This window comes from Azorhizobium doebereinerae UFLA1-100 (assembly GCF_000473085.1).
Classification (GTDB): domain Bacteria; phylum Pseudomonadota; class Alphaproteobacteria; order Rhizobiales; family Xanthobacteraceae; genus Azorhizobium; species Azorhizobium doebereinerae.
Window position 1 is genome coordinate 1 of record NZ_KI421496.1, and the last position, 115,343, is coordinate 115,343.

General features: G+C 68.8%; 88 protein-coding genes (1 of these 88 running past the window's edge). 48 read left to right on the forward strand and 40 right to left on the reverse strand.

Going from position 1 to position 115,343, the window contains the following annotated elements; translation table 11 throughout:
* A partial coding sequence (locus YU1_RS0125800) for an IS5/IS1182 family transposase (RefSeq protein ID WP_029004616.1) occupies positions 1–238 on the forward strand: 238 nt, incomplete at its 5' end.
* A 13-nt stretch (positions 239–251) separates the two neighbouring features.
* On the opposite strand, the gene YU1_RS0125805 is transcribed toward YU1_RS0125800, so the two are convergent.
* On the reverse strand, positions 252–617 hold the full coding sequence (locus YU1_RS0125805; protein ID WP_029006477.1) for a VOC family protein: 366 nt from the start codon (positions 615–617) through the stop codon (positions 252–254).
* A gap of 70 nt (positions 618–687) precedes the next feature.
* On the reverse strand, positions 688–1,374 hold the full coding sequence (locus tag YU1_RS0125810) for a helix-turn-helix transcriptional regulator (protein ID WP_029006478.1): 687 nt from the start codon (positions 1,372–1,374) through the stop codon (positions 688–690).
* A gap of 157 nt (positions 1,375–1,531) precedes the next feature.
* Between YU1_RS0125810 and YU1_RS0125815 the strand changes: the two genes are divergently transcribed.
* From YU1_RS0125815 to pnp, 11 genes are all read left to right on the forward strand, one after another.
* Positions 1,532–2,440 (forward strand): LysR family transcriptional regulator, encoded by a 909-nt coding sequence (locus YU1_RS0125815; protein WP_029006479.1) that lies wholly within the window; start codon positions 1,532–1,534, stop codon positions 2,438–2,440.
* A 236-nt stretch (positions 2,441–2,676) separates the two neighbouring features.
* On the forward strand, positions 2,677–3,882 hold the full coding sequence (locus YU1_RS0125820) for an NAD-dependent formate dehydrogenase (protein WP_029006480.1): 1,206 nt from the start codon (positions 2,677–2,679) through the stop codon (positions 3,880–3,882).
* 317 nt (positions 3,883–4,199) lie between these two features.
* Positions 4,200–5,060 carry a ribosome maturation factor RimP gene (gene rimP / locus YU1_RS31445; RefSeq protein WP_051357385.1) on the forward strand — a complete coding sequence of 287 codons (861 nt, stop codon included), beginning with the start codon at positions 4,200–4,202 and terminating at the stop codon, positions 5,058–5,060.
* Complete coding sequence (gene nusA / locus YU1_RS0125830) at positions 5,060–6,661, forward strand: transcription termination factor NusA (RefSeq protein WP_029006481.1); 1,602 nt, start codon at positions 5,060–5,062, stop codon at positions 6,659–6,661. The genes rimP and nusA overlap by 1 nt, the downstream gene beginning before the upstream one ends.
* A gap of 21 nt (positions 6,662–6,682) precedes the next feature.
* Positions 6,683–7,399: an RNA-binding protein gene (locus tag YU1_RS31450; RefSeq protein WP_035716785.1), complete on the forward strand. Its 717-nt coding sequence runs from the start codon at positions 6,683–6,685 to the stop codon at positions 7,397–7,399.
* Entirely contained in the window at positions 7,396–10,560 is a 3,165-nt protein-coding gene (gene infB, locus YU1_RS0125840) for a translation initiation factor IF-2 (protein ID WP_029006482.1), read from the forward strand. Before YU1_RS31450 ends, infB begins: the two co-directional genes overlap by 4 nt.
* A 213-nt stretch (positions 10,561–10,773) precedes the next feature.
* Positions 10,774–11,214, forward strand: a complete 441-nt coding sequence (gene rbfA, locus YU1_RS0125845) for a 30S ribosome-binding factor RbfA (protein WP_029006483.1) — start codon at positions 10,774–10,776, stop codon at positions 11,212–11,214.
* A 32-nt stretch (positions 11,215–11,246) separates the two neighbouring features.
* Positions 11,247–12,329: a tRNA pseudouridine(55) synthase TruB gene (gene truB, locus YU1_RS31455; RefSeq protein ID WP_245263457.1), complete on the forward strand. Its 1,083-nt coding sequence runs from the start codon at positions 11,247–11,249 to the stop codon at positions 12,327–12,329.
* 98 nt (positions 12,330–12,427) lie between these two features.
* Positions 12,428–14,026, forward strand: coding sequence for an ABC transporter substrate-binding protein (locus tag YU1_RS0125855; RefSeq protein ID WP_029006484.1), 1,599 nt, complete (start codon positions 12,428–12,430; stop codon positions 14,024–14,026).
* 317 nt (positions 14,027–14,343) lie between these two features.
* Entirely contained in the window at positions 14,344–14,613 is a 270-nt protein-coding gene (gene rpsO, locus YU1_RS0125860) for a 30S ribosomal protein S15 (RefSeq protein WP_029006485.1), read from the forward strand.
* 390 nt (positions 14,614–15,003) lie between these two features.
* A complete protein-coding gene (gene pnp, locus YU1_RS0125865) occupies positions 15,004–17,157 on the forward strand; it encodes a polyribonucleotide nucleotidyltransferase (protein WP_029006486.1) in 2,154 nt (717 codons plus the stop codon).
* A gap of 97 nt (positions 17,158–17,254) precedes the next feature.
* Here pnp and YU1_RS0125870 read toward each other — a convergent pair whose 3' ends face one another.
* From YU1_RS0125870 to YU1_RS0125885, 4 genes are all read right to left on the reverse strand, one after another.
* A complete protein-coding gene (locus tag YU1_RS0125870) occupies positions 17,255–19,207 on the reverse strand; it encodes a methyl-accepting chemotaxis protein (protein ID WP_051357387.1) in 1,953 nt (650 codons plus the stop codon).
* Between the two features lie 336 nt (positions 19,208–19,543).
* Positions 19,544–21,568 carry a methyl-accepting chemotaxis protein gene (locus tag YU1_RS0125875; protein WP_245263458.1) on the reverse strand — a complete coding sequence of 675 codons (2,025 nt, stop codon included), beginning with the start codon at positions 21,566–21,568 and terminating at the stop codon, positions 19,544–19,546.
* 250 nt (positions 21,569–21,818) lie between these two features.
* The gene (locus YU1_RS0125880; RefSeq protein WP_051357389.1) at positions 21,819–23,798 is read right to left on the reverse strand and encodes a methyl-accepting chemotaxis protein; all 1,980 of its coding nucleotides are present in this window, start codon (positions 23,796–23,798) and stop codon (positions 21,819–21,821) included.
* Positions 23,799–24,153: 355 nt separating this feature from the next.
* The gene (locus tag YU1_RS0125885; RefSeq protein ID WP_029006490.1) at positions 24,154–25,482 is read right to left on the reverse strand and encodes an MFS transporter; all 1,329 of its coding nucleotides are present in this window, start codon (positions 25,480–25,482) and stop codon (positions 24,154–24,156) included.
* 285 nt (positions 25,483–25,767) lie between these two features.
* Here YU1_RS0125885 and YU1_RS0125890 point away from each other — a divergent pair, with 285 nt between their 5' ends.
* The 13 genes from YU1_RS0125890 to YU1_RS0125955 all read left to right on the forward strand — a co-directional run bounded on the left by YU1_RS0125890 (position 25,768) and on the right by YU1_RS0125955 (position 44,115).
* A complete protein-coding gene (locus YU1_RS0125890; protein ID WP_029006491.1) occupies positions 25,768–25,962 on the forward strand; it encodes a twin transmembrane helix small protein in 195 nt (64 codons plus the stop codon).
* A gap of 19 nt (positions 25,963–25,981) precedes the next feature.
* On the forward strand, positions 25,982–26,566 hold the full coding sequence (locus YU1_RS0125895; RefSeq protein WP_029006492.1) for a cob(I)yrinic acid a,c-diamide adenosyltransferase: 585 nt from the start codon (positions 25,982–25,984) through the stop codon (positions 26,564–26,566).
* 165 nt (positions 26,567–26,731) lie between these two features.
* Positions 26,732–28,156: a mannose-1-phosphate guanylyltransferase/mannose-6-phosphate isomerase gene (locus tag YU1_RS0125900; RefSeq protein WP_156922497.1), complete on the forward strand. Its 1,425-nt coding sequence runs from the start codon at positions 26,732–26,734 to the stop codon at positions 28,154–28,156.
* Between the two features lie 150 nt (positions 28,157–28,306).
* Complete coding sequence (locus tag YU1_RS0125905; RefSeq protein ID WP_029006494.1) at positions 28,307–29,713, forward strand: cytochrome P450; 1,407 nt, start codon at positions 28,307–28,309, stop codon at positions 29,711–29,713.
* Between the two features lie 133 nt (positions 29,714–29,846).
* Positions 29,847–30,476, forward strand: a complete 630-nt coding sequence (locus YU1_RS34180; RefSeq protein ID WP_198019080.1) for a tetratricopeptide repeat protein — start codon at positions 29,847–29,849, stop codon at positions 30,474–30,476.
* A gap of 79 nt (positions 30,477–30,555) precedes the next feature.
* Positions 30,556–33,441 (forward strand): glycosyltransferase, encoded by a 2,886-nt coding sequence (locus YU1_RS32300; protein WP_198019082.1) that lies wholly within the window; start codon positions 30,556–30,558, stop codon positions 33,439–33,441.
* A gap of 239 nt (positions 33,442–33,680) precedes the next feature.
* On the forward strand, positions 33,681–34,655 hold the full coding sequence (gene gmd / locus YU1_RS0125925; protein WP_029006497.1) for a GDP-mannose 4,6-dehydratase: 975 nt from the start codon (positions 33,681–33,683) through the stop codon (positions 34,653–34,655).
* A 13-nt stretch (positions 34,656–34,668) separates the two neighbouring features.
* Entirely contained in the window at positions 34,669–35,646 is a 978-nt protein-coding gene (locus tag YU1_RS0125930; protein WP_029006498.1) for a GDP-mannose 4,6-dehydratase, read from the forward strand.
* 319 nt (positions 35,647–35,965) lie between these two features.
* Positions 35,966–37,201: a class I SAM-dependent methyltransferase gene (locus YU1_RS0125935; RefSeq protein WP_029006499.1), complete on the forward strand. Its 1,236-nt coding sequence runs from the start codon at positions 35,966–35,968 to the stop codon at positions 37,199–37,201.
* 214 nt (positions 37,202–37,415) lie between these two features.
* Positions 37,416–39,995 (forward strand): glycosyltransferase family 4 protein, encoded by a 2,580-nt coding sequence (locus YU1_RS0125940; RefSeq protein ID WP_029006500.1) that lies wholly within the window; start codon positions 37,416–37,418, stop codon positions 39,993–39,995.
* Between the two features lie 147 nt (positions 39,996–40,142).
* Positions 40,143–43,076, forward strand: a complete 2,934-nt coding sequence (locus YU1_RS0125945; RefSeq protein WP_156922499.1) for a glycosyltransferase family 2 protein — start codon at positions 40,143–40,145, stop codon at positions 43,074–43,076.
* A gap of 100 nt (positions 43,077–43,176) precedes the next feature.
* Complete coding sequence (locus YU1_RS33860) at positions 43,177–43,569, forward strand: hypothetical protein (protein ID WP_156922501.1); 393 nt, start codon at positions 43,177–43,179, stop codon at positions 43,567–43,569.
* Positions 43,570–43,662: 93 nt separating this feature from the next.
* A complete protein-coding gene (locus tag YU1_RS0125955; RefSeq protein WP_198019085.1) occupies positions 43,663–44,115 on the forward strand; it encodes a DUF6165 family protein in 453 nt (150 codons plus the stop codon).
* Between the two features lie 57 nt (positions 44,116–44,172).
* Here the strand turns inward: YU1_RS0125955 and YU1_RS31465 are convergent, their stop codons facing one another.
* The gene (locus YU1_RS31465; protein ID WP_051357393.1) at positions 44,173–44,877 is read right to left on the reverse strand and encodes a CDP-alcohol phosphatidyltransferase family protein; all 705 of its coding nucleotides are present in this window, start codon (positions 44,875–44,877) and stop codon (positions 44,173–44,175) included.
* Positions 44,878–45,009: 132 nt separating this feature from the next.
* Positions 45,010–46,428, reverse strand: coding sequence for a glycosyltransferase family 4 protein (locus tag YU1_RS31470; protein ID WP_051357395.1), 1,419 nt, complete (start codon positions 46,426–46,428; stop codon positions 45,010–45,012).
* A 361-nt stretch (positions 46,429–46,789) separates the two neighbouring features.
* On the opposite strand from YU1_RS31470, the gene YU1_RS0125970 reads away from it, so the two are divergent.
* Together YU1_RS0125970 and YU1_RS0125975 are read left to right on the forward strand one after the other, a co-directional pair.
* Positions 46,790–48,118: a glycosyltransferase family 4 protein gene (locus tag YU1_RS0125970; protein WP_245263459.1), complete on the forward strand. Its 1,329-nt coding sequence runs from the start codon at positions 46,790–46,792 to the stop codon at positions 48,116–48,118.
* A 234-nt stretch (positions 48,119–48,352) separates the two neighbouring features.
* Positions 48,353–49,309, forward strand: a complete 957-nt coding sequence (locus YU1_RS0125975; RefSeq protein WP_198019087.1) for a class I SAM-dependent methyltransferase — start codon at positions 48,353–48,355, stop codon at positions 49,307–49,309.
* On the opposite strand, the gene YU1_RS0125980 is transcribed toward YU1_RS0125975, so the two are convergent.
* The 8 genes from YU1_RS0125980 to YU1_RS0126015 all read right to left on the reverse strand — a co-directional run bounded on the left by YU1_RS0125980 (position 49,290) and on the right by YU1_RS0126015 (position 64,153).
* Entirely contained in the window at positions 49,290–50,348 is a 1,059-nt protein-coding gene (locus YU1_RS0125980) for a hypothetical protein (RefSeq protein ID WP_029006506.1), read from the reverse strand. The two genes, YU1_RS0125975 and YU1_RS0125980, sit on opposite strands and share 20 nt — an antisense overlap.
* A gap of 66 nt (positions 50,349–50,414) precedes the next feature.
* Positions 50,415–51,134 (reverse strand): ABC transporter ATP-binding protein, encoded by a 720-nt coding sequence (locus YU1_RS0125985; protein WP_084540150.1) that lies wholly within the window; start codon positions 51,132–51,134, stop codon positions 50,415–50,417.
* Entirely contained in the window at positions 51,131–52,390 is a 1,260-nt protein-coding gene (locus YU1_RS31475) for a KpsE/RkpR family capsule polysaccharide export protein (RefSeq protein ID WP_051357397.1), read from the reverse strand. Before YU1_RS31475 ends, YU1_RS0125985 begins: the two co-directional genes overlap by 4 nt.
* Entirely contained in the window at positions 52,387–53,226 is an 840-nt protein-coding gene (locus tag YU1_RS0125995) for an ABC transporter permease (RefSeq protein ID WP_084540151.1), read from the reverse strand. The genes YU1_RS31475 and YU1_RS0125995 overlap by 4 nt, the downstream gene beginning before the upstream one ends.
* Positions 53,223–54,395, reverse strand: a complete 1,173-nt coding sequence (locus YU1_RS31480) for a KpsE/RkpR family capsule polysaccharide export protein (protein ID WP_156922503.1) — start codon at positions 54,393–54,395, stop codon at positions 53,223–53,225. The genes YU1_RS0125995 and YU1_RS31480 overlap by 4 nt, the downstream gene beginning before the upstream one ends.
* A 181-nt stretch (positions 54,396–54,576) precedes the next feature.
* Entirely contained in the window at positions 54,577–55,347 is a 771-nt protein-coding gene (locus tag YU1_RS0126005) for an SDR family NAD(P)-dependent oxidoreductase (protein WP_029006509.1), read from the reverse strand.
* 29 nt (positions 55,348–55,376) lie between these two features.
* The gene (locus YU1_RS0126010) at positions 55,377–56,741 is read right to left on the reverse strand and encodes an aminotransferase class I/II-fold pyridoxal phosphate-dependent enzyme (protein ID WP_051357401.1); all 1,365 of its coding nucleotides are present in this window, start codon (positions 56,739–56,741) and stop codon (positions 55,377–55,379) included.
* Entirely contained in the window at positions 56,738–64,153 is a 7,416-nt protein-coding gene (locus YU1_RS0126015; protein ID WP_084540152.1) for a type I polyketide synthase, read from the reverse strand. The genes YU1_RS0126010 and YU1_RS0126015 overlap by 4 nt, the downstream gene beginning before the upstream one ends.
* 529 nt (positions 64,154–64,682) lie before the next feature.
* On the opposite strand from YU1_RS0126015, the gene YU1_RS0126020 reads away from it, so the two are divergent.
* Entirely contained in the window at positions 64,683–65,855 is a 1,173-nt protein-coding gene (locus YU1_RS0126020) for a polysaccharide biosynthesis/export family protein (RefSeq protein WP_029006512.1), read from the forward strand.
* 60 nt (positions 65,856–65,915) lie between these two features.
* On the opposite strand, the gene croR is transcribed toward YU1_RS0126020, so the two are convergent.
* Together croR and YU1_RS0126030 are read right to left on the reverse strand one after the other, a co-directional pair.
* On the reverse strand, positions 65,916–66,386 hold the full coding sequence (croR, locus tag YU1_RS0126025) for a 3-hydroxybutyryl-CoA dehydratase (RefSeq protein WP_029006513.1): 471 nt from the start codon (positions 66,384–66,386) through the stop codon (positions 65,916–65,918).
* A gap of 101 nt (positions 66,387–66,487) precedes the next feature.
* Positions 66,488–66,949 (reverse strand): Lrp/AsnC ligand binding domain-containing protein, encoded by a 462-nt coding sequence (locus YU1_RS0126030; RefSeq protein WP_029006514.1) that lies wholly within the window; start codon positions 66,947–66,949, stop codon positions 66,488–66,490.
* 111 nt (positions 66,950–67,060) lie between these two features.
* Here YU1_RS0126030 and putA point away from each other — a divergent pair, with 111 nt between their 5' ends.
* Positions 67,061–70,186 (forward strand): bifunctional proline dehydrogenase/L-glutamate gamma-semialdehyde dehydrogenase PutA, encoded by a 3,126-nt coding sequence (gene putA / locus YU1_RS0126035; RefSeq protein WP_425339180.1) that lies wholly within the window; start codon positions 67,061–67,063, stop codon positions 70,184–70,186.
* Between the two features lie 263 nt (positions 70,187–70,449).
* Here putA and YU1_RS0126040 read toward each other — a convergent pair whose 3' ends face one another.
* From YU1_RS0126040 to YU1_RS0126080, 9 genes are all read right to left on the reverse strand, one after another.
* Positions 70,450–71,025: a UbiX family flavin prenyltransferase gene (locus YU1_RS0126040; RefSeq protein ID WP_029006516.1), complete on the reverse strand. Its 576-nt coding sequence runs from the start codon at positions 71,023–71,025 to the stop codon at positions 70,450–70,452.
* Positions 71,026–71,063: 38 nt separating this feature from the next.
* Complete coding sequence (locus YU1_RS31485; RefSeq protein ID WP_051357405.1) at positions 71,064–71,615, reverse strand: TIGR02444 family protein; 552 nt, start codon at positions 71,613–71,615, stop codon at positions 71,064–71,066.
* On the reverse strand, positions 71,612–72,394 hold the full coding sequence (locus tag YU1_RS0126050; RefSeq protein WP_029006517.1) for an ABC transporter ATP-binding protein: 783 nt from the start codon (positions 72,392–72,394) through the stop codon (positions 71,612–71,614). Before YU1_RS0126050 ends, YU1_RS31485 begins: the two co-directional genes overlap by 4 nt.
* Positions 72,385–73,188 (reverse strand): ABC transporter permease, encoded by an 804-nt coding sequence (locus tag YU1_RS0126055; RefSeq protein ID WP_029006518.1) that lies wholly within the window; start codon positions 73,186–73,188, stop codon positions 72,385–72,387. The genes YU1_RS0126050 and YU1_RS0126055 overlap by 10 nt, the downstream gene beginning before the upstream one ends.
* Before the next feature lie 11 nt (positions 73,189–73,199).
* Entirely contained in the window at positions 73,200–74,153 is a 954-nt protein-coding gene (locus YU1_RS0126060) for an ABC transporter substrate-binding protein (RefSeq protein WP_029006519.1), read from the reverse strand.
* A 137-nt stretch (positions 74,154–74,290) separates the two neighbouring features.
* Positions 74,291–75,892 carry a UbiD family decarboxylase gene (locus tag YU1_RS0126065; protein ID WP_029006520.1) on the reverse strand — a complete coding sequence of 534 codons (1,602 nt, stop codon included), beginning with the start codon at positions 75,890–75,892 and terminating at the stop codon, positions 74,291–74,293.
* Positions 75,893–75,967: 75 nt separating this feature from the next.
* Complete coding sequence (locus tag YU1_RS0126070; protein ID WP_029006521.1) at positions 75,968–76,396, reverse strand: PaaI family thioesterase; 429 nt, start codon at positions 76,394–76,396, stop codon at positions 75,968–75,970.
* 39 nt (positions 76,397–76,435) lie between these two features.
* Positions 76,436–77,443 (reverse strand): zinc-binding dehydrogenase, encoded by a 1,008-nt coding sequence (locus YU1_RS0126075; RefSeq protein ID WP_029006522.1) that lies wholly within the window; start codon positions 77,441–77,443, stop codon positions 76,436–76,438.
* Between the two features lie 200 nt (positions 77,444–77,643).
* Positions 77,644–78,138: a MarR family winged helix-turn-helix transcriptional regulator gene (locus YU1_RS0126080; RefSeq protein WP_084540159.1), complete on the reverse strand. Its 495-nt coding sequence runs from the start codon at positions 78,136–78,138 to the stop codon at positions 77,644–77,646.
* 400 nt (positions 78,139–78,538) lie between these two features.
* Between YU1_RS0126080 and YU1_RS0126085 the strand changes: the two genes are divergently transcribed.
* From YU1_RS0126085 to YU1_RS0126100, 4 genes are all read left to right on the forward strand, one after another.
* Positions 78,539–79,585, forward strand: coding sequence for a PLP-dependent cysteine synthase family protein (locus YU1_RS0126085; RefSeq protein WP_245263460.1), 1,047 nt, complete (start codon positions 78,539–78,541; stop codon positions 79,583–79,585).
* Positions 79,586–79,710: 125 nt separating this feature from the next.
* On the forward strand, positions 79,711–80,727 hold the full coding sequence (locus YU1_RS0126090; protein WP_029006525.1) for an ABC transporter substrate-binding protein: 1,017 nt from the start codon (positions 79,711–79,713) through the stop codon (positions 80,725–80,727).
* A 468-nt stretch (positions 80,728–81,195) separates the two neighbouring features.
* Positions 81,196–81,975, forward strand: coding sequence for an ABC transporter ATP-binding protein (locus tag YU1_RS0126095; RefSeq protein ID WP_029006526.1), 780 nt, complete (start codon positions 81,196–81,198; stop codon positions 81,973–81,975).
* A complete protein-coding gene (locus YU1_RS0126100; RefSeq protein ID WP_029006527.1) occupies positions 81,972–82,742 on the forward strand; it encodes an ABC transporter permease in 771 nt (256 codons plus the stop codon). The genes YU1_RS0126095 and YU1_RS0126100 overlap by 4 nt, the downstream gene beginning before the upstream one ends.
* 204 nt (positions 82,743–82,946) lie before the next feature.
* Here the strand turns inward: YU1_RS0126100 and YU1_RS0126105 are convergent, their stop codons facing one another.
* From YU1_RS0126105 to YU1_RS32305, 3 genes are read right to left on the reverse strand one after another with little or no spacing between them, the layout of a single operon-like run.
* A complete protein-coding gene (locus YU1_RS0126105) occupies positions 82,947–84,461 on the reverse strand; it encodes a glycosyltransferase family 4 protein (protein WP_084540154.1) in 1,515 nt (504 codons plus the stop codon).
* 29 nt (positions 84,462–84,490) lie between these two features.
* A complete protein-coding gene (locus tag YU1_RS0126110) occupies positions 84,491–86,797 on the reverse strand; it encodes a glycosyltransferase (RefSeq protein WP_156922505.1) in 2,307 nt (768 codons plus the stop codon).
* 38 nt (positions 86,798–86,835) lie between these two features.
* Complete coding sequence (locus YU1_RS32305) at positions 86,836–89,769, reverse strand: tetratricopeptide repeat protein (RefSeq protein ID WP_029006530.1); 2,934 nt, start codon at positions 89,767–89,769, stop codon at positions 86,836–86,838.
* 679 nt (positions 89,770–90,448) lie between these two features.
* On the opposite strand from YU1_RS32305, the gene YU1_RS31495 reads away from it, so the two are divergent.
* The 9 genes from YU1_RS31495 (at position 90,449) to YU1_RS0126160 (ending at position 99,542) form a co-directional block, all read left to right on the forward strand.
* Positions 90,449–91,351 carry a LysR family transcriptional regulator gene (locus tag YU1_RS31495; protein ID WP_035716789.1) on the forward strand — a complete coding sequence of 301 codons (903 nt, stop codon included), beginning with the start codon at positions 90,449–90,451 and terminating at the stop codon, positions 91,349–91,351.
* Positions 91,352–91,478: 127 nt separating this feature from the next.
* A complete protein-coding gene (locus tag YU1_RS31500) occupies positions 91,479–92,303 on the forward strand; it encodes a DUF1932 domain-containing protein (RefSeq protein ID WP_051357407.1) in 825 nt (274 codons plus the stop codon).
* Positions 92,304–92,343: 40 nt separating this feature from the next.
* Complete coding sequence (locus YU1_RS0126130; RefSeq protein ID WP_084540156.1) at positions 92,344–93,339, forward strand: amidohydrolase family protein; 996 nt, start codon at positions 92,344–92,346, stop codon at positions 93,337–93,339.
* Positions 93,340–93,375: 36 nt separating this feature from the next.
* On the forward strand, positions 93,376–94,284 hold the full coding sequence (locus YU1_RS0126135) for an amidohydrolase family protein (RefSeq protein WP_245263461.1): 909 nt from the start codon (positions 93,376–93,378) through the stop codon (positions 94,282–94,284).
* A gap of 56 nt (positions 94,285–94,340) precedes the next feature.
* Positions 94,341–95,681, forward strand: a complete 1,341-nt coding sequence (gene dctA / locus YU1_RS0126140) for a C4-dicarboxylate transporter DctA (RefSeq protein WP_029006533.1) — start codon at positions 94,341–94,343, stop codon at positions 95,679–95,681.
* Positions 95,681–96,799 (forward strand): 4-oxalomesaconate tautomerase, encoded by a 1,119-nt coding sequence (locus YU1_RS0126145; RefSeq protein WP_029006534.1) that lies wholly within the window; start codon positions 95,681–95,683, stop codon positions 96,797–96,799. The genes dctA and YU1_RS0126145 overlap by 1 nt, the downstream gene beginning before the upstream one ends.
* Before the next feature lie 39 nt (positions 96,800–96,838).
* Positions 96,839–97,561, forward strand: a complete 723-nt coding sequence (locus tag YU1_RS0126150; protein ID WP_029006535.1) for a PIG-L deacetylase family protein — start codon at positions 96,839–96,841, stop codon at positions 97,559–97,561.
* Positions 97,558–98,256 carry a 4-carboxy-4-hydroxy-2-oxoadipate aldolase/oxaloacetate decarboxylase gene (locus YU1_RS0126155; RefSeq protein WP_029006536.1) on the forward strand — a complete coding sequence of 233 codons (699 nt, stop codon included), beginning with the start codon at positions 97,558–97,560 and terminating at the stop codon, positions 98,254–98,256. The genes YU1_RS0126150 and YU1_RS0126155 overlap by 4 nt, the downstream gene beginning before the upstream one ends.
* A gap of 290 nt (positions 98,257–98,546) precedes the next feature.
* Positions 98,547–99,542, forward strand: coding sequence for a Bug family tripartite tricarboxylate transporter substrate binding protein (locus YU1_RS0126160; RefSeq protein ID WP_051357409.1), 996 nt, complete (start codon positions 98,547–98,549; stop codon positions 99,540–99,542).
* Positions 99,543–99,552: 10 nt separating this feature from the next.
* Here the strand turns inward: YU1_RS0126160 and YU1_RS0126165 are convergent, their stop codons facing one another.
* The 9 genes from YU1_RS0126165 to YU1_RS0126205 form a co-directional block, all read right to left on the reverse strand.
* Entirely contained in the window at positions 99,553–100,425 is an 873-nt protein-coding gene (locus YU1_RS0126165; protein WP_051357411.1) for a Pnap_2097 family protein, read from the reverse strand.
* Between the two features lie 3 nt (positions 100,426–100,428).
* Positions 100,429–101,709 (reverse strand): MSMEG_0569 family flavin-dependent oxidoreductase, encoded by a 1,281-nt coding sequence (locus YU1_RS0126170; RefSeq protein WP_029006539.1) that lies wholly within the window; start codon positions 101,707–101,709, stop codon positions 100,429–100,431.
* Between the two features lie 38 nt (positions 101,710–101,747).
* Positions 101,748–102,035, reverse strand: a complete 288-nt coding sequence (locus tag YU1_RS0126175; RefSeq protein WP_029006540.1) for an MSMEG_0570 family nitrogen starvation response protein — start codon at positions 102,033–102,035, stop codon at positions 101,748–101,750.
* A complete protein-coding gene (locus YU1_RS0126180; RefSeq protein ID WP_029006541.1) occupies positions 102,028–103,179 on the reverse strand; it encodes an MSMEG_0565 family glycosyltransferase in 1,152 nt (383 codons plus the stop codon). The genes YU1_RS0126175 and YU1_RS0126180 overlap by 8 nt, the downstream gene beginning before the upstream one ends.
* Positions 103,176–104,150, reverse strand: a complete 975-nt coding sequence (locus tag YU1_RS0126185) for a sll0787 family AIR synthase-like protein (protein ID WP_035716790.1) — start codon at positions 104,148–104,150, stop codon at positions 103,176–103,178. The genes YU1_RS0126180 and YU1_RS0126185 overlap by 4 nt, the downstream gene beginning before the upstream one ends.
* Positions 104,150–104,692, reverse strand: a complete 543-nt coding sequence (locus YU1_RS0126190; protein ID WP_029006543.1) for an MSMEG_0567/Sll0786 family nitrogen starvation N-acetyltransferase — start codon at positions 104,690–104,692, stop codon at positions 104,150–104,152. Before YU1_RS0126190 ends, YU1_RS0126185 begins: the two co-directional genes overlap by 1 nt.
* A complete protein-coding gene (locus tag YU1_RS0126195; RefSeq protein ID WP_035716791.1) occupies positions 104,689–105,822 on the reverse strand; it encodes an MSMEG_0568 family radical SAM protein in 1,134 nt (377 codons plus the stop codon). Before YU1_RS0126195 ends, YU1_RS0126190 begins: the two co-directional genes overlap by 4 nt.
* On the reverse strand, positions 105,728–106,789 hold the full coding sequence (locus YU1_RS0126200; protein WP_029006545.1) for a Nit6803 family nitrilase: 1,062 nt from the start codon (positions 106,787–106,789) through the stop codon (positions 105,728–105,730). Before YU1_RS0126200 ends, YU1_RS0126195 begins: the two co-directional genes overlap by 95 nt.
* Before the next feature lie 75 nt (positions 106,790–106,864).
* Entirely contained in the window at positions 106,865–107,347 is a 483-nt protein-coding gene (locus YU1_RS0126205) for an MSMEG_0572/Sll0783 family nitrogen starvation response protein (protein WP_029006546.1), read from the reverse strand.
* A gap of 356 nt (positions 107,348–107,703) precedes the next feature.
* Between YU1_RS0126205 and YU1_RS0126210 the strand changes: the two genes are divergently transcribed.
* Positions 107,704–109,086 (forward strand): aminotransferase-like domain-containing protein, encoded by a 1,383-nt coding sequence (locus YU1_RS0126210; protein ID WP_029006547.1) that lies wholly within the window; start codon positions 107,704–107,706, stop codon positions 109,084–109,086.
* Positions 109,087–109,092: 6 nt separating this feature from the next.
* Here YU1_RS0126210 and YU1_RS0126215 read toward each other — a convergent pair whose 3' ends face one another.
* The gene (locus tag YU1_RS0126215; protein ID WP_029006548.1) at positions 109,093–109,593 is read right to left on the reverse strand and encodes a peptide deformylase; all 501 of its coding nucleotides are present in this window, start codon (positions 109,591–109,593) and stop codon (positions 109,093–109,095) included.
* A 110-nt stretch (positions 109,594–109,703) separates the two neighbouring features.
* On the opposite strand from YU1_RS0126215, the gene YU1_RS0126220 reads away from it, so the two are divergent.
* From YU1_RS0126220 to fghA, 5 genes are all read left to right on the forward strand, one after another.
* Positions 109,704–110,867, forward strand: coding sequence for an FAD-dependent monooxygenase (locus YU1_RS0126220; protein WP_029006549.1), 1,164 nt, complete (start codon positions 109,704–109,706; stop codon positions 110,865–110,867).
* A 93-nt stretch (positions 110,868–110,960) separates the two neighbouring features.
* Positions 110,961–112,229, forward strand: coding sequence for an MFS transporter (locus YU1_RS0126225; RefSeq protein ID WP_029006550.1), 1,269 nt, complete (start codon positions 110,961–110,963; stop codon positions 112,227–112,229).
* Positions 112,230–112,332: 103 nt separating this feature from the next.
* Positions 112,333–113,856, forward strand: coding sequence for an ATP-binding protein (locus YU1_RS0126230; RefSeq protein WP_029006551.1), 1,524 nt, complete (start codon positions 112,333–112,335; stop codon positions 113,854–113,856).
* 64 nt (positions 113,857–113,920) lie between these two features.
* A complete protein-coding gene (locus YU1_RS0126235; RefSeq protein ID WP_029006552.1) occupies positions 113,921–115,033 on the forward strand; it encodes an S-(hydroxymethyl)glutathione dehydrogenase/class III alcohol dehydrogenase in 1,113 nt (370 codons plus the stop codon).
* Positions 115,033–115,343, forward strand: the 5' portion of a protein-coding gene (fghA, locus tag YU1_RS0126240) for an S-formylglutathione hydrolase (protein WP_029006553.1). 526 nt of this gene lie beyond the right edge of the window; the window shows 311 of its 837 coding nt (coding positions 1–311); it begins with the start codon at positions 115,033–115,035; the stop codon falls past the right edge of the window. The genes YU1_RS0126235 and fghA overlap by 1 nt, the downstream gene beginning before the upstream one ends.

Genomic DNA, 115,343 nt, shown 5'->3' on the forward strand with positions numbered 1-115,343 from the left:
CAGCGACGCCCTGCGCGCCACAATCGCGGCAAGGAACGCGCAGGCGGTCATCCCGTCCAATCCATCCCGCGCCAGGAAGCATAGCCTCGACAGGCACCTCTACGCTCAGCGCCACCTGATCGAATGCTGCTTCTCCAAGCTCAAGCAGTTCAGGCGTGTCGCGACCCGCTTCGAGAAGACCGCGCGAAACTACCTCGCCATCGTCACAATCGCTGCCATCGTCCTGTGGATCAGGTAACTGTCCACACCACCTAGCGGGGCGCCGGATGGAAGACCCGCAGCCGATGGCCGTCGGGATCGCAGGCGACGAAAGTGCGGCCGAAGTCCATGTCGGCGGGTTCCTGCAGGATGGGGAGGCCCTTGCCCGTCCAGTCCGCATACATGGCGTCCAGCGTCGCGCGGTCGACCGGCATCGCCAGTTCCGCCCCTCCGACGGAGGGGGCCGCCGGCTCCACTCCGTCACGGGCCCACAGGCCGAGCTTCAGGCCGCCGGGCAGCACGAACAGCACGAAGGTGGGCGAGACTTCCACCGGTGCGCAGCCGAGCAGGGGCGTGTAGAAATGCCGACTGGTTTCGGGCGACTGCACATAGAGCAGGATGTAGCCGGGATTGAACATGACGTCGGGCCTCCGTTGGGAACGATGGCCGGACCTTAGAGCGCACCACTGTCAGTTTTTGTCAGCATGGTCACGGCCGGGGCGGGATGCCCTCCGCCGTCCGCCAGTGCCGCAGGAGCGTCTGGCGGCGGCGGGGATAGCGCTGCCCGGTCTGGTCGAAGGCGCTGATGCGATCGACGCGGAAATGGCGGAAGCCCTGTCGCAGCTCGCACCAGGCGAGCACCACGCGGGCGTGATCGAAGAAGGCCAGCGCGAAGGGCCAGATCACCCGGTCCGTCGCCACGCCGTCGCCCGCCTCGTAGGCGATGCGGACCTTCTGCTCGGCCCGGATCGCCGCCCGGATGGCGGGGAGGTCCGGGCCCGCCTGCGCCGCCGCCGGGCCGACCAGGAGGGAGGATGCCTCAAGCTCCTCCAGCAGGTCCCCCGGCAGCACCGCGGCGATCTTGGCGATGGCGTTCCGGGCCGCGCTGGCCAGATGGTCGTCGGACCGCTGCGTCACCCAGCGGGTGCCCAGGACCAGGGCCTCGATCTCCTCCACCGAGAACATCAAGGGCGGCAGCAGGAAGCCGGGCCGCAGGACATAGCCGACCCCGGGCTCGCCCTCGATATGGGCGCCCTGGGCCTGGAGCGTGGCGATGTCGCGATAGAGCGTGCGCAGGCTGATCGACAGGTCAGCCGCGAGCGTCCGGCCGCTGACGGGACGCCGGTGGCGGCGCAGCAACTGGAGCAGGGCCAGCAGACGTTCGGTTCTCGACACGGGCGATCACCCTTTTCCTGTGGCCGGAGCATGCCAGACACCGTCGCGGGATGCGCTGCGGGGCTGGGCTTCATTGACGCGGGCGGGCGCCTTTTGCTTGCTGCTGTAGCAGGCCAAATATAGTTTGCCCCGGTCCTCATTGCGTCGCGGAGCCAGCATGTTTGTCCGCCAGTTGCATTATCTGGTGGCGGTGGCGCGGGAGGGGCATTTCGGCCGGGCGGCCGAGGCCTGCCATGTCTCCCAGCCCACCCTGTCGGCGGGCCTGCGCAAGCTGGAGGAGGAGCTCGGCCAGCCCCTGGTGCTGCGCGGCCACCGCTTCATGGGCCTGACTGAGCAGGGCACGCGCGTGCTGTCCTGGGCGCAGCGGATCATCAACGACTATGACGGCATGCGGCAGGAGCTCGAAGGCTCCGAGGCCGGGCTCTCCGGCGTGCTGCGCCTCGGCGCCGTGCCGCCGACGCTGCCGGCGCTGACCGGCCTGCTCAACGCCTTCTGCGACCGTCACCCGGCGGTGCGGGTGCAGGTGCAGTCGCTGAGCGCGCTCGCCATCCAGCGCGGCCTGGACGACCAGGTGCTGGACGCCGGGGTGAGCTATCTCACCGGTACCCGCCCCGCCAGGTTGCGCTGGCTGCCGTTCTTCGAGGAGCGCTACGTCTTCGTGCGGGCCACGACGGGCGGCGCGCTGCCCGAGACCATGAGCTGGGCCGAGGCGGCGGCGCATCCCCTGTGCCTGCTGACGCCGGAGATGCAGAACCGCCAGATCATCGACGCCGCACTGGCGCGCGCCGGCGTCGTCTCGCTGCCGCGCATCGAGGCCAACACCTTCTTCGGCGTGTGGTCGCAGGTCTGTTCCGGCGCCTGGGCCAGCATCGTCCCGCACACCCATCTGCACATCTTCGGCCGGATCCCCGGCATCGCCGCCGTGCCGCTGAGCGATCCGGAATGGGTCCAGCCGGTGGGCCTGGTGATCGCCGAGCGCGATCCCCTGGCGCCGGTGGCGGCGGCCTTCCTGCGCCTCGCCGAGCGCTGGCCCTGGGATGAAGCGGCGGGCGGCGGGGCATCATAGGCCCGGGCGATCGATCGGTGCGCGCAAACGATTGGACGGCCGCGTTCCGGCTGGCTTGAATGTCCATGCTGGTGCCGAGCGCGCCGCATCTCTGACCCTGAAACGCACTGGCACGGACGCCTCAGGCGCTCCGTGCCGTTTTCAGGGCATCTCCAAGCCAGACCACATAACAAACCGATCCACGGCGGTGCCGCGCCCGCGCGCCGGTGCGCGGCCATGCCGTGACAGGAGGAAACATGGCCAAGGTTGTCTGCGTTCTCTATGACGATCCCATCGACGGCTACCCCAAGACCTATGCCCGCGACGATCTGCCGAAGATCGACCAGTATCCGGGCGGGCAGACGCTGCCCACGCCCAGGGCCGTCGATTTCCAGCCCGGCACCATGCTGGGCAGCGTGTCGGGCGAACTGGGCCTGCGCACTTATCTCGAATCGCTGGGCCACGAACTGGTCGTCACCTCGTCCAAGGACGGGCCCGACAGTGTGCTGGAGCGTGAGCTGCACGACGCCGAGGTGGTGATCTCCCAGCCCTTCTGGCCGGCCTATCTCACCGCCGAGCGCATCGCCAAGGCGCCCAAGCTGAAGCTGGCGCTCACCGCCGGCATCGGCTCCGACCACGTGGATCTCCAGGCCGCCATCGACAACAAGATCACCGTCGCCGAGGTGACCTATTGCAACTCGATCAGCGTCGCCGAGCATGTGGTGATGATGATCCTCGGCCTCGTCCGCAACTACCTCCCGTCCCACGACTGGGTGCGCAAGGGCGGCTGGAACATCGCCGACTGCGTCGCCCGCTCCTATGACGTGGAAGGCATGCACGTGGGCACGGTGGCCGCCGGCCGCATCGGCCTTGCGGTGCTGCGCCGCCTGAAGCCGTTCGACATGCACCTGCACTATACCGACCGCCACCGGCTTCCCGAGGCGGTGGAGCAGGAGCTGAACCTCACCTGGCACGCCACCCGAGAGGAGCTGTACCAGGTGTGCGACGTGGTCACGCTGAATTGCCCGCTGCATCCCGAGACCGAGCACATGGTCAACGCGGACACGCTGAAGCTGTTCAAGCGCGGCGCCTATCTGGTCAACACCGCGCGCGGCAAGCTGTGCGACCGCGACGCCATCGTCCGGGCGCTGGAGAGCGGCCAGCTCGCCGGCTATGCGGGCGACGTGTGGTTCCCGCAGCCGGCGCCGCAGGACCACCCCTGGCGGACCATGCCGCACCACGGCATGACCCCGCACATTTCCGGCACCTCGCTCTCCGCCCAGACCCGCTATGCGGCCGGCACGCGGGAAATCCTGGAGTGTTGGTTCGAGGGCCGGCCGATCCGCGATGAATATCTCATCGTCGACGGCGGCAAGCTGGCGGGTGTCGGCGCCCATTCCTACAGCGCCGGCAACGCCACCTCGGGTTCCGAGGAAGCGGCGAAGTTCAAGAAGGCCGGCTGATCCGGCAATCCGGCCGCGGGTGACCCCGCGGCCGGTTCCCCGCAGCCGCCATTGCGGTGCGTCACGGACCGTCCCGCGCAATGGCTTGCACCTTTTGGTTTTGCGTCTATATTAGCGCCGTCCCCAGTGGGGATACCTCAGAGCCATCGGTGTCGAAGGTGATGAGAGTGGGTCCCCGCCGGGGCCCGCTCGTTTTCTGCTTACGCGGATCATCCGGTCGCTTCCCTGGCTCCCCGGCGCCCGCGCGCCGCCATAGAACATTTGCGATGCCCGTCCTCGCGGGCGGCATCCGAGCCAAGCATCCGTCCCGGAGGGACATGACCGAGATCATCGACGCGCTGGATCCGAACGAGCCGCGCCTCATCATCGAGACCGGGGTGGCCGCCCGCGTGGCCGCCATCGTCGCTCCCGTGCTGGCCGACCTGAACCTGCGCCTGGTGCGGGTCAAGATCACCGCGCGGGACGGCGGCACGTGCCAGATCATGGCCGAGCGCGCCGACGGCTCCATGACCATCGATGATTGCGAGGCCGCCTCGCGGGCCATCTCTCCCGTGCTCGACGTGGAAGATCCCATCGCCGGTGCCTATCGCCTGGAGATCTCCTCTCCCGGCATCGACCGCCCGCTGGTGCGCCTGTCCGATTTCGATCGCTGGGCCGGCCATGAGCTGAAGGTGGAGATGGCCGTGCCCGTGGACGGGCGCAAGCGCTTCCGCGGCATCCTCATCGGCACCAAGGCAGGCTCCGCCGTGCTGAAGCGCACCGATGCCCCCAAGGGCGAGGAGCCCGAGGTCGAGCTGCCGGTGGCCGACGTGGGCGAAGCCAAGCTGGTGCTGACCGACGCCCTGATCACCGAGGCCCTGCGCCGCGCCAAGGCGGCCGAGCGCGGCCTCGGCGAGGACGACGCGGCCGAAGACGACTTCGAGGATGATGACGACGGCAAGGCGGCCAAGGATGCCGCCAATGCCGAGCGGGCCAATGCCAAGAAGGCCGCCGAAAAGGTCGAGAAGCGCGCCGGCAAGGTCGCGCGCAAGGCGGCCAAGGCCGAGAAGGCGGAAGCCTCGCAGGCGAAGCCTGCCAAGGCCCGCCTGTCGGCCACCGAGGTGGCCGATCTCGCCACCACCAATCCGGCCTCCCGCGCCCTGCGGGGAGGAAAGTCCAAAGCGAAGGAGACGCACTGATGGTCGCCGTCAGCGCAAACCGCCTGGAACTGCTGCAGATCGCCGACGCGGTCGCGCGGGAAAAGACCATCGACCGCAGCATCGTCATCGCGGCGATGGAGGACGCCATCGCCAAGGCCGCGCGCTCGCGCTACGGCCAGGAGACGGACATCCACGCCGAGATCAACCCCCGCACCGGTGAGCTGCGCCTGGCGCGCCACCTGCTGGTGGTGGACGAGGTGGAGAATTCCGCCGTCGAGATCACGCTGGACGGCGCCCGCCGCCACAATCCGGCGGCGCAGGTGGGCGACACCATCGCCGACACCCTGCCTCCCTTCGACTTCGGCCGCATCGCCGCGCAGTCGGCCAAGCAGGTCATCGTGCAGAAGGTGCGCGAGGCCGAGCGCGACCGGCAGTATGACGAGTACAAGGACCGCATCGGCGAGATCTCCAACGGCCTCGTCAAGCGCGTGGAATACGGCAACGTGGTCGTGGACCTGGGCCGCGGCGAAGCCATCCTGCGCCGCGACGAGCTGCTGCCGCGCGAAGTGGTGAAGACCGGCGACCGCATCCGCGCCTATATCTACGACGTGCGCCGCGAGCCGCGTGGCCCGCAGATCTTCCTGTCCCGCACTCACCCGCAGTTCATGGCGAAGCTGTTCGCCCAGGAAGTGCCGGAAATCTACGACGGCATCGTCGAGATCAAGGCGGTGGCCCGCGATCCGGGTTCCCGCGCCAAGATCGCCGTGGTTTCCCGCGACCAGTCGGTGGACCCGGTCGGCGCCTGCGTCGGCATGCGCGGCTCGCGCGTGCAGGCGGTGGTGAACGAGCTGCAGGGCGAGAAGATCGACATCATCCCCTGGAACCCCGAGATCGCCACCTTCATCGTCAATGCGCTGGCCCCGGCCGAAGTGGTCAAGGTGGTGCTCGACGAGGATCGCGAGCGCATCGAGGTGGTGGTGCCCGACGCCCAGCTGTCGCTGGCCATCGGCCGCCGCGGCCAGAACGTGCGCCTCGCCTCCCAGCTGACCGGCTGGGACATCGACATCATGACCGAGCAGGAAGAGAGCGAGCGCCGGCAGAAGGAATTCGCCGAGCGCACCCAGATGTTCGCCGAGGCGCTCGACCTCGACGAGATGATGGGCCAGCTGCTCACCTCCGAGGGCTTCACCTCGGTGGAAGAAATCGCCTACGTGCCGATCTCCGAACTGGCCTCCATCGAAGGCTTCGACGAGGAGACGGCCGGCGAGCTCCAGGCCCGCGCGCTCAAGCACCTCGCCGACGTGGAAGAGGCGCTGGACAACGAGCGCCGCGAGCTCGGCGTCGAGGACGACCTGAAGACCGTGCCCGGCGTGACCTCCAAGATGCTGGTGGCGTTCGGCAAGAGCGACATCAAGAGCACCGAGGACCTCGCCGGCTGCGCCACCGATGATCTGGTGGGCTGGAGCGAGCGCAAGGACGGTGAGACCGTCCGGTTCCCCGGCGCGCTGGACGGCTTCGAGCTGACCCGCGAGGACGCCGAGCAGTTGATCCTCCAGGCCCGCATCGCGGCCGGCTGGATCACCGAAGATGACGCCCAGTCGGACGGCGAAGACGCCGATCCCGACACCGAATCCGCTTGAGAGCGAAGGAGATGACCCGGCGTGCTTGCGAGCGAGGACCAGGACGAGACGGATGCAGGGCCGCGCGGGCTGAATGCCGCGCGGGCGCCCGACGCCCGTCTGTGCCTTGCCTCGCGGCAGGTCACGCCCATCTCGGACATGCTGCGCTACGTGGTGGGGCCGGACGGCGCGATCGTTCCGGACCTCGCCCGTAAGCTGCCCGGCCGCGGCGCTTGGGTCACCGCGACCCGCGCCGCGCTGGATCAGGCCATCAAGCGCAAGGCGTTCGGCCGTGCCTTCAAGGGCAAGGGCACGAGCGCACCCGATTTGCCGGATCTCGTGGAAACGCTGCTCGTGGCCGACACCCGCGCAGCGCTCTCCCTCGCCAACAAGGCGGGACGGGTCGTCACCGGCACGACCAAAGTGGAGACGGCCCTGACCGAGGGCTCCGTCAGAACTCTTCTTCACGCCTCGGACGCACGTCCGGACGGAATTCGGAAACTGAACGGGTTCGCCCGTCAGCTGGAGGCTGCCGGGATGCGTCCGGTGGCCATCGTGGACTGCCTATCTGGTGTCGAATTGGACTTGGCGCTTGGGCGGTCAAATGTGGTACATGCAGCGCTGCTCGCGCATCCGACGACCGCGGGATTTCTCGCGCGCTGCCGTAGGCTCGAGCGCTGGCGAATGGGCTCAGCCGCCAGCGCTCCGGAAGGGCATTGCCCGCCGCCCGACCGGATGCAAGGAACGGATACGGAATGAACGACACCAAGACCCCCGGCGACAAGACGCTCCACCCCGCCCCCGGCAAGACGCTGACTCTCAAGCGCCCGGTGGAGCAGGGCACGGTTCGCCAAAGCTTCAGCCATGGCCGCTCGAAGGCGGTCGTGGTGGAGAAGGTGAAGCGGCGCGTCATCGCTCCGGGCGAGGCCGGCGCCACCGGCGCGGCTCCCAGTGCTCCGGCAGCGGCCGCCCCGCGCCCGGCGGCGCCGCCGGCTGCCGCCCCCGCGCCGCGTCCCGCCGCCCCCGCCACGCCTCCGGCTCCGCCGGCTGCTCCGGTCGAGGCCAAGGAGCCGGCACCCGCCGCGCCCGTGGCTCCCGCCGTCGAGGCGCCCGCCCCGGCCCCTGCCCCCGCTCCGGTCGAAGCCAAGGCGCCCGCGCCCGCGGCTCCCGAAGCGCCGGCCCCGGCTGCTCCGGAACCTGCGGCCCCGGCCGTCGCCGTCGCCGCCGCGCCGGCGGCTCCGGTTGCGCCGAGCGCGCCCGCCGCTCCCCCGCCCGCCGCCGCGCGGGCTCCGGAGCCGCGTCCCGCCGCGCCCGCGCCGCGTCCGGCCTCCACCGTTCCCGGCGCCTCGTCGTCGGGCTCGTCCAGCTCGCGCTCGTCCGGCGCGGCCCAGCGTCCCGGCGCGCCGCAGCGCTCCGGCGCTTCCGGTGCGCCCAGCCGTCCCGGTGCGCCCGGTACCGGCGGCCAGCGTCCCGGCAGTGCCGGCGGCGAGCGTGACCGCGACCGCCGTCCCGGCGCCGGTGGCCCGGCCCGTCCCGGTGCCAACCGTCCCGGCGGCTCGGGCGTGGTGCTGCGCACCCTGACGGACGAGGAGCGCAATGCCCGCGCCAGCGCGCTGGCCGATGCCCGCGTGCGTGAAGTCGAAGAGCGTCGCATGGCCGAAGAGCGCCGTGTGGCCGAGGAGGAGGCGCGTCGCCGCGCCGAGCGCGATCGGGCCGAACGGGCCGAGCGCGAGGCCGCCGAGGCGCGCAAGCGCGAGGAAGAAAGCCGCCGCGCCCACGAGGACGAGAGCAAGCGCCGGGCCGAGCAGGAGGCGCGCAAGCGCTTCGGCGAGGATTCCAGCCGTCCCTCGGGCAGCGCGTCGCCGTCCTCCACCACCGCTCGCCCGCTCACCCCGCGTCCCGCCGGAACTCCCGGCGCGCCGGCCACCGGCGCGACCGAGGATGACGACCGCCGTCCCGCTCGCCGCGGCGTGACGCCGCCCCGCCCCGTGGCGCCGGTCAAGCTGCCCAAGGGCCCGGGTGCCGAGAAGCACCGCGGCCGCCTGACGCTGGTCACCGCGCAGTCGGGCGAGGAGGAGCGCCAGCGCTCGGTCGCCTCGTTCCGCCGCCGCACCCAGCGTATGACCGGGCACCGCGCCCAGGAGAGCAAGGAAAAGATCACCCGCGAGGTGATCCTGCCCGAGACCATCACGATCCAGGAACTGGCGAACCGCATGTCGGAACGCGCCGTGGACGTGATCCGGATGCTGATGAAGCAAGGCCAGATGCTGAAGATCACCGACGTGATCGACGCCGACACCGCCGAGCTCATCGCCGCCGATCTCGGACACACCGTGCGCCGCGTGTCGGAATCGGACGTGGAAGAAGGCCTGTTCGACAAGGCGGACGAGCCCGATCAGCTGCTGCCGCGTCCGGCCGTCGTGACCATCATGGGCCATGTCGACCACGGCAAGACCTCGCTGCTCGATGCCCTGCGCAAGACCACCGTGGTCTCGGGCGAGGCCGGCGGCATCACCCAGCACATCGGTGCCTACCAGGTGACGGCGCCCTCCGGCAGCAAGATCACCTTCATCGACACCCCCGGCCACGCGGCGTTCACCGCCATGCGTGCCCGTGGCGCCAAGGTGACGGACATCGTGGTGCTGGTGGTGGCGGCGGACGACGGCGTGATGCCGCAGACCGCCGAGGCCATCAACCATGCCCGCGCGGCGGGCGTGCCGATCATCGTGGCGATCAACAAGATCGACAAGCCCGACGCCAAGCCCGAGCGCGTGCGCTCCGAGCTGCTCCAGTACGAAGTCCAGGTGGAAAGCCTGGGCGGCGAGACGCTGGAAGTGGAGGTCTCCGCCACCAAGCAGATCAACCTCGACAAGCTGCTCGAGCTGATCGCGCTCCAGTCGGAACTGCTCGACCTCAGGGCCAATCCGGACCGTCCGGCCGAAGGCACCGTGGTGGAAGCCAAGCTCGATCGCGGTCGCGGTCCGGTGGCGACCGTCCTGGTCCAGCGCGGCACCCTGAAGGTGGGTGACGTGGTGGTGGCCGGCGGCGAGTTCGGCCGCGTTCGCGCCCTGATCACCGATATCGGCACCAACACCGGCGAGGCGGGTCCCTCGCAGCCGGTGGAAGTGCTCGGCTTCGGCGGCACGCCGGAGGCGGGCGACCGTCTCGCGGTGGTCGAGAGCGAAGCCCGTGCCCGCGAGATCACCGAGTATCGCCAGCGCCAGAAGCGCGAGAAGGCGGCGGCCCGTTCCGCTGTCCAGCGCGGCTCTCTGGAGCAGATGATGAGCCAGGTGCGGTCCACGGGCCGCAAGGAATTCCCGCTCATCATCAAGGGCGACGTGTCGGGTTCGGTGGAAGCGATCATCGGCGCGCTGGAGAAGGTCGGCAACGACGAGGTCCAGGCCCGGATCATCCATTCCGGTGCCGGCGGCATCAACGAGAGCGACGTCACGCTGGCGGAAACTTCCGGTGCCGTGATCATCGCCTTCAACGTCCGGCCCAACAAGGAAGCCCGCGACGCGGCCGACCAGGCGGGCGTGGAAATCCGCCAGTACAACATCATCTACGACCTGGTGGATGACGTGAAGAAGGCCATGAGCGGCCTGCTCGCGCCCATCACCCGGGAAACCATGCTGGGCAATGCGCTCATCCTGGAGATCTTCGCGGTGTCGAAGGTCGGCAAGGTGGCGGGTTGCCGGGTCACCGACGGAACCGTGGAGCGGGGCCAGCATGTGCGCCTGATCCGCGACAACGTGGTGATCCACGAAGGCAAGCTGGCCACCCTCAACCGCTTCAAGGATGCGGTGAAGGACGTGGTCGCGGGCCAGGAATGCGGCATGTCGTTCGAGAACTACCAGGACATGCGCGCCGGCGACGTCATCGAGTGCTATCGCGTCGAGATCGTCCAGCGGTCGCTGTGACCGAACAGGCCGGAGGTTGCGGCGGCCGGGTTCATCCCGGCCGCCGCCGTTCCGGCCGCTGACCTTGCCCGGCCCGCGGCCCGGCCCTCCATGTGAGGCCGGGCGTGGCGCCGGCGGGTCTGTTTTCACCCGGAGCGCGGCGGTCCAAGTCCGCCCCGCTTCGCGTTGCCGTTGGCCCGTGCCGGCAGTGCCGGGCCGCAGAAGGTTGGACCCATGAAGACTCAAGACCGTTCGGGCTCCGGCCCGAGCCAGCGCATGCTGCGCGTGGGCGAACTGGTGCGCCATGCCCTCGCCGACGTGCTCCAGCGCGGCGACCATATGGACCCGGCGCTGTCCGGCGTGCTGATCACCGTGCCCGAGGTGCGCATGTCGCCGGACCTCAAGATCGCCACCTGCTACGTGATGCCGCTCGGCGGCAAGGACATCACCCCGGTGCTCAAGGCGCTGGCGGCGAACCAGAAGCAGCTGCGCACCGAGGTCGGCCGGCGGGTGGAGCTGAAGTCCGTGCCGTCGCTGCGCTTCCTGAAAGACACCTCGTTCGACGAGGGCGCGCGCATCGACGCGCTGCTGCGCCGCCCGGATGTGGCCCGCGACCTTGCCGAACCTTCCGACACCGATGCCGAGACCGGCGCCTCCCACAAGGACGAAGACTGATGAATGCGCCTTTTCCCCGCCCGGAGGATGTGATGGCGGACCTGACCGCCCGCGCGCCCCGTGGCCGTGATCCGCGCCCGCAGCGCGATCAGGCGCCCCGCGCCCCCAAGCGCGACATCGACGGCTGGGTGCTGCTGGACAAGCCGAGCGGCATGACCTCCACCCAGGCGGTGGCCGTGGTCAAGCGCCTGTTCGCCGCCAAGAAGGCCGGCCACGCCGGCACGCTGGACCCGCTCGCCTCCGGCTGCCTGCCCATCGCGCTGGGCGAGGCCACCAAGACCGTCCCCTACATCATGGACGGGCGGAAGACCTATCGCTTCGCGGTCACCTTCGGCATCGAGACCGATACGGACGACAGCGAGGGCAAGGCGGTGGCGCAGAGCGAGCATCGCCCCTCGGACGAGGAGATCCGCGCCGCGCTGGAGGGTTTCCACGGCCAGATCATGCAGGTCCCGCCGGCCTATTCGGCGCTGAAGATCGCCGGCGAGCGCGCCTATGACCTCGCCCGCGAGGGCGCGGAGGTGGTGCTGGAGCCGCGCCCCGTCACCATCCACCGCATCGAGCTGGTGGAGCGGCCGGACGCCGACCATGCGGTGCTGGAAGCGGAGTGCGGCAAGGGCACCTATGTGCGCGCCATTGCCCGCGACCTCGGCCGGCTGCTCGGCACGCGCGGCCATGTCTCCATGCTGCGCCGGGCCTGCGTCGGGCCGTTCCTGGAAGAGGATCTGGTGCCGCTGGACGAGCTCAAGGCGCGCGCCGAGTCCGGCGACGCGGACCTGTTCGAGGCGCTCGACCCCGTGGGGGCGGCGCTGGAGGAGATCCCGCAGCTCTCGGTGACGCCCTCCGACGCGCACCGGCTGCGCTGCGGCCAGAGCGTCATCCTGCGCGGGCGCGACGCACCCATCCTCGACGGCCATGTGGCCATCCTGTGCCAGGAGTCGCTGATCGCCATCGGCGATGCCCAAGGGGGCGAGGTGCTGCCGCACCGGGTGTTCAACTGGGCCAAGTCGCACCGGCCGCGCCCCGAGAACCGTGGCGCGGCGCCTCGTGGGCCGCAGGTCCGCGAAGCCGCCCCCCGGCCGGTGGCGGATGTCGCGCCGGACGACGAGGACTGAGACACGGCTGACGCTGGCGTGAGGCATGCCATATCCGGCATGCCTCTTGCTTCCCTAACGGCGGGGGAGTCCCGTTCGTTGAGGAAGGAAGCCGTCGCATGACGCGCCGTCTGTTTCGTGTTGCCGCAGTTCTTTTGGGCGTCGCGCTCGCCGGCGCCACCGCCAAAGCCGAGAGCGTGGTGCGCTACGGCATTTCCATGGCTGACATTCCTTTGACCACGGGGCAGCCAGATCGCGGCGCCGGTGCCTATCAATTCACCGGCTACACGCTCTACGACCCGCTGGTGGCCTGGGAGATGAATGTGGCGGATAAGCCCGGCAAGCTGGTGCCGGGCCTCGCCACCGAGTGGAAGGCGGACCCCGCCGACCCGAAGAAATGGACCTTCAGCCTGCGCAAGGGCGTGAAGTTCCATGACGGCTCCGACTTCACCGCCGATGCGGTGGTGTGGAACCTGGACAAGGTGCTCAACGACAAGTCGCCCCAGTTCGACCAGCGCCAGGCGGCGCAGGTGAAGACCCGCCTGCCCTCGGTGGCGAGCTGGAAGAAGGTGGACGACTACACCGTCGAGATCACCACCAAGGATGTGGACAGCTTCTTCCCCTACCAGCTTCTCTGGTTCCTGGTCTCCAGCCCGGCCCAGTATGAGAAGGTGGGCAAGGACTGGGACAAGTTCGCCGCCAATCCCTCCGGCACCGGGCCGTTCAAGCAGGACAAGCTGGTGCCCCGCGAGCGCCTGGAGCTGGTGCGCAACGAGGCCTATTGGGACAAGGCGCGCAGCGCCAAGGCCGACCGCCTCATCCTGATCCCCATGCCGGAAGCCCTCACCCGCACCAATGCGCTGCTGGCCGGCCAGGTGGACATCATCGAGACCCCCGCACCGGATGCGGTGCCCCAGCTCAAGGCGGCGGGGATGAAGATCGTCACCAACGTCACCCCGCACGTGTGGAACTACGACCTGTCCAAGCTGCCCGGCTCGCCCTGGACCGATGTGCGTCTGCGCAAGGCGCTCAATCTCGCCATCGACCGCGACGGCATCGTGGCGCTGATGAATGGCCTCGCCAGCCCCGCCAAGGGGCAGGTGGACCCGCAGAGCCCGTGGTTCGGCAAGCCGAGCTTCGACATCAAGTATGATCCTGAGGCGGCTAAGAAGCTGGTGAAGGAGGCCGGCTATTCGGTGGAGAAGCCGCTGAAGACCACCTTCATCATCGCCCAGGGCGGCACCGGCCAGATGCTGTCGCTGCCGATGAACGAATATATCCAGCAGAACCTGAAGGAGGTCGGCATCGACGTGGAGTTCAAGGTGGTGGAGCTGGAGACGCTCTACACCCATTGGCGCAAGGGGGCGAAGGATCCGATCAACGCCGGGATTACCGCCAACAACATCGCCTATGTGACCTCGGATCCGCTCTATGCGCTGATCCGCTTCTTCGACTCGAGGCAGGTGGCGCCGGTGGGCGTGAACTGGGGCTCCTACAACAACCCCCAGGTGGACGCCCTGATCGACGAGGCGAAGCGGACCTTCGATCCGAAGAAGCAGGACGAGCTGATGGCCCAGGTCCACGCTTTGGTGGTGGACGATGCGGCGCTGGTCTGGGTGGTGCATGACACCAACCCGCACGCGCTGAACCCGAAGGTGAAGAGCTTCGTGCAGGCGCAGCACTGGTTCCAGGACCTGACCACCATCGGCCTCCAGTGACGTTCAGGGGCGGCGCCGCGCGCGCCGCCCGCTCGCCTTTGGCGCGCAAGGGTCGGCCGCTGCACGCCAGGGCAGGCCAAGGGGCGCGTTCTGGCGGCGGGGATGGCGCTGAATCAATGGCTTAGGCCCATATCCAACTAGCACTGGTGGTGGGCGCGGATTTCTGTATAGTGCGCGCCGTGGGCGCAAGCCCGCACCGTTTCCGTTCGACTTCGACCGCGCTGGACGACATCCCGGCCCGGCCGCCGAACGGTCTGGCGACCTTTCCGCCTCATGGCTCCGGTCGCCGCTTTCAACACCAGAAAAAGGACGTCCCGATGTCGATCACGGCCGAGCGCAAGCAGGCGCTCATCACGGAATATGGTGCCAAGTCCGGCGACACCGGCTCGCCGGAAGTGCAGGTTGCGATCCTCTCCGAGCGCATCTCCAACCTGACCGAGCACTTCAAGTCCCACAACAAGGACAACCACTCCCGGCGCGGGCTGCTCAAGCTCGTGTCGCAGCGCCGCAGCCTCCTCGACTATCTGAAGAAGAAGGACGAGGGCCGCTACAAGTCGCTGATCGGCCGTCTCGGCCTGCGTCGCTGACGCCGGCTGCCCGGCGCGCGCCGTGGGCGAAGGCCCCGGCGCATGCGGGCGACGGAGTGGATATGGAAGCGCGCCGCCGGGGCCGTTCGGCCGCCGCGGCGCGATCTGCGTGGATGGCCGGGCTGTTCGGCCCGCCCTCCGCGACCTGACCACAACGCGCGGTTTCGAGCCGTCGCGCGCGGAACCCGCCGGATGGCGCTTCCGCTGAAACCTTCCGACGCGGTGGGCACAGGGCTCGCCGCGCACCCGCGAAGTCCAAGGAAAGTCATGGCAGGATCGCCGGACGCAACCGTCGCAGCCGCCCCCGTTCCGGGGAGCGTCGGCGCGCGGTGCGTCCGGCCGTCTTGCTCATGGCTCTCTTAGCTTCGCCTGAGCAGAAAGAGATTTCCCATGTTCGACATCCATCGCGAAGAGCTGGATTGGGGCGGCCGCACGCTGGTCCTCGAGACCGGCAAGATGGCCCGCCAGGCCGATGGCGCCGTGCTCGTCACCTATGGCGACACCAAGGTGCTGGCCACCGCCGTGTCCGCCCGTGAGCCCAAGGCCGGCATCGACTTCTTCCCGCTGACGGTCAACTACCAGGAAAAGACCTACGCGGCCGGCCGCATTCCCGGCGGCTATTTCAAGCGTGAAGGCCGTCCGAGCGAGAAGGAGACGCTGGTCTCCCGCCTGATCGATCGCCCGATCCGCCCGCTGTTCGCCGACGGCTACCGCAATGAGACCCAGGTGGTCCTCACCGTCCTGGCGCACGACCTCGAGAACGATCCCGACATCGTCGGCCTCGTCGGCGCCTCCGCCGCCCTGACGCTCTCCGGCGTGCCCTTCATGGGCCCCATCGGCGGCGCCCGCGTCGGCTTCATCGACGGCGAATACGTGCTGAACCCCACCACCGACGAGGTGAAGGAAAGCGCGCTGGACCTGGTCGTCGCCGGCACCTCCGACGCCGTCCTGATGGTCGAATCCGAAGCCAAGGAGCTCTCGGAAGAGATCATGCTCGGCGCCGTGATGTTCGGCCACCGCCACTTCCAGCCGGTGATCCAGGCGATCATCCGCCTCGCCGAGAAGGCCGCCAAGGAGCCGCGCGCGTTCCAGGCGGTGGATCACACCGAGCTCGAAGCCAAGATCCGCGAGATCGCGGAAGCCGACCTGCGCGCCGCCTACAAGATCGTGCAGAAGCAGGCCCGCTACGAGGCGGTCGGCGCTGCCAAGTCCAAGGTGAAGAAGTATTTCGAAGAGCTGGCCCTGGACGGCACCAAGGTGCCCGCGCCGCAGGCCATCGGCGAGGTGCTGAAGGGCCTGGAAGCCAAGATCGTGCGCTGGGCCATCCTCGATGACGGCATCCGCATCGACGGCCGCGACGTGCGCACCGTGCGCCAGATCGTGTCCGAGGTCGGCATCCTGCCCCGCGCCCACGGCTCGGCGCTGTTCACCCGCGGCGAGACGCAGGCCCTGGTGGTCGCGACGCTGGGCACCGGCGAGGACGAGCAGTTCATCGACAGCCTGGAAGGCACCTACAAGGAGCACTTCCTGCTGCACTACAACTTCCCCCCCTTCTCGGTGGGTGAAGCCGGCCGCATGGGTTCGCCCGGCCGCCGCGAGATCGGCCACGGCAAGCTCGCCTGGCGCGCCATCCGCCCGATGCTGCCGGCCAAGCACGAGTTCCCCTACACCCTGCGCGTGGTCTCCGAGATCCTCGAGTCCAACGGCTCGTCCTCCATGGCCACCGTCTGCGGCACCTCGCTGTCGCTGATGGATGCCGGCGTGCCGCTGAAGAGCCCCGTCGCGGGCATCGCCATGGGCCTGATCCTGGAAGAGGGCAAGTTCGCCGTCCTCTCGGACATCCTGGGCGACGAGGATCACCTCGGCGACATGGACTTCAAGGTGGCCGGTACCTCTTCGGGCATCACTGCGCTGCAGATGGACATCAAGATCTCCGGCATCACCGAGGAGATCATGCAGGTCGCCCTCGCCCAGGCGAAGGACGGCCGCGCCCACATCCTCGGCGAGATGTCGAAGGCGCTGACCACGGCGCGCGCCGAGCTGGGCGAGCACGCCCCGCGCATCGAGGTGATGAAGATCGCGGTGGACAAGATCCGCGAAGTCATCGGCTCCGGCGGCAAGGTGATCCGCGAGATCGTGGAAAAGACCGGCGCTAAGATCAACATCGAGGACGACGGCACCATCAAGATCGCTTCCGCCAATGGCGAGGCGATCAAGGCGGCCATCAACTGGATCAAGTCCATCGCCTCGGAGCCCGAGGTCGGTGTGGTCTATGACGGCACGGTGGTGAAGGTGGTGGACTTCGGCGCCTTCGTGAACTTCTTCGGTTCCAAGGACGGCCTCGTCCACATCTCGCAGCTCGCCAACGAGCGCGTCGCGCAGGTGAAGGACGTGGTCAAGGAAGGCGACAAGGTCAAGGTCAAGCTGGTCGGCTTCGACGAGCGCGGCAAGACCCGCCTGTCCATGAAGGGCATCGACCAGGTGACCGGCGAGGACACCACCGCCAAGCCGAAGACCGACGACGAGGCCGGCGCCGCCGAGTGAGGGTACCCGGCCCTTCGGGTCCGTATCGAGATGTGAAAGGGCGGCCTCCGGGCCGCCCTTTTTGTTTGCGCCCCGCTCCTGGGCGAAGCTGGAGGCGTCAAGCGGCGCGCACGCTCAGGAGGAAGGTCTGCACCTCCACGCGCAGGGCCTCCGCCTGCTGCGACAGCTCGGTGGCCGAGGTGAGCACCTGGACCGCGGCGCTCGACGAGGCCTGGGCGGCGCGCTCCACGCCGGCGATGGTCATCGTCACCTCGCTGGTGCCGGCGGCGGCCTGCTGGATGTTGCGGGCCACTTCCGCGGTGGTGGCGTTCTGCTCCTCCATGGCGGCGGCGATGGCGGTGGTGCCCTCGCTGATCTCGCCGATGGTTCCGGCGATGCCGGTGATGGCGCCGAGCACGTCCCCGGTCGAATCCTGGATGCCGGAGATGCGCGCGGAGATGTCGGCGGTCGCCTTGGCGGTCTGCCCCGCCAGGCTTTTCACTTCCTGCGCCACCACGGCGAAGCCGCGCCCGGCCTCGCCGGCGCGGGCGGATTCGATGGTGGCGTTCAGCGCCAGCAGGTTGGTCTGGTCGGCGATGGTGTCGATCAGCCCGACGATGGTGCCGATCTGGTTGGCGGAGCCGCGCAGCTCGGTCATGCGGCCGTTGGTCTGGTCCACCTCTGAGACGGCGCGATCGGCCACTTCCGACGAGCGCGACAGGCGGGCGCCGATCTCGCGCGCCGAGGCGGAGAGCTCCTCCATGGCGGCGGCCACGGTCTGCACGTTGGCGGTGGCCTGGTTGGCGGCGGCGGCCACGGCGATGGCCTGGATGGTGGTCTCCTCGGCGGTGGAGGTGAGCGTCGAGGCGGCGGTCTGCAATTCGGTGGCGGCGGAGGCCACCATGTCCACGACGGCGCCCACCGCCAGCTCGAAATGGTCGGCCAGCGCCCGCATCTCGCCCTTGCGGTGCTCGGCCGCCGCATGGTCCTCGGCCTCGCGCGCGTGGCGCAGGCGCTCGGCCTCGGCGAGGCCGTCGCGGAACACGGTGAGGGCCCGGGCCTGGTCGCCCAGCTCGTCATTGCGGGTGGCATAGGGGATGGGCGCGGAGAGGTCGCCGCCGGACACCTCGTCCATGGCGGCGCTCACCTTGGTGATCGGCCGGGCGATGCCGAACACCGCATAGAGGCCCGAGGCCACCGCCGCCAGGATGGCGAGGATGGTGAGGACGAGGATGCGGAAGAAGCCGTCCGTGAGCGCTTCCGCCGAGGCCGTGTCGAGCGCCCTGGACTGCGCCCCCGCCTTGGTCTCGGCGGCCTGGATCTGCGCGGTCACGAACTCGATGGCCGGCTGGTTGCGCTGGTCCAGGATGTCCCGCTTGCCCTGGGCCTGGGCGATGCCGTCGCGCACGGCGGCGCTATAGTCATTCAAGGCGGCGTTGATGGCCTTGACCTCGTCATCGACCGCCGGTGTCCCGCGGCCGATGTCCGCGATGATGGCGAGGGCCTGCCGCGCGGCCTTTTCCTCCTCGTTGACGGCCTCGATCTCGGCGGCGTCGGCCGTGGCGGTGTAGCGCCATGCGGCCCGGTCGATCTTCTGCAAGCTGCGATCGAACTGCGCCAGCGTGGCCGCCGCTGCCTCGCCCTTGGCCTCGCCGAGATCGCTCAGCGCGGCCTTCAGCGTGTCCTGGGCGCTCTCCAGACGCGCGGCGATGTCGGTGCGGGCGCCGTAGGTGGCGAGTTCCGCCCGTTCCGCCACCGCGAGGTCGGCGATGCCGGTGGCGATTTCCCCGAGGCGGGATTTGATGCGCTGGTAGAAGTCCCGGTCCTCGGGCGTCATGGCAAGCGCGGTTGCCTGGTCGAGCTGCCCGTTGGCGGCGGCGATGGCGAGGGACATCTTGCCGAGGATGACATCCACTTCCCAGCCGGCCGACGCCAGGCGGATGTCGTTGGTATGGAGCTGGATCTGTCCCAGCAGCGCGCCGGCGCGCTGGGTGTGGCCGAGAATGCTCCTTTGCGTGTCCGCGGCGTGGTCCGCCTCGGCGATCTGGGCCGAGGCCGAATGGCGGCTCACGAGAATCCCGAAAGCCAGAGCGACGACTATGCTTGAGGCCAAACCGAGTTTTGCACCAATCCCCACCTTGAACTTGGCCATTATCCACCCCGTTATAATATTTATATTTTTAGGCCGGGACAGACCCAGATCAGGGAGCACCCCGGATCTGTATTGTGCAATCCATCGTCATATTTCCGCAATATCCGCGCGCGGACGCGGGCGCCGCATCCGGCGAGACTGTCGCCCAGGTGTCGATTGAACGGAAAAGGGCGGCCTCTCGGCCGCCCCTTGAATCCGGTTCCCTGGATCCGATTTCCTGGATCCGGCTCCCTGGATCCGGCCCGTGCCGCCGGCTCAGGCGGCGCGCACGGTGTCGAGGAAGCGCTGCACCTCGGCGCGGAGCGCAACCGCCTGCTTCGACAGGTCGGTGGCAGAGGTGAGCACCTGCATGGCGGCGGTGGAGGAGGCCTGGGCGGCCCGTTCCACGCCGGCAATGTTGGAGGTCACCTCATTGGTGCCGTCCGCCGCCTGCTGGATGTTGCGCGAGACTTCCGCGGTGGTGGCGTTCTGCTCCTCCATGGCGGCGGCGATGGCGGTGGTGCCCTCGCTGATCTCGCCGATGGTGCGGGCGATGCCGGTGATGGCGCCGAGCACGTCCCCGGTCGACCCCTGGATGCCGGTGATGCGCTCGGAAATGTCGGCGGTGGCCTTGGCGGTCTGGCTGGCGAGCTCCTTCACCTCCGAGGCGACGACGGCGAAGCCGCGTCCGGCCTCGCCGGCGCGGGCGGATTCGATGGTGGCGTTCAGCGCCAGCAGGTTGGTCTGGCCGGCGATGGTGTCGATCAGCCCGACGATGGTGCCGATCTGGTCGGCGGAGCCGCGCAGCTCGGTCATGCGGCCGTTGGTCTGGTCCACCTCGGAGACGGCGCGCCCCGCCACTTCCGACGAGCGCGACAGGCGGGCGCCGATCTCGCGCGCCGAGGCGGACAGTTCCTCGATGGCGGCGGCCACCGTCTGCACATTGGAGGTGGCCAGCCCCGCGGCGGCGGCGACCGCCGTGGCCTGGGTGGTGGTTTCCTCCGCCGTGGCGGTGAGGGTCTCGGCGGCCGACTGCAGCTCGGAGGCGGCGGACGCCACGGTCTCCACCACGGCGCCCACCGCCGCCTCGAAGCTGTCGGCCAGGGCCACCATCTCCGCCTTGCGGGCCTCGGCCGCCGCGCGCTCCTCGACCGTGCGCAGTTCCCGCTGGCGCTCGGCCTCGGCGAGCCCGTCGCGGAAGACGATCAGCGCGCGGGCCTGGTCGCCGACCTCGTCCCGCCGCGCCTCATAGGGGATGTGCGCGGAGAGATCGCCATCGGACACCTGCTCCATCGCCTCGCTGACATGACGGATGGGACGCGCGACCCCGAATACGGAATAGATCGCGGCGCCGATGGCGGCGAGGATGGCAATGAGAGAGAAGATCAGGATCTGACCCATGCCGTTGTCGAGGGCCGTGTTGGCGAACTCGTCGGCTTCCTTCGACTGCTGGATGCCTTCGTCGGTCACTTCGCGGAGGATCTTCGCCGCCTCGGCCATGGCCGGCTGGGCGCGGTCCTTCAGGATCTTCTCGCGCGCCTGAACCTGGGCGAGGCCGTCGCGAACCGACTGGATGTAGTCGTCGAAGGCCTTGCGGGCGGCGTCGATGTCGGGGGCGATCATGGCGATGCCGCCCATCTTCTCCCGGACCGCGTCCACCGCCTTGCGCCCGGTGTCCTCGTTGACGGTGATCAGGTTCAGCTGCTTGGTGTCGTCCTCGATGATGTAGCTCCACGACGCCATGTTGACCTGGTCGAGGATGGCTTCGAGCGGAGCGACCTCGCGCGCGCCGTCCTCGTCACCCAACTCGGACAGGCGGTTGGCGAGGTTGGAGAAGGCGACGCGTGCCGCCATGCGGATGCCGGGCCGCGCATCCATGGCGTCCATCTGCGCGGTCTCGGTCTTGTAGACGTCGGCGATGGCAACGCCGATCTGCTCGAACAGGCCCTGGAGCTTGCGGAAGACCTGACGGTCGTCCTCGTGGGTCTCGATGGCCAAGGTATCGTCCAGCCGCTTCTTGGCGGCGGTGACGTCCTTGTTGACCTGCTTCATCATGTTTTCATTGTCGAGATTGGCGAACGACAGCCGCATCTCGGCGGCGCTCACCCGGATGCGGCTGAGCAGGAGGCCGACGTCCTGGAGCTGGTCGAAGATCCTGGCCTGGAGCCGCGCGTCCTCGGTGGCTCTGGCGATCTGCGACATGGCGATCTGCCGGCTCACGATCACCCCGGCGGACAGCAATATGAGGATGGCCGAAGCAATGCCGAGCTTCAGCCCAATTCCGAGTTTCAGCTTCATCATGACGTCGCAATCCGAGATGGCCAATTTCGGGTCACAACAAGGGGACGTGTGGCTTGCTCGGACCTTGCACGCATTTCGTGCATGCGAGTCTTCGTGAAGATTAAAACGTCAGCAGCAAAGCAGCGGAGATATCCTCTTTCCAGAAGGGTCCATCATGTGGACCTGTATGCATAAGAACAGCAAGCAATATACTTAAGCGGAACCGGAGGCGGCGAGCCGGAATCTATCACCGCCTCCAAGGGCTTGAGGATCAGGCGGCGCGCACGCTCAGGAGGAAGGTCTGCACCTCGGCGCGCAGGGCCTCCGCCTGCTGCGACAGCTCGGTGGCCGAAGTGAGCACCTGCATGGCGGCGGTGGAGGAGGCTTGTGCCGCCCGCTCGACGCCCACGATGTTCTCGGTCACCTCGCTGGTGCCGGCGGCGGCCTGCTGGATGTTGCGGGCCACTTCCGCGGTGGTGGCGTTCTGCTCTTCCACGGCGGCGGCGATGGCGGTGGTGCCCTCGCTGATCTCGCCGATGGTGCGGGCGATGCCGGTGATGGCGCCGAGCACGTCCCCGGTCGAATCCTGGATGCCCGAGATGCGCTCGGAAATGTCGGCGGTCGCCTTGGCGGTCTGGCCGGCGAGGCCCTTCACTTCCTGCGCCACCACGGCGAAGCCGCGCCCGGCCTCACCGGCGCGGGCGGATTCGATGGTGGCGTTCAGCGCCAGCAGGTTGGTCTGCCCGGCGATATTGTCGATGAGGCTGATGATGGTGCCGATCTGGTCGGCGGAGCCGCGCAGCTCGGTCATCTGGCCGTTGGTCTGGTCCACCTCGGAGACGGCGCGATCGGCCACTTCCGTCGAATGGGACAGGCGGGCGCCGATCTCGCGCGCCGAGGCGGACAGTTCCTCGATGGCGGCGGCCACGGTCTGCACGTTGGCGGTGGCCTGATTGGCGGCGGCTGCCACGGCGGTGGCCTGGGCGGTGGTCTCCTCGGCGGTGGAGGTGAGCGTCGAAGCGGCGTTCTGCAATTCGGTGGCGGCGGAGGCCACCATGTTCACCACAGCGCCGACGGCGGACTCGAAGCGGTCCGCAAGGCTGTGCATCTCGATCTTGCGCGTCTCGGCGGCTTCCCGCTCCTCGATGGTGCGCTCCTCGCGCAGGCGCTCGGCCTCGGCGAGACCGTCGCGGAACACGGTGAGGGCGCGAGCCTGGTCGCCCAGTTCGTCATTGCGGGTGGCGTAGGGGATGTGGGCGGAGAGATCGCCGCCCGACACCTCGTCCATGGCGGCGCTGATCTGGCGGATGGGCCGGGCGATGCCGAAGACGGAATAGAGCGTCGAGACGATCGCGGCGACGATGGAGATGACGGAAAACAGCAGGATCTGCATCATGCCGTTCTGCTGGGCGGCGAGCGAGGCTGCGTCGGCGGCCTTGGACTGGTTCGAGGCCGTGGTGCTGGCCTGCTGCAGCAGATCGTTGACCTGAAGGGAGATCGGCCCCATGCGGTCCTCAAGGATCTTCCGCTTGAGCTGGACCTGGGCCACCCCCTCCTGCACGTACTTCAGATATTCTTCGAAGAAGTCGCGCACCGACTTGATGGTGGTGGCGATGAGCGGGTCGGTGCCGGCGGTCTGAGCGACCGAATCCAGCGTGGCGCGGCCGGCCTTGGCATTCATCTCGATGATCGGCAGCTGCTTGGAATCCTCGGTGGCGATGAAGCGCCAGGCCGACAGGTTGATCTGCTGGAGCTTGCGGTCGAGCAGGGCGAGGTCGGAGACCGCATTCTCGCCCTGGCGGGAATTGAGGTCGAGCAGAGCGGCCTTCGCGTCGTCGAGGGCGCCGTCCCAGCGCACGGTGATGCCGGTGCGCCGGTCGAAGGATTCGAGTTCGGCCTTCTGCGCCAAGGCCATTTCGCTGACCGCCTGGCCGATCTGGGTCAGGTTGGTCTTGATGCTGGCGTAGGCGTTCTTGGCGGAGGCGACGGTGGTGAGACGGCCGGCCTCGTCGATCAGGGACGTGCCTTTGGCAAGGTCGGCATTCACCTTGGCCAGGAGGCTGTCCACCTCGGCGACGGAGAAGGAGAGCCGGATGTCCTTGGCGTTCGCCTGGGCCCGGTTCAGCGCCGTGCCGGCCCCGTCGATCTTCTTCAGGATCTCGTCTTCGGCAGCGGAGGCCGCATTGGCGGTCTCGATCCGGCCGGACGCAATTTGCCTGCTAAGTATGACGCTGCCGGAAAGAAGTACCAATATACCGGACACAATCCCGAGCTTGTAGCCAATCCCAAAACGAAAAGCAGCCATGGAATGCCCCACCCAGGTTGAGGTTCAAAAAATCCCGCAAAGCAAAGATATTCAGCCTTGCCCCAACCTTGCATTCACCCTGTTCTGCCATCCCGTCAATCAAAATTGCCCACCTGTGATTGCATCACGGAAGAATGCTTGTTTGGGGGGGTGTATTTCTCAGATTGTAATTTCGCTGCGATGCAACGAGGAGTGCATGTTGCGTTGCATTCGCGGGGCTCGCCCCGCGGTGCCGCGCGCACAAAAAACCCGCCCGGACCGTGCGGTCGGGCGGGTTGTACCGGGGTGCGGCAGGCGATCGTCAGGCTCGCGCCTGCGCTCCAGCGGCGGCCGGGCTGCGGCCGGTCGCGGCGAGGAAGAGGCCGATCGCCACTCCCATCACCGAGATGGCGACCAGATAATGGGCATGGGCCAGCGGATCGATCTGCAACGCCAGGGTGACGAACAGCGGCGTCAGCCCGCCGAAGATGGCGTAGGACACATTGTAGGAGAAGGACACGCCGGTGAAGGCGACCGCCGACGGGAAAGCCCGCACCATGATGTAGGGCACGGTGCCGATGACCCCCACCGAGAGGCCGGCGAGGCCGTACAGCGGGATCAGCAGGTCGGGACGGGGGCCGATCACGGTGTAGAGCGCATAGCTCGCCGCGCCGAGGAACACGCTGCCCACCGCCAGCACGCGGCCGCCGCCGAAGCGGTCGCACAGCGCGCCGGCCAGCACGCAGCCGACCGAGAGGAAGAAGGTGGCCACGCTGTTGGCTTCCAGCGTCATGGGCGCGGGGATGGCGTGGCGGGTCTGGAACAGGGCCGGGGTCATGAGGATGACCACCACGATGGCGGCGGTGAGCAGCCAGGTGACCAGCATGGAGATGATGACCGCCGGGGTGTGGCGGTGCAGCACCACCTTGAGCGGCAGCTCGGCGGCGAGCTCACGGCGCGCCTTCATCTCTTTGAACACCGGGGTCTCCTGGAGCCAGCGGCGCAGATAGACCGAGGTGAAGCCGAACACCCCGCCCAGCAGGAAGGGAATGCGCCAAGCATAGGCCACGATGTCCTGTTGGGTGAACACCGTGTTGATGGCGGTCGCCACCAGCGAGCCCAGCAGGATGCCGCTGGTCAGCCCGCAGGTGAGGATGCCGCAGGCGAGGCCCACATGGCGGCTCGGCACATGCTCGGACACGAACACCCAGGCACCGGGAACCTCGCCGCCGATGGCCGCGCCCTGGAGCACGCGCATGGCCAGCAGCAGCACCGGCGCGGCATAGCCGATGGAGGCGTAGCTGGGCAGGAAGGAGATGCCGAGCGTGGACAGCGCCATCAGGAAGATGGACAGCGTGAACATGCGCTTGCGGCCGGCCTTGTCGCCGAAATGGGCCATGATGATGCCGCCGAGCGGGCGGGCGAGATAGCCGGCGGCGAAGATGCCGAAGGCCTGGAGCTGCACCAGCCACAGCGGAATTTCCGGCGGGAAGAACAGCTTGCCCAGCACCGTGACGAAATAGACGAAGATGATGAAGTCGTAGAATTCCAACGCCCCGCCGAGCGCCGAGAGCACGAGCGTGCGGATGTCGTTGCCGGAGAGCGGTCGCTTGGAGGCGGCGGGATGGGTGGGGGCGGCGGGAGCGGTCATAGGTGCGGAACTCTGCGGGACGCCTGAGGCGTGTTGGGGATTGCCGCAGTCCGTGCCTTGTTGCGGCGCAATATTCAAGCGCGAAATGACAATCTGACGACATCTCGTGCATACCGGCCCTGCACTGGGCGCAAGCTTTGGAAAGCCTTGCCCAGCCTTCCCCAGCGTCGCGGAACATCTTCCGGCCGGCGGTCGGGACTTCGGAATGGGGTGCAAGTGGCGCCGGGGGCGCTATGTTAGGGTCAAGACGCGCGTTCAGGCGCGCCGCCCGTGCGAGGAGCGCCCATGCTGCACTGGACCATCTATCTGCTGATCCCGCTCGCTTTGGCCAGTGTCGCCGGAGTGCTGATCCTCGGCCTGTTCAACCTGGCCTCCGGCGGCTCCCCGCAGCGCTCGCAGAAGCTCATGCAGCTGCGCGTGCTGTTCCAGTTCCTGGCGGTCATCCTGGTGATGATCACCATCTACGCCATGCGGCACTGAAGGGGCGGACGCGGCAGCCATGGTCAAGCTGAACAAGATCTACACGCGCACGGGCGACGACGGCTCGACCGGGCTCGGCACCGGCGAGCGCGTGGCGAAATACGATCTGCGCGTCGCCGCTTACGGCACCGTGGACGAGGGCAACGCCGCCGTGGGCATCGCCCGGCTGCACCTTGCCGCCTATCCGCAAGTCGATGCGGTGCTGGCGCGGGTGCAGAACGACCTGTTCGACCTCGGCGCCGATCTCTGCGTGCCGGAGCGCCCCGATGCGCCGCCGCCGGATTTCGAGCCGCTCCGCATCGTGCCCGCCCAGGTGCGCCGGCTGGAGGAGGACATCGACCGGCTGAATGCCGAGCTGTCCCCCCTCACCTCCTTCATCCTGCCCGGCGGAACCCCGGCCGCCGCTTATCTGCACCTCGCCCGCACCATCGTGCGCCGGGCCGAGCGGGAGATGGCGGAGCTGGCCCGCGCCCCCGGGGAGCATGTGGGGGCGGAGGCCCTGCGCTACATCAACCGCCTGTCCGACCTGCTGTTCGTCGCCGGGCGCTACGTTAACGGGCACGGCGCCAACGATGTGCTGTGGGTGCCCGGGGCCCATCGCTGACCCGCGTCTTTATATCGAGCCATATAAAAATACCGCCAACCGTTCAGCTTGCCTTAGCGTTTTGGCTCACACTATCTTTTGCAATGCACGCGGCGCATGACGTCGAAGCGCCTGCGCTTGAGGGCTCGGGTTGAGCCGCGTCACCACACTCCAGGATGGGAACGCATGGGCATGCGCCAGAAAATCGTGCCGGTTGTCTTGGCTGGCGGCACGGGAACGCGGCTGTGGCCCCTGTCGCGCCAGAGCCTCCCCAAGCAGTTCATCTCGCTGGTGTCCCACAACACGCTCTATCAGGACACGCTGCTGCGGGTGGCCGAAGGGCCGCTGTTCCATCCGCCCGTCGTCATCACCGGCACGGATTTCCGTTTCTTCGCCAGACGCCAGGCGGCCGAGGTCGGCGTCCAGGCGGCGGTGCTGCTCGAGCCCGCGCGCCGCGACAGCGGCCCGGCGCTGCTCGCCGCCGCTGCCTATGTGCGCGAGCACCATGGCCCCGAGACCCTGATCCTGGCGCTCGCCGCCGACCATGTGGTGGGTGATCCCGCGGCGTTCCGCGCCTGCGTGGAAACCGCGGCGGCCGCCGCCGAGGCGGGCCATATCGTCACCTTCGGCATTCGTCCGCAGGGGCCGAGCACGGCCTATGGCTACATCAAGCCCGGCGCGGCGCTGGATGCGGCCGGCGCGGCGCGGGTGGAGCGCTTCGTCGAGAAGCCCGACGCCGCCACCGCCGCGCGCTATGTGGCCGACGGTTATCTCTGGAACTCCGGTAATTTCCTCTTCCCCGCCGGCCTGCTGCTGGACGAAGGCGCCCGGCTGGAGCCCGAGACCACGGCCAGCGCCGTGGCGGCGGTGGCCGGCGCGCAGGAGGACCTCGGCTTCCTGTCCCTGGAGGCGACCGCCTTCGCCGCCGCCCGCTCGGTCTCCATCGACTTTGCCATCCTTGAGCACACGGCCGCCGCTGCCGTGGTGGCCGGCGATTTCGGCTGGTCGGACATCGGCGCCTGGGACGCGGTGCATGCGGTGAATGACGCGGACGACCGGGGCAACGTGACCCAGGGCGCCGTCGCGCTGATCGACAGCCGCGATTCCTACGTCTACTCCGACGGCAAGCTGGTGGCCGGCATCGGGCTCGACGGCATTTCGGTGATTGCCACCGACGATGCCATCCTGGTGATGCCCTCCGACCGCAGCCAGGATGTGAAGGGCCTTGTCGGCGCGCTCACCGCCTCGCAGCGCAACGAGGTGGCCGAGCACCTGAAGATGCACCGGCCCTGGGGCACCTACCAGACCATCTGCCGGGGCGAACGCTTCCATGTGAAGAAGATCGTCGTGGAGCCGGGCGGCACGCTCTCGCTGCAGAAGCATTTCCACCGCGCCGAGCACTGGGTGGTGGTGAAGGGCACGGCCGAGGTGACGCTGGGCGAGAAGGTGTTCACCGTCCACGAGAACGAATCCACCTACCTGCCGTGCGGCGGCGTGCATCGCCTCGCCAATCCCGGCCGCATCCCGCTGGAGCTGATCGAGGTGCAGACCGGCTCCTATCTGGGCGAGGACGACATCGTCCGCCTGGAAGACGTCTACAGCCGGCGGTGAGGCTTGGGTCGGTGCCGCCGGCGGGTTGCGCCGGCGGGCCAGTGTTCTAAACCAGGGTGACGGGACGCCCCCGAGCCACCCGGTTCGCCGGGCTGTCGTCCCGAACGTCTCAGAGCCGGAGCCCGCCCGCCGGGCGCCGGGATCGGAACCATGCTGCAGTTGTTCTACAAGCCGGCGCCCATTCTGGAGGAGAGCGGACCCGGCTGGTTCGCGCCCGCGCGACCCAGGCCCTATGCCAAGCGCCCGCCGCCCCTGGAACTGGCGCTCGCCGCCAAGCGCAGCCTGATCTCGCCGTGGCAGGCGAACGACTACACCTCCACCTATGGCTCCATCCGCCTGTTCGGCCGGCAGGTGTTCCTGGCCAATTCCCCGGAGACGGTGAAATACGTCATGGCCACGCGCCATGACAATTACGAGCGCAAGAGTCCGCAGATGCGCCGCGCGCTGGAATACCTGCTGGGCGACGGCCTGTTCATCTCCGACGGCGAGACCTGGAAGCGGCGCCGCCCGCTGGTGAGCGACATCGTCCACAAGAACCGGGTGCCTACCTTCGGCCTGACCATGGAGGCGGTGACGCTGGCCATGGTCGAGCGCTGGCGGGCCCGGCCCGCGGGCGAGCCGTTCAACGCGCTCACCGAGATGGCGGAGCTGACCGCCGAGATCATCTCCCGCGCCGTGTTCGGCAACCATCTCGGTGCCGGGGCGGCGCATCAGGTGGTGGAGGCGTTCACCCGCTACCAGGGCCTGATCGACAATTTCAACTTCGGCTATTTCCTCGGTGCCGACGAGGGGCTGCCGGTGTTCCGCGGGCCGCGCCTGCGCCGGGCGGTGGCCCAGCTCGACCGGGTGATCGACAAGGTGGTGTCCGACCATCTGGCGGGGCATGGCGAGCACAATTCCATGGTCGACCTGCTGGTGAAGCGCCAGCAGAAGAGCCCGGAGCTGGGCCTCGACCTGTCGGCGCTGCGCAACGAGGCGGCGACCATCTTCATGGCTGGGCATGAGACCACGGCCGCCGTGCTCACCTGGGCCTGGTATCTCGTCGCCAACGCGCCTTGGGTGGAGGAGGCCGTGCTGGCCGAGATCGACCGGGTGTGCGGGGGGCGCACGCCAACGGTGGCCGACGTGCCGAAACTGGACTGGTGCCGCTCGGTGATCGAGGAGACGCTGCGGCTCTACCCGCCGGTGCCGATCCTCGCCCGCCAGGCCAAGGAGGCCGACCGGATCGGCGGCATCGACATCGACCCGGCGGCGCTCGTGGTTGTAGCGCCGTGGCTCTTGCATCGTGCGGTAGAGTTGTGGGAGCATCCCGAGCGGTTTCGGCCAGAACGATTCTTGAGCGAGCGTCCGGCACCCTACACATACATTCCTTTCGCCATCGGGCCGCGCATCTGCGCCGGCCTGGCGTTTGGGCTGACTGAATCGATCCTATGCTTCGCCATCCTGATCCAGCAGTTCCGCGTGCGCGTGGTGCCCGGCACCAAGGTCGAGCCCGCCAGCCGGCTGACGCTGCGCCCGGCGGGGGGGCTGCCGGTGACGGCGCAGCCGCGGGGGTAGCGGGGGGCCGCACCTCCCGCGGGCTTGAGCGTATATGTTGCGCGGGTTTTCGCCGGCCCTGACGGGCCAGGGTTCGGAGAACATCATGTCAGGGGGTTCGGGTCGGGCGGGAGGGTGGAGAGAAGTGTGGCCGGTGCGCCTGTTCATGCGGCCGGCGGACCTGAACGCCCAGGCGGATGCCGCCCGCGATACCCGCAATTGGCATGCTGCGGCGCAGCTTTACCGGCAAGCGGCGGAACGCTCGTCCGAGCCGTTCGGGCTCTGGGTCCAATGCGGCAATTGCGCCAAGGAGGCGGGGGATCTGGACGGCGCGGAGGCGGCCTATTCCGTCGCGCGCCACATCAATCCGGACGACGCCGACCTTCATCTCCAGTTCGGACACCTGCGAAAGCGGCAGGGGCGGGCGAGGGAGGCGCTGACGCACTACCGCATGTCCATGACTCTCGACGGCAATGCCTCGGCAACGGACGAGTTCCGCGCGCTGGCGGCCCAGCTGGACGAGCGTGCGACGGCCGGTGCGCTGTTCTGGGGCAAGGGGGCTGCGCCCTTTGACATCGCCTACATGGCCACGATCGGGGCGGATCCCGATGGCATGCCGGAGGGGGCGGGGCGGACGAAGCCCTTGCCGGATGCATCATCGGGTGCAAACCGGCGCGGTGCCGGGACGCTGCGCGCCGACGCGATCCTGGCCGACCTCTGGCGGGCGGCGCGCCCCCACGGCGCCCAGGCGGGGACATCCATCCACATCAGCGTGTCCCGGTGAATGCGTCGGGATCGGCGCGTCTCATGTCCCGGCCCGGCCCGTGTCGGGCAAGGTGCGGCTATTTCTAAGGTTTGGTCAGATGCGCCTCGTCGTTGATCTCCAGAGCGCCCAGTCCGGCAGCCGGCTCGGCGGCATCGGCCGCTATTCACTCGATCTTCTGCGGGGGATGTTGAAGACAGCGGGCGGGCACGAGATTCAGATCGTGCTCAACGGCCAGTTCGAGCGAGAGGCGAACGAGGTGCGCGACCTGCTGCGCAACGAGGTGCCGGCCAGCAATTTCCATGTATTCCAAGTTCCACGCGAAATCTCCTATTTCGACGGTAATATTGAATTATTGCGCTCGGCAACCGTCCTACGTGAACAGTTCATCGAAAGCCTCAATCCCGACGCGGTACATCTGACAAGCCTGTTTGAGGGGCTTCACGAAAACGTTTCTACATCGATTAATTCGACTTCAAGTCGTATTCCGGTTGCGGTAACGCTTTACGATCTAATTCCGCTTAAGCAACGTTCTCTATATCTTCGGAATTTTGTGGTGAGGCGGCATTATTTCTCGAAATTCCGCCAATTGCGCGACGCATCGGCGTTACTGGCCATATCGCAATATTCCGCCGATGAGGCTCTGGAAGAGCTGGGTGCCTTCAACGGCATCGTCCAGGACATCAAGTCGGGCATCGATCCGAAGTTCAGGCCGGTCCCGGATGCGTTGGACCTGCTGCAGGCTTCGGAGGCCTTCCGTGCGATCACCGGCGCGTTCATCCTCTATACGGCGAGCTTCGACGTCCGCAAGAACCAGGCCGGTCTCATCCGCGCCTATGCGAAGCTGCCGGCCGAGATCCAGGCCGGATACCAGCTCGTTCTGGTCGGCGGGGCGGACAACGCCGTCTATGAGCGGCTGGCCGAATACGCGCGTGCGCTCGGGATCGCGCCGGACCGCGTGGTCTTCACCGGGCGGGTCAGCGACGAGGACCTGATCGTCCTTTACAACACCTGCGCCCTGTTCGTTTTCCCCTCGCTGTGGGAGGGGCTCGGCATGCCGGTGCTCGAGGCGCTGGCCTGCGGGGCGCCCGTCATCTCGTCCAATACGACGAGCCTGCCGGAGGTTTTGGGGACCGAGATCGGCTTGTTCGACCCGAATAATGACGGCGACATCGCCGCCCGGATGGAGCAGGGGCTCGTTGATCCCGCGTTTCGCGCGTCGTTGCGGGCGCATGTGGACCGCCACCTGACGGAATTCACCTGGGAACGCTCCGGCGAGCGGGCGTGGCGGGCGATCGAGACGGCGTGCAAGTCAGCGCGACAGGCCCTGCCCGCCGCTGCTCCGGTTGCCGCGGCGACCGGCGAGACCGTCGGCCAGGCCTTGGCGCGCCATTGCCAGCTGGATGAACTCTCCGACGGCGAGCTGCGTATGATCGCGTCCTGTGCCACCACGAACGAAGCCACCGTTCAAGCGTTGACGCAGCCTCCCTCCGGGCCGGTGGGGTGGGTCACCACCTGGGGCACGCGGTGCGGCATCGCCTCCTATTCGCGCAAGTTCATCGCCCATTCCGCGTACCGGCCGATCATCTTCGCCCCCCATGCCGACGCGCCGGAGACCATTCCCGGCTATGACGTGCGGCGCTGCTGGACGCAGGGCAAGATCCCGTCTCTTGCCGAACTGGCACGGGAGGTCATCGCCAGCGGCGTTGAGAGCCTCGTCATCCAGGTCAACTATGGCTTATTCGATTTCGGCGCCTTCAACGATCTCGTCGATACGCTCTATGCAGCGAACATCAAGGTGTTCCTGACGCTCCACTCGACGGTGGACCAGTCGGACGACGAGCGGCAGCAGCTCAGCTACATCCGGCGCGCCCTGGCGGCCGCGTCGGGCCTGTTCGTGCATTCGCGCCATGACGTGGAGCAATTGGCCAAGCTCGGCCTGTCGGCAAACGTCACGCTCATCTCCGACGGCGTCGACCCGGCGCTCGTGAAGACGCCGGCCGTCCAGCCGATGCGCCGGCGGATCGCCACCTACGGTTTCGCCCTGCCGGGGAAGGGCCTGGAGCAGATGGTGGAGGCGGTGGCGATCCTGCGCGCCCAGGGGGAGCCCGTCACGCTGGCGATGCACAATGCCGATTATGGCGACACCGGCGGTGTTTCGAGGGCCCTCCTCCAGGACATCGGGGAGCTGATCGCGGCGCGCGGGCTGGCTGATTGCGTCAGCCTGCATCCGGACTACGTGCCGGACGCGGACAGCATCACGCGGCTGCAGCAGGCCGACCTCATCGTCTTTCCCTATCAACGCACGGGCGAGTCCTCCAGCGCCGCCGTGCGCATGGGCCTTGCCGCCCAACGGCCGGTGGCGGTGACGCCGCTGCCGATCTTCTCGGATGTGCGCGAGGGGACCTATGCGCTCCCAGGGCGCGATGCGGAGGCGATCGCCACCGGGGTGGCCGAGATCTTCGGCTTGATTGAAGGCCGTGCGCCCCTGGCGGGGGAAAAAGCCCGAGCCGCGGCGCGCTGGCTGGCGGTTAACGACCTGCGGCAGGTGACGGCGGTGATGGATCGAGCCATCGCTCGGGCGGCGCTTGGCGAGCACTGGCAGACGGTCTATGCGGCTGCGTTGCCGGAATTGCCCATGCAGGAAGGCTTCCTGAAGAACGGGCGCATCGTCTCCGGGCAGCGCGACGGAACGCTGTGCCACGGCCCCTACCTGGACCTCATGCCCGGGCTTTATCGGTTTTCGATGCGAGCCAACGTCAGCCAGGCAACGCCGAAGTCTCTTATGCGCCTGCGCTTCAGCAGCAATGCAGGGCAGGAGACGCAGCAGGAGTATGCCATCAGCTATATGAGAGAAGAGAGTGTCTTCGTGAAGACCATCTTCGTCCCCGTGCCGACAAGGAGTGTCGAAGTCGTCATCCTGTCGGAAGGGGGCGCGCGCGTGGAGGTCATCGGCTATGAACTCGAACGCCGCCGGCCGCATTAGGCGAGAGCGGCGGACTATGCTGTGAAAGCGGGACCGCCTACCGAGGATGCCGCCGCTGCACGCGGTGCGGGAAGCGTGCTATGAGCGAACGCCGCCGGGTGACTTCCGGAGCGGGCGGGCCGTGAGATGCGCCATTCTCAATCCCCCCAACTCAGAGTACAGAGCGCGGCAATCAGGTTGTTACGCCTAGCGGTCGGTTGATTCGGGGCCGGGGGTCGGTCAGCTATTCGGGGATCTGTATGACGAAACGCGCGTTGGTCACTGGTGTCACGGGGCAGGACGGTGCCTACCTTTCCCAGCTTCTCCTGGAGAAGGGCTACGAAGTGTACGGCGTCGTCCGGCGTTCGTCGCATTTCGGCGTGGCGGATCACCGGCTGCGCTGGCTCGGCGTCGACAAGGACGTGCGCATCCTCGACGGCAACCTCTCGGATCTGTCGAGCCTCATCCGCAATGTGGAGCAGGCCAAGCCGGACGAGGTCTACAACCTCGCCGCTCAGTCCTTCGTGGCCTCCTCCTGGCAGCAGCCGATCCTGACCGGCAACATCACCGGCGTGGGCGTCACCAACGTGCTGGAGGCCGTGCGTATCGCCGCTCCGGGCGCGCGCTTCTATCAGGCCTCCTCCTCGGAGATGTACGGCAAGATCCAGGAAGCGGCGCAGAGCGAAACCACCCCCTTCTATCCCCGCTCGCCTTACGCGGTGGCCAAGCTCTATGGCCACTGGATCACCGTGAATTATCGCGAGAGCTTCGGCCTGCATGCCTCGTCCGGCATCCTGTTCAATCACGAGAGCCCGCTGCGCGGCATCGAGTTCGTGACCCGCAAGGTCACCGACGGCGTGGCCCGCATCAAGCGTGGGCTGCAAAGCGAGCTGCGGCTCGGCAATATCGACGCCAAGCGCGACTGGGGCCATGCCAAGGACTATGTCCGCGCCATGTGGCTGATGCTGCAGCAGGACGTGGCGGACGATTATGTGGTCGCCACCGGCCTCACCACCACGGTGCGCGACATGTGCAAGATCGCCTTCGAGCACGTGGGTCTGAGCATCGACGATCACCTGGTGATCGATCCGGCCTTCTTCCGCCCGGCGGAAGTGGACGTGCTGCTGGGCAATCCGGCCAAGGCCAAGGCCAAGCTGGGCTGGGAGCCGCTGATCTCGCTCGATCAGATGATCCGCGAGATGGTGGACGCCGACCTCGCGCGTATCGCCGGCTAGGCGGGGACTGACGATGTCTGATGCGCCTGTTCTGCTGCTGGTGGGGGGCACCGGGTTCGTCGGCGCACACATGGCGCCGGCGCTGCGCCGTGCGTTTGCGGACCATCGCCACGTTATGCTGACCCGGGAGGCGGAAACGGTCGCCGAAGGGTGGAGCGCCGAGAACGGTAATCTGCTCGATCCCGCGAGCATCGAATCGGTCGTCGCCCGGCTGAAACCGCGCATCGTGGTGCATCTGGCGGCTCAGGCGTCGATCGACGTGGCGGTGAATGCCGCGGAAGCCACATGGCGGGTCAATTTCGGCGGGACCTTCGCCCTGGCTTCGGCGCTGGCCCGCCACGCCCCCGGCGGCACGGTGCTCTTCACCTCTTCGGCCGAGGTCTACGGGCGCAGCTTCGTCCTCGGTAAAGCGACCGAGGACACCCCCACCCAGCCGGCTAATGCCTATGCTGCCTCCAAGCTGGCGGCCGAGCATGCCCTGGCGCAAGTGCTGCCGCCGGAGACCCGGCTGATCGTAACGCGCTCGTTCAACCATACCGGACCGGGGCAGGACGAGCGTTTCGCCTTGCCGTCCTTCGCCGCGCAGATCGTGCGCATCGAGGCGGGTCTGCTGCCGCCGGTGGTGCGGGTGGGTGACCTGTCGGCGGAACGCGATTTCCTCCACGTGTCCGACGTGGTGGACGCCTATATCCGGCTGCTGACCATGAAGCCGTCCCAGTCTCGCATCCTGGTCAACGTCTCCTCTGGGCAGGGGTATCGGATCGGCGACCTGCTGCACGCGCTGTGTGATCTTGCCCGTGTGCCCGTGCGGGTGGAAACCGATCCTGCGCGCATGCGGCCCTCCGACATTCCGTCCGCGGTGGGCGATCCGGCCCGCCTCAAGCAACTCACCGGCTGGCAGCCGAAGCATAGCGTTGAAGACACGCTCGTCGAGCTGATCGAATGGTGGCGTGCCCGCATCGGTGCCCAAGCAGCGCATTTGAAGCCATGATGTAGCCTCGCCTCAGGCAGGTTTACGTTGCGAGCAGACCCCTTCCCTCATCTATCAGGGCTTCAGTGGGGATGTCGTAGAATAAAGGCCGTCGCGCCATGATCTTGCCATTACGCACCTCTTCGATGGGTGGACGTTCGGTGGGGCGCGTGGTGTTTAAGGTTGTATTTAATATTGATGCAACTGTAGAAGTGTTCCAAAACTAGTTAGCCGGGATGAAAGCTTGTGAAGCCTCATTCTGAACCGTAGTTGTTTACCGTTTCGGCGGTATGTATAAGTCCCCCTTCCATTCCTACTCGAACAGCGGAAATCGAATCGGATGAGCGAGCCTTACAAGCAGATCACCGGCTGCCGCATCAACGGATCGAAGAACCTCATAACCGTCCTGCAACTCGGTCATCAGGAACTCACCGGCGTGTTTCCCGCGCCCGGCCAGGCTGTCACGTCCGGTCCGCTCGATCTGGTCTGGTGCCCGGACAGCGGCTTGCTGCAACTCGCGCACACCTACGATGCGTCCGAGATGTACGGCGATAATTATGGCTACCGCTCCGGCCTGAACGGCTCGATGGTGCGCCACCTCACCAGCAAGATCGGTTTCCTCGAGAAGCTGGTGGACCTCTCCCCGGGCGAGGTGGTTCTCGATATCGGCTCGAACGACGCGACCTCGCTGAAGGCTTACAAGACGCAGGGCCTGAAGCGCATCGGCATCGACCCGACCGGCCTGAAGTTCAAGCAATACTATCCCGACGACATCCAGCTGGTGCCCGACTTCTTCTCTGCGGACAATTTTCGCAAGGTGAGCACGCAGGCGGCCCGCATCGTCACCTCCATCGCCATGTTCTACGACCTGGACGACCCGATCGCCTTCGCGCGGGACATCGCTTCGGTCCTCGCGCCGAACGGCATCTGGCATTTCGAGCAGAGCTACATGCCGGCGATGCTCCGCACGACGTCTTACGATACGATCTGCCACGAGCATCTCGAATATTACAGCCTCGGCGTGGTGAAGGTCATCGTCGAAGCGGCCGGGATGAAGCTCATCGACGTGCAGATGAACGGCATCAACGGCGGCAGCTTCGCGGTGACGGCCGCGCTGAAGACCTCCACGCTGCCGGCCAACGATGCGGTCATCAACTGGCTGCTCGAGCAGGAAGACCGGATGGGCCTCAACACGGTTCGCCCGTTCCGCGAGTTCGAGGACCGGGTGTTCCGCCACAAGGCCGACCTGATCCGCCTGCTGAAGGCGCTGGCCGCCGACGGCAAGAAGGTGTTCGGCTATGGCGCCTCCACCAAGGGCAACGTCACGCTCCAGTTCTGCGGCGTGACCACCGCAGAAATGCCGGTGATCGCCGAGGTCAATCCCGACAAGTTCGGCAAGGTGACGCCCGGCACGCGGATTCCCATCGTCTCGGAGGCCGAGGCGCGGGCGATGCAGCCGGACTATTTCCTGGTGCTGCCGTGGCACTTCAAGGAAGGCATTCTCCAGCGCGAGCAGGAATTCATCGCCAAGGGCGGCAAGTTCATCTTCCCGTTCCCCGAGATCGAGATCGTGTGAGCGGGGACGGTTGCTGGCAGTTGCAAGGGCGTTCGGCGGAGGTCGCCGCGGTTGATATGAGTTTTTCGACTGCGGTACCGCCGAATCCCAGCTGGCTGTGATCTTGACGATACCTCGCTGAGGCTGTGCTCACGCCGCTTCAGCGAGGTAAGGCCTGTGGCGGAGGCCGCTTTACCTTTTTGGATCTTATATTTTGGACCGAAGCGGAGGCCCAATGGCCATGACGTCCTGGATCAGGCGCGGAACCGGGATTGTGGATGGGTTATTGCGGCGTGCAAACATGCCGAGCGAGGCCGAGACGCAGTTGCAACTGGCGCTTGATGAAGCGGTAAGTTCAGCCAGGGAGCGGGAGCAACGGCTCCTTGCGCAGATTGAGCGTCGGGCGCAGCTGGCTGTCGCTGAAGCCAAGGCCTTCATGGAGGAGCGGGCAAGCGCTGGACGGCATGATGTTGAGCAGCAGATCCAGGCGGCGGTCGCCGCCGCCCTCGCGGAGGTAGAAGCTCAGCTCAAGGCGGTGCGGGAGCAGGTGCCGGGCGTGAGCGATCGCGCGCCTCGCGTCGGTTCCCCATCTCCGGTTCCCGCCCCGGCACCTTATGTCGCCGCGGGTGGCCGTGTGTTGGCAGCGGCCAATTGGTCTCCGCCGCTGTCCTGGACCATCGACGCAAGCGGGACGGAGGTCGTGGCGCGGGAACTGGCTCGCGCCTTGATCGAGCTGGGACACGCGGTATCCGTCGGTCGCGATGTGCTTGCATCTGCCCCCGCGCCGTTGAGCCGCTTCCCCTTTGCCACCGTGTCCGGCGACGGTGCGGACCGCCGCGTCCTGCTGGGTTTCGACTGGGCGGACGCCGGCCTGCCGCTGGAGATCGGCGACTGGCTTGAGGAGAACATCTCCGCGGTGGCCTGTGTCTCGACCCATGCCGAGAGGTTGCTGATCGATCAGGGGTGCCTTCTGCCCGTCGCGACCATTGGTTTCGGCATCGACGCCTGGGAGCGCGTGGAGCAGGACGCAACCTATCGCGTGCTGGGCAAGGGCTTCCGGTTTCTGCATGTCTCCGCGTGCGGGGTGGAGCAGGGGCTCGACGCGCTGCTCGATGCCTTCGGTCGGGTCTTTTCCGATGACGATGACGTCTCGCTGCTCATCTACGCGACGGGCGCCATGCCGGAGGCGCTCGTCTCAGACATCGCGGAGCGGCGCCGTTTCAATCCCGCCTACCCCGATGTCGTCGTCATCGCCGATACGCTTACGCCGGGGCAATTGAAGGCGCTGTACAGCCAGTGCCACGTGTTCGCAGCTCCGGCGCGCGCCAGTGGCTTCGGGCCTGAGATCGCCCAGGCCTTTCTTTCCGGCTTGCCGGTTGTCGCCACCGCATGGGGCGGGCACCTCGACTATTGCTCGCCAGAGAACAGCTGGCTGGTGGACTATGCCTTCACGTCCGGGCAATCGCCTGTGGGCGTTCTCGCAGCAGTCTGGGCGGAGCCGTTGGCGAAGGGTCTCGATCAGGCACTCTGGCTCGCCTACCGCGCCGATCCTGCCGAGCGCTTCACCAGGGCCTGGATCGGCCGCAAGACGTTGGTCGAGCACTATACGTGGAAGGGTGCCGCCCAGCGTCTGGCGCGGCTCGCGGCGGCACCGGATGCCGGGTCGCGGGAGCCGTTCCGCCTGCCAACGATCGGTTTCGTCACGAGCTGGAATTCGAAATGCGGCATCGCCAGCTATGTGGGTCATTTGTTGGAGCCGGTTTCACCGACGGACGTGGTGATCTTCGCCGACAAGAACAGTGTGCCGCTCGGTCCTGACGGTCGCAATTGCGTCCGCACCTGGATCCAGGGGCCCCTGTCGCAAAACGGTCTCGAAACGATCCTGCCGCATCTGTCCCCTTGCGGCGTCGAAGCCCTCGTCATCCAGGCCAATTTCGGCTTCTACAGCCCGGCGGATTTCGCCCAGCTGATCGACCGTGTGCTGGCTCTGGGCATCGTGGTCCTGGTGGAGTTGCACTCGACCATCGGCCCGCCGCCGGATGTTGCTGCGGTCAAGCTTGCGGATTATGCTCCGGCGCTGCGCAGGTGCCATCGCGTCCTGGCGCATTCGCCGGGCGACATGAATCGCCTCAAGGCGGTGGGAGTGGTGGACAATGTCCTGCTGTTCCCGCTGGGCATCGTCGTCGCGCCCGCCGATGTGTCCAAACGGCCCCCGGTCCCGGATACGCCGCTGTTGGCGTCATTCGGATTCGCTTTACCTGGGAAGGGGCTGGTCGAACTCGTTCACGCGGTGGGCATTCTCAAGCAGGATGGACACGCGGTTCGGTTGCGCATGCTCAATTCCGAACATCCGAACATGCTGTCCGCCCCGGAAATCGCGACTATCCGTGCGACGATCGAACAGCTAGGTTTGCAGGACGACATCGAACTGCGCACCGAATACCTGCCGGACGAGGACTGCCTCGCGCTGCTGGGAGAGGCCGACCTGGTGGTCAATCCATACCAGCGGACGTCCGAATCCTCGAGCGCGGCCGTTCGTTTCGGGCTCGCTTCGCGTGCACCGGTTCTGGTGACGCCGCTGACTATCTTCGACGAATTGGGCTCGGCTGTCTTTCGGACCGCTGGGACATCCCCGAGGCAGATGGCCGATGGCATCGCCTCGGCTTTGCAGGATCTCGTTCACGACACGCCGGCTGCGGTCCAGGTGCGCGCGGCGGCGCGCCAGTGGAGCGAGCAGCATGACGTTCACCGGCAGGGACGCCGCCTGATGCACATGGCGCGTGCCCTAGCGAAGGCGCAGCGCCGTGACCAGTGAAGGGGCGGACATGAAGCGGGGTTCGCTCTTCTCGCCGCGGGCATGCGGAGGGTCTTCCCTCGGAGCGATGCCTCTGTGCGGAGCCCTCGTGAACAAGGCTCATGATGCCATTGACGGTAGGCCCCACGCAGAGCCGAGGCAGCGCCCGTGACCACATCGCCTAAGGCCATTCCGCTTGGGGATTCCGCGACCATCCTGCGCGAGCGGGGAACGGGATCGACCGTGTTTGTTCTCGTCGGCCTCATCGAGGCGGGGATCACGAGGCCGTCCAAGTTCATCGTTTCGCTGGTCGAGACCTGGAGGGCGCGAGGCGAGCCGGTTCACGTCGTGCTCTGGAACACCGAGACCAAGCGCCTGCACCTTCTGAGCGAGGACCAGTGGCGCGAGGTTTCCGGTCCGACCGACGCGGTATGCTGGCCGGTGCCCGTGGGACCCGGCAACAGCCCGGTGCTGATCGATCCCGTCTCGTGCGGCCCGCAGGACTGGCTGGTGGTTCCCGAGGCATTCCACACCACGCCGGGGGCGCATCCCCTGCTGGTCATGGACCTCGTATTGGAAGCCCGCCGCCTGAAGGTCTTGTCAGCCTTCATCTTCAAGGGCACCGAGCCGCTCGCCAGCCCGTCGGCAGGCGCCGCGGTGGTCGAAGACCATGTGCTCTACATGCAGGCGCTGCTGCTTGCGGACGTCGTGCTTCCGGGATCTGAAGCTGCCGCGGAGGATCTGCACGATATCCTCGTGGGCTATGAGCGTGCCGCGTTCGTTCCCCTCATCCGTCCGATTGCGTTGCCCTCCGATAGCCGGCCTTTGCGGCCGGATGTCTGGCCCGATTATGTGCGCGCGCTGCGGGCGGTCTTCACCAACGCCGCCGACCCGGTCCGCAGGCTGCCCTCTATCTACTATCTGATCGATGAGGGTACCGCCGCAGGGGGCGCGGACGCCGCCTTCGCCTTGTCCCTCGCTGGAGCGCTGTCAGCGCGTGGCTTGGCGCTCATTCCGGCACGCTGGGACGCCGACGCCGGCAGTCTTGCGCCGGTTGTCCCCCCCAGAGGGGAGGCCGGTCGCCAGGTCGACGTCTGCGAGTGGGCGGCATGGACCGCGCCGGGCGCCGCGGATGCGCCGGGTTGGCTGCTGGCGGCCTCACCCCTTACGGGCGCCGAGCTCGATGGCATCACCCGGGCGGTGCATCGGGTCGGGTTGCGGTTTGCGAGCCTTCTCACCCATCACCGCTCCTCCGACGCCGGGCCGGGCGCCTGCGCGGCGCGTTTCGCGGCGTTGGCCCGGCTCGACAAGGTGCTCGTTGGATCGAAGCGCCAGTTCGACGATTTCTATCGGTTTCTTCTCGCCTCGCCGGACAAGGTGCCGGGGGCGGAGGACCGCTTCGGGATCATTGCGCTTCCCACCGAACATGACGTGCCGCGGCGGCGCAATGCACCTAAGCGCGCAGCCCCGAGCCTGGCGCGGGTCGTGGTCTGGATCGCAAAGCCGTCGGCCGACGATCTGCATGCCCTATTCGCGGCGGTCACCCGGGCAATTCGTCTCTCACCGATCCGCCTGAAGTTCACGTTCGTCAACTTGTCCCCGGACGAGAGCGATCTGGCTCCGGATACACTCCATGTGGCCCTGGCTGCGATCCCCGGTGCGCAATGGGAGCGCGGTCCGTCCGAGGAGTGGCTGGAGGCCTTGCGGTTCCAAGCCGACTTCGGGGTCTATGTCGGTGCGGCGGAGGAGGAAGCGACAGAGGTTGGCAAGGCGTCTTGGCAAGGGCTTCCCTGCCTCGTCCTGCACAAATCGTCGCCGACGGCGTTCGACCGGCCGGGCGTCGTGCGCGCGGATCTGCGGGACACGGAAACAGCCGCGCTGGCCATGCTGAAGCTGGCGGAGCCGGAGTGGCGGCGGGCTCTCGCCGACGAAGCCCTGTCGCGGCCCGTGCGTTCTTGGTGGGACTATGCGGACGATGTGGCTTCCGCATTGGCGACGGATCGGCTGCTGGATGGTCTGATCGAGGCCCATCCCAGCGAGCGGCCCCCCATTCCGGCCCGGTTCCCAAACCTGGCGCCTCGGCCGAAGCTCTCGCTGTGCATCAGTACCTACAATCGGGGCGGATGGGTCGGCGTCAACCTGCGCAACATCTTCAGGCAGATCCCCGTGCCGCGGGCGGACCTGGAGGTGCTGGTGGTGGACAACACCTCCACCGACAACACGCCGGAGATCGTCCAGCCGTTTCTGAGCCGGCCGGATTTCCGCTATATCCGCAACCCGAAGAATGTCGGCCTGCTTGGCAATCTGGCGGTCACCGCCCAGCGGGCGCGGGGCGATTACATCTGGATCCTGGGCGACGACGACCTCACCCGTCCGGGGACCATCGAGCGGGTCATCGCGATCATCGGCGAGCAGCCGAATATCGATCTGATCTATATGAACTACGGCTATTCCTCGGAGAAGGACCCGGGGAACGTCACGGACCTCGACGCCTATCTGACGACGTTCAACTATCTTGAGCCGGCGGGGCCGGACGAGGTGTCGACGGTCAAGCTCATGGCGGCGAAGTCGGAGAATTTCTACACCGCGATCTATTCCCACGTGTACCGGCGCGACCACGGCATGCGAGCCTATTGCCAGGACACGAGCGACCGCATCTTCTCCACCATGCTGTCCTGCATCCCGACGTCCTATTACACCCTGCACTACATGCCGGACGCGGCGGTCTACTGGATGGGTGAACCGGCCCTCGTGGTGAATTCGAACGTCTCGTGGCAGGCTTACGGCACGCTGTTCGATCTGGAGCAACTGCCCCGGACCTGGGACCTCGCCGAGCGCATCGGCTGCCCCGCCGAGGAGGTGGACCGGCGCCGGTCCAACCGCCTGTGGCTCGTCGAGCTCATGTGGCGCGAGATGTTCGAGGACGATCGGGCCGGCAACGCCCCCTATTTCTCCGCTCCGCGCGTACTGATGCGCCTCAAGCACCTGGAAGCGTTCCGCAAGCACGTCCCCGTGCTCAAGGAGATCTACGTGAAAGCTCACGGCGCGGGTCATCCAGCGGCCGGGCTGGATCCAGACACGCTGTTCAGCTTTCAATGGTAGCCTATGGCCTCCAGACGACATGCGTAGCCGTCCCATGTGGGATAACGCCGGATTCTGGCGGCTGCGTTCGTGAGCATCTCCGATAGCGGAGTCAATTTTGATGAAATACTACAAGAAGAGACTTGCCAATATTCCGTTCGTTACGGGTATAAACCAGGGAGACGGGTCACGTTCCTCCACTGGAGAGGGCGGTTACGTCAGCTATGGCCCCTATATTTCTTTGGACAGGGGGACATATTTTGGCGGCTTCAATGTGCGGAAGCTGGAACCCACGCAGGAAGCGGCAGCCATGACGATCGATGCCGCCTGCAGGGCCGGCAGCGAGATGCTTGGCGCCCGAGTGATTGCGCCGGAGGAGATTCTCTCGGAGCTTCCGGGTCTGCTCGGCCTGGAGTTCCAACTGGCGGAGCCTTGTCAGGACTTCGAGCTTCGGCTCCATGTGGCACCGGGCGTCAAGGTGAATGTGACCGAGATCGTCCTATTCCACTTGTGAGCGCGGGGCGGAACGCGGGGGGGGGACCTTCCTTGCGGCTCGGGTGCCGCAGGCGATCTCCGGCGACGGCAAGACATTCAGAGGCAGATGGGCATGACGCAGGCAGAGACGAAATCCAGCGGGGCGACGCAGTCGGCCAAGACGCCGCTCGAATTCCGCGTTCCGGTGTCGCTGGGCGAACTGCTCGACAAGATCAGCATCCTGGAGATCAAGTCCGAGCGCATCGCCCAGGAAGCCCGGCTGGTGAACGTGCGCTATGAACTGGCGCTGCTGACTGCGGAGCGTGATCGCGTCCTCTCGCCCATGCCGGAGGAGATCGTCCGGCTCGCCGCCCAGCTCAAGGCGGTCAATGAGCTGATCTGGGACGCCGAGGATGTGGTTCATGGTGAGGACCACGCCACGCTCGCGGACGAGGTGTTCCTGAAGCAGGCCCGCATCGCCTTCGTGCAGAATGACGCGCGCGCGCGGCTGAAGCGGAGGATCAACGATCTGACCGGCTCGGCCGTGGTCGAGGAAAAGAGCTATCCCGACTTCGGCGGCGCCTGAGCGCGCGTCGATCCGCGGCGCGGCGGGCCGGTGTCAGCCCGCATGGCCCCGCGGCTCTCAGGGCCCGAGGTCGGTGTCCGTTCCGCCCTTGGGCTCCTCCTGCGCCAGCCTTCTCGCCTCCTCGATGGCGGAGACGGAGAACATGGCGGCGAGCAGGCCGAAGGTGGCCAGCAGGACCAGGTCGCACCAGCTCATGGTCTGGCCGAACAAGTTGAAGCTCGGCGCCCCGACCAGCATGATCGTCACGTTCATGATGAGGATGCCGATGCGCACCTCGGTGGGGCCGAAGCCCAGCACCGCGAGGTGGAACTCCCGCCGCACCACGTTGCGCACGAACACGTAGATCGACACCATGTGGTAGCCGGTCAGCGCCAGGAGCGCCGTGTCCAGCCGCGCATAAGGCGACAGGCCGATGCCGCCGGCGATCAGCAGATTGCCCACCACGTCGATGTTCTGGTCGAGGAAATAGCCGTAGCGCGGTCGGGCGATGTCGCGCACCCGGGCCAGCGTGCCGTCCAGGGAATCACCGAACCAGTGGATGAAGAGGCCGAGGTTGGCGAGCCACAGGAAGTTTGCGGACGCATGGCAGCCCAGGTAGCCGATCATCACCAGCACGGCGCCGAACACGCCGAATGCGGTGAGATGATCGGGCATAATGCAACTGGGCAGGCGCGAGGCGATCCACCGCAGGACCTTGCGTTCCGGCTCGGCCAGGAAGCTCTCGTGAAACCGTTCGAACAGGCTGTCGGCCGGGGACGTCACAGGGGCACGTTCTCCGATGCGGGGCGACGGTACGGGGCGTGCGTGGCGCGAGCGTCCCGGGCCGGCAAGAGCCGGGCGCCGGGCGCCCCGCCTGCCGGCGTGGGAAGGTCTCTTGTCCGCAGGCCCATGCGGTCAGAGCGGGTCGATCCGGGCCGAAACGGCCGGCGCGGCTGCGGTCGGGAGGGCCGGCTCGCTGAGGGCGGCTGCGGGGCGCCTCGTGCCGCTGACATAGCCGCGCGGCGCCAGCTCCGCCTGCCGGCGTGCGGCGCAGCGCTTCAGGAATTCCTGGACGGCGTTGAAATAGGCTTCGCGTTCGTCCACCGCGTGCTGCACCGGGCGCGGATGCACCCGGGGCCGGTCGCCGCGCGCCCAATGGCGGATCGCGGCGTCCCAGGCGCGCGGATCGCGCGGATCGAGCAGCAGGGCCTGGCTGTCCACCACTTCCCGGTGGGCGGGGATGTCGGAGGCCATGACCGGCACGCCGAGGCGCGCGGCCTCGATGAGCGGCAGGCCGAAGCCTTCCGCATGCGAGGGCATGAGGAGGCCGATGGCTCCTGCCAGAAGGCGCTTCAGCGACGGGCTGGACAGGCCCGATACCACATGGACGCGCCCGCGCAGCGCCGGGCTGTCGTGCAATTGGCCCAGGATCTCCGCACTGCGCCAGCCGGGGGAGCCGATGATGACGAGATGGGGGGCCGCTTCGCCCATGTCGGCCGAGAGGCCGCGCCAGACGTCGAACAGCAGCGCGTGATTCTTGCGCGGCTCGATGGCGCCGCAGATGACGAAATACTTCACCCCGGCCAGCGCCGGATCCGGCGTGGCCGGCGTGTCGAACACCCGCGGCACGGGGAGCGGCTGGGCCAGCGTCATGATGTCGTTGCGGCCGAAGCGGGCGAGCGCCTCGGTCACCGTCTGCTGTGCCGTCGCGGTGGTGACGAGAAGGCCAGCCGCATGGCGCGCGGTGGAGGCCACCATGGTGGCGTGGTGCCGCGCCGACGAGGGCGACACATATTCCGGCGTATCGAGCGGGATGACGTCGTGCAGCATGAAGACCGGCGTCACGTCCGGCCGCGCATCGAGCCATCGCAGATAATAGGGCATGGCGAGGCTGATATGCCCCACGTTCACATAGACCGCACGTTCCGGCACGTGGCGCTTGGCGGATGCGCCCAGCGTGATGCCGGTGGCGGAGATCAGCGAACCCATGCGCCTGGCGCGCTGCCAGTGCGTAAAGGGCGGCGGGGGAACGACCTCGTCGCCATGGCGGCTCTCGCCGCGCAGCGCCAGAACCAGGCCCTGCCACAGCGCATCGTCATCGATGCTGCGCCGTTCGGCCCACAATTGCTGAAGACGCACGAGACCTCGCCGCACCGCGTGCGGGCTGAACACGCGCATGCCCTGGAGAGTCGGCATCACGCCGACACAAGGCTGGGAGGAATGGCGGAACAGGCGGGCGGCCAGAGCGAAATCCACGCGATCGATGCCACGCGGCGTGCGGCTGAGCGGGCCGAGGAACAGGCGCGTCACATCATATGCGATGGGGACGGTCACCAAAACACTCCAACGCCGGCACAGCGATGTGCAACCGCGAAGGATGGCACATGGGCCGATTGATTAAATAGTTTTACCCGGCGAAAGCCTGTCCGCCACCCCCGACCGGCCTTTATTGGCAGCAATATAGACTGGGGGCAACAGCTTCTTCGTCGCAATGCGCAATTTCCCAGGCTTTCCAAAGGGAAAGAATGGAACGCCATGATTGATGCACAGCTTCAGGCAAGCATTCTAGTGGCGCTAGCCGCATACCGAATCTGTTGCCTGGCTGCGTCTGTCGTCCGTCGGCCTGCCCAGTTGCCTCGGGCGCGAATCCGTGGCGTGTTCCGGCTCCTTCCGCAGGCTCCAAAAGGACAGCGCCATGAACCGCCGGGCCCAGCCGCACTCGATCATGATCGACGGGTACAATCTGGGGCTCGAGAAGGGGACGGGCGTTGCAACTTACGCGCGCAACCTGAGCTACGCCTGCCGGGATCTCGGGCTGCGGACCGAAATCCTCTACGGTGCCCCGTTCGGCCCCGGCCGTTCCCATCTGCTGCGCGAAATCTCCTTCTTCGACCCGTTCCAGCCGCACAGCACCTGGGACGGCGTGGTGCGGGACGCCCGGCGCCTGATTCCCCGGCCCTTCGGCGCGCACGCCTTCGAGGTGCCGGTGACCGGCAACGTCATCATCGAATCCCAGCGCGCGCGGCTGCCGCATTTCGATCGTATCTGGAACGCATCCGACCTGTTCGGCACGGCCTCTACACAGTTCGCCCTTTCCAATGGGTTCATGAGCGTGCGCGACCTGCCGCCGGTCGACATCATGCACTGGACCTATCCCCTGCCGCTCACGCTGCCGGGGGCGAAGAACATCTACACGCTGCATGACCTTGTGCCGCTGCGGCTGCCCTACACCACGCTCGACCACAAGGCGCGCTACCTGCGCCTGAACCAGAAGCTGGTGAAGACCGCCGACCACATCGTCACCGTGTCGGAAACCTCCCGACGGGACATCATCGAACTGCTGGACTGCCCGCCGGAGAAGGTGACCAACACCTATCAGGCGGCCGAGATTCCAGACAAATACCTCACCCGCTCCGAAGACGACGTGCGCAACGACATCGAGGGCGCGTTCGGTCTGCCCTACAAGGGCTACTTCCTGTTCTTCGGCGCCATTGAGCCGAAGAAGAACGTGGGGCGGCTGATCGAGGCCTATCTCGGCAGCCAGATCGAAGCCCCGCTTGTGCTGCTCGGCAATACGGCCTGGAAGGCGGAGCAGGAACTGCGGCTCATCAATGATGCCACGAATCAATATGTGGAGCAGGTGGGCACGCGCACCTTCACCCGCGAGCGGGTGCGCCGGCTCGACTATGCGCCCTTCTCCCTGCTGACCAGCGTGATCCGTGGCGCCAAGGCCACCGTCTTCCCTTCGCTTTACGAGGGCTTCGGCCTGCCGATCCTGGAAAGCATGCTGCTGGGCACGCCGGTGATCACCTCCGATCTCGGGGCCACCGCCGAGATCGCCGGCGGTGCGGCATTGCTGGTGGACCCCTACGACACCCGCAGCATCGCGCTGGCGCTGCGCGAACTGGACACTAACGAGACCCTGCGCGCGGACCTCGTGGCCCGCGGGCGGGTGCGGGCGGAGTTCTTCTCGACCGCCCGCTATGCCGAGCGGGTGAAGGCCTTGTACGAGCGGCTGGCGTAAGGGTGCCAGAGGGGCGGCGGCTTGCGCCGGGCGGGGCTGCAGCCTAAACGTGGCCCGGCTGTGGAGCGTCTGGGTCCAGATACCGCAATCCGCGCGGCGCCATCTTACGAAGCGTTCGGCACCTGCCGGACCAGAGCTTGGCGAGGCCGTGCTCAGGCTGGAGAAATCTGAACGATGGATGTGTCCGAGTTCGTCTCTCTCATTCAGTTGACGACCGACAAATCGCAGCCAAACATGAATGCGTTATCGCATCGCATCCGCAATCTCGATGCCATGGCGATGAACGTGAAATTCTTCGGCTATGAACTGGCCAAGACGCTCGCCGCGGCGCTGCCGGTGCGGACCGACCTTGCCCCGGCTCCGGTGGGCCTGACGTGCAAGCCCTCGACCCAGGCCGATCTCGAGAGCGATTGGGTCGCCTATTGGTGCGGCCAGCTCCAGGTTCCCGTGGTCTTTCACCGCAAGCTGTGGGAATTCGCCTACCTACTTCAGGCGCTCTGGGAGCGTGGCCTGCTGGTGGAGGGCATGCGCGGCCTCGGCTTCGGCTGCGGGGTCGAGCCGGTCCCGAGTTATCTCGCTTCCAAGGGCATCGACGTCACGGTGACGGACCTTGCGCCCGAGGCGTCGGGCGATCTCGGCTGGTCCACCACCAACCAGCACACGGCGACCATTGAGCATGCCTTCCATCCGCACCTCGTGACACGGGAGGCGTTCGAGCGCCATGTGCGGCTCGCCTATGTGGATATGAACGCCATCCCGCCGGAGCTGGAGGGCTATGACTTCTGCTGGTCGATCTGCGCCCTGGAGCATCTGGGTTCCATCGCCCAGGGTCTCGATTTCATCGAGAATTCGCTGGCGACGCTGAAGCCGGGCGGGGTCGCCATCCACACCACCGAGTTCAACTTCCTCAACGACGACGAGACCATCGACAACTGGCCGACCGTGCTGTTCCAGCGTGCCCATTTCGTCGCGCTGGCCGAGCGCCTGCGCGCGGCCGGGCACGAGGTCGCGGAACTGGACTTCGCTGTCGGCAGCAAGCCGCTCGACCGCTTCATCGACATCCCGCCCTGGGAGCATGACATGGGCGATTATGCCCGGCAGCACTGGGGCGGCGACCACGTCCACATCAAGCTGAGCATCGACGGCTTTGTCAGCACCTGCTTCGGCCTGATCATCCGTAAGCGCGGCTGACGGACGCCTGCGGGGCGGCCCGCACCACGGCGGACTTCACATCGAGCACGCCTTCGATGGCGCCCTCGCGCATGATGATCCGCACCTGCACCGGCTCGCGCGGATCATGGATGGGGAAGTGCGCCCGGACATGGAACCGGCCGGCGGCGGGAATGTCGAAGGATTCGAGCGCGACCACCTCGCCGTGAAAGACGTCGATGTCGAACCGATTGCCGGACAGGTTCTCGCGCACTTCCATCTCCAGCCCCACTTCCCACTGGCCCACGGGCAGGTGCAGGAAGGGGCCGTAGCAAAGGCAGCGCGCGCCGCCCAGCATCTCGATGCTGTTCAGCAGGATCTCGTTCGGCTGGTCGCCGGCGATGAACATCTCCTGCGGCCACAGCAGGCGCTCCACCGCCCGCCCCGCCATCACCGCCTTTAACGGCGCGTTCACCGCCGTGATGATGCGCGCATCCGATTTCTCGACGCCGTCCAGCCCGCGCGATGCCGGGCGGGCGTGCGGCCAGCGGGCCATCAGAACGGTTTCCAGCGGCGTGTCGAGGGTGAAGTCGCCGGCAAGGCCGCCCTTGGCCAGCACCGCCTGCATCTGGGCGTCCGATGCGTCCATCTGGAACTGCAGCGCGATGGCGCGGAAGAATTCGCGCAGCGTCAGCTCGTATTCCCGCCGCAGCACCAGGGCGTTCTCGTTGGCGATGAGGTCGCCGATGGAGACGAGGCATTGATGCGTCAGGCGCAGCGCCCACGGCCACGCCATGCCCCGCTCGCGGACGATGTAGCCGGTGACGTCGTTGGCGTCCTCCAGGAAGATGACGGACGGGGCCTGGAGCTTGAGGAAGACGTCGACCAGCGCCCGTTCGGGACAGTCGGCGAAGAAGAAGACGTGCGGCTGCCGCCGCGCCGACCAGGCCTCCCGCAGTTGGGCCAGCTCTCCGGCGACGAGATAGTCCACGTCGCGCAGCAGTTCGTCGGTCAGCAGGCGCATCAGATAGAGCGCGCACTGCGTGTAGCCGGACGGAGGTCCGAAGGTGGTGATCAGCATGGCGGCCGGCCTGTGCCCGGAGGCGAGGCCGGAGCCATGCGGGGGGCCTGCGGGCCCACGCTGGGTCTAGAGCGTGTCATAGATCCGCAGCGCGAGTTCAAGGTCATCGAAGACCCGGCCGCGTCCGTTCTTGAGCACCAGGGCCTGGTTGCAATAGTCGCGGATGATGTGCAGGTCGTGGCTGACGAGGATCATCGCCCGGTCGCTGCGCTTCACGAACAGCTCTTCGTAGCATTTGCGCTGAAAGCGCTGGTCGCCGACCGAGATCATCTCGTCCACGAGGAAGCAGTCGAAGTCCACCGCCAGGATGAGGCCGAACATCAGGCGGCTGCGCATGCCGCTGGAATAGGTCTTCACCGGCAGGTTCAGCAGCCGCCCGAGCTCGGCGAAGTCGTCCACCCGTGCCACCGCGTCGTCAGGATCGACGCCATAGAGGCGGGCGATGAAACGGATGTTGTCGAGCCCGCTCATGTTGGCGTCGAAGCCGCCGGCGAAGGCGATCGGCCAGGACATGGACATGCCACGGGTGATGGTGCCGCTGGTGGGCGGCTCCACGCCGCCGATCAGCTTGACCAGCGTGGACTTGCCCGCGCCGTTGCGCCCGAGCACGGCGATCTTCTCGCCGTGGTTGATCTCGAAGCTGATGCCGTCGAGCACCCGGCGGGCGCCGATGGGTGTGTGATACTCCTTCACCACGCGATCGAGCCGGATGCACGGCTCCGCCGCAGTGGCGCGCCGGGGCGGACGGGCCGGCCGGTCTCCGGTCTGCACCAGGAGATCCGTCATGCCTGATGCTCCAGCGTGTTGATGATCAGGCTGCGGACGATCCAGTAGATGCACAGCGCCAGGAAGGCCACGACGATGATGCCCAGCAGGCGCTTGGGCTGGAGCGCTTGGTCCGGCAGGTTCGGGTCGGTGATGGTCTGCAGGTAGATGCGCTGCGACTGGGCTTCCTGCCGGGCATTCTCCAGGGCGGCCGAGGTGGCGGCGAGCGCCTTGGCGGCCAGCTCGCGCTCCACCACCAGCAGTTCGTAGCCCTGCAGCTTGCTGGCGATGGAATTGGCTCCGCCGACCACGTTCTTCTGCTGCTTCTGCATCTCCGCCCGGTAGGCGGCGATGCGTTCACGCAGGGGGGCGTTGGCCGGGCTCTCCGGGGCCATGGCCATCTGCTGCGATAGCGTCGCCTCCAGGCGGGCGATCTCCGTCGCCATCTTGCCCAGCATGGCAAGCGATTGGCTGGATTCCTTCTCCGGATCGACCACCAGCTGCGTGTTGCGGTAGTCGGCGAGGCGGGTCTCCACGTCCAGGAGGCGGGCCTGGGCCTCCTTGACCATGGTTTCGGAGAATTTCACCGCGTCCGCGTTGGAGCGCACGTTGAGGCGGTTGACGAAGGTCTCGGCCGTCTTCAGCAGGGCATTGGCGAGGGCGGTGGCATCCTCGGGCCGATAGGCCCGCACCACCAGGGTGGAGATGCCGCTCGAACCGTCCGTCGTCACGTCCACCATCCGGCGGTAGGCGCGGTAGAACTGCTCCTCGTTCTGCTTGTCGAGAAAGCCCGGATAGCGGCTGAAGAGGTCGGCCTCCGAGCGGTCCATGATCTCCCGCAGGCCGGCGGTCTTGGCGAGCGCCGCGGCGGCATCACGCGAGAGCATGTATTCGGCGACGGCGTAGGTCTCGTCCGCCGCCCGCGACATGCTCTCGCTTTGCAGCATCATGGACAGGTTGGAGCCGCCGTTCCGGACCGAGGAGCGCACCAGGAATTTCGCTTCCGAGATGAAGATGTCCGCCGCGATCAGGCCGAAATAGAGGATGGCCAGGACTACCGGCAGCGCGACGAGCCCGAGGAACAGTCCGTAGCGCCGCCAGACGGAGTCCGGACGGGGGCTCGGGCTCGGGCCCTCGTCCGGAGGGGCGATGCCGGGCTCGGGGACGATGGGGATGAGCTCGATCCGGCGCATGGCCGGCAGCGCCGCCATGCCGGGCTCCGGCGCATCCTCCGCGCCGCGGCTGACGCTCTCGCGGTCGGTGACGGAATGGCTCATGACACGTGCACGTGCTTCTGGGCCGTGCGCACCATGGCGAGGCCGGCGGCGGTGGTGATCGTACAGACGAGCAGCATGTAACCGATGTCGAACTTGGCCTCGACGGATGGGCCGAACAGGCCGCCGCGGAACATCTCGAACGGGTGCACCAGCGGCGACCAGGCGAGGACCTTCTGCGCCTTCTCCGGCAGCCAGCTCAGCATGTAGAAGGCGCCGGTCGCGGGAATGGTGATGTACATGAGCGGGCCGACGAAGCGGCTCACCGCCTCGCTGAGCTCCGACAGCCCGGCGAGGAACATGCCGAAGCCGAAGGCGAGCCAGGTGATGAGCGCCCAGCCGCCGATGAGCAGCAGCGGGTCGTGGATCGCGGGAACGGCACCCCACATATAGAAGGGAATGTAAGCGATGGTGAAGGCCGCGAGGCCGCCCAGGCTTTCCAGGATGACGTGGCCGCCGAGGATATCGATCATCCGCACGTTGCGATGGAACATCAGCCCGGCATTGTGGGTCATTGCGTGGCCCATGTGGCCGATGATGTGCCGCCACAGGGTCAGCATGGTGTAGCCGGTGAGCACGAACGGGATGAGGCCGACGCCATGGCCGTGGTCCATGCCGCCGACCGACCACATCAGCATCACGCCGCAGGTCATCAGCAGCGGCTCGCCCATCAGCCAGAAGAAGCCGAGGTTCTCGTGCCCGAACCGCACCAGCGCGTCGCGCAGCATCAGCGCGGTGATGACCCGGCGCTGGACGTTCAGGGCCTGCAGGAAGGAGCGCCTCTGGCCGGCGGAGGAGGGCAGTTCGGCGAAGCGGAGCGCGCGCGCGATCAGGTTCATTGCGAGTGCTCCCCGTAGCCGATGGAGACGATCCAGATCACCGCGAAGATGGCGAAGCCGAACACCAGCACGGTCATGATGGAGCGCAGGCGCCGGGGCTCGGTGGATTCGTCCGGCAGGTTGGGAGCCACCACCTCCTCCACATAGATGTGCTGGCGCCTGGCTTCCTGGCGGGCGACGTCGAGGGCGTTCATGGCCGAGGCGAGGCTCTTGTCGGCGAGGTCGCGGCGCAGGGCGAGCTGCTCGTAGGTGGCGATCTTGCTGGCGAGTGAATCGTCGCCGCCGGCCATCTTGGCCCGTTCCGCGCGCACCCTCTCCTCCAGCGCCGCGATCTTGGCGCGCTGGTTGGGAATGGCCGGGCTGTTGGGCGAGGAGGTCTGCATCTCCTTCAGCTCGGCGAGGGCGTAGGACAGGTCGGTGGTCAGGTTGCCGATGGTCTCGATGAGCGAGAAGGTGGACTTGGAAGGATCGACGATCACTTCCTTGTTGCGAAACTGGGTAAGGGCCGACTGCGCCTGGATCACCGTGTCCATGGCAAGGCCGACTTCGCGTTGGGCCGCGCCCATGGCGTCGCGCTGCGCCCGCTCGTTCATCTTGTTGACCATGCCCTCGGCGAGCCGCAGCAGCGTCTTGGAGAGCTCGAGCGAATCTTCCGGCCGGAAGGTCACCACGTCGAGCTCGATGATGCCCTTGGTGCTGTCCTCGCCCACGGTCACGTGGTTGCTGAAATAATCGTAGAGCGATTCATTGGTGTCGCGGCGCCAGACATAGGGATAGCTCGACCACCAGTCGGCTTCCGGCCGCTGGAAGATGGCCTTCACGTCGATGCGGGCGTCGATCACCCCTTGCAGAGCGTCGCGGGATTCGAGGTATTTCTGGATCACATTGGCGTCGTCCACCGTCTTGGCGATGCCGAAGGTGCGGAACAGCATGTCGAGCCCGGTGGCCCGCTGGGTCGAGACGCTGCGGACGATGAACTTCACTTCCGAGACATAGCGCGGGGCCGCCAGCAGCCCGTAGAACAGCGTGGCGAGCACGGTCGGCACCACCACCAGCACGACAAAGCAGATGCGGGTGACGTTCTTGCGGAACTGGAGGGCAGCGATATAGGCCTCCGCCGCGCGGCCGAGCCCCTGCGGCGGCTTGGCGCCGGACAGAAGATTGCTCACGATCGCCGGCAAGGATCGGTCTGTTACGCTCATCCCTCAGCCTGTCTCCACCGGCCGCCTGTAGCCGGACCAACCTAGCAGATTGCCTCACCGCCCGCACCCGGACCCGCCGCAGCCGCGATCCCACGAGATTGAAGCAATCTTGAGGTGGAAAGCTTTCCGCTTCGGAAATCGGCGGCTCTCATCCGCCCACATGGAAGCGCAGTCCCCGCATGCCGAGGCGCCGGATCGCGGCCGGCACCAGCAGGGAGAGGCGGGAGCTCCAGTAGAGCGGGAAGGGAAAGCCGGAGATGGCGCGGTCCCGCTCCAGCGCCTTGAGGATGCGCACGGCCGCCGCCGCCGCCGGGATCTCGCCCGGGCGGTGGCCGAGATGCTGGGCGCTCATGCCGCTGGTCACATAGCCCGGGCAGGCGACGCAGACCCGGATGCCTTCGTCCCTCAGCGCCTCGCGCAGGGCCACGCCGTAGGACAGAAGCCCCGCCTTCGCCGCCGAATAAGCCGGGGCGTCCGGCAGGGGCGCGAAGGCGGCGAGCGAGGCGATGAGCAGCAGCCGGCCCCGCCGCCGCTCCCGCATGCCGGGCAGCACCATATGCACCGCCGCGATGGAGGACAGCAGATTGGTGTCGAGCACCCGGTGGGCGGCATCGCCATCCTCCACCGCCTGCCCCTGCCGGCGGCCGTCGAGAATGCCGGCGTTGGAGATGAACAGGTCGATCGGCCCCTCGGCCTCGATGGACGCGAGGACATCCTGGAGCACCGTCCGGTCGCGGATGTCGACCACGTGCGGCGTGCAGTCGGCCCCTGCCGCCCGGCAGGCGGCCGCCACCGACGCGAGGCGCTCGCCGTTGCGGCCGATGAGGGCGAGGCGGTGGCCTTCGCGCGCCAGCTGCTCGGCGAGCGCTGCGCCGATGCCGCTGGAGGCTCCGGTGATGACGGTGAAGCCGGCACGCATGGCGATGTCCTCCGGACGGCGGCGGGACGCTACTTCATCAGGTCCGCGACCTTGCCCACCGAGACCCCTTCCTGCTCCAGCAGCGCCAGTTCCTGCGCGGTGGCGGAAACCGCCGTGTCGATATCCTCGGGGGTGTGGGCGGCGGAGATGAAGAAGCGCAGGCGGGCGGATTTCTCCGGCACGCCGGGCGGGATGATGGGGAAGGCGTTGATGCCGCGCTCCAGCAGGCGGTTGGCCAGCATGACGGTGCGCAGGCTGTCGCCGACGATGACTGGGCTGACCGCATAGCCCCAGCTGTCGCCCGCATCGAGGCCGGCCGCGCGGGCCTTCTCCAGGAAGCGCCGGCCGTTGGCCTGGAGCCGGGCGACGCGTTCGGGCTCGCGCAGCATCAGCTTCAGCGCGGTGAGCGAGCCGATGCTGGTGGTGGCCGGCAGGCCGACGGAATAGACCATGCCGGGCGCGTGGAACTTCAGGAAGGTGACGAGGTCGGACGCGCCGGCGATATAGCCGCCGCAGCCCACCAGCGTCTTCGACAGGGTGCCCATCCAGATGTCGACGCCGGCCGGATCGACGCCCTGGTGCTCGAAGATGCCGCGCCCGGTGGCGCCGAGCACGCCCAGCGAATGGGCCTCGTCCACCATCAGCCAGGCGCCCCAGCGGGTCTTGATCTCCACCAGCCGGGCGAGGTCCGGCCCGTCGCCGTCCATGGAAAACAGGCCCTCGGTGACGATCAGGCAGCGCTCGTGTTTGTCGCGCGCGGCGGCGAGCAGGGCATCCAGCGCGTCGAGGTCATTGTGGGGGAAGACGCGCCGGTTGGCCTTGGACAGCTCCGCGCCCACCACGATGGAATTGTGGGCCAAAGCGTCGTGGACCACGAGGTCCTTAGGCCCCAGCAGGGCGGCGATGGAGGAGACGTTGGTGGCATGCCCGCCGGCGAACAGCAGGGCATCCTCGGTCTGGTAGAGCGCCGCCAGTGCCGCCTCGAATTCCCGGTGGAACGGCCGCTCGCCGGCGGTGAGGCGGCTGGCGGAGACGCTGGTGCCCCAGGTGGCGGCGGCCTCCGCCACGGCGGCGGTGATCTCCGGATGGCCGTTGAGGCCGAGATAGTCATAGGAGGCGAAGTTGAGGAGCAGCCGGCCGTCGATCACGGTGTGGGCGCCGGCGCGCGCCGCATGGGTCTGGTAGAAGGGATTGCCGAGCCCGAGCATGTCGGCCGCCGCCCGCTGGGTCTTCAGCATGCGGAAGCCGGGCAGGGTCTCGAACGAGACGTCCCGTACCGGAGCCACTACCGCCGCGGCGCGGCCGGCGGCCGGCGCAGCCGTCCGCCGCATGGAGGACAGGAAGTCAGAGCGCTCGCTGTCCGTCAGCCGGCCGGCATCCGCTTTCTTCGTCACATGACCCTCGTCACTTGGTCGCGCCGGTCGGCGAGCCGGTCGCTGACGCCATCGAAATCGGCTTCATCCCCGCCGTGCATGGCGATCAGGCGGCGGTCGCCGGCGTCCATGGCTTCGGTCGCTTCCGGCACCCGCAGGGATTGCAGGAGGCGCCGGCTCAGTTCCCGCAGGTTGGGGACGGAGGTGATGGCGACCAGCGGGAGGCCCACTCCGAACTCGTGCTCGATATTCATGCTGAGTTCAAGCGCCATCAGGGAATCCATGCCCATCTCGGCGAATGGGCGGTCGAGGTCGATCTCCTGGGCGGACAGGCGCAGGATGCGGGCGATGCGGGTGGCGATCAGGTCGCCCAGCACGCGCTGGGCTTCCGCGTCGCTCTTGCCGTCCAGCAGCGCCGCCATGTCCAGCTCCGTCGCCTCGCTCGGCCCGCCGTCCTGCGCGAACACGTCGGCGAAGGCGGGGGTAGCGAGGATGGGCAGGTCGCGCATCAGCCCGGTGCGCTGCCAGCGGGCGCAATAGACCACCGGATCGGTGAGGCCGGCATCCGCGGCCAGCAGGCGTTCCAGCCGGGCGAGGGCCTCGGCGGAGGCGAGGCCGGTCATGCCGGTCACCCGCTCCAATTGCTCGGCGGTGGCCTGGTCGCGGGCGAGCACGCCGGCGTCCGAAATGGCGCCCCAGCCGACAGCCAGCGCCGGCAGCCCTTCCGCGACGCGCCGCCGGGCGAGCCCTTCCAGATAGGCGTTGGCCGCCACATAGGCGCCCTGGCCGGGATTGCCGATGAGCGCGGACACCGAGGAGAACATGACGAAGTGCCGGACCGGCTGGCGGCGCGTCGCCCGGTCGAGATGGCGGGCGCCGTCCACCTTGGGGGCGAGCACCTGGCTCAGTTGCCCAGCGTCGAGCGTGCGGATCAGGCCGTCGTGCAGCACCATGGCGGTGTGGTAGACGCCGCCGATCGGGCCGTGCGCCGCCGCCACGCGGCCGACGAGCGCGTCCACCGCCGCCGCGTCGCCGGCATCCACCTGCTCCACCGCGAAGGTCACGCCCGCCGCGCGCAGGGCGTCGATGCGCGGCAAGGCGGCGGCCTCCACCGCGCCGCGCCGGGAGGCGACGACGATGGTGCGGGCGCCCCTGGCGGCGAGCCAGAGCGCGGTCTCCAGGCCGAAGCCGCCGGCGCCGCCCACCACCAGTTGCACGCCCTCGGGCGCGAAGCCGGCGTCACGCGCCTGCGGCAGGCGGATCTCGTCCGCCACCGGCGGGCGCACCACGATCTTGCCCACATGGGCGGCCGATTGCATCAGCCGGAAGGCTTCGCCGATGCCGTCCGCGCCGAACAGGCGATAGGGCAAGGCGGCATAGGCGCCCTTGGTGAAGCCGGAGGCGAGGTCCTTGAGGCCCTTGGCCACGAGGCGCGGGTCGTGGGCGAGAAGCTGGTCGAGATCGACGCCGAAATAGGTCAGGTTGCGGCGGAACGGGCGCAGGCCCAGTTCCGTATTGGCCACATAGTCGCGCTTGCCCAGCTCCACGAAGCGTCCGAACGGCTTCAGGCACTTCAGGCCGGCGCGCATGGCCTCGCCGCTGAGGCTGTTCAGCACCACGTCGACGCCGCCGTGATCGTGGCGGATGGCGTCGGCGAAGGCCAGCGAGCGCGAATCATGCACCTCCTGCGCCCCGAACAGCTCCACCAAAGCGCGCTTGTCCGGCGTCGAGACGGTGGCGATCACCCTGGCGCCGCGGGCGCGGGCGATCTGGATGGCCGCCAGGCCCACGCCGCCGGCCGCGCCGTGGATCAGCACGGTCTCGCCGCGCTTCAGCCGGGCGAGCTCCACCAGGCCGTACCAGGCGGTGAGGAAGGCCACGGGGATGCTGGCCGCGCTTTCCGGCGTGGTGCCGGCGGGCAGCGGCATGAATACCCGGCGCGGCGCGGTCACATGGGTGGAGAAGGCGTTCTTGGCGAAGCCGACCACCACGTCGCCGGGGGCGAGGTCGCGCACGCCGGAGCCGACGCGCGTCACCCGGCCGGCGCATTCGAAGCCGAACACCGCGCCCGCCATGCCGTCGTCCAGCACGTCGTCGTCCAGCAGGCCCATGGCCAGCATTACGTCGCGGAAATTGAGGCCGGCGGCGAGGACTTCAACCTCCACGTCGGCCCGGCCCGGCGCCACCCGCGCCTTGCGCGCCCAGGCGAAATGGTCGAGCGCGCCACGGCGGGGGAATTCCAGCGTCAGCGCCGCGTCGGGATCGGGCGCGCCTTGCGCCACCGGAAGGCCGTGCCGGACGCGCAGCACCTGCGCGCCGTCCGTGTCGAGCAGGATTTCCCGCTCCGCGTCCCCGGCGCCTGCGAGCGTGATCAGGCGCCGCGCCGCCTCCGGGCCGGACAGGCCGGGGGCGACGTCCACCAGGCGGATGTCGATGTCGGAAAATTCGTTCATCGCCACGCGGCCGAAGCCCCACAGGGCATCCGCCACGGGATCGAGCGGGGCGGTCCGGGCACCGCGCACGACCAGCCACAGCCGTGCCTTCGTGGGGCCCGGCGGCAGGTCGGTGAGCACGGCGGCGAGGCGCAGGACGGCCTGTTCCGTGCGCACCCGGTCGGCCGGGCCGGTCGCGTCGGCGAGCACGATGACATCGGCCTCGCGGGGCGCGAGGCCGTTGGCCTCCTCGGTCGGCGCGACGTACAGGCCGGCGGCCTTGAGCTGGGCGGCGAGGGTCTGGGCCAAAGTGGTCTCATCCTCGGCCGCGAGGACGAGGCGCAGGGGCCGCAGGCCGGCTTGCGGCGCCGAAGGTTCCGGCGGCCGGGCGATGAGGCAGGCGCCGCCCTCGGCAAGGTCGATCTGCCGGGTGTCCCGGCAGGCAGCGGCGGCGAGCGCGGCGCGGGTCTCGTCGGCCGAGGGCATCAGGCCCACCGGCAGTGCGGGATCGGCGGACCGGCCGAACCAGCCCGGCTCCGTGCCGAGGATGAAGTCCACCACCGCATCGGGCGCCGGCTGGGCGGCGACGATGGCGCCGCTGTCCACCAGGCATTCCGCCATGCGGGCCAAAAGGGTGCCGCCGTCCTCGCCGTTCAGGCGCCAGGCGGAGACGAGCGCGAGGTCATGGGACGGATGGCGCTCACCGTCGCGGCCGTCGAGATGAAGGAAGCGCACCGGCACGCCGGCCGGCAGGCGGCGCTCCAGCCGTTCCAGGCGGGCGGAATCGAGACCCGCCACCGTCAGCCGGATGCGGCCGGCGCGGACGTCGGGCAGCAGGGTGGAGATGAGGCCGCGCCCGTCCGGCTCGGCCACCAGCAGGCGCGGCGCGTCCGTGCCGCCGGCGGCGCGGGCGGCGGCTGCCGTCGCCAGCAGCGCCTGGAGAGCGGGCGCGAACAGCAGCGCACTGCCGGCGAACTGGTCCAGCACCTCGGCGCGATGGGCGATGGGGGTGCCGGTGCGCAGCACCGCGTCCACGCCGGCAGCGGTGCGGGCGGCCAGTAGCAGCTCGGCGGAGGCGCCGGCATATTCGGCCGCGAAGGTACGCAGGATGCGGTCCGGGTCCGGCAGGCCGCTGTCGGCGGCGAGCCTCAGCGTGTCGCCCTCCGGTGTCGCCAGCCCGGCCAGCACCAGCTCTTCCGCCAGCATGGCGGCATAGGCCCGCGCCTCCGGCGCGAAGCGCCCGCCGGCGACCAGGGCGGCCCAGTCCAGCCGGCCGTCCGCATCGGCGATGCGCGAGAGCGCGCGGTGGGCGACGGCGCGGACCACGGCGCGCAGCATCAGCCAGCCGTCCGAGGGCTCGGGTTCGGGCCGCGCCGCCAAAGCGGCGCGGATCGCGGCGGGCAGGTCGCCCCCGGCGACGGCGCGGCCCGTGCGCTCGCGGGTGACGAACAGGAAGCCGTCGTCCGGATCGGTGCGCGAAAGCACCACGGACTTGAGCAGGGCATCCTCCACCTCGGCCACCACCTCGCCGTCGGCGTCCTTCAGCGCGATGGAGACCCGCAGCGACTGCTCGGTGTGGCGCTCCACCACGATGGTGGCGCCGGCGACCTCGGGATGATCGCGGAACAGGGCGAGCCGCCCCAGCCGGATCGGCAGATAGGTCCGCTTGACGCCCGGCTCCACGTCGATGAGCAGGAACAGGCCGTGCAGGGCGGCATCGAGGCTCGCGGGGTGCAAAAGCTGCGGCCGGGTGAAGGCGCCGGTGCCGGCCTGCGCCGGGGTCAGCGCCACCTCGATGGTCCTGCCGTCGCGCTTCAGCGCCTGCGCCAGCCGGAAGGCCGGGCCGTAATGGAGGCCGCAGGCTTCGGTCCGGGCATAGATGTCCGCCGCCGTGGCGCGGATGAGCTTGCCCTTCGGTTTTGCCGGGGGACGCGGCGGGTGGGCCACGTCGACCAGCCGGCCGCGAGCATGCAGCGTCCATTCGTCGGCGCCGAAGCGGGGCCGGCTGAACAATTCCACGTCGTTGGTGGCTGCGGCGTGGCGCACCGAAATCTCGCGCATGCCCTGTTTCGACAGCACCAGCGGCTGGAAGATGTCGCAATCCTCCAGGCCGAGCGGCCCGTCCGGCTTCAGCTCGCGACCGACCGCCAGGACCATCTCCACGATGGCGGCGGCGGGCACGACGATCTCCCCGTCCACCACATGGTCGGCGAGATAGGGCACCACCTCGGCGTCGAGGAAGGTGCGCCATTCCGGTATGCCGTCGGCGAGGCGTCCGCCGATGAGCGGATGGCGCGGCCGGTTGCCGAACAGGTCGAGCGCGGCGGAGGTGCCGTGGAAATGGAAGGTGCTGCGCTGCCAGGGATAGGCGGGCAGCGGCAGGGCGCGGTCCACCGCCGTTGCCGGCACCGTCGGCATGGCGGCGCCGTTGGCCCGGGCATTGGCGACCACCCAGAGCACGGGGTCGCGGCGCGGGTCGCGGTCGTCCGCCTCGGTGAAGCTGGCGAGCACGGCGGCGCCGCTGCCGCGCTCCTTCAGCGTCTCGGCGATGGGCGAGGTGAGGATGGGGCGCGGCCCGATCTCCACGAACAGGCCCGCGCCCAGCTCCGCCGCCGCCTCGATGGCGCTGCGGAATTGCACCGGCGCGCGCACGTTGCGCCACCAGTAGGCGGCATCCAGCAGGTCCTCGCCGATGGGCGCGCCGGTGACGGTGGAGATGAGCGGCGTGGTCGCCCGCCGCGCCGTGATCTCGCCGGCGGTGCCGAGGAAGGCGCTCTTGGTGTCGTCCAGGAAGCGGGAGTGGAAGGGATATTCCATCTCCAGCGTGCGGCTGGCGATACGCTGCTTGCGGGCCTCGCGGGTGGCGAGGCGGATGGCCTCGGTGGCGCCGGACAAGGTGAGGGAGGACGGGCCGTTGTCGGCGGCGATCTCGATGTCGTCACGTCCGAAGCCGGCTAAAAACTCCTCCATGCGCGGCCGGCTGGCGGCGAACACGGCCATGAGGCCGCGCCCGTAGGCGGCTTCCTGGCTGGTGGCGCGGGCATGGATGATGCGCACCGCCTGGGTGAGGTCGAGGACGCCGGCCGCTTCCGCCGCCGCCACCTCGCCGATGCTGTGGCCCACCACCATGTCCGGGCGCAGCCCTTCCGCCACCAGCGCGCCGGTAAGCGCGGCCTGGACGGCGAACATCAGCGGCTGGATCACCGAGGCCTGGCCGATGCGCGCGCCGAGGTCGGGATCGAACATGTCCTCCTTCACGCCGGTGACGGCGATCGCCTTGAAGGCGGCATCGATCTCGTCGAAGCGGTGGCGGAAGGCGGCGTTGCGCAGATAGGCGGTGCGGCCCATGCCGACCGCCTGCGCGCCGTTGCCGGAATAGACGAAGCAGACCTTGGCATCGGGCCGCGGCGCGGCGCCGGTGGCGATGGCCTTGGAGGCGCCGGCCGCCGCGAAGTCGCGTAGCGCCCCGGCCATGGCGCCGGCCTCGTCGAGCACCGCGACCGCGCGGTGGCGCAGGCTCTCGCGGCCGGCGGCCACGGCGGCGGCGAGGCGCGCGGGCGGCACGCCCTCGTCCAGCACGGCGGCATAGGCGTCGGCGGTGGCGCGCAGCGCCTCGGCGGTGGCGGCGGAGAGGGCGAGATGGCGGGGAGCCGGCGCGCCGGCCGCGCGCGGCGGGGCCTCGGCCGGCGCGCTGGCCAGGATCACATGGGCATTGGTGCCGCCGAAGCCGAAGGAGGAGACGCCGGCGAACAGGGTGGCGGCGGTGCGGTCGAGGGCGATGGTCTCGCGCGCCGGCAGCAGGTTCAGGTCGGCGAAGTCGATCAGCGGATTGAGCTCGTCCAGATGCAGCGAGCGCGGAAGTTCACGCGTCTCCAGCGCCTGGACGGCCTTCAGCAGGCCGGCGACGCCGGAGGCCGGCTCCAGATGGCCGATGTTCGACTTCACCGAGCCGATGGGCAGCGGCGCCGCGCGGCCCCGGCCGAGCACCGAGCCGATGGCGGTGGCCTCCACCGGGTCGCCGATGCGCGTGCCGGTGCCGTGCGCTTCCACGAAGGCGACTTGGTCCGGGGTGATGCCGGTCTCGCCATAGAGGCGTTCCAGCAGGGCGCGCTGGCCCTCGACGCCGGGCAAGGCAATGCCGGAGGTGCGGCCGTCGGAATTCACTCCCGCCGCCACCGCCAGCGCGCGCACCGAGCCGGGCAGCGCCAGATCCTTCCGCCGCAGCACGAAGGCGACCGCGCCTTCCGAGCGCACATAACCGTCGCCGGCGGCCGAGAACGGCCGGCATAGGCCGGTGGGCGAGAGCATGCCGGCGCGGGAGAAGCCGATATAGGAGGCCGGGGTGAGCAGCATGTTCACGCCCGCCACCACGGCGGTGTCGATGCGGCCGCTCCTCAGGTCGGCGAGCGCCTGGGAGAAGGCGACCAGCGAGGACGAGCAGGCGGTGTCCACGGTGAAGCTCGGCCCGTGCCAGTCGAAGGCATAGGACAGGCGATTCGAGACCACCGACAGCGTGTTGCCGGTCATGAAATGGCTTTCGATGGCCGCCGGGTCGGAGGCCAGCAGGTTGCCGTGGTCGAGGCTGGAGGCGCCCACATAGACGCCGACCTCGTGGCCGGCGAGGCTGGAGGGCGGGAGGCGCGCGTCTTCCAGCGCCTCCCACACCACTTCCATCAGCAGGCGCTGCTGCGGGTCCACCTGCGCCGCCTCGCGCGGCGACATGCCGAACACGGTCGGGTCGAAATCGAACGGGGCATCGAGATAGCCGCCGGCGAAGGAATAGCTGAAGCCCGGTTCGCTGGCGCGCGGATGGAGAAAGCGCTCGACGCTCCAGCGCCCGGCGGGAAACGGCTGGATGGCGCAGCGTCCCTCAGACAGCATGCGGCGGAACCGCGCTTCGTCCGGTGCCCCTGGCAGGCGACATGCTGCTCCGACGATGGCGGTGACATTGGCACCGGACACACCGTCCCCGAGAGGTCCCTTAAACCGCAATGCACTCACCCGCCCTGAGAGATTCCGATAGGATAGGCCGCCACTGGCGCCTTGGTTGCTTATGGCAACGGACCTTGAGCCCGGTCAATACGACGGACCCGTGCGGCGACATCGTTCGTTTTCCGCATCGCACACGATCTTTCAACCTAACCTGAAACGCCGGACGTGTGGACCCCCGTCCCGTTGCGTCTCAAGGCGTGACATCCCTGCGGGGCGCTGCAATTCCGGCGGGGAATGGCGTGCACGCCGTTTCCGCCCTCCTATTCCGCAACGTCATGACGACCGTCCGTCTTGGCATGGCGGCCGGTGTCCTGATGCCGTTGCCCTCGCGGCCTGAACCGCCGGAGCGGCGCCCCGCGCCTGCCGCTCCCCTCCACCGCTCCGGCGAGGCTGTTAACGATGTGCGCCGTTTTGAAGTCGGGCCGAGGTGTGGCAATCAGGAAACAGCATTATGAGGAGTGAGGCCCTGCCGGATCGGCAGGGTTGGTCGATGCTGGCCGCCATGGTATCTGGCGACGAGACTTGTACGGGAGCATTCATGCGGAAGGTATCGAGTTGGCCGCTTTTGCTTTCGGGCGTGGCCCTGGTCCTTTCCGGATGCGCCGAGACTCTGCCTCAGGTCGGCCCGAACGCGCGGGAGGTCGTCTCCCAGTCGGTCGAGGACAATGTCCAGCGCTATGAGATTGTCGACATCGACAATGCCGTGCTCGACATCGCCCGCCAGCGCGCCCCCGATACCTTCTACACCAGCTTCGGCCGCTCCGGTCCCTCGCGCACTCCCGTGGTGGGCATCGGCGACATGGTCGCCGTGACCATCTGGGAGGCGGGTGCCGGCGGCCTGTTCTCCTCCGCCGTGGTGGCGGGCAGCTTCACCACCGGCTCGAAGACGGCGACCATCCCCGAACAGGTGGTCAAGGCCTCGGGCACCATTTCCATTCCCTATGCCGGCGAAGTCCAGGCGGCGGGCCGGACCACGGGCGCGATCCAGGACGACATCGTCAAGGCGCTGACCGGCAAGGCCATCCAGCCGCAGGTGCTGGTCACCGTCACCAAGGCGGTGAGCAACACGGTCACCGTCTCGGGCGAGGTGGTGCAGGGGGCCCGGGTGCCGCTGAGCGTGAAGGGCGACCGCCTGCTCGACGTGGTGGCCACCGCCGGCGGCGTGCGCGCGCCGGTGAACGAGACCTTCATCCAGCTCTCCCGTGGCTCGCACACCGTCCGCGTGGCCATGGAGCGGGTCGTCTCCGATCCGCGCGAGAACGTCTACATGCAGCCCGGCGACGTGCTGACCCTGGTGCGCGAGCCGCAGGTGTTCCTGGCCTATGGCGCGACCGGCGCGAACGCGGAAATTCCGTTCAACGCCTCGGGCATCACGCTCGCCACGGCGCTGGTCAAGGCCGGCGGCCTGCAGGACAACCGCTCCGATCCGTCGGGCGTGTTCATCATGCGCTACGAGCCGGAATTCATCGCCCGCAAGCTGCGGCCCGACAGCCCGCTGGTGGTGCGCGGCGGCCTGACGCCGGTGGTCTACCGTCTCAACCTGCGTGACACCAACTCGCTGTTCGTGGCCCAGCACTTCCCGATCTTCAATCGCGACGTGATCTACGTCACCAACGCCTCGATCACCGACGTGCAGAAGGCCATGCAGGTGTTCCTCATGGTGTCCTCGCCGGCGACCACCGGGCTCTCCGTCTACACGGCGGTCAAATAGGCCGACGCTCCAGAGGGATCGCGACGCGCGGGAGCCGGCATGCCGGCTCCCGTTCTCGTTTCAGCCGGCGGCGTGGCGGGCGAGCGGGGAGCGCTCGGTCTCGCTGCGCGGCGGCACCTTCACCCAGGCTTCCCCGTCCAGCACCACCTCGTCGCCCACCTTGCAGGTGCAGGCGAGGCGCGCCCGGCGCCGCTCGGGGATGAGCTCGGCCACCTCCACAGTGACCAGCACGGTGTCGCCGATCTTCACCGGGGCGCGGAAGTTCAGCGTCTGCGAGATATAGACCGCGCCGGGGCCGGGCAGGCGCGTGCCGAGCACGGCGGAGATCAGGCTGGCGGTATAGAGGCCGTGGGCGATGCGGGTGCCGAAGGGCGTGCGGGCGGCGAAATGCTCCGACAGGTGAATGGGGTTGCGATCCCCGGTCACCTCGGCGAAGCCCACCACGTCCGACGAGGCGATGGTCTTCGACAGGGTCTCGGTCATGCCGGTTTCCAGATCCTCGAAGCACAGAAGGCGCAGTTCGGGATACATCGCTCTCCCTTTCCTTTCTTGGTGGCGCGGCCAGGGCCGGCGGCGCGGGCATTAGGCGGCAGGACGGCGCCGACGGGAAGCCGGACTTTCGTCCCCCGCGTTCAGACCGGCAACGGGCCGTCGCTCTTCACTTCCTCCATCACCGCATAGGAGCGGGTTTCCCGCACGCCGGGGAAGCCGAGGAGGACGGTGCCGAGGAAGCGGCGATAGGCGGACATGTCCGGCAGCCGGGCCTTGAGCAGATAGTCGAACCCACCGGCTACCATATGGCATTCCAGCACCTCGGGCGCGGCGCGCACCGCCTTGGCGAAGCGCTCGAAGGCGTCCGGCGTGGTCTTGTCCAACTGCACTTCGATGAACACCAGGAAGCCGAGGCCGAGGCGATGCGGGTCCAGCCGGGCGCCGAAGCCGGCCACATAACCGTCCCGTTGCAGGCGTTTCAGGCGCTCGCCGGCAGAGGTGGGCGAGAGGCCGACCTGCTCCGCCAGCTCCACTCCGGAAATCCGGCCATCCCTTTGAAGGATCGCGAGAATTCGCCTGTCGGTGCGGTCGAGGCTGCTCATCTTCTCCGGCCAGATAGGGTATCTGCCGCAGAATCTAAGGCATCTGGCTTGAAATGACCATCGAAGCACGGGGCATTGCGGATTATCGAGATATATCCGCCGGAGATTTCCATGCCCAGCCCCGTTTCCACCGCCCTCGTCCCCATGCCGCAGCCGCTGGTGCCGCCGTTCGAGGCGCCCTATGCGCCGGACGATGCGGCGATCGCCACCCTGCTGCTGCCCCAGGGCACGCTGCCCGCCGAGGCCGAGGCGCGCATCGACGCGCTGGCGAGCCGGCTGATCGGCGCCATCCGCAAGGGCGGCGGCACCGGCGGGATGGGCGGCATTGAGGAAGTGCTGCGCGAATACGCCCTCTCCACCAAGGAGGGGCTGGCGCTGATGACATTGGCCGAGGCGCTGCTGCGGGTGCCCGATCCGGTTACGGCGGACCGGCTGATCGAGGACAAGCTGGCCCAGGGCGACTTCCTCAACCACGCCTCCAAGTCCGACGCGCTGCTGGTGAATGCCTCGTCCTGGGCGCTGGGCGTCACCGCGCGGGTCATCCAGCCGGGCGAGACGCCGGAGGGCGTGCTGGGGCGCCTCACCAAGCGCATCGGCCTGCCGGCGGTGCGGGCGGCGACGCGCCAGGCCATGAAGGTGCTGGGCAATCATTTCGTGCTCGGCCAGACCATCCATGCCGCGCTCGACCGGGCGCAGTCGTCGAGCGGCCGGGCCTATCGCTATTCCTTCGACATGCTGGGCGAGGGCGCCCGCACGGCCGCCGACGCCAGGCGCTATTTCGACAGCTACGCCAGCGCCATCGCCGACATCGGCGCGCGGGCCGGCAATGCGGCGCTGCCGGACCGGCCGGGCATCTCGGTGAAGCTCTCCGCTTTGCACCCGCGCTATGACGCGGTGAACCGCGACCGCGTGCTGGCGGAACTGGTGCCGCTGGTGGTGGATCTGGCCCGGCAGGCCAAGGCCTTCGACCTCAACTTCACCATCGACGCGGAGGAAGCCGACCGGCTGGAACTCTCCCTCGACGTCATCGACGCCGTGCTGGCGGACCCCGGCCTTGCGGGCTGGGACGGCTTCGGCCTCGCCATCCAGGCCTATCAGAAGCGCGCCGCGGCGGTGATCGACCACATGGCGGCCCTGGCCGAGCGGCTGGACCGGCGGCTGATGCTGCGGCTGGTGAAGGGCGCCTATTGGGACACCGAGGTGAAGCGGGCCCAGGAGCGCGGGCTCGACGGCTATCCGGTGTTCACCCGCAAGGCGATGACCGACCTCAACTACATGGCCTGCGCCCGCAAGCTGCTGGCGCTGCGCCCGCGCATCTTCCCGCAGTTCGCCACCCACAACGCGCTGACGGTCGCCACCATCGTGGAGCTGTCCGGCGGCACGGGCGGCTTCGAATTCCAACGCCTCCACGGCATGGGCGAGGCGGTGCACGGCGAACTCTTGGCCAGCGTGCCCGGCACCGGCTGCCGCACCTATGCTCCCGTGGGCGGGCATCGCGACCTGCTGGCCTATCTGGTCCGCCGCCTGCTGGAGAACGGCGCCAATTCCTCCTTCGTCTCGGTGGCCGGCGATCCCGCCGTGCCGGTGAGCGACCTGCTGCGCCGCCCGGCGACGGTGATCGGCACGCCCGATGCCGCCCGCAACACCCATATCCCCTTGCCAGCGGATCTCTACGGCGCCGGCCGGGCCAATTCGAAGGGCGTGGAACTGGGCAGCCGGAAGGCGCTGGCCGCGCTGCTGGCGGACATCGCCGCCGCCCGCCGCGAGGTCACCGCCGCCCCGATCATCGACGGCGTGGTTCATACCGGCGTTGCGCGCACGGTGACGAGCCCCATCGACGGCGGGGCCATCGGCCGGGTGGTGGAAGCCGACGCTGCGGCGGCGGATGCCGCGGTTGCGGCGGCGCTCAAGGGCTTCCCGGCCTGGGACCGGACGCCGTCTTCTGACCGCGCCGCGATCCTGGTGCGGGCCGCCGACCTCCTGGAGGCGCGCGCGCCCGCTTTCCTCGCCCTGCTCCAGGACGAGGCCGGCAAGACGCTGGACGACGGCCTGTCCGAGGTGCGCGAGGCGGTGGACTTCCTGCGCTATTACGCCGGCGAGGCCATGCGCCTGTGCGGCGCCGGCACGGAACTGCCCGGCCCAACCGGCGAGAGCAACGTGCTGCGGCTGCGCGGCCGGGGCGTGTTCGTCGCCATCTCGCCCTGGAACTTCCCGCTGGCCATCTTCCTCGGCCAGGTGTCGGCGGCGCTCGCCGCCGGCAATGCGGTGGTGGCGAAGCCCGCCGAGCAGACCCCGCTGATCGCGGTGGAAGCGGTGCGGCTGCTGCACGAGGCGGGCGTGCCCGCCGGCGCGCTGCATGTGGTGACCGGCGACGGGCGCATCGGCGCCCGGCTGGTGGAGGCGCCCCGCGTGGCGGGCGTGGTGTTCACCGGCTCCACCGAGGTGGCGCGCATCATCAACCGCACGCTGGCGGCCAAGGATGGCCCCATCGTGCCGCTGATCGCCGAAACCGGCGGCATCAATGCCATGATCGTGGACGCCACCGCGCTGCCCGAGCAGGTGTCTGACGACGTGGTCACTTCCGCCTTCCGCTCCGCCGGCCAGCGCTGCTCGGCGCTGCGCCTCCTGTTCGTGCAGGAGGACGTGGCGGACAAGATGATCGAGATGGTGGTCGGCGCCGCCGACGCCTTGCGCCTGGGCGATCCGCGCGATCCCGCCGTGCATGTGGGGCCGGTGATCGATGCCGAGGCCAAGGGCAAGCTGGACGCCTATGTGCGCGCCCGCTCCGCCACGGCCCGCGTGCACTATGCCGGCACCGCCCCGGCGCGGGGCACCTTCGTGGCGCCGCATGTCTTCGAGCTGAAGAGCGCGAACGAACTGACGGAGGAGGTGTTCGGCCCCATCCTGCATGTGGTGCGCTACAAGGCGGGGCAGATCGACGCCGTGCTCGATGCCGTCGACGCCACCGGCTACGGCCTGACGCTGGGCCTCCACACCCGCATCGACGGGCTGGTGGAAAAGGTCACGTCCCGCCTGCCGGTGGGCAACATCTATGTGAACCGCAACATCATCGGCGCGGTGGTGGGCGTGCAGCCGTTCGGCGGCCACGGCCTCTCCGGCACCGGCCCGAAGGCGGGCGGCCCGCACTATCTGCTGCGCTTCGCCAGCGAGCAGACCGTGACCATCAACACCTCCGCCGCGGGCGGCAATGCGGCGTTGATGACGCAGGGCGAATAACACCGCGCGGCGGCACGATGCTGTGCCGGCGTGCCGTCCCGTTTTGAGACCGTTGGTCCGTCGAAGCGGAACAGGGCGGGATCAGAGCAGGCCCGAATCGGCCGGAACGGGATGTTCTCTCCCCGTTCCGGCGGACGATCGGTGCCCTGGAGGCCTGGCGGGTCCGTCCCGGATCGGGACATGGCGCCGCCCGTTCGCGGAACGGAGCCGGACCAGACCCGGCCCGAATCGGCGCGCGGCGCATGTTCCGCCTTCGGTCCGGCTCAGGAGCGGGAGGCCTCGCCGGTCCAGCGCTTCACGATGGGCAGCGGGATGTCGAACAGATCGAGCGCGCGGGCGACGGTCTGGTTGATGATGTCGTCGAGGCTCTTGGGCCGGTGATAGAAGGCGGGCACCGGCGGCATGATGACGGCACCATTGCGCGTCGCCTGGGCCATCAGGTCGATATGGCCGGCATGGAGCGGTGTCTCGCGCAGCAGCAGCACCACGCGGCGGCGCTCCTTCAGGCAGACGTCCGCCGCCCGCACGGTCAGCTCGTCATTGTAGCAATTGGCGATGCCGCTCAGCGTCTTGATGGAGCAGGGCGCCACCAGCATGCCGACCGTCTGGAACGAGCCGGATGAGAGCGCCGCCCCGATGTCCTTGGGATTGTAGAGCGTGTCGGCGAGCGCCCGCACGTCGTCCGGCTTGAAGTCGGTTTCCTCGACGATGGTGCGCAGGCCCGACGGGGTGAGGATGACGTGGGTCTCCACCTCCGGCACCTCCCTCAGGAGCTGGAGCGCGCGAATGCCGTAGATGGCCCCCGAGGCGCCGGTGATGGCAACGATCAGGCGTTTCATGTCCTCATCCTTCCGGAGCCGGAGCGGTGAATCCGGCTCTAATGTTCTCTTGCGGTCGCGGCCTGCTGTGCGGCCGCCGCGATGCAGGCGAGCGCCGCCTGCTCCGCTTCGTCCAGCGGGGCGCCGGCGACCACCCCGGCCATGGCGGCGCGGGCGCGCGTGTCCGGCGGACCCGCCGCCGGCGGTGCCCCGAGCGTGTGCGCGAGGCGGCCGAGTTCCGACAGCTCGATCAGCTCCGCCTCGATCTCGACGGCCTGCACCTTGGCCCGGAGCGCGGCTGTGACGGTGTTGGGCGCAGGCGGCGGGCCGGCCTTCAGCCGCTGGCGCACGGCGCGCAGGCCGCGCACCACCTCGCCGTGCCAGGGGCCGACCGTCTCGATTGCGCGGGCCAGGCCCGCGGGCGTCAGCGCCTCGCCGCGCACCGCGCCCAGGAAGGCGGCGAACAACAGCAGGTTCACGTCGATGCCCCGCCGCTCCTGGAGCAGCAGGCAGGCGGGCGGCACGCCCGCCGTGCCGTAGACCGCCAGAGCGAAGGCGGGCAGGGGCTCGCGGGCGATGAGGCCGTCCATGGGGCTGGCGGGCGCGCTCATGCGGGCAGCGCGAGGTCGGACCAGATCGCCTCCGTCAGCCGGACGAAGGCGGCCTCGCCGCGCATGGCGCGCAGGTCACGGGGGCGCGGCAGGTCCACCGCATAATCGGCGACGATGCGCGCCGGGCGGGCGGAGAACACCACCACCCGGTCGGCCAGCGCCACCGCCTCCTCGATGTCGTGGGTGACGAAGATGATGGCCCGCCGCTCTGCCTCCCAGATGCGCAGCAATTCCCGTCCCATCACGATCTTGGTCTGGTAGTCCAGCGCGCCGAACGGCTCGTCCATCAGCATGAGGGAGGGATTGTAGGCCAGCAGCCGGCCGAGCGAGGCGCGCTGGCGCATGCCGCCGGAGAGCTGCTTCGGGAAGGCGTCCTCGAAGCCGTCGAGCCGCAGCAGGCGGATGAGGGCAGAGACCCGGCCCGCGTGTTCCGCCCGCGCCACGCCGCCCAGCTCGGCGCCGACGCGGATGTTCTCCGCCACCGTGCACCAGGGCAGAAGCGCGTCCTTCTGGAACATGAAGCCCACTTCCGGCGGCGGCGTCGTCACCGGCCGTCCGTCCACGCTCACCCGCCCGCCCGCCGGTTTCAGCAGGCCGCAGATGGCGCGCAGGATGGTGGACTTGCCCGAGCCGCTGGGCCCGACCACGGCGACGAACTCGCCGTCCGCCACATCCAGCGAGATGCCGGACAGCACTTCCAGCGGGGCCGCGTCCGGGCGGGGAAAGGCGATGCGCAGGTTCTCCACGCGCACCCGCGGAGCGGTATCCGTCAGCGCCATCGGATGGTCCTCCGCTCCACGAAGCCGATGAGCTGGTTGGCCAGCATGGCGAGGATCATCAGCACCACGAGGCCGGTGAACACGCCGGTGGTGTCCAATTGGCCGCCGGACTTCTCCACGTACCAGCCCAGCCCCCGGTTGGCGCCGATCAGCTCGCCCACCACCGCGCCGATCAGCGCCAGGCCGACGCCGATGCGGAAAGAGGCGAGGATCCACGGCGTGACGGCGGGCAGCAGCACCTTGCGGGCGAGATAGAAGCGGCCCGCCCGCATGGAGCGCATCAGGTCCAGATGGTCCGGGTCGATGGTGCGGATGCCCTCCATGACGTTCAGCATGAAGATGAACACCACCATGGTGAAGGCCATCATGATCTTCGACATCAGCCCGATGCCGAACCACAGGATGAACAGCGGGGCGAGCGCCACGCGCGGCAGGCCGTAGAGGCCCATCACCACCGGCTCCACCACCTTGGCGGTGCGCGGCGCGCGGGCCAGCGCGATGCCGAGCGGCACGCCCGCCGCCGCCCCGAGCAGGAGGCCGGCGCCGGCCTCCTGGAGGGTGATGGAGCAATGCACCCACAGCTCTCCGCTGAGCGCCAGGCGCCAGATGCGCTCGGCGATCAGCGACGGCCGGCTGCTCCAGAACGGGTTCAGCACGGTGCGGGCGGCGATTTCCCAGAGGGCGAGCAGGACGAGGATGAGCCCCGCCTGCGCCGCGCCGGTCCGCCATGCGGCGGCTCCCTGCGCGGGCCCGGCGTTTCCCGCAGGGGCCCGCGCCGTTGCGCTGTCCGACATGTCAGGGTCGCTCACTGGGGCAAATAGGACAGGGCGACGATCTCGTCGTAGGGCACCTTCTTCATGTTGGGGTCGGCCGCCGACATCATCTCCAGCAGGGTCTTGTAGCTCTCGGGATTGAGCTTGCCGTCCGGCGACAGATAGCCCGCCGCCACGTCCGCCGTGACCTTGTCCACCAGGGCCGGGTCGAAGGTCGGGAACATCTCCACCACCGCCGCCCGCAGCACCGCGCGGTCGCTCTGGATCAACTTCAGCGCCTTCGCCACGGCGCTCGCCACCGCTTTCGCCTCCTGCGGATGGGCCTTCAGCCAGCTGTCGGTGACCACGAGGTCCTGCGCCGCATAGGGCATCTTGCGGAAGTCCTCGACGATCTTGTAGACGCCGGCACGCGCCTCGTTGGCCTGGATATCGGGGGTGGAGAACAGGCCCGCCGCCACCGCCCCGCTCTCCACCGCCGCCCGCATGGGGCCGCCGGTGCCGATGGAGATGATCTCGAAATCCGTATCCGGATTGAGGCCGATCTTCCTGATGGCGTAGCGCAGCGTGGTGTCGGTGAGGCTGCCGGCGGAGGTGATGCCGACCTTCTGCCCCTTGAGGTCCTTCAGGCTGGTCGCCTTGGAGCCGGCCGGGGCCATGATGGCGTAGCTGTGCTGGTCGGCGAGCGCGACGAGCACCTTGCCGCCGAGGCCGCGCTCGGTCAGGCGCACCGCATGATCGGCGGCGCAGATGCACACGTCGATGCTGCCGGCGGCGAGCGCCTGGACCGCGGGCGCGCCGCCCTTGAAGTCGATGCGCTCCATCTTGATGCCTTCGGCGGCGAACAGGCCCTTCTGCTGCGCCACGATGAGCGGCAGGGAGCCGGCCGAGGTCTGGGCGGCGCCGAATTTCAGGGTGGTCTCGGCGTGGGCGGACGCTGCGGCGAGAAGGCTGCCCGCCAGCACCAGGGTTCTGAAGACGTGACGCATGTTTACCCTCGCTTGATACGTGGAAACCGGTCCTGTCCCGAGGCGTCGGCTGCGTCGTTGGTGTTCGCCAGCCTTATGATTGGGCCGCCGCGCATGAGGCGCGGCCAGCTTAAGTGGATTGGGCGCGGATCAAAAGCTCACCCGCCGGGCGGCTTCGCCGCGAAGGCGGAGCCGCGCAGGCACATGCGCCCGCGATCGTCCTGCCACAGCCGCTCGGTGGCGTGCAGGTGGCCGAGCGCCCGGGCGATCATGGGGAAGGCGTATTGGGAGAAGGCCTCCGCGAGGTCGGTGTAGAAGCGCGGCGCCTCGCCGATCATCACGGCGATCTCCTCCGCGAGCAGCGCCACCTCGTCGTCGCCAGTCACGGTCCCGGCGGGGTCGGTCTTGCCGGCGACATAGTCGGCGATCTTGGCGGTGTCGGCATAGGCATAGGCGATGCGTTCGTAGCGCTCCTTGGGGATGCCCTCGGAAATGGTGGCGTCGATGCCGATCTTGGCGGTGGTGGGCACCACGCCGGGCGGGGTGGGCGGCAGGCTGGGGTCGAGCGGCTTGCCGCGGGCGCCGGAGACGATCATCACATCCTTGTCGCCCTGCACCCGGGTGGCGATGGCCCATTCCACGTCGGTCGGGTTGAAGACGTCGATGTCGTCGTCCACCACCACCACATGCTTCAGGTCCATCACCGAGAGCGCGGCGAGCAGCGCGTTCTTGCCCTCGCCGGGCTGCTTCTTGATGGAGATGACGGCGTGCCAGAAGGCGCAGCCGCCCAGCGTGACATTGATGTCCTTCACCACCACGCCGGCGGTCTTCAGCGCCTGGCGGATCGCGGTGTAGCGGGTGGGCGCGGCGAGCCAGGTGTTCTCCCACGGCATATGCAGCGCGTAATACACCGCGTCCTTGCGCATGGAGACGGATTTCACCCGCACATGGGGGTTCCAATGCAGCCCGCCCATGAGGCGGGTGAACTCGCCGAAGCGGCCTTCCGGATAGATCCAGCCGTCGGGCACGATCTCCGCTTCCAGCACGATCTCCGCATCGGCGATATAGGGCACGTCGATGGTCTTGCAGGGGGCCAGCTCCACCGGGCCGCCGCGCAGGCCGCCGGCGATGGCCATCTCGTCCACGCCGAGCGGGGCGCGGAAGCCGGAGCCCATGATCTCGTAAGGGTGGGTGCCGATGGAGATGGAGATGGGGCAGGGCCGCCCGGCCTCGTAGGCCCGCTGCGCGAACAGACGCATGTTGTTGGGCGTGACGATGTCGATGCCGGTGAGGTTCTTCTCCTTCACCATGAAGCGGTAGATGCCCGAATTGAGCCCGAACTCGGGGTCGCGCGCGATCACCACGCCGGCGGTGATCATCGGCCCGCCGTCATAGATTGAGCTCATGGGAATGGGCAGCTTGTAGAGGTCCACCTCGTCCCCGCTCATGGTCACCTCGTGGGTGGGCGAGGTGTTGAGCATGACGGGGGGGATCGGCCGGTCGATGGCGGCCTTCAGCTTGGCCTCGATCTCCGGATAGGCGGTGCAGCCCAGCGACATGATGGCCCGCTTCTGCGAGCGGATGATGCCGGAGACCACGGGCACGTCGTAGCCGATGACATTGTGGAAGAAGAGCGCCTTGTCGGACTGGTCCACCAGGGTGGCGATGTGGCGGATGTCCACGCTCTGATGCAGGTCGATCAATTCTCCGGCGGCACGCAGCCGGTCGAGGAAACCACGGAAGGTCTCGGTGTCATGCATGCCGGTCTCCAAGCTGTGTCGTCGCTGTCAGCCCATAGAATGAAAAAGGCCGGCGGGAGTGCCGCCGGCCATGTGTCACTTCGTCGTGGTGGCGTAGGTGCCGCGCCCGCTGGCGAGGAGCTTTCCGCCCTCGTCCTCCACATAGGCTTCCGCCGTGGTGAAGGTGGAGCCGAGGCGGATCACTTTCCCGCGCACCCGGAGCGTCCCCTTCAGGGCCGGGCGGTGATAATCCACCCGCAGGTCCACGGTGGGGAAGGGCCGCCCCAGCTTGGTGGCGATGGCCCAGTCTGCCACCAGATCCACCAGCGTGGCGAGGATGCCGCCGTGGGTGTAGCCGACGTCCGGGTTCACCACGAATTCCTCGCGCCAGGGCAGTTCCACGACGATCTCGCCGTCGCCGGCCTCCACCACCGACAGGCCGAGCCAGCGGTGGTAGGGCGCGCGGCGGATGCGTTCGTCGAGCTCTTCGCGGGTGGGCAGCGCCTTGGTTTCGGTCTCGCTCATGAGGCTATTTCCGAGAAGGAGGAGGACAGGACGGGCGCGTCAGGGGGCGAGGATCACCTTGCCGATGACTTCGCGCTCCTCGATGAGGCGCAGCGCCTCGGCGGATTCCTCCAGCGGCAGCACCTTGTCGATGACCGGCTTCAGGCGGCCCTCGGCGATGTAGCCGAGCAGGGCCTTCAGGTCGTCGCGCGCCCAGGAATTGGAGCCGAAGATCTTCAGCTCGAAGGTCCAGATGAAGCGCAGGTCCTCCACCGGGTCGAAGCCGGCGGTGGCGCCGCAGGTGAGCAGCTTGCCGCCGCGCTTGAGCGCGCGGAGCGACTTCACCCAGGTGTCGCCGCCGGTGAAGTTCACCACCACGTCCACGCCGCCCTCGGTGGTGCGGCGGTGGGGCTTGCCGAAGCGGGCGAAGACTTCCTTGGCGAAATCGGTCTTGGTGTAGTCGATCACCTCGTCGGCGCCGATCTCCTTCAGCTTGGCGAGCTTGGCTTCGCTGGAGCCGCAGGCGATCACATGCGCGCCCGCCAGCTTGGCGAGGAGCACCGCGCCGGTACCGACGCCGCCGGAGGCGCCGAGCACCAGCACCTTGTCGCCGGCCTTGATCTGGCCGTTGGTGAACAGCATGCGGTAGGCGGTGCCATAGGCCACCGGCAGGGCCGCGGCCTGCTCATAGGTGACGCCGGCGGGGATGGGGACGAGCTGGTGCGCGCGCACCTTGGCGAATTCCTGGAGGCCGCCGTCCATGGTTTCGCCCATGAGGCCGCCCTCGACCCGGTTCAGCGGGTCCACCAGCACGCGGTCGCCCACCTGCACGTCGGTGACGCCTTCGCCCAGCTCCACCACTTCGCCGGCAAGATCGAGGCCGGGCACGACGGGCAGGTTGAGGGTGATGCCGGGCATGCCGCGCCGGGTGAAGACGTCGTGATAATTCAGGGAGCTGGCCTTCACCCGGAGAATGACGTCCCCCGGACCGGCGACGGGTCGCGCCCAATCGGTGACGAAGGTCAGGTTTTCCGGGCCACCATGGGCCTTGATGACGGCAGCTTTCATGTTCTTGCCCTCCCCATTGTCAGCATTGCATCTGCACAGAAGGGCGCGCCGGGGCGGCCCGTCCTGCACACGGTTGCATGGCTTGCTATTTATTTCCAGATGAAACGCCGGAAAATCCGCCATCCATGCATGCAAGGCGGATTTTCCGGCGTGGGCCGAGGCGTTGCGGCTGAAGGGCTGTAGCCCGGTGCCGCCGACGGTCAGCGCTGGCGGGCGATGTCGGCCTCCAGCCGCTCGACCATGGCGATCAGGCCGGCCCGCAGCTGCACCTGCGCGTCCTTGTCCAGCGGCTCCAGCGCCACCCGATTGACCTCGAAGGCGTTGATGACCGCGGCCTGGGCCAGGGTGCGGCCGTGCTCGGTGAGGTGGACCGTCGCCTGGCGCCCGTCGTCGGCGCAGGCGCGCCGCTCGATGATGCCGTCACGTTCCATGCGCTTCAGCGTGTTGGCCATGGTGCTCTGCTCGATCTTCACGAACTCGCACAGGTCGCGCTGGGTCGGCCCGTCCGCTTTCAGCAGCTCCAGGACGATGGGGAACTGGCCGGGCAGGATGCCATCGACCCCGTTCCGCGCCTTGAGGGACTGCGCCAGCAGACGCGCCAGCAGGTTGATGAGATAGCCGAGCGTGACCCGCTGCAACGGGTCGCTGCCAAACGCCTGATCACCGAATTGCGCGCTCGACGGCTGTTCTGACATACTCTGCTCCGAATGGTTGTGCGGCTTCGACTCCATACTCCACCCCTCCCCTGTCGATCAGAGTGGACAGGCAGTCGGCCCGAGATGCAAATCACGTCGCCCCCGCGCACGTGCAAACATTATTGCGCGATTTCCCGCTTTTGCGAAATGATATCGCACAATTCTTCTTGGCCGGCGCGCCGGCCGGCGATGATTTCGGCCTGCCGACAGGAGGATGATTGCTCGTGGACGCCGCCGACGGCGGCCAGGACCGGCAGGTCAAACGGCGAAAGGCCGAGCCTTGCAGATGGACAGCGCAGCAGTCTTCCCCCTTCCCGCCCCGGCCGATGTGCCGCATTGCGTTACCGCTGACCCGCGCGGGGCGGCTCGCGCCCGCGACCGCGCTTGGGCCGACGAAGCCTTGAAAATCCTTGATCGGGACACGCGCCGCTCGGCCGATACCCACCTCCTGCGCTTCGAGGGGCATGCCCTGCCCGGCATCGACATCTATCTGAAGGACGAATCCACCCACCCGACCGGCAGCCTCAAGCACCGGCTGGCGCGCTCGCTGTTTCTGTTCGGCATCTGCAACGGCCAGATCCGCGACGGCGTGCCGCTGGTGGAGGCGTCCTCCGGCTCCACCGCCGTGTCCGAGGCCTATTTCGCCCGGCTGCTGGGTCTGCCCTTCTATGCGGTGATGACCCGCACCACCTCGGCCGAGAAGATCGAGGACATCGAGCGCCAGGGCGGGCGCTGCCATTTCGTCGCCGACAGCGGCCAAGTCTATGACGAGGCAGCTGGATTGGCGGCCCGGCTCGGCGGCATCTATGTCGACCAGTTCACCAATGCCGAGCGGGTAACCGACTGGCGGGGCAACAACAATATCGCGGAATCGATCTTCCGGCAGATGCAGGGTGAGCCGCACGGCGTCCCGGCCTGGATCGTCATGGCCGCCGGCACCGGCGGCACCTCGGCCACCATCGGCCGCTATCTGCGCTACAAGCATTACGCCACAAGGCTTTGCGTCGCCGATCCGGAAGGCTCGGTGTTCTACGACGCCTTCATGACCGGCGACCGCACCCTGACCCGCTGCGGCGGATCGCGCATCGAGGGCATCGGCCGGCCGCGCGTCGAGCCCTCCTTCGTGCCCGGCGTCATCGACCGCATGTTCCGCGTTTGCGACACCGCGTCAGTCGCCGCCATGCGGGTGCTCTCAAGACGGCTCGGGCGCAAGGTCGGGCCGTCCACCGGCACGAATTTTCACGCTCTGTGCCACATTGCGTCCGGCCTGATGCGACAGGAGGAGCCCGGCTCCCTCGTCACGCTCATCTGCGATCGCGGCGAGCGGTATCTCGCGACCTACTATGACGACGCCTGGGTCGCCGCCCAGGGCTTCGACATCGCGCCGGCGGAGGCCCGCCTGGAGCGCTTCCTGGACGACGGCGGGGAGCTGGGGGCCGCAGCCTAGCGAAGCGGCGGACCTCGCCCCTTCTGCCCATGCATTGGGCAGCTTCCGTTTCGCCAGCCGCCGGGTCTCTGCCTCTCTGAGTGGCATGTGCCTTGCCTGTCGTCAGCCCACTGGAGGAGGGCGGCATGAGGCACATGGTTCGCGGCCTGATCGGGGCGCTGGGTCTGCTGGCGGTCGCGGCGCTGCCGGCACGGGCGGACACCGACATCAAGTTCGCCCTCGACTGGAAGTTCGAGGGCCCCTCGGCGCCCTATTTCGTCGCCATCGACAAGGGCTACTACAAGGCCGAGGGCCTCAACGTCACGGTGGACACCGGCCCCGGCTCGGTGGCCGGCATCGCCCGGGTGGCGGCGGGCACCTATCCGCTCGGCTTCTTCGACATCAACTCGCTGGTGAAGTTCCGCGACCAGAACCCGGACAAGGCGGTGAAGGCCGTCCTCATGGTCTACGACAAGCCGCCGTTCGCCATCGTCACCCTCACCAAGACCGGCATCGCCAAGCCGAAGGACCTGGAAGGCAGGATCCTCGGCGCGCCCGCCCCGGACGGCGCCTTCGCCCAGTGGAAGGCGTTCGTGAAGGAGAACGCCATCGACGCCGACAAGGTGAAGATCGAGAATGTCGGCTTCCCGGTGCGCGAGCCCATGCTGGCGGACGGCAAGGTGGACGCCATCACCGGCTTCTCCTTCTCCTCTTACTTCAACCTGCTGCAGAAGGGCCTCAAGCCGGACGACATCAAGGTGATGCTGATGGCCGATTACGGCCTCGTGCTCTATGGCAACGCGGTCATCGTCAATCCCGACTTCGCCGCCGCCCATCCCAAGGAGGTGGCCGGCTTCGTGCGCGCCACCATCAAGGGCATCATCGAGACCGCCCGCGACCCCGAGGCGGCCATCAAGGCGGTGATGAAGCGCAACGAGACCGGCGACGAGGCCATCGAGCTGGCCCGCCTCAAGATGGCGCTGAAGGACAACATGATCACCGAATGGGTGACCAAGAACGGCGTCGGCGGCATCGACGTGGACCGGCTGACCAAGTCGATCGAGCAGATCTCCGTGACCTACGACTTCAAGGCCAGGCCCACGGCGGCGGACATCTTCACCAGCGAATTCCTGCCGCCCGCAGCTGAGCGGATGGTCAAGTAAGGGGTCGGAGCCCGCCCTCGCCCGTCCCTCCCCGCCGCGCCTCTTCCTCCCAGTGGGAAGGGGCGCGTTGCGCGGGGAAAGGGCTTTCCGGGCCCGCCCCGTCTCTTCGTCCGGGCGGGGAAACCCTCCCCCCTTGCGGGGGAGGGCAGGGAGGGGGGTGACGCGGCCGGGGCCGTGTGCACGGTTCGCTGGAGGGCGGTGGCGCGCAAGGGTCTGGGGGGCGGACGGCGCCTAAGAGGATCGAACGGGGTTTGATCGAACGGGGCTTGGGGTGGAGAGCGCTTCACCCCCCTCCCCAGCCCTCCCCCGCAAGGGGGGAGGGGGTGCGTTGCGCTGGAGGGCGGTGGCGCGCCGTGGCTCCCTCCCCCGCAAGGGGGCGAGGGCTTTGCGCGATCCGCCAGGCCTCGCCTTCCGGGAGGGGCGGGTGGCGCGGGACAGGCCATCGGGCCGTAAACAGAGGACGACCTTTTGATCTGCCTGGATGACGTCAGCCTGTCCTACAAGGGCAGAAGCGGCGAGGTGACGGCGCTGGCCCACACCTCGCTCACCGTGAAGCAGGGCGAGTTCGCCGCCGTCGTGGGCCCGTCCGGCTGCGGCAAGTCCACCCTGATGAAGCTGGTGACCGGCCTCATCCGCCCCACCGCCGGCGCGGTGTTCGTCGAGGGCAAGCCGGTGAAGGGGCCGGTGAAGATCGCCGGCATGGCGTTCCAGAACGCCAACCTGCTGCCGTGGCGCAGCGTGCTGGACAATGTGCTGCTGCCGCTGGAGATCGTGCCGCCGCATCGCGGCCGCTTCCGCCGCGAGAAGGACTTCTACCGCGCCCGCGCTCTCGACCTGCTGGGCGTGGTGGGCTTGCGGGATTTCGCGGGCCGCTATCCGTGGGAGATGTCGGGCGGCATGCAGCAGCGCGCCTCGCTGTGCCGGGCGCTGATCCACGAGCCGGCCCTGCTGATGCTGGACGAGCCGTTCGCCGCGCTCGACGCCTTCACCCGCGAGGAATTGTGGGTGGTGCTGCGCGACCTGTGGCAGCGCCTCGGCTTCACCGTGGTGCTGGTGACGCACGACCTGCGCGAGGCCGCCTTCCTGGCCGACACCGTGCATGTGATGAGCGCCCGCCCCGGCCGGATCGTCGAGACCCGCGTGGTGGACTTCCTGCGCCCCCGCCCGCTGGAGGTGTGCTACGAGCCCGCCTTCACCGATCTCGTCCATGAATTGCGCGGCAAGATCGCGGAGGTCCGGCAGGCATGAAGATCGCAGCCGAGGACGTCACCCCCGTCGCCTTCACCGTCATCCTGTTCCTGGCCTGGGAGGGCGCCTGCCGCCTGTTCCATATCGACGCCTTCATCCTGCCGGCGCCCAGCGCCGTCTTCGCGGCGGCGGCGCACTACTGGTGGCCGCTGCTGAAAAACTCCTTCGTGACATTGTGGACCACGGTGGTCGGCTTCATTCTCGCCGTGGTGTTCGGCATCACGCTCGGCCTCGTGGTGGGCTGGTCGCGGGCGATCTATCGCGGCCTCTATCCGGTGATGATCGGCTTCAACTCCATCCCCAAGGTGGCGGTGGTGCCGATCCTCATCATGTGGTTCGGCATCGGCGAGATCCCGGCCATCCTCACCGCCTTCCTCATCTCCTTCTTCCCCATCGTGGTGAATGTGGCCACCGGCCTTGCCACCACCGAGCCGGAGCTGGAGGACGTGCTGCGGGCGCTCGGCGCCTCCAAGCTCGACATCATGCGCAAGGTGGGCATCCCGCGCACCGCGCCCTATCTGTTCGGCGCGCTGAAGGTGGCCATCACCCTGGCCTTCGTGGGGGCGGTGGTGTCGGAGACCATCGGCGCCAATGCCGGGGTGGGCCATCTGATGGTGCAGGCGGGCTCCAACTTCCAGATGCCTTTGGTGTTCGCCGGCCTGCTGGCGCTCGCGGTGGAGGGCATCCTCATGTACGCGCTGTTCGCGCTGCTGGAGCGCCGCATGGCCGGCTGGGCCTTCCGCGCCTCCATGAGCGCGGCAGGGTGAGCGGGGCAGGGTGAGCGGGGGCGGCTGAGCGGGCGCGGGCAGGGCGGAGGCTCGGGGCTGGTGGGGCGAGCCGCGCCCGGCCACCGCTGGCCGCACCGTCTCGCGGTGGGGCGCCCGCCCGCCGCTTTCACTCTCTCCCGCGCCGGTGCGTCGTCCCCGGCCTCCCCGCGACGCGGGCGAGGGCGCGTGGCGGCGCCGGGAGCATCAGTGCGCGGCTGCGGCGGCCCGGACCGGAGCGGAGAACAGGTCGCCATAGTCGGCGGCCGCCGATGCCGCGTACCATTCGAGAAAGGCGGCGACGTCGGGGTTGGTCCGCAACTGGAACGCCGAGCGGGCCGCCAGGTCGAAATGCCAGGCGAGGCGCATCGGCGGGCTGAGATGGCTCGCTGGTTCCGGCACCTCCAGATCCCGCGCGTAGGATGCGAAATCGGCCGACCGCAGCAGCGCCGCCACCTCGGCGGCGTCCCTGCGGCCGACCCGGATCAGCCAGTCAAGGAACTGCCGCCGGCCGTCGCTTGTGGCCAGCCGGCCATAAGGGGTGTCCGCGCACATGGCGGTGGCGAACCCGATCAGCGCGTCGGTGTGCGGCAGGCCGAACCAGTCGGCATCGGCGGCGGGGCGCTGGACGTCGGTCGTCCGTGCGATGGCCTCCAGCGCGGCGATGAATTTCGGCTCCAGCCGCGCCATGCGGAATTCGTCGCGGTAGCGCCGCAGGCCCTTCTCGCTCAGTTCCGCCCGCAGCGCGTCGTCGGTGGTGAGCCGGCGCAGTTGCCGGGCCATTTCCTCGGTGCGGTCCGCGAGCACGGCGGCATCGCCGCAGGTTTCCGGCAGCGCGCCCTGGCGCGAGCTGAGCACCGGCAGGCCGAAGGCCATGGCCTCCACCACTGGCACGCAGAATCCCTCGTGCTGGCTCGTCGTCCAGAACAGATCGGCGTGCCGGTACAGCGTCGCCAGCTTGGTGGCGGAGACCGAGTGGTGCCAGGTGACGGCATCGCCCAGCCCGCTGTCGGCGATCAGCCCCTCGACCATGGAGATGTAGCTTTGGAGGCGGGGGTCGCGGCCGCCGACGATGTGAAGCCGGACGCCTGCGACGCCGTCGTCCCGCAGCTTCGCCAGGGCGGGGATCATCAGGTCCAGCGCCTTGTTGGGAACCACCCGGCCGACGGCCACGATGTTGAACCAGCTGTGGTCCAGCGTCGCCCGCATCTCCTGGTCGTCGGCGCAGCCCAGCAGCTCGGAGATGCGGTGCATGGGGGCGACCGTGGACATGGGAACGCCCGGCGGCAGGACTTGCGCGATGTCCCGCGCATTGTAGTCGGAGTCGTTGATCACCCCGGCGAGCGGCAGATCACACACCGCCCGCAGAGTGTCGCGGCCCCGCTTGCAGCTTGCGGCGTATTCCCAGGAATAGGGCGCCATGAATTGCGATGGCGTCAGGTTGTGATACTTCAGGACGATGCGTCCGCGCACGTTGCGCAAGATCCGGACGGCGAATTCCTCGCTGAAGCAATAGTGATAAACGATGATGTCCTCGGGCGAGCTGATGAACAGCGGGGCGTCGTCATATCGCAGGACCGGGATCGGATAGGACGTCTCTCCGTTCGCCGTGAATATCGTGCAGTCATAGCCCTGTTTCCTGAGGGCGATGTACATGCCGAGTACGTCGTTGCCCACCGCGTCATGCGGCGACAAAGCGGGCACCATCAATCCGATTCGCATGGCCGGTCCATCACGTTGGGGGCATCTGTTCAATCGACGAGCGCGACGGCGGCCGCCATGTCTCCCGCGCAGAGCGCGAGGCGCGTCAGCACCTTCGCCTGCCGCGCGGTGGCGGCCGGCCGGTCCGACAGGGCCTCCGTGAGGCCCTGGGTGAAGGAGGCGACGTCCAGCGGGCGGCAGAGCAGCAGGCGGTCCGCGTCCGGGCCCAGCCGCTCGACGATGGCGGGCAGGCGGCTCGCCACCACGGGCGTGCCGTAGCGCAGGGCGTCGATGATCTGCTGCGGCACGTCCCCCTCGAAGGAGGAGGTGAGGCAGAGCGCGGCGGCATGCTCGTAGAGCCAGCGCAGGTCGCCCGCGCCGGCCCCCTCCACGATCTCGATGTGCGGCTTCAGGTGACGGGCGTCGGCCACCTCGCCCACCCCGGGGATCTGGCCGAGATGATCGGTCAGCACGATCATCAGGTCGGCATGGAACACCCGCAGGGCGGCGAAGACTTCGAGCAGGAAGGCGATGTGCCGGACCGGCTCGTTCGCCGTCGGATAGAAGATGAAGGGCCGGCCGCCCATCCTGGCGCTGAACTCGCGCCCGCGCCGCGTGCCCGGCAGGGGGGCGTCGGCGGCGGGGTAGGGCCGCTCGGGGACGGTCAGCTTGCCGGCGATGTCGCCGCCGAAGGCCGGATTGGCGGCGATGCAGCGGCTGGTATAGGCGGACGAGGCGAGCACCGCGCGGGACCCCCGCAGCGCGGCGACGGCGACGGCCTCCCGCTCCAGATCCTCCTCGCGCAGGTGGGCGAAGGCGTGGATACGCTCCTCGGGCGGCTGGTAGGCCTCCATATAGGTGACGCGCGGGCCGCTGAACAGCAACGCCTCGGGGAAGCGGGACGGATGCGGGACGATCATCGTCCCGATGTCGGTGCGGCGGTTGAGCTCGGCGATGAAATCCAGCCGGCCGACGCGCTCGGACAAGGGCGTTCCTCCCGCCCCCGTCCCTTCGAGCGCATGCAGTTCCACCCGGCCCTGGGCGATCGGGCCGGCGAACAGGTCGAGCAGCAGCTCCCGCGTCCGCTCCAGGCAGCTGATGATCAGGCGATGGTCGCTCCGTTCCACCAGGGCGCGGACGAAATTGACCATGAACCGCCCGGTGCCGTCCCCGGCCGCCACGCGAGCGCCGTCGCGGCTGAACAGCGCCGCGTCATGGAGCAGCACGGCGAGCGCGGCGGCGGGCTTGCCCGGCGCCGGGGCGGCGGCCCCGCGGACGATGCGGTCGTGCACCTCGAAGGCCGGCTTGCGTTCCGGCTCGCCCAGCAGCCGCCGGAAGGCGCGGGCGAAGAGCGGCTGCACGACCGCCCGGTCATAGCGTTTGCGTACCGTCTCCTGCGCGGCGAGTACATCGGCGATGAATGCCGGGTCCCCGTCCAGGAGGGCGCGCAGCTTGCGGGTCGCCAGGGTCGGATGGGCGATCAGGCCGGGCGTCTTGCCGTCATAAAAGCGCGCCAGCAGCGAATCCGGCGCGTACAGCACCGGGCCGCCGAGCTCCATCATCTCGATCGGCGTGAGATAGCAGACCTCGTCCGAGTAGTTGTACAAAAACCCCGAGGCGCTGGCGAGGCGGCGCAGGAAGTCCTCCCGCGGCAGCGCGCCGGTGATCGAGGGGTCGCGCGGATGCGACCGCTGGGGACCGGAAATCTCGAACACGTGCTGCGGATATTGCGAGCGGAACGTCTCGTAGGCGGCCTGATAATAGGGGTTCTCGATATTGGGGATATGGGTGGCGATGCGCCGGCGGCGTTCCGATCGCGCCCAGCTGCCGGAGAAGGCGAACACGTCGTCGGGGATCTGGTAGGGCACGATCTCGTGGCAGAGCGCGGTGAACCAGTCATGCTCGCGGTCCAGCGTCTCGGCGGCGAACGGGACGATGGAGAAGCTGTCGCGCGCGATCAGCTTCTCCCACAGGCCAAGCTCCAGGATGCGGTTCGACAGCACGAAATGCTGGCCGTAGATGCGATAGACCACCGGCCCCCGGTAGGCGCCGAGAAAGGCGTTCAGCCAGTCGGCGCTGATGGTCACGATGGCGGCGTCGAAATAGGTGTTGAGAATCTCGGCAATTCTCGGGGAGACGGCATTGTAGAAGAAATTGTAGCCCAGCAGCTCGTCGAAGATCTCCTTCGGCAAGGTGGTCGGCTGGTCGACGTCGATGGTCCGGTCCGCGGACTGGTCGTAGATCGGTGACAGGTAGGCCGGGCTGAAGACCTCGTAGCCGAGCGCGCGCAACTGCCTGAGTTCGGTCGTCCGCAGCACCTTGTGCATGCCGAACCAGAAAATCCGTTTCACTTCCATTGTGGCCGTCACCCGGTTGAAGAAAAACGCGTCACAGTTCAATGCGCACTGGCAATCGCACGTAATATTTCCTGGCTGAAGCTCAGGGCATGACCTTCAGCGGCATGGGCATGGCTCCCGCCTCTGACCTGTCTGACGATATCGCGGATAACGGCGTCCTGTTCGCTCCGCCCCGACAGCGCGGCCAGGGCGTGCGGGTCGCGCGAGCCCAGGCTGACGGCGGATGCGTAATGTCTCGCGGCGTCGTCGGTCCGGCCGACCTTCGACAGCAGATGGCCCGTTTGCAGATGCAGATCCGGCTCCGTCGGAGCCCGTTCCAGAGCGGCCAGATAGGCGTGCTCCGCCTCGCCGAACGCTTCGGCCTCCTTTAACATGTTACCGAGCTGCACCCAATATGGCACGGCACCCGGCTCGGTCCGCAAGCCGGCGGCGTAGCAGTCGGCGGCGGCGCGCCACGCGCCGGCATCGCGCAGGTGGTCGCCGCGGGCGAAGTGGGTCGCCGCCGGCTCGGCGTCGGGCTCCGGGACGGGGGAAGGCTCGGGCTCCGGCGCCTGTGCCGGCGCGGCCGGGACCTGCGGCAGGCCGTCCGGCCAAGTGCGGGGCAAGGCGTGGGGCAAGGTATGGGGATCGCGCGAGCCGAGCGCGTAGGCGCCGGCATAATAGATCCGCGCCCGCGCCGGATCGTTGCGCACATTGTAGAAATGCCCGAGCTGGAGATGCAGGTCCGGCTCGCGCGGATCGAGCGCCAGGGCCCGCGCATAGGCGGTCTCGGCGAGGGCGAAGTCGCCCGCCTCCTTGGCGACGTTGCCGCACTGGATCCACATGCCGAAGGCGGTCGGGGCCAGCTCCAGCCCGGCGCGGTATGTCCGCGCCGCCTCGTCCCAGAGCTCCTGGTCGCGCAGCCGGTCCGCCGCCTCGAAGAGCGGCGAGGCGGCGTCGTCAGGCGGGGCGGCCTGGCGGTTGAGGCGGGCGCGCACCCAGCTCACGCCGCGCGCCACCAGATCCGGCATGGCCGAGGCCGCCGGCCGGGACGCGCCGCCGGCCGGCTGCGCCCGCGTGCCCATGACCGCGATCCGCAGAAAGGCCTCGGGATCGATGACGGAGACCGCCGCGTCCTCGGGGGTCGCATCCGCCGCGCGCCAGCTGCCGTCGAGGATGCGGCGCAGGCCGGTGGCGAAGGTCCACTCGCCGAAATCGTAGAAGGCGCGGATATGGGCGGCGACGCCCATCTGGATGAGGTCGGGGGTGGAGTGGTCCTCCATGTAGCGTTCCCGGCCGAGCAGGTTCGGGAACACGCCCGCGCGGGTGAACACCACGGGCCGCTCGGTCACCAGCGCGACGCTGAACAGCGCCTCCAGCTCGCCGGTCCGCGCCGGGTCGTTATAGGCGATGACCAGGCTGCTCTCGCCGAACCGATGGGGCAGGTTGGGATCGCCCAGGCCGAACGGGGCGTAGGCGATGCTCTGCCCGGCCCGGGGCGTGACCTCGACGCCGCCGGGCGGAGGGGCGCCGTCGGAGGCTTCCACGATCACCTCGATCGCCTCGGTCTCGGCGAAGATCTTCCTCAGGGTCTGCTCAAGCAGCGGCGCGTTCCGGGAGAAGCCGAGCAGGATCATGCTGCGCGGCGTCTTCAGGCCGGTGCTGGTGGTGTGGAACGGAATGACCGGCAGCCGGGGAACGACGACCGTGTTGCTCCAGGCATAGGGATGGTCGGTGACGGATACGCCCCCGGCCTGCGGAATGACGATCTTCGGGCAGGGCAGGTCGCCGAACGCCGCGCCGGCGGCCTCGCGCCGCGTCACGTCATAGTCGACGAGGATGATGCCGGCGGGCACCTCGCCGCCCAGCGCTTCCAGCGCGGCGGCGGCCGCCTCGTAGCTGACGTGCCGGATCTGCCGGGTCCTGCTCCGCCCCAGGGCATTGGCGATCTTCTGCCCGTGGTCCGTCAGGTTGTCGGGCGTCTCTCCGCCGCGCGACACGACGAGGATGGTCGAGCCCTGCCCGTCCTGGTTCCGGCGCAGGGGCGGCACGTCCGGCATCGGGATGAGGCCGGAGGTACCGAGCATCCGGTGGAACAGATCGCGGAATTTGTCCTTCGACCAATCGTTCTGGATGTCGCGGACATGCGCCCCGCTGGTGGCGATCGCCTGCCGCAGGCCCTGGTAGGGGTAGGGCTCGATATAGCGATGGATATGCCGGAAGGTGTCGTTGGTCAGGGTCAGGAGCGGCTGGCCGGAGATGATGCACTGGTCGGTCGTGGCGGAGAGGCCCGGCAGCGCCCGCGTGTACATGAAGCAGTTCAGGTCGTTCTGCGCGCACCATTCCACTAGGCCTTCCGGCGTCAGGAACTCGCTGCTGAACGACACTTCGATGCCGGGCTTGGCGATCTTCTTGCAGACCTCTTCCAGGCGCTTGGCATAGGGCATGGCGTGGATGATGTCGGTCTCGACATATTTGCCGTGCGGGATGTTGATCCGCACCTTCGCCCGGTCGAATTCCCGGTTCACCGCCTCGACCAGCAGCTCGAAGCCCTTGGCCGGCGTGCCGAAGCCGAACGAGCCGATGACCGGCACGTCGTCGCCCACCGGGCGCCCCTTGCGCGGCTCCATCTCCAGCGGGCGGGGGAAGGCGAAAATCGGCCCCATGTCCTGGATCGAGGGATCGAGGGCGATGTAGCCGTCGAACACCCCCGCGGGAACCAGCATCAGGGGGTCGCCGGGCGCCAGTTCGAGCACGACGGAGAACTTGGGCGCGGCAATGCGCCGGATGGCGTCGGCATCGATATCCGACGCCATGGTGATGAAATGCCAGTTGAAAACGTAAAAATCGTAGGCGGTCCCGGGCTCGGCGCCCCCGGCCTCGCCCTTCCACCTCAGGACGCTGGTCTGATTGAACAGATCAACGTCCATCGTATCGATCGAGAAATAATCGAGGTCGTAGAGCGGGGAATCCTTAAGACATTCGAAAACCATCCGCCCGCTTTCGAATATGCTGCAATTCGCTTCGGCGGTATTTACGAAGACGCCACGTACTTTTCCCTGCCCACGAGGCGACGGGACGGAAGGCGTTTCGATCCGAGTATATTCCATCCGCGTCTCTCTCCCGGCCCTGCGACCGCCATCCCCGCAGGGATGATCGATATCATCGTTCGCACACGACAATCAGTACGCTCACTCGGTTCATGGTGTAGCTGTCGGGGCTGATCTTTCAAGTCGCCAGCGCGCCGCGCATTCCCGCATTCCGCGCCGCCGCGCGTCCGGCGGGCGGCGCCGGAGCGCGCCGGTTTCAAACGCCGGGACAGGGGCTCGGGTTCATGTCGCCACGGGGCGCCGCCGGCGCCGCGCCCGGCCGGCGGGATTGCCGCGTGCATGCCGCCCCGCGCCGACCCGCCCGCGCTCGGTCGGCGGGATGCGATCCCTCATCGCTTCGGCGCACGCGGCTCCCTCCCTTGCGGCCATCTGGTATGAAAGTAGGGTGCTTTTCCCAGGCAAGTGCAACAGGAGATCGGCTGGCGGGGGCCCATGCCCCCGGTTGTCCCAAGCCAATCGCCTATCCCCAATCGCCCGAGCCCATGCCCTTTCCCGGCTCAAGATCGGGGCGGCAGCGGCGGACGGCCTTTTCCGGCCGCCCCCGCTGTGCCAGTGAAGGGCGATGCGGATCGATTTCCTGGGCCTTGAGGCGTTCCTCGCCATTGCCGAGCGCGGCTCGTTCCTGCGCGCGGCGGCGCATCTCAACCTGTCGCAGACCGCCCTGTCGCACCGCATGAAGAAGCTGGAGGACGACCTCGGCGTCCGCCTGCTCATCCGCACCACCCGGCAGGTGACGCTGACGCCGGACGGCGAGGCGCTGCTGCCCAAGGCGCGCCAGGCGCTCGCCGGCCTCGCCGCCGAGGTGGACACGCTGCGCGATAAGGCGCGCCAGCACCAGGCGCGCATCGCCGTCGGCTGCCTGCCCACCATCGCCGCCGGCTACCTGCCGCGCGCGCTCAATGATTTCGCCCGCAGCCATCCCGGCGTGGCGGTGAAGGTCTATGACAATTCCGCCTCCGAGATCGCCGGGCTGGTGCGCTCGGGCGCGGCGGAATTCGGCATCGGCATCGTCACCGCCGCGGTCTGGGACCTGGAGATGACGCCGCTGCGCAAGGAGGCCTTCCTGCTGCTCTGCCCGGACGATCACCCGTTCGCCGCCGGCCCCTCGCTGTCCTGGGGCGAACTGGAAGGCACGCCGCTGATCCGCATCAGCCCGCAGGCGGGCAATCGCGCGCTGATCGACGATGCGCTGGGCAGCCGGCGCGAGAGCCTCAACTGGCGCTACGAGGTGCAGCACGTGCAGACCGCCGTGAGCATGGTGCAGGCCGGCATCGGCCTCACCGTGGTGCCGAAGCTCGCGCTCGGGGCGGAGCGCGCGCCCGGCCTCGCCCTGGTGGCGCTGCGCAACCCCTCGGTCACCCGCACGCTGGCGGTCTTCACCAAGCGCGGCGTGCCGCTGTCGCCCGCCGCCGACGCGCTGCTGGCGCTGGTGCGGGCGCGCCTCGGGGCCGGCCGCAAGGCGTGAGGCGCCATGCGGCGGATGCACCAAATTCATCAATAACCGAAAACTTGTCATTTGATTCACGCCGCCTTCCTCCCCAAGGTCGGTCCCAAAGAGCGCGTCATGCGCCGAAATGGGAGAGGACGCGGGCATGGCCCCTCGCTTGGCGATCATCGGTTATGGTGAGGTGGGCACGCTGTTTGCCGCCGACCTCCTGGCCAACGGCGCGGCCGCCGTCGCCGTCTACGACATCAAGTTCGACCATGCGGGCCTTGCCGCGCCGATGCTGGCGCGCGCCCGCGACGCCGGGGCGCGGGCGGCGGCGAGCGCGGCCGACGCGGCGGCCGGCGCCGACATCGTGCTGTCCGCCGTCACCGCCGACGCGGTGCTGGACGTGGCCCGCGCGGCGGCCGGCTACCTGGCGCCGGGGCAGGTGCTGTTCGATCTCAATTCCGCCGCCCCGCACACCAAGGTGGCGGCGGCGCAGGCGGTGCAGGGCGCGGGCGCGGACTATGTGGAAGGCGCGGTGATGGCGCCGGTGGGCGCGCCGCGCCTCGCCGTGCCGATCCTCGCCGGCGGGCCGCAGGCCGAGGCGGTGGCCGCCGCCTTGGTGCCGCTGGGCATGAACATCCGCGCCGTGTCGGCCACCCACGGGCGGGCGTCCGCCATGAAGCTCTGCCGCTCCATCATGGTGAAGGGCATCGAGGCGCTGATCGTGGATTGCGCCCGCGCCGCCCGCGCCTTCGAGGTGGAGGATGAGGTGTTCTCCTCGCTCAGCGCCAGCTTCCCCGGCATGGACTTCGCCACCCTCGCCGACACCATGGCCGAGCGGGTGGCCACCCACGGCGTCCGCCGTGCCGCCGAGATGCGGGAGGCCGCCGACATGGTGGCCGACCTCGGCTTCGTGCCCGACCTCGTGCGCGCGGTGGCCGAGGCCCAGCAGCGCGGCGCCAAGGCGAAGCCGCCGTCCGACTGAACAACCAGGCCAATCTGGGTGGGACAAACGGGAGAAAACCATGAACACGATTTCGCGGCGGGCCTGTCTCGCCGGCCTGACGGCGGCGGCGGCCGGGCTGCCGGGCCTTTCGGCCCTGGCGCAGGCGCAGGAGAAGGCGCAGGAGAAGGCGGCCGCGCCCTCCTCCGCCCCCACCATCCTGCCGCCGGACCCCAACACCAAGACGCCGGACTACAAGGCGCCGGCGGGCGCGGTGGACACCCACACCCACATCTTCGGGCCGAACAGCAAGTATCCCTATGCGCAGACGCGCAGCTACACGCCCCCCGACGCGCCGCTGGAGATGTTCCGCGAGCTGCACGCCAAGATCGGCATCACCCGCGCGGTGATCGTCAACGCCACCGTGCACGGGCGCGACAACCGGGTGATCACCGACGCCATCGCCCAGAGCAACGGCGCCTACAAGGGCATCGCCAATGTGGACGAGACCATCACCGACAAGGAGCTTCTGGCGCTGACCGAGGGCGGCATCAAGGGCTGCCGCTTCACCTTCCTCGGCCGCCTCGGCGGGCGCCCGGACATGGCCAAGTTCAATGCCGTGGTGGACAAGATCAAGGGCTACGGCTGGCACGTGGACCTCTATCTCGAACCCGAGATCATCGCCGAGTTCGTGCCCATCCTGCGCCAGCTGCCGGTGCCCTATGTGATCGACCACATGGGCACGGTGAAGGCGGCGGGCGGGCTGGAGCAGAAGCCGTTCACCGCGCTGGTGGAGCTGATCCGCACCGACGACAAGTCGTGGATCAAGATCACCGGGCCGGAGCGCATGTCGGCCACCGGCGCGCCCTATCTCGACACGGTGCCGTTCGCGCAGGCGCTGATCGCGGCGGCGCCGGAGCGCTGCCTGTGGGGCACCGACTGGCCGCACCCCAATGTGAAGACCATGCCCAATGACGGCGTGCTGGTGGATCTGATCCCGCAGTTTGCGCCCGACCCGAAGCAGCAGCAGAAGCTGCTGGTGGACAATCCGGTCCGCCTGTTCGGCTTCGCGAGCTGAGCCTTTCCCGTTCCCGACCCAACACTCAGGTTCATCATGACCCCTGGTGCAATGACCTCCGGCGCAGCGACGATCAAGACCATCCCCGGCCCCGATCCGCACACCCGGACCCCGGCCTTCAGGCTGCCGCCGCTGTCGTGCGACACCCACTGCCACATCTTCGGGCCGGGCGACGTCTATCCCTATGACCCCAAGCGGTCCTACACCCCGCCGGACGCGCCGCTGCCGGCGTTCAAGGCGCTGCACGCCACTCTCGGCGTGGAGCGGGCGGTGATCGTCAACGCCAGCGTCCACGGCACCGACAACCGGGTGGCGCTGGACGCCATCGCCCAGTCCAACGGCCGCTACCGGGCGGTGGCCAACATCGACGGCAGCATCGACGAAAAGGGCATCGAGGCGCTGCACGCCGGCGGCTTCCGCGGCTGCCGGTTCAACTTCGTGCGGCATCTCGGCGGCGTGCCGGACATGACGGTGTTCGACCGCATCGTCGCCATGGTGGCCCCGTTCGGTTGGCACATCGACCTGCATTTCGACGCCATCGACCTTCCCCAATATGCCGACATGCTGGCCCGGCTGCCGGTGCCCTACACCATCGACCACATGGGCCGGGTGCAGGCGGGCGAGGGGCTCGACCAGCTGCCCTTCCGCACCCTCATCGACCTGATGCGGCGCGACGAGAAGTGCTGGGTGAAGATCTGCGGCGCCGAGCGCGTCTCCACCATGGGCCCGCCGTTCCACGACGCCGTGCCGTTCGCGCGCAAGATCCTGGAGACCGCGCCGGACCGGGTGATCTGGGGCACCGACTGGCCGCACCCCAACGTCAAGGTGATGCCCAATGACGGCGACCTCGTGGACCTGATCCCGCTGTTCGCCCCGGAGCCGGAGCTGCAGCGCAAGGTGCTGGTGGAGAACCCGGCCCGCCTGTTCGACTTCAACGACGCCTGACCGACCGCCGGCGAAGCGGCGCAGCCCGTTCGCGTGCATGTCCCTGGGAGGAAACCATGTCCTTAAGTCACGCGAGCGCGCCGCCGGCGGTGAAGAAGCCGGCCCGCGCCTGGTATGCCCAATTGTGGGTGCAGGTGGTGGCCGCCATGATCATCGGCATCCTGGTCGGCCATTACTACCCGCAGTTCGGCACCAGGATGCAGCCGCTCGGCGACGCCTTCATCAAGGCGATCCGCATGCTGATCGGGCCGATCATCTTCTGCACCGTGGTGCACGGCATCGCCAAGATGGCGGACATGGCGCGGGTCGGGCGCGTCGCCATCAAGGCGCTGATCTATTTCGAGATCATCACCACCATCGCCCTGGCGCTGGCGCTGGTCATGGTCAATCTGTGGCAGCCGGGCGCGGGCATGAACGTGGACCTGTCCACGGTCGATACCTCCTCCATCAAGGGCTACATCGCCCAGACCGAGAAGACCGACACCGTCTCCTTCCTGCTGAACATCATCCCCAACACCTTCGTCGGGGCGTTCACCGAAGGGCATGTGCTCCAGGTGCTGTTCATCGCCGTGCTGTGCGGCTTCGGCCTCACCTGGCTCGGCCCGCGCGGCAAGCCGGTCATCGACCTCACCGAGACCGTCTCGCAGATGCTGTTCCAGGTGGTGGGCATCGTCATGTGGGCGGCCCCGCTCGGCGCCTTCGGGGCGATCGCCTTCACGGTCGGCAAGTTCGGCGCCTCCTCGCTGCTGTCGCTGGGCAATCTGCTGATCTGCTTCTACGTCACCTGCATCGTGTTCGTGGTGGTGGTGCTGGGCGCGGTGGCGCGCATCTGCGGCTTCAGCCTGTTCAAGCTGATGCGCTACATCCGCGAGGAGATCCTGATCGTCTTCGCCACCACCTCGTCGGAGACCGTGCTGCCGCGCATGCTGGTGAAGATGGAGAAGGCGGGCTGCGAGGAGAGCGTGGTCGGCCTCGTCATCCCCACCGGCTATTCGTTCAACCTCGACGGCACCTGCCTGTATCTGGCGACCGCCGCCGTGTTCCTGGCCCAGGCCACCAACACCCCGCTCGACATCAGCCACCAGATCGGCCTGCTGCTGATCCTGCTGCTCACCTCCAAGGGCGCGGCGGGCATCGCCGGGGCGGCGTTCGTGGTGCTGGCGGCGACGCTCGCCTCCTCCGGCACCATCCCGGTGGCCAGCGTCGCTTTGGTGCTCGGCATCCACCGGCTGATGTCGGAGGGCCTCACCCCCACCAATCTCATCGGCAACGCGGTTGCCACCATCGCCATCGCCAAGTGGGAGAACGCCCTCGACGAGGACCGCCTGCGCCGGGTGCTGGACGGCGAGGATTTGGACGCCGAGGCGCTGGGCGCCGAACCCGCGAGGATCGCCTGATGTCGTCGCAAGTCTCCATCCCCTGCATGCTGATCCGCGGCGGCACCTCCAAGGGGGCCTATTTCCTGGCCTCGGACCTGCCCGCCGATAAAGCCCAGCGCGACGCCATCCTGCTGGCGGTGATGGGCTCGCCCGATCCGCGCCAGGTGGACGGGGTGGGCGGTGCGCATCCGCTCACCAGCAAGGTGGCGATCGTCTCGCGCTCCGAGCTGGCGGACTGCGACATCGACTTCCTGTTCGCCCAGGTGGTGGTGGACAAGCCGATGGTGGACACCACGCCCAATTGCGGCAACATCCTCGCCGGCATCGCCCCGTTCGCCATCGAGCGCGGGCTGATCGCGGCGACGTCGCCGCGCACGCGGGTGCGGGTGCGCACGGTCAACACCGGCACCATCGCCGAACTCAGCGTGGAGACGCCGGACGGCGTGCCGGTCTATGGCGGGGACGCGCGCATCGACGGCGTGCCCGGCACCGCGAGCCCCATCGCCATCGACTTCCTCGACGCGGCGGGCTCGGTGTGCGGCGCCCTGCTGCCCACCGGCAATTTGGTGGACGAGGTGGCGGGCGTTCCGGCGACGCTGATCGACAACGGCATGCCCTGCGTGGTGCTGGCGGCATCCTCGGTCGGCCGCACCGGCTACGAGCCGCGCGACGTGCTGGACAAGGACACCGAGCTGAAGGCCCGGCTGGAGGAGATCCGCCTTGCCGCCGGCCCCTTGATGAATCTGGGCGACGTCGGCCCCAAGGTGGTGCCGAAGATGATCCTGGTGGCGCCGCCCAAGGCGGGCGGCGCGATCTCCACCCGCAGCTTCATCCCGCATGAATGCCACGCCTCCATCGGCGTGTTCGCGGCGGTCACGGTGGCCACCGCCTGCGCGCTGCCCGGCACGCCCGCCGCCGCCGTGGCGGTGATGCCGGACGGGCCGGTGAAGACGCTCTCGGTGGAGCATCCCACCGGGGAATTCTCCGTGCGGCTCGAACTGGGCGGCACGGCGGAGGCCCCCGAGGTGCTGCGCGCCGGGCTTCTGCGCACCGCCCGCCCGCTGTTCGACGGGCGGGTGTTCGTGCGCCCCGGCGTCATCGCCGCCGCGTCCGCCCTGTCCGCCGCCGCCGAATGAGCCGGCGCCGGTCCTGTTTGATAAAAGGCTGAGAACACCATGTCGCACCAGAAGTCGGCCCTCGTCATCACCGCCCATCCGGGCGATTTCGTCTGGCGCGCGGGCGGCGCCATCGCCCTGCATGCGCGCAAGGGCTACAAGGTGAAGATCGCCTGCCTGTCGTATGGCGAGCGCGGCGAGAGCCAGTGGGCCTGGAAGACCGCCGGCGTGAAGCTGGAGGACGTCAAGGCCCAGCGCAAGGCGGAAGCCGCCGAGGCGGCCGGCATCCTCGGGGCCGAGATCGAGTTCTTCGATGCCGGCGACTATCCGCTGCGCGGCACCGAGGCCATTCTTGATCGGCTGATCGACATCTATCGCGAGGAGGCGCCGGCCTTCGTCCTCACCCACTCGCTGAACGATCCCTACAATGTGGACCATCCGGAGGCGACCCGCCTCGCCCAGGAGGCCCGCATCATCGCCCAGGCGGCCGGCCACAAGCCGGACCCGGCCCGCGCCTATGCCGCCCCGCCGGTGTTCCTGTTCGAGCCGCACCAGCCGGAGCAGTGCGACTACAAGCCCAACGTCATCCTCAATATCGACGACGTGTGGGAGGTGAAGCGCAAGGCGTTCGAGGTGCTGGCGGCGCAGAAGCACCTCTGGGAGTATTACACCCGCGTGGCGCTGAACCGGGGCATGCAGGGCGGCCGCAACTCCGGCCGGGCCATGACCTATGGCGAAGCCTATCAGCGCCTGTTCCCCATGGTGCTGGAGGAATTGGCATGACCGGCCTCGTCGTCCGCAACGTCCGCCGCGCCGATGGGGCGGTGATCGACCAGCTGGCCGGCTTCGGCTCGGCCACGGTGCACGAGGCCATGGGCCGCATCGGGCTGATGAAGCCCTACATGCGGCCGATCTATGCCGGCGCGCAGGTGGCCGGCAGCGCCATCACCGTGCTCGCCCAGCCGGGCGACAACTGGATGCTCCACGTGGCCGCCGAGCAGATTAAGCCCGGCGACATCGTGGTGGTGGCCTGCACCACCGACAATACCGACGGCATGTTCGGCGACCTTCTGGCCACCTCGTTCAAGGCGCGCGGCGCGGTCGGCCTCGTCATCGACGCCGGCTGCCGCGACGTGAAGACCCTGACCGAGATGGGCTTCCCGGTGTGGCCGCGCGCCATCTCCGCCAAGGGCACGGTGAAGGCCACCGTCGGCAGCGTCAACGTGCCGGTGGTCTGCGCCGGGGCGCTGGTCGAGGCCGGCGACGTGGTGGTGGCGGATGACGACGGCGTCGTCGTGGTGCCGCGCGCCCGCGCCGCCGAGGTGGCGGAGAAGGCCGCCGCCCGCGAGGCCAACGAGGGCGAGAAGCGGGCGAAGCTCGCCTCCGGTGTGCTCGGCCTCGACATGTACAAGATGCGCGAACCGCTGGCGGCGGCGGGCCTCGTCTATGTGGACGATCTGCCGGACGCGGACGGCTAGAGCGTTTTCGAGCGAAGTGGATTCCGGTTCGCGTGAAGAAAACGCGATCAAACAAGTAGATAGAGAATTTCACCGATTCGAAGAAACGGAGAAATGCTCTAGAGGGCGATCGACCCGCCTCGAAGCACGTCGGTGCTCCGATGCGGGTCGTGAATCGCTCTCCAACAACACGTGAGAGACTGATTAACCGATCAGGTTGGTTCAACCTGGTCGGATCAGGCTCTGAGCGCGCGGACACGACGACGGACGCCGGAGGATACCGGCGCCGCCCCACCTCAGGGAGGAAGACCATGAACCCGTTCGCCCGGATCGCCGCCGGCTGCGCAGTGGCGCTCGCGCTGGCAATCTGCCTCGTGCCCGCTTTCCTTGCCACCGCCTCCGCCCAGACCGCCTATCCCACCCGCCCGGTGCGCATCCTGGTGCCGTTCGGCCCCGGCGGCATCGCCGACATCACCGTGCGCGTGGTGGCGGAAAAGCTGACCGAGAAGCTCGGCCAGCAGTTCGTCATCGACAACCAGCCGGGCGCCGGCGGCATCACCGCCGCGCGCTCCGCGCTCCAGGCCACCGCCGACGGCTATACACTGGTGCTGCTCACCAACGGCACGGCCATCTCGGTGCCCTTGTTCAAGAAGCTGCCGTTCAATCCGGTGAAGGATTTCGCCCCGGTCTCCTCGCTCGGCACTTTCGACTTCCTGTTCCTCACCAACGGCGCGTCCAAATACCAATCGGTGCGGGATCTGGTGGCCTTCGCCAAGGCCAATCCCGGCGTGCTGAACGTCGGCACGGTGAATGTGGGCTCCAGCCAGAATCTCTCCGCCGAGCTGTTCAAGTCCATGGCCGGCATCGATTTCACCATCGTGCCCTACAAGACCACGCCGGACCTCGTCATCGCCACCACCAGGGCCGATGTTGATCTGATGATCGACAGCTACGCCTCTGCCCGGGCGATGATGGCGGACAAGAAGATCCGCGCCCTCGCCTCGTCCGGCCCGGCGCGCTCGGCGGTGACGCCGGATCTGGTGACGGTGGACGAGAGCGGGGTGAAGGGGTTCGACGTCACCTCCTGGAACGCCATCTTCGCCCCCGCCGGCACGCCGCAGGAGGTCATCGCCACGCTGAACGCGGCGATCCGCGAGGTGGTGGCCCTGCCGGAGGTGAAGAAGAAGCTGCTCGACCTCGGCATCGAGGCGAAGGCGAGCACGCCGCAGGAGCTGGGCGCGCGCCTCGCCTCCGACATCGCCAAATGGACGGCGGTGATCGACAAGGCGGGCATCGAGAAGCAATAGGCGGGGTGCTTCAGGGCGCGCGGCGGCGGGTGAAGATGTCCGCCAGCCGCGCGCCGTCCTCGCGCTCCAGGCGCAGCCAGTGGCGGGTCTCCCGCCCCTCGCGGGCGTGGCCCAGCAGGCAGGCGGACAGCCGCTCGCCCGGCTCGATATTGCCGAAATAGAGAATGTCCCGCGCCAGCGTCACCGTGGCCGGCGGGAGCCCCAGCCATTCCCATTCGGCGCGGTCGGCGAAGGCCTGGAAGGCGGCGAAATAGAGGAAGTGGGCGCCGTTGAAATCCTGCGACGGGCAGGGGTTGATGAGGAGGCGGGCGGTCTCGCGCGCGCCGTCGCGGGCAAAGCCCATGTGGGTGTCCCAGCGCCCGCCGCGCAAGGCGGCGGCGAGCGCGGAGGTGCGGCTCACCGCGCCGGGGCCGAGCGGCGGCAGGCCCTGCGGGCGCACCCGCGCCACCTGCCGGTTGCGCCCCGGCTCCAGCCGCTTCACGAACACCGAGACCAGTTCCACCTCCGCCACCGTCTCCTCGCCGAGGGTGACAACATGGCGGCTGGCGAACTGCGTCGCCGAGATGCGGGCGAGCGAGGAGGCGAACGCCAGCGTGTCGTTCTCCGCCACCAGATCGAGCCGCCCGCGCGCGATGCTGGCGCCGCAGAAGGCGGCATAGACCGGCGCACCGTCCGCGTCGCGGAAGTCCGGCACCCCCTCGCCCGCCGCCTGCGCCAGCAGGAACCAGTGGCGGTGGCCGCATTCCTTCAGCAGCCAGGTTTCCGACAGGCCGCCCAGGGCGAGGTGCGGCATGCCCACCAGCACGCGCGGCGCCAGCGGCTCCGGCGCGGGCAAGCGGGCCGCCCCGGCGGGGCTGCGGCGGGGGAAGGGGATGAGGCTCACCGCTCAGCCCGCCGCCATCAGGCGCGGGGCTTCGCCGTTGGCGAGCTCGGCGATGCGCTCGCCCACGTAGCGCGCGTCGCGGTCGATGCCGGAGAAGCGGCCGGAGCCCCAGGTGTGCAGCCAGGGCAGGCCGAGGAAATAGACCCCCGGCACCTGCGTGACGCCGCGATGATGCTGGGGATGGCCCGCGCCGTTGAACACCGGCGCGTCCAGCCAGCGGAAATCCGGCTGGAAGCCGATGCACCAGATGATGGCGGTGATGCCGGCCGCCTCCAGGTCGAGCGCCGCCGGCTCGGTCTCCGGGGCCCACACCGGCGTGTAGACGGAGGACGGCGGGGCGTCGATGCCGTTCTCCGCGATGTACTTATCGATGGCGGCGTTGATGCCGTTATAGACCCGGTCCGCCTCGTCCAGCGATGCGGTGAGGGTGGGAGCGAAGGTCAGCGTGGTGCCGTCCAGCGCGTCCAGCAGGCCGTAGAGGCGCATGCCCTCCAAGGCGAACCGGCGCAGGTCGATGTCGCGCCCGCCGTCGCGGCCGGTGACATAATGGTTGGTGTTGTCGCGCACCCCCTCGCGCAGGGGGTGGCGCTCCACGGGCATGTCGTAATAGCCCATGTCCGCCAGCCAGGTGACCACGTCCTTGCCGCGATAGAAACGGGCGCAGCGCGGCGCGTCGCCCACCGCCAGATGCACCTTGCGGCCGGCGAGGTGCAGGTCCTCGGCGATCTGCGCGCCGGATTGGCCGGAGCCCACCACCAGCACCTCGCCTTCGGGCAGGGCCTGGGCATTGCGATACTGCTCGGAATGGATCTGGCGGATGGACTTGGGCAGGCGCTCAGCGAAGCGCGGGACGATGGGGGTGTGGTAGCCGCCGGAGGTCGCCACCACCTGGTCGGCTGTCACCGTGCCGGCGCTGGTCGTCACTTCGAAGCCGCCGCCGGCGCGGGGCTTCACGCGGCGGACCGCCACGCCCTCGCGCAGGGGGGCGTCCACCTTGCGCCGGAAGGCGTCGAGATAGGCGATGATCTCGTCCTTCTTCATGAAGCCGTCCGGCTCCGGCCCGTCATAGGGGTGGCCGGGCAGGGCGCACTGCCAGTTGGGCGTGACGAGGCAGAAATTGTCCCAGCGCTGCTTGGACCACGCGCCCATGGCCACGTCCTTCTCGAACACCACGTGATCGAGCTTCGCGGCCTTCAGATAATGGCTGATGGACAGGCCCCCCTGTCCGCCGCCGATGACGACGACGGCGTGATGGGGAACCGTTTCACTCGCTGCCTCGGGCATGGTCTCTCTCCTGGTCTCGCGTCGCGCGGGCGCGCGGGTCATTCCTCGAAGGCGTCCACATGGACGCGGGGATCGGGCGTGTTGGAAAAGGCGGCGCCCGCCGCCTCGATGCGGGCCAGCTGGCCGAGGGCGAGCGAGCAGGGCATGCCGTATCTGGCCTTCACCCGGTCGCTGGCGATGGTCAGCGCGGCGCGGCTGCGATTGAGGAAGTCCGCCAGCGCATAGGTCTCGCCGGGGGCGAAATAGTCCTTGATCACCAGCGAGGGCGAATAGCAGGCCTCCGCGCGCCCGTCGGGCCAGCGGATGTGGAAGCGCATTTCAGGCATGAGCGGGCTCCGCGAGATGGTCATAGGCCGCCAGATGCGCGGCGGCGGTGGCGTCCCAGCCATGGGCGCGGGCGACGCGGGCGCCCGCCGCCACCAGGCGGCGCCGCAGGGCGGGGGTAAGGGCGGCGGCGAGCGCGTCGGCGATGGACCGGGCGGCAGTCGGGTCGCACCACGCCACGTCGCCGGGGCCGAGATATTCGGTGAAGGGGGCGATGGCCGGCGCCACCACCGGGATGCCGCTGGCCATCGCCTCCAGCACCACCAGGCCGAAGCCCTCCTTCAGCGAGGGGAAGGCCAGCGCATCGGCGATGCGGTAGAGCGCCGGCATGTCGTCCTGCGCCAGCGGCCCGGTGACGACGACCGCGCCCGGCGGCAGCGGGCTTGCCCGCAGCGCATGGCGGAAGGCCTGGCGGTAGGCGTCATGGTCCAGCAGCGAAGCGCCCCCGGCGATCACCAGTTGCGCGGCGGGATGCAGCGCGCGCAGCTGGATGAAGGCGTTGAGGATGGCCAGCGTGTTCTTGCGCTGCTCGATGCCGCCCACCGCCAGGATCACCGGCCCCGCCCCGAGCCCGAGCCGGGCGCGCAGGCCCGCCTCGCGGCCGTCGGGCGCGGGGGAGAAGCGGGCGGTGTCCACCCCGTTGCCCACCAGCGTCGCATCGCGGCCGAACACCTCGGCGATGCGCTCCCGCCATGCCCGGCTGACCACGAACAGCGCGTCGGCCTGCGCGATGGAGCGGTGCTGGAGGTCGTTCAGCACCGGGTCGGCGAAGGCGTCCATGTGGTGGATTGTGCGGGCGAAGCCGGGAATGAGGCCGCGCGCCTTCAGCGTCGCCAGCGCATTGCCGGAGATGCCGTCCTGGGCGTGGAAGACATCGAAGCGCCGGTGCGCGGGATGCTCGAAATGGGCCACGTAATCGGCGATGCGCGCCGCCACCAGCGCGGTGGTGTCGCCGGCGACCGGACGCGCGGGCACGCTCGCCGTGACGCAGGCGGCGGGGCGGAAGAAGCCCCGGCCGCCGGCGTCGGGGGCGTGGACGCAGGCGGACTGGCCAAGGCGCGTCAGCGCCTCGCCCAGCTCCAGCGCATGGACCACCCCGCCGCGCGGGTTGGTGGAATGGGTAAGGAGGGCGATGGAGAGGCTCATGCGGCGGCTCCCGCGGGCGCGCAGCCGAGCAGGGGACGGCGGGAGAAGTCCCAGATCACCTCCCGCGCGGCGCCGCGCGCGATCACCACCTGCAGCTCGGCCGTCACCGTGCCGATGGCGGCGGCGGCGATGCCGCGCCCGGAAAAGCGCGCGGTGAGCGCCGGCACGTCGGCGGGATCGGCGGCGAAGAGATAGCCGTAGCTGGGGAAGGTGGTCAGCCAGCGGGCGGGATCCACCCCCTCGGGCCGGGGCACCGCGTCGGGATCGATGCGCGCGCCGACGCCGGAGGTCTCCGCCAGCATGGCGGCGGTGCCGATCACGCCGCCCTGGCTGATGTCCTTGGCCGCGCGCGACAGGCCGGCTTCCGCGATCTCGGGCAGCAGCTCCATGTCGCCGCGCAGCCGCGCCGGCGGGGCGTCGGTGGCGGCCTCCCAGTTGGAGAAGGGTTCGCGATAGCGCCCGCGCAGGTCGATGGCCGCCACCAGCGCCTGCCCCGGCTGGGCGTCGAAGCTGGTGAGCAGGCGCTTCGCCCGGCCGAGGATGGCGACGGAGAGCTGGCCGCGATCGCTGCGGATATTGGTATGCCCGCCCACCACCGGAATGCCGAAGGCGGCGGAAGCGGCGGCCAGGCCCTCCAGCACCGGCTGCGCGCCCGCTTCGCCATCGGCCCACACCGCATCCACCACGGCGAGCGGGCGCCCGCCCATGGCGGCGATGTCGGAGGCGTTCACCATCACCCCGCACCAGCCGGCGAACCACGGGTCCCCCGCCACGAAGGCGTTCATGAAGCCCTCGATGGCCAGCAGCAGGAAGCCGTCGCCATCGGGAATGGCGGCGCAATCATCGCCCACCGGCACCGCGCCCGCGCCATTCAGGCCGAGGCGGGCGGCGACGGCAGCGATGTCCGCCTTGCTGGCAAGGCCGGCGCTTGCGCGCAGCGTGTCCGCGAGGCTGGCGAGGGCGCGGTCCATCAGGCCGCCCGCCGGGGAAAGGCGAGGAAACCGGTCTCGGCGGCGGCGAACGGCGGATAGTAGCTGAGGTCCGCCTCCATCAGATGGTGCGGGCGGCCCACCAGCTCGATCTCCTCCAGCGTGCGCCAGCGCAGGCGGCGGAACAGCAGCGCGTTCTGGCTCTGCACATGAGCGAGGAAGCGCCGGCAGCCGCGCGCATGGGCGGAGGAGACGGCGAGGCGGATGAGCGAGGCGCCGAGCGTGCCCACATGGCGATAGTCCTCCGCCACCGCGAGGCGCGAGCCCCACCACGTGCCGGGCTCGGCCTCGTGGATGCGCACGGTACCCACCACCGCATCCGCCGCCACGCCCCACAGCGAGAGCGCGACGATGGGAATGGCGGCGTCATCGATGGCGTCGCGGTCATCGCCCGAAAATAGCCCCTGCTCGCCGCAGAAGACCTGTCTGCGCAAGGCGCTGGCGCCGGCCCGCTCCCAGCCCTCGGTGGCGAACTTCACCTGGAACTCGGCCGCCGTGAACGGCTTGAAGGCATCGAACATCAGCCGATCCCCCGCTCATAGGTGGAGAGCGCCGAGCAGGCGCCGCACTTGCCGCAGCCGGCCTTGATGTCGGTGGCCCGAAGGCCCGCCGCGCGCACCATGTCCGCCAGCGGCTGGAGCACGGATTTCATGAAGGCGGGCTGGGGCGCGGGATGGTGCTCCAGCGGCGTGCCGGAGATGGGCACGAACGGCACCACGAAGGGATAGACGCCGCGCGCCAGCAGAGCCTCGCACATGGCGAGGATGGCTTCGCGCGTGTCGCCCAGCCCGGCGAGGATGTAGGTGGAGACCTGCCCCTTGCCGAACACCGGCACGGCGGCCTCGAATGCGGAAAGATAGCGCTCGATCGGCACCTGCGCCTTGCCGGGCATGATGCGGGCGCGCACCTCCGGCGTCACGGCTTCCAGATGCATGCCGAGCGAATCTGCGCCCGCTTCCTTCATGCGGGCGAACCACGCGTCGTCGTCCGGCGGCTCGCATTGCACCTGGATGGGCAGGTCCACGGCGGCCTTCACGGCGGCGGCGCTCTCGGCCAGCACCGCGCAGCCGCGATCCTTGCCGGGCGGGGTGCCGGTGGTCATCACCATGTGGGTCACGCCGTCCAGCGCCACGGCGGCCTTCGCCACCTCGGCGAGCTGCTGCGGCGTCTTGCGGGCAATGGTGCGCCCGGCGGCCAGCGACTGGCCGATGGCGCAGAACTGGCAGGTCTTGGCCCGGCTCTGGTAGCGCACGCACTCCTGCAACACGGTGGTGGCGAGCACGTCGCGGCCGTGCAGGGTGGCGATCTTCCAATAGGGCACGCCGTCGGTGGAGACGAGGTCGTAGAAGCGCGGGCGGCGGGGGAAGGAGACCTCCGCCAGCGGCAGGCCGTCGCGCAGGATGCGCGTGGCGCCGCTTGGCACCTGGGCGATCTCGAACGGGCTCTGGGCCGCCGGCGCGGTGTGGACGGGGACCATGATGGTCATGCCGTCCAGCGTCATGGCCTTGTGGTCGGAGGGGCCGGCGCCGCCGCGCCGGCTCTGCGCCCCGGCGTCGGGATCAGCGAGCCGGACCCCGTAGGACTGCAATTCGGTCATCAGCTCCGCCGTCGGCAGAGGGCTGATGGGGGCGGCGGTCGGATGCGTCTGCTTCATCGCTACGGCTCCCGAAGAAGGGCTGGACGGCGGCCGGTTGCATGGGCTGCGCCGGGCGGGTGTCGATATGGAGGCTGAGCAGCTCCGGCCGGGCGTAATGGCCGACGCTGTCCATCATGCGCTTGCGCTTGGTGATGAGGCTCATGTCGAGATCGGCCACCAGCAGGCCTTCCCCACTGGTGAGCGGCGGCACAAGATGGCTGCCTTCCGGGCTGACGATGGCGGTCATGCAGCCGCCGGTCAGCGCGCGGCGCAGCTTCTCGTCGGGCGAGATGCGGGCGATCTGGCCCTCGGTGAGCCAGCCGGTGGCGTTGACCACGAAGCAGCCGCTCTCCAGCGCATGGTGGCGGATGGTCACTTCCATCTGCTCGGCGAAGATGGGGCCGACCATGGAGCCGGGGAATTGCGCGGCGTGGATCTCCTCGTGCTGCGCCATCAAGGCGTAGCGGGCGAGGGGATTGTAATGCTCCCAGCAGGCCAGCGCGCCGACGCGGCCGACCTTGGTGTCCACCACCTGAAGCCCGGCGCCGTCGCCCTGGCCCCAGATCATGCGCTCGTGGAAGGTGGGGGTGATCTTGCGGCGCTTGAGCTTGAGCGACCCGTCGGCGTCGAAGATCAGCTGCGCGTTGTAAAGCGAGCCGTGGTCGCGCTCGTTGATGCCGACCACCACCACCATGCCGAAGCGGCGGGCGGCGGCGGAGAGGGCCTCCGTCACCGGGCCGGGCACGGTGACGGCATGCTCGTAGAGCCGCATGTGCTCGGCGCTGGTGAGCACCGGCGGGGCGATGAAGGAGAAATAGGGATACCAGGGCAGGAGCGTCTCGGGGAAGACGATGAATTCCACGCCCTTGCCTGCCGCCTCCTTGAGGGCGGCGAGCACGCGCTCCAGCGTGCCCATGCCGTCGTCGAGATCGGGCGCGATCTGCGCCGCGGCGGCGCGGACGATGCGCTTCTCGGGGGTGTGCATCCTCTTCTCCGTTGGTGGCGGGACGGAAGCCCTCTCCCGCTTGCGGGAGAGGGGACCTGTCGCTTGGGGCGATCCTCAGAGCGTCCAGGTGTCGAGGATGAAGGCGTTGTCGCGCCGGTGCAGCAGCACCAGGTCGAGCACGTCCAGCGGGCTGATCGGGACGATGCCGGGGATGAGCGAGGGCTCACCATGGCCGTAGAGCGCCTGGAGCGCGAAGCGGCAGGCATAGACCTTGCCGCCTTCCTCGATGAACTTGGTGATCTGGTTGTTGAAGTTCATGTGGCCGGGGAAGGCCTCGTCGCCGAGCTTGGGGAAGCCGCGCTGCACGCCGAGCGTGACGCCGGGGCCGTAGAGCAGGATGGAGGTCTCGAAGCCCTTGCGCTTGAGGCGGGTGGCCTGGAGCAGGTTGACGAAGCCGATGGAGCCTTCGAACGCCACCGTGTGGAAGGTGACGAGGGCCTTCTCGCCCGGCTGGGCTTTCACGTCCTCGAACTTCTTGTCCTCGTAATCGACGAAGAAATCACCCTTCTGGTGGGCGGGGGCGGTCACGGCGGGCATCACTCTCTCCATGTTGCAGGACCGCGGGCGGCTCGTCCTGGGGCGGTCGATGGAGAGTTTTGCAATCAATGTGCCAGTTGCGCGGCCCTTCGATGCAGGCATTGCGGTTCAATGAATGCATTCAAAAATACATTCAATAAAACGGACCTAAAGCGTTGCCGGGCGTTGCCTGCGGGATAAGCGGATGCCCGCGCGGGCGCCAGTCTGTTGCATATTTGATGCGCAAATGACGGGGCGTCGGACGCGACAAGACGCCATGCCGCAGCGGCCGGAGACGTGACACGGCTGCGATGCAACACTATACAGTCAATTTCGCCCCGGCGGAATGCCGGACCGCGCACAAGACGAAGACGCACATGCTGGACTGGACGCCGGACCTGACGCGCAGCGACAAGCCGCGCTACCTCGCCATCGCCGACCTCATCGCCGAGGACATCCGCGCCGGGCGCCTCTCGGTGGGCGACCGCCTGCCGCCGCAGCGCAAGCTCGCCGGCCGGCTGGACATCGACTTCACCACCGTCGCCCGCGGCTATGTGGAGGCGCAGAAGCGCGGCCTGGTGGAAAGCCGCGTCGGCCAGGGCACCTTCGTGCGCGGCCTGCCCAAGGCCGAGCCGCGCGGGCGCACCCTGCGGCCGGACCTCGTCGACCTGACCATGAACCTGCCGCCGGAGCCGGACGATCCCGAATTGATCGCGCGCATGCAGGAGGGGCTGGCGGAGGTCGGCCGCGATCTCGTGGCGCTCTTGCGCTACCAGAGCTTCGGCGGCGCCCCGGCGGACAAGGACGCCGCCTCCGCCTGGCTCGGCCGCCGCGCGCTGGTGCCGGCGCAGGAGCGGGTGTTCGTCACCCCCGGCGCCCATGCCGCGCTGGTGGGCATCTTCCAGCTGCTGGCCAAGCCCGGCGACGTCATCCTGTGCGAGGCGCTGACCTATCCCGGCGCCCGCTCCATCGCCGCCCAGCTCGGCATCCGGCTGGTGGGCCTGCCCATGGACGCGGACGGCATCGACCCCGACGCCCTGGCGGATGCGGTGAAGCGGCTGAAGCCCAAGGCGCTCTACCTCAACCCCACCTTGCAGAACCCGACCACGCTGACCATTCCCGAGGCGCGGCGCGCCGCCATCGTCGCGGTGGCCCGGCGGGTGGGGCTCAAGATCGTCGAGGACGACGCCTACGGCTTCATCCCCGCCCACGGCCTGCCGCCGCTCGCCGCCATGGCCCCGGATCTCACCTGGCATGTGGCGGGCCTCGCCAAATGCATCGGCGCGGGCCTGCGCGCGGCCTATGTGATCGCCCCCGAGGCGCGGGCCGGCTGGCCGTTCGCGGCGGCGCTGCGGGCGGCCAACGTCATGGCTTCCCCGCTCACCGTGGCGCTGGCCACCCGCTGGATCGAGGACGGCACCGCCGACACCATCCTGCGCTTCATCCGCGCCGAGACCGGCGCCCGGCAGGCGATGGCGAGCCAGATCCTCCCCGCCGGCACCTTCCGCGCCGATCCGCTCAGCTTCAACCTCTGGGTGGAACTGCCCGCGCCGTGGACGAGATCGGCTTTCGTCGGCCACATGCAGGCCACCGGCATCGGCATCGTGGCGAGCGACGCCTTCTGCGTCGACGGCAACCCGCCGGAGGCCGCCCGCGTCTGCCTCGGCGGCCCGGTCAGCCGCGACAAGGTGCGCCACGCCTTGGAATACATGGCCCACGCGCTCAGCCACTCGCCGGCGGAAGCCTCCACCGTGCTGTGAGCGGCGTCAGCCGGCGCGCTGCTGCTTCTCGTATTTCTTCACCACCCGCTCGCGCTTGAGGCGGGAGAGGCGGTGGGTCCAGAACAGGCCGTCCAGCTGGTCGATCTCGTGCTGGAGGCACACCGCCAGCAGGCCGTCCGCCTCCACCTCGTGGAAGGCGCCGTCGAGATCCTGATAGCGCACGCTCACCCGCGCCGGGCGCTCCACGTCCTCCACCACGCCGGGCATGGAGACGCTGCCTTCGGGATAGCGCCGCAGGTCGGCCGAGGATTGGGTCACGACGGGGTTCACATAGGTGGCGGGGCCGCCGCCCTCCGGCAGATCCAGCACCACGAGGCGCAGCGGCACGCCCACGTGCGGCGCGGTGATGCCGATGCCCGGCGCCGCGCGCAGCGTGTCCAGCAGGTCGGCGGCAAGGTCGGCCAGCGCGGCGTCGAAGGCGGTGACGGGGGCGGCCACCGCGCGCAGGCGGGGATCGGGAAAACGCACGAGGGGGCGGACCGGCATGGGGATCAAGGCTCGTCTGGGCCCGGCGGCTGGCGCGGGGCAGGGTGGCGCGCGCGAGCAGTAAAGCTATGCTGGCGCCTCTGGCAATCAGCCCCGCACGGGTGAGATCCATGTCCCAGCTTCCCGCCGCCACCGACATCCTCATCATCGGCGCCGGCCCCACCGGCCTTGCGCTCGCCACCGCCTTGCGCACGGCCGGCGCCACGCCGCTGCTGATCGACAAGCAGGCGGCGGGCGCCAACACCTCGCGCGCGGCGGTGATCCATGCCCGCACCCTCGAGGTGCTGGAGCCGCTGGGCCTGGTGCCGGCGCTGCTGGCGGCGGGGCTGAAGGTGCCGCTGTTCACCGTGCGCGAGGGCGGCCGCGTGCTCGCCAGCGTGCCGTTCGATCATCTGGCCACCGCCTTTCCCTTCACCCTCATGTGCCCGCAGGACGTCACCGAGGCGATTCTGCTGGACCGCCTCACCGCGCTCGGCGGCGCGGTGGTGCGTCCGGCGGAGGCGGTGGCGGTGTGGCCGGGCCCCAAGGGGGTGCAGGTGGATGTGGTCCGGGACGGAGCCAAGGCCACCGTCGCCGCGCGCTGGCTGGTGGGGTGCGACGGCATGCACAGCGCCGCGCGGGACGCGGCCGGCGTGCCGTTCGAGGGCGCGACCTATCCGGAGGATTTCATCCTCGCCGACGTGCGCATGGACTGGCCGCTGAGCCGGGAGGAGGTGACGCTGTTCTTCTCCCCCGCCGGCTTCATCATGGTGGCGCCGCTGCCGGAGGACCGCTTCCGCATCGTCGCCACCACGGAGACCGCGCCGGCGCAGCCCGATGCGGCCTTCGTGCAGGCGATGATGGACGCGCGGTCCCTCGGCGCGGGCGCGTGCCGGATCACCGAGACGGTGTGGAGTTCGCGCTTCCGCATCCACCACCGCGTCGCCGCCACCCCGCGCGCCGGGCGCATCCTGCTGTGCGGCGACGCCGCCCATGTGCACAGCCCGGCCGGCGGGCAGGGCATGAACACCGGCATCCAGGACGCGGTGTCGCTCGCCGACCCACTGCTGGCGGCGGTGCGCACCGGCGACGAGGCGCCGCTCGATGCCTGGGCCGCCGCCCGCCACCGCGTGGCGGAGGGCGTGGTAAGCATCACCGACAAGATGACCCGCGTGGCGGCCGTCACCTCCCCCGCCGCCCGGCACATGCGCAACGTGGCGCTGACGCTGGTCGGCCACATTCCGGCGGCGCGCGAGGCCATCGCCCGCACCCTGGCGGAACTGGACAACCGTTAGCCGCTTCGCACGCGTGGCGCATGACAGCACCATCCGCAGCGGCGGATCTGGTCTAGGGTTCCGCCCGACGGGGCACGGCAAGGAGAGAGGCAGATGGTCGCGACGAGGTACCGCTGGTTCGTGATCTTCCTGCTGTTCGCCATCACCGTGGTCAATTACGTGGACCGGGCGGCCATCTCCTACGCCATCCCGGCCATGGAGCGCGACCTCGGCCTGTCGCCGGCCGCGGCGGGCACCATCCTCGGCGCCTTCGGCGTCGGCTATGCGCTCACTACCCTGCTCGGCGGCTTCGCGGTGGACCGCTACGGCGCCCGCCTCGTCCTCACCCTGGCGGCGATGCTGTGGAGCCTGTCCATCGGCGCCACCGCGCTCGCCACCGGCTTCGCCTCGCTCTATGCGGCGCGGGTCCTGCTGGGCGTGTCGGAGGGGCCGAACTTCCCCGCGCTCACCGGCGCGGTGAGCCGCTGGCTGGCGCCGGAGGAGCGGGCGACCGCGCTCGGCAACGCTTTGGTGGCGGTGCCCATCGCGCTCGCCATCGGCGGGCCGATCGTGACCCAGCTGCTCGCTCTCCTGGACTGGCGGGCGGCGTTCGGCGTGCTGTTCCTGCTCTCGGTGCTGTGGGTGCCGCTGTGGTGGCTCTGCTTCCGCAACCGGCCGGAGGAGTCCCGCTTCGTCAACGCGGCGGAGCTGGCCCACATCCGCGCCGCCGATCCCGCCCGGCCCGCCCCGCCCACGCCGGATGCGCCGCGCGAGGGGCTGATGCGGCTGCTGCTGCGCAATCCCACGCTGCTGGCCAATTACTGGGCCTTCTTCGTGTTCGGCTATTTCCTGTTCTTCTTCATGTCCTGGCTGCCCAGCTATCTGGAGCAGGTGTACGGGCTGAACCTCAAGGCGGTGGGCCTGTTCACCGTGCTGCCCTGGCTCGCCGCCGCCGTGGTGCTGTGGGCCATGGGCCGCTGGTCCGACCATCTGATGAAGACCACCGGCCGGCTGCGGGTGGCGCGCTCCTATCTCATCGCCGGCTCGCAGCTCGTCGCCGCGCTGGCCATCGTGCCGGTGGCCTTCACCGACAACCTCACCGTGGCGCTGGTCGGCATCACCATCGCGGTCGCCGCCTCCATGGGCTCCAACGCGGCCTATTATGCGGTGAACGTGGACGTGGTGCCCGAGCGCGCCGCCACCGCCCTCGGCATCATGGACTTCGCCTTCGCGCTCGCCGGCTTCCTCGCCCCGGCGATCACCGGCTGGGTGCTGAGCCTGCGCGGGTCGTTCACCGACGGCTTCATTCTCATGGCTTGCCTGGCTTTATCCTCGGTGGTTGTGGTGCTGGCCTTCCACCACCCGGATCGCCACCGCGCCTGAGCAGCCGCGCGCGCCGGCACGGTTGAAACGGCGGGGGGAATCGCTATGACTTGAGCCTTCGCATTCAGAGGGCCGTCCGGCGGCGCGTGAGGATTCTGGGCCGATGAAGGTTTCGATCGAGCTCGGTCTGTCCGGTCCGGGTGCGCCCGTACCCCTCGATCTCGAGGAGCTTCTGGCCACCCGCCTGCTGGTGCAGGGCAATTCCGGCTCGGGCAAGTCGCACCTGCTGCGCCGCCTGCTGGAGCAGAGCGCCCCGTGGGTACAGCAGGCGGTGATCGACCCCGAGGGTGATTTCGTCTCGCTGGCCGAGAAGTACGGCCACGTGGTGGTGGATGCCGCCCGCAACGAGGCGGACCTGCACCGGGTGGCGAGCCGGGTGCGTCAGCACCGCGTCTCCGTCGTGCTCGACATGGAGGGCCTGGACAGCGAGCAGCAGATGCGCGCCGCCGCCGCCTTCCTGGGCGGGCTGTTCGATGCCGAGCGCGACCACTGGTACCCCATGCTGGTGGTGGTGGACGAGGCGCAGCTGTTCGCCCCCGCGGTGGGCGGCGAGGTGTCGGACGAGACGCGCAAGGTGTCGCTGGGCGCCATGACCAACCTGATGTGCCGCGGCCGCAAGCGCGGCCTCGCCGGGGTCATCGCCACCCAGCGCCTCGCCAAGCTGGCCAAGAACGTGGCGGCGGAAGCCTCCAACTTCCTCATGGGCCGCACCTTCCTCGACATCGACATGGCCCGCGCCGCCGATCTCCTGGGCATGGAGCGCCGCCAGGCGGAGATGTTCCGCGATCTTCAGGCGGGCCATTTCGTCGCACTCGGCCCCGCCGTGTCGCGCCGGCCGCTGCCGGTGAAGATCGGCGAGGTGGAGACCGGCGCGCGCTCGGTGACGCCGCGCCTGCTGCCGCTGCCGGAGGCGGTGCCGCAGGAGGACATGCAGGAGCTGATCTTCACCGCCGCCCCGGACGAGGAGACCCGCCTGCCGCCCCCGCCGCGCCGGACCCCGGCGCCGGTGCCGACCGAGAACATCCTGTCCCAGCTCGCCCGTGCCACCCGCGAGCCGCCGCGCGAGGCCGGCCCGCCGGTTCCGGCCATGAGCCCGGAGGAGCGGCAGGAGGCGATCGACCTGGCGCTGAAGGAGATCCTGCTCGACCCCGAGGCCGGCTTCCGCACGGCGGCGGTGCTCTATCAGGACTTCCTGGTCCGCTGCCGCATCCGCCGCATCACCGGCGAGCCCTTGAGCCTGCGCGCCTTCCGCCGCCGCCTCGCCATCGCCCATGCCGGCATCGACAGCGGCGAACTGGAGAAGGACGGCTCGCCCTGGGGCGAGGTCATCGCCATGGCCGGGCAATTGCCGGAGGACATGCAGAGCGTGTTCCTGGTGCTGGCCCGCGCCGCCCATGACGGGCGCGCCTGCCCCTCGGACGCGGGCGTCGCCCACGCCTACGGCAGCCGCTCGCTGGGCCGCGCCCGGCGCCTGCTCGCCTATATGGAGGAGCAGGGCGCCATCGTGTGCCGCACCGACGGTCGTGGCCAGCGCATCATCGCCATTCCCGGCCTGGCATGGGAGACTGCCCCCGGCGATCCCCATGCGCCGTTCGAGACTGTTCCCCACGGGGAGGCAGCAGAGTAGTTGCGTTCATTGCCAAGGCCGAGTAGCGGCCAGGAGAGCCGCGCTCTTTACCGGAGGTTTGCCCATGAAGTCGCGTGCCGCAGTCGCGTGGGAGGCCAACAAGCCGCTCACCATCGAAACCATCGAGATCGGCGGGCCGAAGGCCGGCGAGGTCCTGGTGGAGATCATGGCCACCGGAGTGTGCCATACGGACGCCTATACGCTGTCGGGCCTCGATTCCGAGGGCAAGTTCCCGGCTATCCTCGGCCATGAGGGCGCGGGCATCGTCCGCGAGATCGGCGCCGGCGTCACCTCGCTGAAGGTCGGCGACCACGTCATCCCGCTCTACACGCCCGAGTGCCGGCAGTGCAAAACCTGCCTGTCGCAGCGCTCCAACCTGTGCACCTCGATCCGCGCAACCCAAGGCCAGGGCCTGATGCCCGACGGCACCTCGCGCTTCTCCTGCGACGGCGGCGAAGTGTTCCACTACATGGGCTGCTCCACCTTCTCCAACTTCACCGTCCTGCCGGAGATCGCGCTGGCGAAGGTGCGCGAGGACGCCCCCTTCGACAAGATCTGCTACATCGGCTGCGGCGTCACCACGGGCATCGGCGCGGTGGTCTACACCGGCAAGGTGTGGCCGGGCGCGAACGTGGTGGTGTTCGGCTTAGGGGGCATCGGCCTCAACGTGATCCAGGGCGCGCGCATGGTCGGCGCCGACAAGATCATCGGCGTCGACATCAACCCGTCCAAGGTCGAGATCGCCAAGAAGTTCGGCATGACCGACTTCATCAACCCGCTCGACGTGGGCTCCGACAAGGTGGTGGCCGCGATCCAGTCGCTCACCGACGGCGGCGCCGACTTCACCTTCGATTGCACCGGCAACGTGAACGTGATGCGCCAGGCGCTGGAAGCCTGCCATCGCGGCTGGGGCACCTCCATCGTCATCGGCGTGGCGCCGGCGGGGGCGGAAATCTCCACCCGTCCGTTCCAGCTCGTCACCGGCCGCAACTGGCGCGGCACCGCCTTCGGTGGCGCGCGCGGGCGCACCGACGTGCCGAAGATCGTCGACTGGTACATGGAGGGGAAGATCAATATCGACGATCTGATCACCCATAGAATGCCGCTGGACGAGATCAACACCGCCTTCGACCTGATGCACGAGGGCAAGTCGATCCGCTCGGTGGTCATCTACTGATGCAGACCGTCTCCAAGGCGAAGTCGCACGGCGGCATCCAGGGGGTCTACCGCCATACCTCGCGGAGCACGGGGACGGAGATGACCTTCGCCGTCTTCGTGCCGCCGCAGGCGGCGTCCGGCCCGCTGCCGGTGCTGTGGTATCTGTCCGGCCTCACCTGCACCCATGCCAATGTCATGGAGAAGGGCGAGTACCGGGCGGCCGCCGCCGCGCACGGCGTCATCATCGTCTGCCCCGATACCTCGCCGCGCGGCGAGGGCGTGCCGGACGAGCCGGACAACTGGCAGTTCGGCTCCGGCGCCGGCTTCTA

Coding starts and splice junctions, on each gene's coding strand:
- YU1_RS0126205 (WP_029006546.1), bottom strand. CDS start 107,347: ATGCCCGCCGTGACCGCCCCCGCCCACCAGAAGGGTGATTTCTTCGTC.
- YU1_RS0126220 (WP_029006549.1), top strand. CDS start 109,704: ATGTCCCAGCTTCCCGCCGCCACCGACATCCTCATCATCGGCGCCGGC.
- YU1_RS0125975 (WP_198019087.1), top strand. CDS start 48,353: ATGAATGCGTTATCGCATCGCATCCGCAATCTCGATGCCATGGCGATG.
- YU1_RS0125815 (WP_029006479.1), top strand. CDS start 1,532: ATGTTTGTCCGCCAGTTGCATTATCTGGTGGCGGTGGCGCGGGAGGGG.
- YU1_RS0125875 (WP_245263458.1), bottom strand. CDS start 21,568: ATGATGAAGCTGAAACTCGGAATTGGGCTGAAGCTCGGCATTGCTTCG.
- YU1_RS0126185 (WP_035716790.1), bottom strand. CDS start 104,150: ATGGACCGCGCCCTCGCCAGCCTCGCGGACACGCTGCGCGCAAGCGCC.
- YU1_RS0126215 (WP_029006548.1), bottom strand. CDS start 109,593: ATGCCGGTCCGCCCCCTCGTGCGTTTTCCCGATCCCCGCCTGCGCGCG.
- YU1_RS0126225 (WP_029006550.1), top strand. CDS start 110,961: ATGGTCGCGACGAGGTACCGCTGGTTCGTGATCTTCCTGCTGTTCGCC.
- YU1_RS0126020 (WP_029006512.1), top strand. CDS start 64,683: ATGCGGAAGGTATCGAGTTGGCCGCTTTTGCTTTCGGGCGTGGCCCTG.
- YU1_RS0126100 (WP_029006527.1), top strand. CDS start 81,972: ATGAAGATCGCAGCCGAGGACGTCACCCCCGTCGCCTTCACCGTCATC.
- YU1_RS0125985 (WP_084540150.1), bottom strand. CDS start 51,134: ATGACGGATCTCCTGGTGCAGACCGGAGACCGGCCGGCCCGTCCGCCC.
- YU1_RS0125995 (WP_084540151.1), bottom strand. CDS start 53,226: ATGAACCTGATCGCGCGCGCGCTCCGCTTCGCCGAACTGCCCTCCTCC.
- truB (WP_245263457.1), top strand. CDS start 11,247: ATGGCGGACCTGACCGCCCGCGCGCCCCGTGGCCGTGATCCGCGCCCG.
- YU1_RS0126150 (WP_029006535.1), top strand. CDS start 96,839: ATGTCGCACCAGAAGTCGGCCCTCGTCATCACCGCCCATCCGGGCGAT.
- infB (WP_029006482.1), top strand. CDS start 7,396: ATGAACGACACCAAGACCCCCGGCGACAAGACGCTCCACCCCGCCCCC.
- YU1_RS0125905 (WP_029006494.1), top strand. CDS start 28,307: ATGCTGCAGTTGTTCTACAAGCCGGCGCCCATTCTGGAGGAGAGCGGA.
- YU1_RS31500 (WP_051357407.1), top strand. CDS start 91,479: ATGGCCCCTCGCTTGGCGATCATCGGTTATGGTGAGGTGGGCACGCTG.
- YU1_RS0126050 (WP_029006517.1), bottom strand. CDS start 72,394: ATGGCGCTGACGGATACCGCTCCGCGGGTGCGCGTGGAGAACCTGCGC.
- YU1_RS0126210 (WP_029006547.1), top strand. CDS start 107,704: ATGCTGGACTGGACGCCGGACCTGACGCGCAGCGACAAGCCGCGCTAC.
- YU1_RS0125890 (WP_029006491.1), top strand. CDS start 25,768: ATGCTGCACTGGACCATCTATCTGCTGATCCCGCTCGCTTTGGCCAGT.
- rbfA (WP_029006483.1), top strand. CDS start 10,774: ATGAAGACTCAAGACCGTTCGGGCTCCGGCCCGAGCCAGCGCATGCTG.
- YU1_RS32305 (WP_029006530.1), bottom strand. CDS start 89,769: ATGGTTTTCGAATGTCTTAAGGATTCCCCGCTCTACGACCTCGATTAT.
- YU1_RS0125900 (WP_156922497.1), top strand. CDS start 26,732: ATGGGCATGCGCCAGAAAATCGTGCCGGTTGTCTTGGCTGGCGGCACG.
- YU1_RS0125805 (WP_029006477.1), bottom strand. CDS start 617: ATGTTCAATCCCGGCTACATCCTGCTCTATGTGCAGTCGCCCGAAACC.
- YU1_RS0126155 (WP_029006536.1), top strand. CDS start 97,558: ATGACCGGCCTCGTCGTCCGCAACGTCCGCCGCGCCGATGGGGCGGTG.
- YU1_RS0126135 (WP_245263461.1), top strand. CDS start 93,376: ATGACCCCTGGTGCAATGACCTCCGGCGCAGCGACGATCAAGACCATC.
- YU1_RS33860 (WP_156922501.1), top strand. CDS start 43,177: ATGAAATACTACAAGAAGAGACTTGCCAATATTCCGTTCGTTACGGGT.
- gmd (WP_029006497.1), top strand. CDS start 33,681: ATGACGAAACGCGCGTTGGTCACTGGTGTCACGGGGCAGGACGGTGCC.
- YU1_RS0126175 (WP_029006540.1), bottom strand. CDS start 102,035: ATGCCTGAAATGCGCTTCCACATCCGCTGGCCCGACGGGCGCGCGGAG.
- YU1_RS0126075 (WP_029006522.1), bottom strand. CDS start 77,443: ATGAAAGCTGCCGTCATCAAGGCCCATGGTGGCCCGGAAAACCTGACC.
- YU1_RS0126180 (WP_029006541.1), bottom strand. CDS start 103,179: ATGAGCCTCTCCATCGCCCTCCTTACCCATTCCACCAACCCGCGCGGC.
- YU1_RS0126200 (WP_029006545.1), bottom strand. CDS start 106,789: ATGCACACCCCCGAGAAGCGCATCGTCCGCGCCGCCGCGGCGCAGATC.
- YU1_RS0126195 (WP_035716791.1), bottom strand. CDS start 105,822: ATGAAGCAGACGCATCCGACCGCCGCCCCCATCAGCCCTCTGCCGACG.
- YU1_RS0125885 (WP_029006490.1), bottom strand. CDS start 25,482: ATGACCGCTCCCGCCGCCCCCACCCATCCCGCCGCCTCCAAGCGACCG.
- YU1_RS0126040 (WP_029006516.1), bottom strand. CDS start 71,025: ATGAAACGCCTGATCGTTGCCATCACCGGCGCCTCGGGGGCCATCTAC.
- YU1_RS0126060 (WP_029006519.1), bottom strand. CDS start 74,153: ATGCGTCACGTCTTCAGAACCCTGGTGCTGGCGGGCAGCCTTCTCGCC.
- YU1_RS0125955 (WP_198019085.1), top strand. CDS start 43,663: ATGACGCAGGCAGAGACGAAATCCAGCGGGGCGACGCAGTCGGCCAAG.
- YU1_RS0126170 (WP_029006539.1), bottom strand. CDS start 101,709: ATGCCCGAGGCAGCGAGTGAAACGGTTCCCCATCACGCCGTCGTCGTC.
- YU1_RS31485 (WP_051357405.1), bottom strand. CDS start 71,615: ATGAGCGCGCCCGCCAGCCCCATGGACGGCCTCATCGCCCGCGAGCCC.
- putA (WP_425339180.1), top strand. CDS start 67,061: ATGCCCAGCCCCGTTTCCACCGCCCTCGTCCCCATGCCGCAGCCGCTG.
- YU1_RS0126005 (WP_029006509.1), bottom strand. CDS start 55,347: ATGCGTGCCGGCTTCACCGTCATCACCGGAGCCTCCAGCGGCATCGGC.
- YU1_RS0125935 (WP_029006499.1), top strand. CDS start 35,966: ATGAGCGAGCCTTACAAGCAGATCACCGGCTGCCGCATCAACGGATCG.
- YU1_RS0126110 (WP_156922505.1), bottom strand. CDS start 86,797: ATGGAAGTGAAACGGATTTTCTGGTTCGGCATGCACAAGGTGCTGCGG.
- YU1_RS0125940 (WP_029006500.1), top strand. CDS start 37,416: ATGGCCATGACGTCCTGGATCAGGCGCGGAACCGGGATTGTGGATGGG.
- YU1_RS0125820 (WP_029006480.1), top strand. CDS start 2,677: ATGGCCAAGGTTGTCTGCGTTCTCTATGACGATCCCATCGACGGCTAC.
- YU1_RS0126230 (WP_029006551.1), top strand. CDS start 112,333: ATGAAGGTTTCGATCGAGCTCGGTCTGTCCGGTCCGGGTGCGCCCGTA.
- dctA (WP_029006533.1), top strand. CDS start 94,341: ATGTCCTTAAGTCACGCGAGCGCGCCGCCGGCGGTGAAGAAGCCGGCC.
- YU1_RS31475 (WP_051357397.1), bottom strand. CDS start 52,390: ATGAGCCATTCCGTCACCGACCGCGAGAGCGTCAGCCGCGGCGCGGAG.
- nusA (WP_029006481.1), top strand. CDS start 5,060: ATGGTCGCCGTCAGCGCAAACCGCCTGGAACTGCTGCAGATCGCCGAC.
- croR (WP_029006513.1), bottom strand. CDS start 66,386: ATGTATCCCGAACTGCGCCTTCTGTGCTTCGAGGATCTGGAAACCGGC.
- YU1_RS0125930 (WP_029006498.1), top strand. CDS start 34,669: ATGTCTGATGCGCCTGTTCTGCTGCTGGTGGGGGGCACCGGGTTCGTC.
- YU1_RS0126090 (WP_029006525.1), top strand. CDS start 79,711: ATGAGGCACATGGTTCGCGGCCTGATCGGGGCGCTGGGTCTGCTGGCG.
- YU1_RS32300 (WP_198019082.1), top strand. CDS start 30,556: ATGCGCCTCGTCGTTGATCTCCAGAGCGCCCAGTCCGGCAGCCGGCTC.
- rimP (WP_051357385.1), top strand. CDS start 4,200: ATGACCGAGATCATCGACGCGCTGGATCCGAACGAGCCGCGCCTCATC.
- rpsO (WP_029006485.1), top strand. CDS start 14,344: ATGTCGATCACGGCCGAGCGCAAGCAGGCGCTCATCACGGAATATGGT.
- YU1_RS0126145 (WP_029006534.1), top strand. CDS start 95,681: ATGTCGTCGCAAGTCTCCATCCCCTGCATGCTGATCCGCGGCGGCACC.
- YU1_RS0126030 (WP_029006514.1), bottom strand. CDS start 66,949: ATGAGCAGCCTCGACCGCACCGACAGGCGAATTCTCGCGATCCTTCAA.
- YU1_RS0126235 (WP_029006552.1), top strand. CDS start 113,921: ATGAAGTCGCGTGCCGCAGTCGCGTGGGAGGCCAACAAGCCGCTCACC.
- pnp (WP_029006486.1), top strand. CDS start 15,004: ATGTTCGACATCCATCGCGAAGAGCTGGATTGGGGCGGCCGCACGCTG.
- YU1_RS0125855 (WP_029006484.1), top strand. CDS start 12,428: ATGACGCGCCGTCTGTTTCGTGTTGCCGCAGTTCTTTTGGGCGTCGCG.
- YU1_RS0126160 (WP_051357409.1), top strand. CDS start 98,547: ATGAACCCGTTCGCCCGGATCGCCGCCGGCTGCGCAGTGGCGCTCGCG.
- YU1_RS0126080 (WP_084540159.1), bottom strand. CDS start 78,138: ATGTCAGAACAGCCGTCGAGCGCGCAATTCGGTGATCAGGCGTTTGGC.
- YU1_RS0125970 (WP_245263459.1), top strand. CDS start 46,790: ATGAACCGCCGGGCCCAGCCGCACTCGATCATGATCGACGGGTACAAT.
- YU1_RS0126130 (WP_084540156.1), top strand. CDS start 92,344: ATGAACACGATTTCGCGGCGGGCCTGTCTCGCCGGCCTGACGGCGGCG.
- YU1_RS0125980 (WP_029006506.1), bottom strand. CDS start 50,348: ATGCTGATCACCACCTTCGGACCTCCGTCCGGCTACACGCAGTGCGCG.
- YU1_RS0126065 (WP_029006520.1), bottom strand. CDS start 75,892: ATGCATGACACCGAGACCTTCCGTGGTTTCCTCGACCGGCTGCGTGCC.
- YU1_RS0126105 (WP_084540154.1), bottom strand. CDS start 84,461: ATGCGAATCGGATTGATGGTGCCCGCTTTGTCGCCGCATGACGCGGTG.
- YU1_RS31495 (WP_035716789.1), top strand. CDS start 90,449: ATGCGGATCGATTTCCTGGGCCTTGAGGCGTTCCTCGCCATTGCCGAG.
- YU1_RS0126070 (WP_029006521.1), bottom strand. CDS start 76,396: ATGAGCGAGACCGAAACCAAGGCGCTGCCCACCCGCGAAGAGCTCGAC.
- YU1_RS0126055 (WP_029006518.1), bottom strand. CDS start 73,188: ATGTCGGACAGCGCAACGGCGCGGGCCCCTGCGGGAAACGCCGGGCCC.
- YU1_RS0125895 (WP_029006492.1), top strand. CDS start 25,982: ATGGTCAAGCTGAACAAGATCTACACGCGCACGGGCGACGACGGCTCG.